The sequence below is a fragment of the Sphingobacterium multivorum genome, assembly GCF_039511225.1.
GTDB lineage: Bacteria > Bacteroidota > Bacteroidia > Sphingobacteriales > Sphingobacteriaceae > Sphingobacterium.
This window is the reverse complement of sequence record NZ_CP154261.1, coordinates 4,092,235-4,207,577: the sequence shown is the minus strand read 5'-3', so window position 1 is coordinate 4,207,577 and position 115,343 is coordinate 4,092,235. Positions and strand designations below refer to the sequence as shown.

68 protein-coding genes (2 of these 68 only partly in view) are annotated in these 115,343 nt (G+C 42.0%); 56 read left to right on the top strand and 12 right to left on the bottom strand.

Translation table 11 applies throughout. The annotated features are described in order from the left end of the window. Positions 1–740: the 5' portion of a putative DNA modification/repair radical SAM protein gene (locus tag AAH582_RS17520; RefSeq protein WP_343319142.1), read on the bottom strand. 514 nt of this gene lie to the left of the window's left edge; the window shows 740 of its 1,254 coding nt (coding positions 1–740); its start codon is at positions 738–740; its stop codon lies off the left edge, out of view. Between the two features lie 182 nt (positions 741–922). Here AAH582_RS17520 and AAH582_RS17515 point away from each other — a divergent pair, with 182 nt between their 5' ends. Further along, complete coding sequence (locus AAH582_RS17515; protein WP_046675567.1) at positions 923–1,429, top strand: pyridoxamine 5'-phosphate oxidase family protein; 507 nt, start codon at positions 923–925, stop codon at positions 1,427–1,429. A gap of 93 nt (positions 1,430–1,522) precedes the next feature. On the opposite strand, the gene AAH582_RS17510 is transcribed toward AAH582_RS17515, so the two are convergent. Together AAH582_RS17510 and AAH582_RS17505 are read right to left on the bottom strand one after the other, a co-directional pair. Continuing rightward, entirely contained in the window at positions 1,523–1,675 is a 153-nt protein-coding gene (locus AAH582_RS17510) for a lmo0937 family membrane protein (protein WP_112376008.1), read from the bottom strand. Positions 1,676–1,735: 60 nt separating this feature from the next. Further along, positions 1,736–2,281: a ClbS/DfsB family four-helix bundle protein gene (locus AAH582_RS17505; RefSeq protein WP_343319136.1), complete on the bottom strand. Its 546-nt coding sequence runs from the start codon at positions 2,279–2,281 to the stop codon at positions 1,736–1,738. A 368-nt stretch (positions 2,282–2,649) separates the two neighbouring features. Between AAH582_RS17505 and AAH582_RS17500 the strand changes: the two genes are divergently transcribed. The 8 genes from AAH582_RS17500 (at position 2,650) to AAH582_RS17465 (ending at position 11,878) form a co-directional block, all read left to right on the top strand. Then, positions 2,650–3,099 carry a protein-disulfide reductase DsbD domain-containing protein gene (locus tag AAH582_RS17500; protein WP_046675290.1) on the top strand — a complete coding sequence of 150 codons (450 nt, stop codon included), beginning with the start codon at positions 2,650–2,652 and terminating at the stop codon, positions 3,097–3,099. A 279-nt stretch (positions 3,100–3,378) separates the two neighbouring features. Further along, positions 3,379–3,975 carry an outer membrane beta-barrel protein gene (locus AAH582_RS17495; protein ID WP_197084107.1) on the top strand — a complete coding sequence of 199 codons (597 nt, stop codon included), beginning with the start codon at positions 3,379–3,381 and terminating at the stop codon, positions 3,973–3,975. A 215-nt stretch (positions 3,976–4,190) separates the two neighbouring features. Then, entirely contained in the window at positions 4,191–6,905 is a 2,715-nt protein-coding gene (locus AAH582_RS17490; RefSeq protein WP_343319133.1) for a GH116 family glycosyl hydrolase, read from the top strand. Further along, the gene (locus AAH582_RS17485) at positions 6,902–7,480 is read left to right on the top strand and encodes an RbsD/FucU domain-containing protein (RefSeq protein WP_343319132.1); all 579 of its coding nucleotides are present in this window, start codon (positions 6,902–6,904) and stop codon (positions 7,478–7,480) included. Before AAH582_RS17490 ends, AAH582_RS17485 begins: the two co-directional genes overlap by 4 nt. Positions 7,481–7,603: 123 nt before the next feature. Continuing rightward, positions 7,604–8,815, top strand: coding sequence for a GTP-binding protein (locus AAH582_RS17480; RefSeq protein WP_343319130.1), 1,212 nt, complete (start codon positions 7,604–7,606; stop codon positions 8,813–8,815). 292 nt (positions 8,816–9,107) lie between these two features. Then, positions 9,108–9,794, top strand: coding sequence for a class I SAM-dependent methyltransferase (locus tag AAH582_RS17475; RefSeq protein ID WP_343319128.1), 687 nt, complete (start codon positions 9,108–9,110; stop codon positions 9,792–9,794). Positions 9,795–10,055: 261 nt separating this feature from the next. After that, complete coding sequence (locus AAH582_RS17470; RefSeq protein WP_197084108.1) at positions 10,056–11,168, top strand: sensor histidine kinase; 1,113 nt, start codon at positions 10,056–10,058, stop codon at positions 11,166–11,168. Continuing rightward, positions 11,165–11,878 (top strand): LytR/AlgR family response regulator transcription factor, encoded by a 714-nt coding sequence (locus AAH582_RS17465; protein ID WP_343319126.1) that lies wholly within the window; start codon positions 11,165–11,167, stop codon positions 11,876–11,878. The genes AAH582_RS17470 and AAH582_RS17465 overlap by 4 nt, the downstream gene beginning before the upstream one ends. An 11-nt stretch (positions 11,879–11,889) precedes the next feature. On the opposite strand, the gene AAH582_RS17460 is transcribed toward AAH582_RS17465, so the two are convergent. Next, positions 11,890–12,129, bottom strand: a complete 240-nt coding sequence (locus AAH582_RS17460; RefSeq protein WP_046675297.1) for a hypothetical protein — start codon at positions 12,127–12,129, stop codon at positions 11,890–11,892. A gap of 256 nt (positions 12,130–12,385) precedes the next feature. Between AAH582_RS17460 and AAH582_RS17455 the strand changes: the two genes are divergently transcribed. Both AAH582_RS17455 and AAH582_RS17450 read left to right on the top strand, forming a co-directional pair. Next, complete coding sequence (locus tag AAH582_RS17455) at positions 12,386–13,417, top strand: sulfite exporter TauE/SafE family protein (RefSeq protein ID WP_343319123.1); 1,032 nt, start codon at positions 12,386–12,388, stop codon at positions 13,415–13,417. Between the two features lie 136 nt (positions 13,418–13,553). Further along, positions 13,554–16,010 (top strand): PIG-L family deacetylase, encoded by a 2,457-nt coding sequence (locus tag AAH582_RS17450; protein ID WP_343319121.1) that lies wholly within the window; start codon positions 13,554–13,556, stop codon positions 16,008–16,010. Between the two features lie 164 nt (positions 16,011–16,174). On the opposite strand, the gene AAH582_RS17445 is transcribed toward AAH582_RS17450, so the two are convergent. Together AAH582_RS17445 and AAH582_RS17440 are read right to left on the bottom strand one after the other, a co-directional pair. Further along, positions 16,175–16,942, bottom strand: a complete 768-nt coding sequence (locus tag AAH582_RS17445) for a DUF4382 domain-containing protein (RefSeq protein ID WP_046675300.1) — start codon at positions 16,940–16,942, stop codon at positions 16,175–16,177. 137 nt (positions 16,943–17,079) lie between these two features. Continuing rightward, positions 17,080–19,371, bottom strand: coding sequence for a family 20 glycosylhydrolase (locus AAH582_RS17440; RefSeq protein WP_343319118.1), 2,292 nt, complete (start codon positions 19,369–19,371; stop codon positions 17,080–17,082). A 369-nt stretch (positions 19,372–19,740) separates the two neighbouring features. On the opposite strand from AAH582_RS17440, the gene AAH582_RS17435 reads away from it, so the two are divergent. The 15 genes from AAH582_RS17435 to AAH582_RS17365 all read left to right on the top strand — a co-directional run bounded on the left by AAH582_RS17435 (position 19,741) and on the right by AAH582_RS17365 (position 45,611). Next, positions 19,741–23,736 carry a hybrid sensor histidine kinase/response regulator transcription factor gene (locus tag AAH582_RS17435; protein WP_343319116.1) on the top strand — a complete coding sequence of 1,332 codons (3,996 nt, stop codon included), beginning with the start codon at positions 19,741–19,743 and terminating at the stop codon, positions 23,734–23,736. Positions 23,737–24,097: 361 nt separating this feature from the next. After that, positions 24,098–27,220 (top strand): SusC/RagA family TonB-linked outer membrane protein, encoded by a 3,123-nt coding sequence (locus tag AAH582_RS17430; RefSeq protein ID WP_046675304.1) that lies wholly within the window; start codon positions 24,098–24,100, stop codon positions 27,218–27,220. 1 nt (position 27,221) lies between these two features. Continuing rightward, complete coding sequence (locus tag AAH582_RS17425) at positions 27,222–29,072, top strand: RagB/SusD family nutrient uptake outer membrane protein (RefSeq protein ID WP_343319113.1); 1,851 nt, start codon at positions 27,222–27,224, stop codon at positions 29,070–29,072. A 12-nt stretch (positions 29,073–29,084) separates the two neighbouring features. Next, complete coding sequence (locus AAH582_RS17420; RefSeq protein ID WP_046675306.1) at positions 29,085–29,762, top strand: DUF3823 domain-containing protein; 678 nt, start codon at positions 29,085–29,087, stop codon at positions 29,760–29,762. Between the two features lie 123 nt (positions 29,763–29,885). After that, on the top strand, positions 29,886–31,799 hold the full coding sequence (locus tag AAH582_RS17415; RefSeq protein WP_343319111.1) for a family 43 glycosylhydrolase: 1,914 nt from the start codon (positions 29,886–29,888) through the stop codon (positions 31,797–31,799). A 26-nt stretch (positions 31,800–31,825) separates the two neighbouring features. Next, positions 31,826–34,324 carry a sugar-binding domain-containing protein gene (locus tag AAH582_RS17410; protein WP_343319109.1) on the top strand — a complete coding sequence of 833 codons (2,499 nt, stop codon included), beginning with the start codon at positions 31,826–31,828 and terminating at the stop codon, positions 34,322–34,324. A 249-nt stretch (positions 34,325–34,573) separates the two neighbouring features. Then, positions 34,574–35,365, top strand: coding sequence for an alpha/beta hydrolase (locus tag AAH582_RS17405; protein ID WP_343319107.1), 792 nt, complete (start codon positions 34,574–34,576; stop codon positions 35,363–35,365). A 125-nt stretch (positions 35,366–35,490) separates the two neighbouring features. Continuing rightward, on the top strand, positions 35,491–37,341 hold the full coding sequence (locus AAH582_RS17400) for an FAD-dependent oxidoreductase (protein ID WP_343319105.1): 1,851 nt from the start codon (positions 35,491–35,493) through the stop codon (positions 37,339–37,341). 24 nt (positions 37,342–37,365) lie between these two features. Next, the gene (locus AAH582_RS17395; protein ID WP_343319103.1) at positions 37,366–38,793 is read left to right on the top strand and encodes a DUF5009 domain-containing protein; all 1,428 of its coding nucleotides are present in this window, start codon (positions 37,366–37,368) and stop codon (positions 38,791–38,793) included. Between the two features lies 1 nt (position 38,794). Further along, entirely contained in the window at positions 38,795–40,111 is a 1,317-nt protein-coding gene (locus AAH582_RS17390) for an MFS transporter (RefSeq protein WP_201638927.1), read from the top strand. A 5-nt stretch (positions 40,112–40,116) separates the two neighbouring features. After that, positions 40,117–40,806, top strand: a complete 690-nt coding sequence (locus AAH582_RS17385) for a GDSL-type esterase/lipase family protein (RefSeq protein WP_343319100.1) — start codon at positions 40,117–40,119, stop codon at positions 40,804–40,806. Continuing rightward, positions 40,803–41,522 carry a GDSL-type esterase/lipase family protein gene (locus tag AAH582_RS17380; protein ID WP_053003838.1) on the top strand — a complete coding sequence of 240 codons (720 nt, stop codon included), beginning with the start codon at positions 40,803–40,805 and terminating at the stop codon, positions 41,520–41,522. Before AAH582_RS17385 ends, AAH582_RS17380 begins: the two co-directional genes overlap by 4 nt. Beyond that, on the top strand, positions 41,519–42,457 hold the full coding sequence (locus tag AAH582_RS17375; protein ID WP_343319099.1) for a DUF4434 domain-containing protein: 939 nt from the start codon (positions 41,519–41,521) through the stop codon (positions 42,455–42,457). The genes AAH582_RS17380 and AAH582_RS17375 overlap by 4 nt, the downstream gene beginning before the upstream one ends. Before the next feature lie 135 nt (positions 42,458–42,592). Next, positions 42,593–43,759, top strand: coding sequence for an AGE family epimerase/isomerase (locus AAH582_RS17370; RefSeq protein ID WP_343319098.1), 1,167 nt, complete (start codon positions 42,593–42,595; stop codon positions 43,757–43,759). A gap of 10 nt (positions 43,760–43,769) precedes the next feature. Continuing rightward, positions 43,770–45,611 (top strand): carbon starvation CstA family protein, encoded by a 1,842-nt coding sequence (locus AAH582_RS17365; protein WP_343319097.1) that lies wholly within the window; start codon positions 43,770–43,772, stop codon positions 45,609–45,611. Positions 45,612–45,650: 39 nt separating this feature from the next. Here AAH582_RS17365 and AAH582_RS17360 read toward each other — a convergent pair whose 3' ends face one another. After that, on the bottom strand, positions 45,651–46,880 hold the full coding sequence (locus AAH582_RS17360; RefSeq protein WP_197084111.1) for an ROK family protein: 1,230 nt from the start codon (positions 46,878–46,880) through the stop codon (positions 45,651–45,653). Between the two features lie 310 nt (positions 46,881–47,190). Between AAH582_RS17360 and AAH582_RS17355 the strand changes: the two genes are divergently transcribed. The 5 genes from AAH582_RS17355 (at position 47,191) to AAH582_RS17335 (ending at position 55,950) form a co-directional block, all read left to right on the top strand. Beyond that, positions 47,191–50,400, top strand: coding sequence for a SusC/RagA family TonB-linked outer membrane protein (locus tag AAH582_RS17355; protein ID WP_343319096.1), 3,210 nt, complete (start codon positions 47,191–47,193; stop codon positions 50,398–50,400). 23 nt (positions 50,401–50,423) lie between these two features. Then, positions 50,424–52,127: a RagB/SusD family nutrient uptake outer membrane protein gene (locus AAH582_RS17350; RefSeq protein WP_343319095.1), complete on the top strand. Its 1,704-nt coding sequence runs from the start codon at positions 50,424–50,426 to the stop codon at positions 52,125–52,127. Between the two features lie 18 nt (positions 52,128–52,145). Further along, complete coding sequence (locus tag AAH582_RS17345; RefSeq protein ID WP_343319093.1) at positions 52,146–53,813, top strand: DUF5018 domain-containing protein; 1,668 nt, start codon at positions 52,146–52,148, stop codon at positions 53,811–53,813. Between the two features lie 71 nt (positions 53,814–53,884). Next, the gene (locus AAH582_RS17340; protein WP_343319092.1) at positions 53,885–55,075 is read left to right on the top strand and encodes a copper amine oxidase; all 1,191 of its coding nucleotides are present in this window, start codon (positions 53,885–53,887) and stop codon (positions 55,073–55,075) included. Then, positions 55,075–55,950 (top strand): hypothetical protein, encoded by an 876-nt coding sequence (locus AAH582_RS17335; RefSeq protein WP_343319090.1) that lies wholly within the window; start codon positions 55,075–55,077, stop codon positions 55,948–55,950. The genes AAH582_RS17340 and AAH582_RS17335 overlap by 1 nt, the downstream gene beginning before the upstream one ends. Positions 55,951–56,327: 377 nt before the next feature. Here the strand turns inward: AAH582_RS17335 and AAH582_RS17330 are convergent, their stop codons facing one another. After that, positions 56,328–57,026: a type 1 glutamine amidotransferase domain-containing protein gene (locus tag AAH582_RS17330; RefSeq protein ID WP_046675320.1), complete on the bottom strand. Its 699-nt coding sequence runs from the start codon at positions 57,024–57,026 to the stop codon at positions 56,328–56,330. A gap of 132 nt (positions 57,027–57,158) precedes the next feature. Then, complete coding sequence (locus tag AAH582_RS17325) at positions 57,159–57,734, bottom strand: Crp/Fnr family transcriptional regulator (protein WP_046675321.1); 576 nt, start codon at positions 57,732–57,734, stop codon at positions 57,159–57,161. An 897-nt stretch (positions 57,735–58,631) separates the two neighbouring features. Between AAH582_RS17325 and AAH582_RS17320 the strand changes: the two genes are divergently transcribed. From AAH582_RS17320 to AAH582_RS17300, 5 genes are all read left to right on the top strand, one after another. After that, positions 58,632–61,886, top strand: coding sequence for a SusC/RagA family TonB-linked outer membrane protein (locus tag AAH582_RS17320; protein WP_343319088.1), 3,255 nt, complete (start codon positions 58,632–58,634; stop codon positions 61,884–61,886). Between the two features lie 19 nt (positions 61,887–61,905). Further along, entirely contained in the window at positions 61,906–63,714 is a 1,809-nt protein-coding gene (locus AAH582_RS17315; RefSeq protein WP_343319086.1) for a RagB/SusD family nutrient uptake outer membrane protein, read from the top strand. 23 nt (positions 63,715–63,737) lie between these two features. Continuing rightward, positions 63,738–64,586 carry a metallophosphoesterase family protein gene (locus AAH582_RS17310; protein ID WP_046675323.1) on the top strand — a complete coding sequence of 283 codons (849 nt, stop codon included), beginning with the start codon at positions 63,738–63,740 and terminating at the stop codon, positions 64,584–64,586. A gap of 230 nt (positions 64,587–64,816) precedes the next feature. Beyond that, complete coding sequence (locus AAH582_RS17305) at positions 64,817–67,978, top strand: SusC/RagA family TonB-linked outer membrane protein (RefSeq protein WP_343319084.1); 3,162 nt, start codon at positions 64,817–64,819, stop codon at positions 67,976–67,978. Between the two features lie 24 nt (positions 67,979–68,002). Beyond that, entirely contained in the window at positions 68,003–69,868 is a 1,866-nt protein-coding gene (locus AAH582_RS17300) for a RagB/SusD family nutrient uptake outer membrane protein (protein WP_343319082.1), read from the top strand. 122 nt (positions 69,869–69,990) lie between these two features. Here AAH582_RS17300 and AAH582_RS17295 read toward each other — a convergent pair whose 3' ends face one another. Next, positions 69,991–72,186: a hypothetical protein gene (locus tag AAH582_RS17295; protein ID WP_343319080.1), complete on the bottom strand. Its 2,196-nt coding sequence runs from the start codon at positions 72,184–72,186 to the stop codon at positions 69,991–69,993. Between the two features lie 208 nt (positions 72,187–72,394). Here AAH582_RS17295 and AAH582_RS17290 point away from each other — a divergent pair, with 208 nt between their 5' ends. The 11 genes from AAH582_RS17290 (at position 72,395) to AAH582_RS17240 (ending at position 95,433) form a co-directional block, all read left to right on the top strand. Beyond that, on the top strand, positions 72,395–74,392 hold the full coding sequence (locus AAH582_RS17290) for a DUF5054 domain-containing protein (RefSeq protein WP_343319078.1): 1,998 nt from the start codon (positions 72,395–72,397) through the stop codon (positions 74,390–74,392). 57 nt (positions 74,393–74,449) lie between these two features. Next, entirely contained in the window at positions 74,450–76,876 is a 2,427-nt protein-coding gene (locus AAH582_RS17285) for a hypothetical protein (protein WP_343319076.1), read from the top strand. Positions 76,877–77,019: 143 nt separating this feature from the next. Then, complete coding sequence (locus AAH582_RS17280; RefSeq protein WP_046675326.1) at positions 77,020–77,598, top strand: RNA polymerase sigma-70 factor; 579 nt, start codon at positions 77,020–77,022, stop codon at positions 77,596–77,598. A 71-nt stretch (positions 77,599–77,669) separates the two neighbouring features. Then, a complete protein-coding gene (locus AAH582_RS17275; protein WP_343319073.1) occupies positions 77,670–78,764 on the top strand; it encodes a FecR family protein in 1,095 nt (364 codons plus the stop codon). 119 nt (positions 78,765–78,883) lie between these two features. Next, positions 78,884–82,225 carry a TonB-dependent receptor gene (locus tag AAH582_RS17270; protein ID WP_343319071.1) on the top strand — a complete coding sequence of 1,114 codons (3,342 nt, stop codon included), beginning with the start codon at positions 78,884–78,886 and terminating at the stop codon, positions 82,223–82,225. Positions 82,226–82,242: 17 nt separating this feature from the next. Further along, a complete protein-coding gene (locus tag AAH582_RS17265) occupies positions 82,243–83,862 on the top strand; it encodes a RagB/SusD family nutrient uptake outer membrane protein (RefSeq protein WP_046675328.1) in 1,620 nt (539 codons plus the stop codon). Positions 83,863–84,031: 169 nt separating this feature from the next. Beyond that, complete coding sequence (locus tag AAH582_RS17260; RefSeq protein ID WP_343319069.1) at positions 84,032–86,389, top strand: glycoside hydrolase family 95 protein; 2,358 nt, start codon at positions 84,032–84,034, stop codon at positions 86,387–86,389. 2 nt (positions 86,390–86,391) lie between these two features. After that, complete coding sequence (locus tag AAH582_RS17255) at positions 86,392–88,911, top strand: beta-galactosidase (RefSeq protein ID WP_343319067.1); 2,520 nt, start codon at positions 86,392–86,394, stop codon at positions 88,909–88,911. 16 nt (positions 88,912–88,927) lie between these two features. Next, positions 88,928–91,852 carry a glycoside hydrolase family 2 TIM barrel-domain containing protein gene (locus AAH582_RS17250; RefSeq protein ID WP_343319065.1) on the top strand — a complete coding sequence of 975 codons (2,925 nt, stop codon included), beginning with the start codon at positions 88,928–88,930 and terminating at the stop codon, positions 91,850–91,852. A gap of 26 nt (positions 91,853–91,878) precedes the next feature. After that, positions 91,879–93,492, top strand: coding sequence for a glycoside hydrolase family 43 protein (locus tag AAH582_RS17245; protein WP_343319063.1), 1,614 nt, complete (start codon positions 91,879–91,881; stop codon positions 93,490–93,492). 93 nt (positions 93,493–93,585) lie between these two features. Next, positions 93,586–95,433 (top strand): right-handed parallel beta-helix repeat-containing protein, encoded by a 1,848-nt coding sequence (locus AAH582_RS17240; RefSeq protein ID WP_343319061.1) that lies wholly within the window; start codon positions 93,586–93,588, stop codon positions 95,431–95,433. A gap of 236 nt (positions 95,434–95,669) precedes the next feature. Here the strand turns inward: AAH582_RS17240 and AAH582_RS17235 are convergent, their stop codons facing one another. Together AAH582_RS17235 and AAH582_RS17230 are read right to left on the bottom strand one after the other, a co-directional pair. After that, positions 95,670–96,926: a DUF2264 domain-containing protein gene (locus AAH582_RS17235; protein WP_084823245.1), complete on the bottom strand. Its 1,257-nt coding sequence runs from the start codon at positions 96,924–96,926 to the stop codon at positions 95,670–95,672. After that, positions 96,923–98,275 carry a glycoside hydrolase family 88/105 protein gene (locus AAH582_RS17230; RefSeq protein ID WP_343319058.1) on the bottom strand — a complete coding sequence of 451 codons (1,353 nt, stop codon included), beginning with the start codon at positions 98,273–98,275 and terminating at the stop codon, positions 96,923–96,925. The genes AAH582_RS17235 and AAH582_RS17230 overlap by 4 nt, the downstream gene beginning before the upstream one ends. Positions 98,276–98,339: 64 nt before the next feature. Here AAH582_RS17230 and AAH582_RS17225 point away from each other — a divergent pair, with 64 nt between their 5' ends. From AAH582_RS17225 to AAH582_RS17185, 9 genes are all read left to right on the top strand, one after another. Continuing rightward, complete coding sequence (locus AAH582_RS17225) at positions 98,340–102,395, top strand: hybrid sensor histidine kinase/response regulator transcription factor (protein WP_343319056.1); 4,056 nt, start codon at positions 98,340–98,342, stop codon at positions 102,393–102,395. A 35-nt stretch (positions 102,396–102,430) separates the two neighbouring features. After that, positions 102,431–104,761 carry a GH92 family glycosyl hydrolase gene (locus tag AAH582_RS17220; RefSeq protein WP_343319054.1) on the top strand — a complete coding sequence of 777 codons (2,331 nt, stop codon included), beginning with the start codon at positions 102,431–102,433 and terminating at the stop codon, positions 104,759–104,761. A gap of 123 nt (positions 104,762–104,884) precedes the next feature. Continuing rightward, on the top strand, positions 104,885–107,248 hold the full coding sequence (locus AAH582_RS17215; RefSeq protein WP_343319053.1) for a beta-galactosidase: 2,364 nt from the start codon (positions 104,885–104,887) through the stop codon (positions 107,246–107,248). A gap of 176 nt (positions 107,249–107,424) precedes the next feature. Next, positions 107,425–108,708, top strand: a complete 1,284-nt coding sequence (locus tag AAH582_RS17210; protein WP_343319051.1) for a Gfo/Idh/MocA family protein — start codon at positions 107,425–107,427, stop codon at positions 108,706–108,708. A gap of 31 nt (positions 108,709–108,739) precedes the next feature. Then, positions 108,740–109,075 carry a hypothetical protein gene (locus AAH582_RS17205; RefSeq protein ID WP_343319049.1) on the top strand — a complete coding sequence of 112 codons (336 nt, stop codon included), beginning with the start codon at positions 108,740–108,742 and terminating at the stop codon, positions 109,073–109,075. A 122-nt stretch (positions 109,076–109,197) separates the two neighbouring features. After that, entirely contained in the window at positions 109,198–109,785 is a 588-nt protein-coding gene (locus tag AAH582_RS17200; protein WP_343319047.1) for an RNA polymerase sigma-70 factor, read from the top strand. Between the two features lie 47 nt (positions 109,786–109,832). After that, positions 109,833–110,792: a FecR family protein gene (locus tag AAH582_RS17195; protein WP_343319045.1), complete on the top strand. Its 960-nt coding sequence runs from the start codon at positions 109,833–109,835 to the stop codon at positions 110,790–110,792. A gap of 55 nt (positions 110,793–110,847) precedes the next feature. Continuing rightward, a complete protein-coding gene (locus AAH582_RS17190; RefSeq protein WP_343319043.1) occupies positions 110,848–112,743 on the top strand; it encodes a glycoside hydrolase family 97 protein in 1,896 nt (631 codons plus the stop codon). Positions 112,744–113,003: 260 nt separating this feature from the next. Then, positions 113,004–115,343, top strand: the 5' portion of a protein-coding gene (locus tag AAH582_RS17185; protein WP_343319042.1) for a TonB-dependent receptor. Its footprint extends 1,119 nt past the window's final position; 2,340 of the gene's 3,459 nt are visible here — the first part of the coding sequence; the start codon lies at positions 113,004–113,006; the stop codon falls past the right edge of the window.

Genomic DNA, 115,343 nt, shown 5'->3' with positions numbered 1-115,343 from the left:
AGATTGTAATCTTTATAGAATGTATTGGCCGCCTGCATAATTTGTAGGTCGCTTTCTGGTGTGGCTCCAATAACGAGCTGCGTACTTTGGCCTGCCGGTACAAATAAGGGGGCTTTCTTGTCTTTTTTTCGATCCTGACGAAGGTTGAGAATTTCATTTTTAATAATCGCCAGAGGCTCGCGAACGGACTGATGATCTTTTTCGGGAGCAACTAGTTTAAGTCCCTCTTCAGTGGGAATTTCGAGGTTCACGCTCATCCGGTCAACATATAGACCAGCTTCTTTTAATAACGATTCACTCGCACCGGGAATGGCTTTGAGATGGATATAACCATGAAAACGTTCTTCCGTTCGAAGTTTTTTAACAACTAACATTAAGCGTTCCATCGTGTAGTCTGCGGATTTGAAGATACCCGAACTTAAAAAAAGACCTTCAATGTAATTACGACGGTAGAAGTTCATGGTTAATTCGACGACTTCCTTCACTGAAAATGCTGCCCTTTGGACGTCGTTGCTTCGTCGGCTAACACAAAAGGAACAGTCGTAGATGCAATAATTGGTCATTAAAATTTTTAGCAGAGAAACACAGCGGCCATCTTCGGTGTAGGTGTGACAAATGCCACTAGCCGATGAATCACCTATACCACCACTATTTTTTCGTTTACTTCCGCTTGAGCTGCAACTTACGTCGTATTTAGCGGCGTCAGCTAAGATTCGCAATTTATCATCAAAACCAAACATGATTTATTCTTTAATAGTTGTTGTAAAAATACTAATATTATTAGTAATCTTAGCGCGTAAAATTACCTGATTTGCCTTTTTTATAGTCGCATTTTTCACCCTTAGTGTTCGAAGATTGCCTGAATTTGCTTAAAAAATAAACGATTTGTGATGGGATATTGTTTATGAATAAACTACATATTATGGCAGAGAATAATTTGAATAATAAAGAAGCTTTAGAAAAGCTAAAAGAGATCGTTGATCAAATTGATGTAGGAACGGTCTGTTCGTTCCCATCGAATTCTGACTATCCCCATGGTGTTCCGATGAGCAGACAGGAAGTGGATGCAAATGGCGATATTTGGTACATCTGTTCGGCGGAAAGTGAGACCTTTAAAAATATTTCACAGGATCCCAGAGTTTCCCTGTTTTATGCGGATCCCAAAACCTACACCTTTTTGAGTATAAATGGTTCAGCGAGTCTTTCTCGAGATCAGGAAAGGATAGACCGCTATTGGAACAAAATGATGGAAGGATGGTTTAAGAAAGGAAAAGAGGACCCCAATATTCAGTTGCTGCAGATCACACCTGACGAAGCACATTATTGGGATTCAAACTCCAATATGGTCGTCAACTTGTTTAAGATGTTGAAAGCGGCTGTAACCGGTAGTACACAAGATATAGGTAAAGAAGGAGATCTACATATTTAAAATAAACGGTGTCTTTAATTTCAACACAATAATTAACAGCAATAAAGAGGTCCTCTTTTCGAAAGTGAGGACCTTTTTTGTTGAAGAAATTTGTTACGCATTTCCCTTTATCACACGTAAAAGTACTGCAATGATAGCTATCACCAAAAGAATATGGATTAGCCCGCCGCCAACAAAGCCCCCAAAGAAACTGATTGCCCATATCAGTACCAAAATAACAGCGATAGTATATAATAGATTTCCCATAGCAATGAATATATATGTTTATTGAATAACAATATTTAGCCAAAGATGGTTTACTGTTTTTTAAGTTTTTTCGCTGATTGGTCGACTAAGGATACTGTTCATTTTTTGCTCTTTTTTCCACTTACGGATTCTTCCGACCGCATTTTGATATGGTGAAGCGGTGTTCAACTGAATCATTCTGCCTAAAGTCCATTTTTCATACCATGGTACACCATAAAGCTGCATGTTGCTTTTTTGCACTATGAGTTCCTCAATTGCTAAAACAGTTTGATCTAGTTTAGTACACAATGTCGTAAAATTAATGTCGGCATAATCCTGATAAAATTTTTGAGCCAGTTTGCCGAGCTCGTTCCATTTAAAAGCGGTCTCCGGAAAATCAACCTGTTTGTGATCTTCACTTTTCTTATTCCATTTGAGCACCAGCTCCCCCCAGCCAATTAAATAGGAAATTAGGTTATTTATACTCATTGACGTTCCTCTAGTATGCCCCGGAAGTGTAAGAAGATTAGTCTGATCGATAGGAATATCGGAAAGTTCGGACACAAGCTTGCTGTAATTTGTACGAATCGCTTGAAGAAGTTCGTCTTTTGTGGTTGGTATAGCCATGGTATAAATGTGAATAAAGCATAAGATACAGATAATTAAGTAAAATTGATTAGCTCTGGATGGTGTTATACGGCAGAACGAATGGGAAAGCTATTCAATATGCTATTTTTGACAAAACCCTTTGTTTTAGTCTGATAGCTTTTTTTGAATATATTATTGGAATTGAAAAAACGGATAACCTAAGATTGTAAAAAATTTGGTTATATGTATATTTTTTGATAAAATTTATTGTTTTTTTATAATCGTGTTGTGTTTTGTTCTGTTTATAACGAATATTGTTGTAAGCATTTAGGCAGCATATTTTTTAGGGGAAATACTGCAAGAGGTATGCTGCCGATGAAATAATAAACTGAAAAATTGATACAAAGATGAAAAAGATTTTATTGTTAGTAACTGTGGTTATGTTCGCTGTTACGGGGACTTTCGCTCAGATTCATAAACCTGTTAAGTGGACTGTGGCCAGCAAAAAATTGAACAACAAAGAAGCTATGGTCTATGTGAAGGCTACTATTCAAAATGGTTGGCATATTTACTCCCAAAATGTAAAAGATGGTGGCCCAATTCCAACATCTTTCAATTTTGGTAAAGCAGCTGACTATGCTTTGCTCGGTAAGACGGCTGAACCAAAACCGAAGATCAAACACGAAGAGGTTTTCAAAATGGACGTGGGATACTTCACCAATGAAGTGATCTTTCAGCAAAAAGTTTCGCTCACTAAAGGAACAGCAACAGTAAAAGGTACTGTGGAATGGCAAGCATGTGACGCTTCACAATGTCTTCCTCCAGATGAATATGCTTTTGCTGTAACGATCAAATAGGGTAATAAATAGCAGCAATTAACCATCTAAAGTAATTTAGCGCCTAGGATAATTGATAGAAAAAGGAAAATTAAGGATAAAAGGTTAGGTTTGATTACCTGGCCTTTTTTGTTTAAAGGAGCCTTTTGGTATAAAAAATCAGCCCTTTGGTATAATATGTTAAATCTATTTTTTACGGAATTTTAGCTTTGTTTAAATGGATTACACATACTTACTTGAAAAGACAAATTATCGGAAAACAATTGTTTGTGTGAAGTAACGATGTGGTGTATTGTAATAATGATAAAAATAAATCGATTAAAATTGAAGTATTGTCCGCTAGTTTGTTTTTTGATCATGGTATTGTTTGGCTTCAATACGCTTTGTTACGGACAAATGGGGTTTGGACTTCGGGTGGGAGGTAATATTTCACGTGCAAATGGAAATGCATTTGGCGCCAATAGAATGGGATATCAATTGGGAGCAGATTTGATTTTTGGACTTAATAGCAAGATGGATATTCAATTTGAACCTAGTTACAACTTAACTCGAATACGTGTCAACGACAATACCGCTTCTCTTTCCGGAGGTTTGTCCAAGGGAACCCGCTCGCTGAAATATCTCAACACGCCGGCATACCTTAAGGTTAATTTTACGAGAAAATTTTCAATCTTAGGCGGCCTAGACTTGAATATGTTGCTCAACGACGATACGTATAAACTCAACGACGGAACACCCGCGTTCAACAGTCGTACACGGATAGGATACGCATTGGGCATAGATCTTGGTGCGCTGTATTTTAGATATCGACAGTTCAAAAAGAATAATAAAATTGTAGACAACTGGGATGCACATATTGACCAGTACCAACTGGGATTTAAAATGCGTTTGTTTTAAGCGAATAGGTCCACTGGTAGACAACCTTTACAGACTTTCCTGTGCTGTAAGTTGAGCCGCTCTGATTTTGCTACATCAGGCGGCTTTAATTTTTTATTAATTCACCATTTGTTGTTTGGATGTTTATTGCCGTATATAAAGGATATTTCAATATCTTGCAAGGACAAACCAGTATTTCCTTCCGTTAGATTTGGACGGCAATAAATTATAAACGAATGGATAGAAAAAGTTTTTTAAAGAAAGCCAGTTTATTTGGACTAGGCTTCCTGGCTACCAAATTTCCAATATGGTCAAATACCCTATTTGCCTGGGATAAACCTATACACAACATTCCAGAGGAAAAAGGTTTCAGTAGACAGTGGCTTGAGGCACTCTATGAAAAGGGAGAGAAGATTAGCTATCGAAAAAGTAAAAATGAGCTTCGGTACATTGGGATGCCCGTAGGGGGCTTACATGCGGGTACCGTCTATATAGGAGGTGATGGTCGACTATGGCTTTGGCAGATATTTAATACAGCTTATGACGGTGAATGTGAGGGGATAGAACCCAAAAATGTGCTGTGGAACAATGGAAGGGAACTCGTTACTGTGCGCCCGAGGGATGGATCAGCTTATATTGAACCTGCTATTGCAGACAATCTTCGAAGTATGGAGCAAGGATTTGCGATTTCAACTGCGGTTAATGGAAAGCAGGTAACCAAAGAACTCCGAGAAAGCCATTGGGATGAGATTGTATTTGAAGCGACATATCCCACCTGTCGAATTACCTATAGCAGCGTAGATTTTCCATTGGATGTGGTGTTGGTTGCCTATTCGCCATTTATTCCTTTGGATCAGGACAACTCCTCATTGCCCCTTACTACCTTACATATCGAGCTACAGAATAAGGTCGATGCGCCAATCGATGTATTTGTGACGGGGTGGATGGAAAATGGTGTTCATAAAGGACGGAATGATTTTGATGTGGTAAAGAAACGCTCTTATCTCGCCGAATATGCTGGTACTCAAGTATTGCTTTTTAGCTGTGATCAGGTTCCCGATCAAGCCATGCAAGCAGGCGACCACGGAACAATGGCTTTTACCTGTACGGATAAGGAAGCACAGCCGACGACAAGGCTACAAGATTGGCCTGTAAAACCTCAGGCGATTGAGGCTGATAGGAATAATTCAACGGTGGATTTTTCTGCTATGCAAGTAGGGGCTTTTACGGTGTTACGGACAATAAGGGCAAAAGCAACGAGCCAAATTTCTTATGCTATAGCTTGGTATTTTAATAACCCCCATCCTAAACTGAAACATCATTTAAAGGATGCGCAATCGGGGTATTGGTACGGTGCCAAGTTTAGCGATGCCGGGGGGGTAATAAATTATTATTTGGTCAATCGCGAAAAGCTTGAGCGTGAAACCATGGCCTGGCAGCAAACTTGGAATGATACGACACTGCCATACTGGTTTATGGATCGCACTTTTGTCACAATAGGAACATTGGCCACAGCAAACACCATGCGTTTTGCTTCAGGAAGATTCTGGGGCTGGGAGGGAGTAGGAGCATGTGCTGGTACTTGTACCCACGTTTGGCAATATGGACAATCTATGGGCAGGATATTTCCGGATCTTGAACGTAATTTACGTGAAGTAACAGATCTGGGCGTAGGTTTTCAAGCTGATACCGGTGCCATTATCTTTCGTGCTGAATATGAAAAAAGACCAGCTATCGATGGGCAGGCTGGTGTGATTCTACGGTTTTATCGCGATCATCAGATGAGTAGTGATAGCGAATTCCTGAAAAGAAACTGGCCTAAGCTTAAGAAGGCGGTTCAATTTGTCCTTAATCAGGATAAAAACGGTGATGGGATGACTGATACACCAATGGAAAATACACTGGATGCGGTCTGGGAAGGTGAAATCGCCTGGATTGTCGGATTGTGTCTCGCTGCAGTACAAGCCGCCGCATTGATGGCACAGGAAGTCGGCGATAAAAAGTTTCAAAAATTGTGTTTGGAATACGTGCGCAAAGGATCTGAAAATATGGATAGCAAGCTCTTCAACGGGGAGTATTATATTCATCGTCCCGATATGTTGCAAGGGCGGAAGATGTTGGGATCCTATAATACTTGTCATATTGATCAGGTCTATGGACAGGCTTGGTGCGCCCAGGTGGATATGCCACGGATAAGTAGTCGGGAGAAAGTCATATCTGCCTTGAAAGCACTCTGGAAATATAACTTCACCATGGATGTAGGGCCTTATATAAAAACACATCTTGGTGGAAGACCATATGCCTTAGCAGGGGAGGGTGGGATGGTTATGAATACCAACCCTAAGAATGAAGACAAGGCTTACGGTGATAATACAACATGGCAACTAGGTTATTTTCATGAGTGCATGAGCGGGTTTGAACATCAGGTCGCTGCACATATGATGGCAGAAGGCATGGTTGATGAAAGTTTGGCATTGACAAGGGCGATCCACGATCGTCATCATGCGGCCAAGAGAAATCCTTTTAACGAAATTGAATGCAGCGATCATTACGCACGGGCAATGGCGAGTTATGGAACCTTTATCAGCGCCTGTGGTTTCAGTTATCACGGCCCCAAAGGACAGATCGGTTTTGCACCTAAGTTCGGAAGATCCGATTTTAAAGCACCTTTCACAACAGCAAGAGGATGGGGAACCTATTCCCAAAAGCGAAAAACGAATAGCGACTGTACATGTACATTAACCTTGAAGTATGGTCAGTTGACACTCAAGGAATTTCATATCGGTGATGCAGATGGATTATCGATTGATAAGACTAATGTTATTGTAAACCAAAATGATACGTCGATCAGGTTGGTTGGATTGAGGCGTTTGGACGGACGTTTGATCCTCAATTTTAGGGACCAAGTTACACTAAAAATCGGAGATATACTAACAATACAATGGTTATGAAAAAATGGATAAATAATTTGCTTTTTACCATGATGTTTGCCGTAATGGCGGGATGCAACTCATCGCCACGTCATTTGGGTGACCCACCATCAAAACCAGATTGGCAAGATCTATTTACGCAACAATTACCTTTGCTGGGACACCGTAACTGGATATTGATTGTGGATAAGGCTTATCCTATTCCTGCAAACAAAAGTATGCTGATAATCAATACGGAAAGAAATATGCCTGAAGTATTGAATACGGTTGTGGGGCTACTCGATACGCAAACGCATGTAAGGCCTATTTTTTATGAAGACAATGAGCTTGGTTATTTGGATGAAAGCATCGCTCCGGGCTTGAAAGCACATCAGGAAAGTCTAAAGAAGTTACTTCCGAAGACAAAATTAATCCCATTGATGCACGAAGCGGTGTTTGCGAAAATGGATAAAGCCGCGCAGCTTTTCGGCGTTGTTATACTGAAGACAGAATCAACAATACCTTACAGTTCCCTGTTTATCGAACTAGACTGCAAATATTGGGATGATGATCGTGAACGCATGTTACGGCAAAGAATAGCTGATCATGTTAAATGAGTCTTCATTATTCATGAGTTTTTAAGAGAGTTATGAAGCTTGTTGGTTTTGCGTACACTTTTATTAAGCAACAATGTTGCATTTACGATGTTTTGTTGTTACATTTGTTTAAACGAAATTAGTATGAGCAGCATTTCCAAAAAAGCTAAATTGCCTGTCACCGTTTTAAGTGGATTTTTAGGTGCAGGAAAAACAACTCTATTGAATCATATTTTACACAATAAAGAGGGCAAGAAAGTTGCCGTTATTGTCAATGATATGAGTGAAGTGAATATTGATGCGCAGGCCGTTGAGCGCGAAAATGTACTTTCGCGAACAGAAGAAAAGCTCGTGGAGATGAGTAACGGATGTATTTGTTGTACCTTAAGGGAGGATTTGATGGTGGAAGTGGAGCGCCTAGCAAAAGAAAATCGCTTTGATTATCTCCTTATCGAGAGTACCGGTATTTCGGAACCTATCCCAGTGGCGCAGACATTCAGTTATGTTGGTGCTGATAATGCGATTGATCTGTCTACGTTCAGTTACATTGATACCATGGTAACTGTTGTGGACTGTTTTAACTTCGCTAAAGATTTTGGAAGCGCGGATACCCTATTGGATAGGAAACTGACGGATGACAATTGTGACAACAGGGCCATTGTAAATCTGTTGACTGATCAGATCGAATTCGCCAACGTTATCCTGCTGAATAAAGCCGATTTGGTATCTGAGGAAACTTTGGGCACTCTGGAGTCTGCTATTAAGCGACTCAATCCAGGAGCTAAGCTTATCCGTGCCCAATTTGGACGTGTTGATCCAAAGGAAATCATGGGGACTGGCTCGTTTGACTTCGACGAAGCTTCTTCTTCGGCAGGATGGATCCGTGAACTTGAAAGTGAACATAGCCCTGAAACAGAGGAGTATGGTATTTCGTCTTTTGTTTTTCGATCGCAGCGTCCTTTCCATCCACAACGATTGCACCGTTATCTCAACGAGCGCTACCCGCACAATATCATACGAGCCAAAGGTCTCCTGTGGTTGGCCTCCCGACCGAATCTGGCGATTAGCTTTAGTCAGGCAGGTGGTAGCGTAAGGTTGGAAAGTGCAGGTTCATGGTGGAGTAGTATGCCCGAGGAGCAGCGCTATCAGTACCCTAATTATGCTGAAATTAGAGCTGAGCTTCTTAAACGCTGGCATCCGGAGTGGGAAGATCGAAAAAATGAATTGGTATTTATAGGTCAGGATCTGGATAAGGAAAAATATTTGGCAGAACTGGACGAATGCCTATTGACAGAAGAAGAAGGCGATGACTGGCGTTATACTTGGTGGAAAGACGAATTTCCCAAAAATATTTAAAACTATTTGTGATTTGCAATGGTTAAAAAAATAGGTAATGTAGGTTAGATATTGTATTTTTCGAAGGCCAGAGATCGATTCTCTGGCCTTTTTGATATTGGTTTACCTGACCAGCATATAAACTCAGGCACTCAACTAACCGACGAAATATAAGTAACGAGATTGTCAGAATAGCTTCATGTTATTTAGAATAGTTTTAAATAATAAGCTTTCCCCATATATTTGGAATGAAGAAGGACTAAAGCCTTTTAAATGATTTCTAATTTTTTGTTGAACGATTATTGTTATATAAATGAATAAAGTAGAACTGTTTGAAAATGAACGTGCCAGTGGCTATGATCAATTTGTTGAGACATGGATTCCCAATTACCATTATTTTTTAGATCTGTTGCCTAAGCTCCTTCAAGAAATTGAAAATAAGGATTTATTGGTGGTGGGTTGTGGTACAGGAAATGAGATCGAACGCTTTGCCGAGACGGTAGAATCTTGGAAAATAACAGGAGTCGATCCGTCACCTGAGATGATTAGTCAGGCCCGGGAAAAATTTGAAGCGGATGAGAATGTTCATCTCGTCGAAGGTGTGGTAAGTGATTTGGACGAAAAGAAACAATATGGTGCTGCGACGCTTTTGTTAGTATTACACTTTTTAGAAGACAATGGTGATAAATTGGTTCTGCTCCAAAATATCTCGAAGAGAATGTTACCGCAAGCACCGTTGCTATTATTAGACATTACGGGCAATAAGGAGCAGATTCAACAAAACTTGCAATTGTTGCGGCTCCTTCTGCCCAAGGGGATAGATGAAACACAGGTCGCTCAAAGATTGCGAAGAATCGAACATGAATTGTTGCATGTTTCGGAAGAGCGATTAGCCGAGCTCTGTGAAGAAGCGGGATTTGAACCTCCTATTCGATTCTTTCAATCATCGATTTATATGGGGTGGATAACCCGAAAAAAAAATACTATTTCCTTTTCTTAGTAAAGGGATTGAAGGAAAGTCCCGCATTAATATAAAACGACGGATCGGGACTTGCTTCCCATACATAATCGCGCTGGGTGTTATTTTTTTCAAACATGTGTGCACGAGGTATAGTTTTTAGTCCAGATTTAAGGGGGCAATAAAAGATCGGCCAAGATTATGCTCGAAGGTCAGACCTGAATTGATTTCCCTCTGACTAAAGGTGATCATTCACTAGTTTTGGTATAAAAAAAACAAGCCTTCGTATAAGAGATCGGTTATGTGGCAAGAAAAGCACTATTTTTGTTATTCGGGTTAACATTATTCTCCTGCATGCAAGACTTCAATAATAGTATCGTTTTAAGGTTTTTTACTGAAAATAAATTCAGGCCACTGCGACACGTGTTTTTTCTGATCGGTTTACTCCTGCTCTTTGCAAATGCAAATTCGAGTTCTCATTTTCAGGGTAGTTATCGGTTTTATTTTTCTATTATCCTATGGTTTGTGTTTGTCTGCATGTTTTACGCTAATATGTATGTACTTATACCCAAGTTTTTCTTTAAGGCCAAATATGAGTTATATGTCTTAGCATTAATACTGCTGGTGACAGCTAGCTTACTGGTGGTTATGTACATTGCCAACTATATCTATTCCATTCATGTTCCGGCTATAAAAAAGCCTGAATCGGATTCTATGGGGTTGATTGCAGCTTTATTTATCTGTCTCCCTATTATTCTAACTACGACGACTTTCAAGCTTTTTAAACGTTGGTTGGAAGACAATAAGCGCATTTCTGAACTGAAAAATTTGGCGCTGACCACAGAGCTTATTTCCTTGAAGAACCAGATTCAGCCACATTTTTTATTCAACATGCTGAACAACGTTAAGGCTTTAATTCGAAAAGATCCAAATATGGCTACCGAGGTCATCATGAAACTATCAGACTTTCTGAGATATCAGCTCTACGAAAATAATGATGATAGGACGCTTTTGAGGTCTGAAATCAACTTTATCTCCAATTTTCTAAAATTGGAGGAAATACGCCGCGATAACCTCACAACGCGTATATCCTGCCCAGCAGAATTGGAAAAGAAAGGTATATTCCTACCACCACATCTTTTTACCGCCTTTGTTGAAAACGCAATTAAACATAGTCTCAGCCCACGCGCTGGTGATACCTTTATTACAATTCATTTTTCTGAGGCTAATCAGCAGCTTTGTTTTGAATGTGAAAATTCGAAAGATCCCGACAGCTCATTTGTCCGAAGCAAATACAGCGGGCTGGGATTGGCTAATGCCAAAAGACGGCTGGATCTCCTGTATAGAAATGATTACGAACTGTTGGTGTCAACAACTGAAACCCTGTATAGCGTTAAACTTACTATTCCATTATGAATTGCATTATTGTAGATGATGAACCCCTTGCGAGGGAAGAAATGAAAAATTTAATCGAAGAAATTTCTTCGATTCAGATTGTTGGTACATTTTCCAACGCGATATCAGCATTGGAATGTATCAAGACGAATTCGGTAGATCTGCTTTTTCTGGATATCGAGATGCCGACGGTTAATGGGCTTGATTTTGCACAATCACTTCCCAGTGATAAGCTGGTGATCCTAACGACAGCCTATGCGCAGTATGCACTGAAAAGTTACGAATTGGACGCAATAGACTATCTTTTGAAGCCCATCAATAAGGAACGTTTGGCCAAAGCGATCGATAAAGCACTAGCTTATAAAAAGCTATTGGCCTTAGCAGAAATCCAAAGTACGGTGGAGAAGGCTAGTGAGGAAGCTCTTTTTATCAAATCCGACAGGAAATACTATAAAATTGCGTTTACTGATATTCGCTTTATAGAAGCGCTCAAAGATTACGTGGTCATCTATACGCGGAACAATAAACTGATTACTGCGATGAATTTGAAAACAATCCACCAGAAACTTCCGGATAACCTCTTCGCCCGTAGCAGTAAATCCTATTTGATTAATTTGTCCTTTATTGATTCATTTGACAATCATACTGTTTACATCGACAAATTTGAAATTCCGATCGGTGAAATCTATCGAGAAGCTTTCTTTAAGCAGTACACGGGAGGACTGCTGTAACCTTTCGGCTGTTAGGCGACTACAAAACAATCCAGAAAATCGACTTGGATACCATAACCAGCTAGGAAATGCGTCAGGTAGTCTATGGAACACTCTTCTGTTTCGAACCTGAAAATGGCATCCTCATCATCTAAATCGACAGTGGCATCTTGCACTTGCGGAAGATGAGTTTTGACCAACTCCATCAAAAAATTTTTCTTGTCTTTGGTCTTTACAGAACTTTTAAAAATCAATACTTGCCTAACTTTCATCACGACTAATTTATATATGTTCAAAATTATCTGATGCCCCAATCATAGGGGATATCGGTACAAATCTATATTCTTCGTTGCTTCACGCAACCTATATTATACGAAAGCATTTAGTTTTTATACAAAAACAAGGTTGAGCAGTGAGCAGATGAATGGTGTAGATCATATGGAGAGGCTAAGGATATCAATTCTAAATTTCTGCAGAATGCCGGTGCATTTTTGTAGGGTGCTACGATAAAATGTTTTTTGTTGAAATATGATGATAAATTTAGTTATCCTGTTTTTAGGTGCGATAGCCGCTTTTTGGATCAGCGCTATATGTGGGGGAGGAGCAAGCCTTATCCTTATTCCCTTATTGAATTTTATGTTACCTTCTTCGGTAATTCCATTCTCGTTAACTATTGGTTCGTTTACCAGCTCAGTGTCGAGAATAATTGTTTTTAAGCGGCATATCAAATGGAGGATCTTTCTGTGGTTTGTACCATTTTCAATTCCGGCTGTACTATTGGGTGGATATCTGATTAAATCTATAGAACCTTCCTATTTGCAGCTACTTGTTGCTTTTTTTCTCATGGGAAATATTCCTCAATTGTTTAAATCAAAAAACGCAGAGCTGCCTTCCGAACCCAAGTATTCGAAATCTTTTCTGGCAATTATTGGTTTTCTTTCGGGCTTTATTTCAGGAATTACAGGTGCAATTGGCTTGTTGTTCAATCGGTTTTATTTAAGAATGGGGCTTTCCAAGGAGGAGATTATTGCCACCCGTGCTGCAAATGAAGTGTTTTTACATCTTGTAAAGCTTGTTATTTATATTATTTTAGGTCTGTATTCTAAAGCAGCGCTGGGACTGGGCTTGGCAATTGCTGTTGCAACGATAGTCTCTTCATTTAATGTTCAGTTTATATTACCCTACATCAGCGACCGGGCATTCAAGAAAATCGGTTATGGCGCTATGGTTGTCTCGGGAGTGATATTGTTGGCAGGTAGTTCGCGTCAGATTGTCGATCAAAATGGCGTGCAGATAGCCTTAGATCACGCGAAGAATAAAACTGAATTCGCATTGAGCTGGAGAGACTCCAATTTTGTCTTGGAATATAGTCAAACACATGGTTTGGAATTCGAACGATCTATTCACTGGACTGGTTTACCATTCCAGCTTCAGCAAAAGTATTTTTCCCTTTGCAAAAACCATCGTAGTATCTATATCGAAAAGGTGATACGTTTTAGAAAAGAAGTTAGTTATGAATTTTACTGCCATAAAGGGGGGGTGTTAACACGATTGGATTAAATTGTCTCTTGCCTTTTCATTTTAAAATGTTTATTTCTACTGGTTTTAAAGTGTATTGATATATAATCTATATATTTAGTAGATTATTGAAAAATATTCCTATATTTGAACCGAAGAAATATTTAGCAGGAAGGATATGGCATTGGAATTTTTAGCACAACAGGCACTAACGCAGCATTTGAATCAAGCTTTTTCACGGAGAGAACAAATGATGATGCGCGAGCTATGTATGCTTAAAATTTCGGATCGTGTTTTATATACCGGTGCCCATCCGGACGACGAGAACAATAAATTATTGACTTTTCTAGCGCAGGATCAATTGGTCGAGACAGCCTACCTTTCTGTCACGAGAGGTGAAGGGGGACAGAATTTTATCGGTAAAGAGAAGGGGTTGGGTTTAGGGGTACTTCGGGTGCAGGAATCACTTGCAGCACGTGAAATTGAAGGGACAAAACAATTCTTTACGCGTGCTAAGGATTTTGGCTTTGCAAAATCAGTGGATGAAACTTTAGCGAGATGGGATGAAAACGGTGTGCTGGCAGATATGGTATGGACTATCCGTTATTTTCGTCCCACTGTAATCATAACGCGATTTTCACCGGATGTTCCTGATGCGCATGGACACCATCAGGCCTCAGCAATTCTAATGGCAAAGGCTTTTGATCTAGCCGCTGATCCAACAGCGTATATAGAACAATTAGCAGAGCTAAGGCCTTGGCAAGCGCGGCAATTGCTGTGGAATGTATATCAGGAGAGTGGTGTTAAAGATATTGGCGGAGAAGTAACACCTTTGCCAGCATATATTTCTTTGGATATTCCTGTAAGACATGGCTCTTTTGATTTACATTATGGTGAAATTGCAGCAGAAAGTCGTAATCGACATCGTTCTCAGGCCATGGTAAGTTTGGCGCAGCATCACTCTAGTATCGAGTATTTTGAAGTATTAAAAAGTGCATCGATCAATTCAGAGGCTGTGAATACTATTTTTACGCATTGTTCAGTGCAAGATTCTTATGCAAATGTATTCAATCGGTTGGTGGATGACCTTATCGCAAAATGTGAGTCTGATACGGCAGAGCTTACATTGGAGCTTGCTTCGATCTTATTTTGGATGAAGATCGTTCCCGAAGATAATATTATTCATAAAAAACGAGCTGAGGTAGAACGTCTTCTGCTTGATTTTGCTGGTGTCTCCTTAGAAGTACAGGCTTCTAACGACCTATGGGTGCCGGGAACCGAGGTTAATATGATCTTGCATGCGCATATTCCAGCTGAGTCTAATTTGCAGTTGACAGCGGTAAATGTTCCTTTTATAAGGGGGGCAAGGCAAATAGATCTTCCCTTGTCTCCATCGAAAATGATCCATTTGAATGGTCAGCTTCTTCATACAATTTTACCTTCTTTTCCAACTTGGCTTAATGCTAATGGTGACGCACATAATTACACACCAGAATCGTCTGCTGATGTTGTATTGACACAATATGGGACCGAATTGTTGGTTCATTTGGAACTGGAATTTGCCGGCTTACCGATCGCGATTAAGCTTCCTGTAAGACATGCAGGTAGTCCAGTTGTCGTAGCTCCCCCGGTAACAGCAGCATTTGATTCGGATATCGTTGTGCTGTCTAAAGCGACCCAACGTTTAGTTGCTTTGGAGCTGCAATCCAATATAGCCGAATCCTTACCTATTAAAGTGAGGTTAACGCTTCCGGACGGATTGAGCGCATTTCCGAAAGAAATTGATCTCAACATCGCAGGTAATGCAGCGGAAAAACTTTATTTTGAGTTGAGTTCAGCAGCATCACAGGAAGAGATTCAAGAGATTGGATTTGAGATTGAGACCAGTTCAGGTAAATATCCGTTCACATCGAGAAGTATTGTTTATCCGCATATTAACAAAGTAACTTACTTTCCTAAGGGAATACTACGGGTGCTAAACTTGCCAGTGGATATTACGGCCCGGAAAGTTGCTTATATTTCGGGGATGAATGATGAACTTGGAGGGAGCTTGTGCCAACTTGTTGAACAATTGGATATTATTCCATTTGAGTCCATTGGTGAAATAAATCTCTTCGATTTTGATGCAGTGGTCCTGGGAGTACGGATTTACAATACTCATTCCTTAATTGCGGAATTTCATCAGCTTTTCCGTGACTATGTGGAGCAGGGCGGTGTATTGATAGGGCAGTATAATACGCCATATGATTTGCATTTGACTGAGGTTGGGACTTATCCTTTAGCTGTTTCTCAAGAAAGAATTACAGATGTGGAGAGCCGCATTTCATTTTTAGACCCATCTCATCGTATATTGAATTACCCCAATGTAATTGGACAGCATGATTTTCAAAATTGGGTACAAGATCGGGCACTTTTTTTACCGCAAAAATGGAGTGCAGACTTTGAACCAATACTACGCGGGCAAAACGCAAATAATCAGCATGAAGATGGCTTGTTACTGCTTCGCAAAACAGGAAAAGGTTATTATATCTACAATAGTTTGTCTCTATTTAGACAACTGCCTGCAGGAGTAGCGGGAGCATATCGTCTTTTTGCCAATATGCTTTCACTTTCATCAGTCTCAGATACTTATTGATCAATCAGTGTTGTAGGCGAGATGATCTAAAAATTGAATCAACACATTTTCGTGGATGGATTAGAAGACCACTACAATTAAAATGCCCCAAATAGTGGTAACTATTTGGGGCATGTCCAATTTTACAATAGGTTTCTTATCAGATACTTTAATCCGATCGTACGTTATTGTACAGAAATAATTCCTAAATCTTTAACACTTCCTTTGGCCACTTGCACGCCTTCAATGCTTTTGTTCATGTAACCAGCTACTGAAGGTTCGATAACAATCTTGTAAGTGCCTTCAGGCATCCCAGGAAAGTAAAATTTTCCAGCTGAATTTGCCATAGTACCCACGGTATCTACTCCATTGATAGCGAATACATTGGCGAGTGATGCAGCCGGATTAACAGTTCCAATGATCGCACCCGACGTGGCTACCGGAATAGCACGAATAACGGGTTTAAGAAGATATTGATCATTGCCCGTCTTTACAATCGATTTTGAAGCATCAAAATCCAGGAGAAGCGTGTAGGCTACATCCGGAATTAACTCATCTTGTACTTTGAGTTTAACACCGGAGGATTGTCCACTGGGTGTTTTTAGTGGGTGGACAACGCCATTGACCCAGATTTCATTTCCTGAGTCATTAAGTTTGAGCCGAATTTCTTGGATCATACCAGATGGAACATCCTGCCCTGCGATGACGGTATCTTTTCCCATTGTATAATTCAAAATATTAAATGGATCAGCGGCGACATCTATCGTTGTGCTACCCGAAGTAGTTCGGATCTCGATCGCATCGATGTGAAGATTGATCGCGTCATAGTAACCTGGAGCATCCGTAATTTTTACTGTGACAGGTGTTTTTTGTGAGGAGGGACCATCATTTTTGCTGCAGCTGCCTAACAACACCAGGGTCGCTAGAGCAAGGAGAATAAAGTTCTTTTTCATAGTTAGTAACATTATGGTTACAGCTAGGCAAAACTTATGCCATTCTATAAATAAAACAAAGTCCCTAGGCCCGAAAAAAATAACCCCAGATGGAATTGACCATACTGGGGTTATCTCTCTATATATCATAATGATTATTAATCCTTTTTATGGAAAAAGGACTCTTTGGGAATATCAATTACCTTTGAATCATTGAGACTGTATTGAAGTTTTAGGGTAAATCCGCCTCCAGCTTCAAGGAAATCTACAGCAATTGGATGGTAGCCTGGTTCTAAAGCAATCTGTCCACTTTTCATAATCGGTGCATGCTGCCCGTCATTATTGACGACGAGCTGATCATGTATCCGCAAGACGCCGCCATCATCGCAGGTGAAGTAGAAATTATAGATCCCTTTTTCCTTGACATAGATAAATCCCCGTATTTTTGCACCAAATGAAGGCATTTTGATGGTATCGCTTAAAGCGACATTGCTGATCACTTCCCGGCGTACTTCAGGCCCTGTAATGGCCGAAGTGTTGGCAAAATTTCCATTGAAAAGTGTTGCCATAAGCCCTGGAGCCATGCTATTTTCATCAGGTTCTATACTCTTTTTCCAGGTATCATTTTTAAAATCAACCTGATAAAGTTCACTTTTTGCACCGGAAGAGGAGATTGTTGCAAAACGAATTGGCCCTTCTTTTTTAACCACGAGCGAACCGTTCAATACTGGGCTCTGCTGCGTTGGGAGACTACCATCCGTTGTATAGTGTATTTGATTTTGTGGAAGTTCATTTGCTACCGTTAGAACAGATTGTCCATCAACAATAACCTGTGTTTCGGCGAATCCTGTGAGGTCTGGCATACGATAGCGTAAACCCATTTTGTTCCAAAGTCCAAAGTGCGCAATTACTCGATTGATATAGCTATCATACAGCGGTTTGTTGGTCCATACACGTTCTGATAAAGCACTTAAGCGCGGGAGAATCATAAACTCCAATCGAGCGGCGGAAGGAATCATTTCTGTCCAGATATTGGCCTGTGCACCTTGGATCAGCGGTGCTTTTTGGCTGGAAATATCTGTAGGTACGACATTCATATTGTACACGGCATCCAGGCTGCTACTATTGGGTAAATAATCAAAATAAAGCGGGTTGGTAGGTGTCATAACGACCCGGTGACCACGGTTTACAGCTTCTATCGGTGCATTTTTTACCCAACCACGCCAGTACATCACCATCATGCTCGTGTCCGAGCTACCGTCTAATATTTCATCCCAGCCGATGCTCCGTTTATTTTTTGAACGAATAAAGCTGTTTACCCGTTTGACGAAATAACTTTGAAGATCATGTAAGTCCGCTATTTGCTTTTCTTTCATAAAAGCTTGGGCCGCTGCTGATTTTGACCAGGAGTCTTTTTCGACCTCATCGGCTCCGATGTGAATATAATGTGAAGGAAATAAGTCGATAATTTCGCCTAGAACGTTTTCAACAAAGGTATAGCTGCTTTCTTTCCAAGGACTGATGGGGACAGAAAACTGTTTCCCCCAGCCCGCGGATTGGCTGTCCAATAGGAGCTCAGGATAGGCCTTAGTAGCCACCATCATATGTCCGGGCATGTCTATTTCCGGAATAACCTCTATTTGCCGACTGTCTGCATAGGCAACAATGTCCTTGATATCTTGTTGTGTATAGAAACCACCATATTCTTCCTTTCCGTTTGTGGTACGGATCGATTCCTTCGGCAGATTAAAGTCGGGGTTCTCTTTGGCTTTCACAAAGCAGGCCGAATCTTGGTTGTTATAAGTACGCCAAGCCCCCTGTTCGGTTAGTTTAGGGTATTTCTTGATTTCTATGCGCCAACCTTGATCGTCCGTAAGGTGCAAATGAAATTTGTTAAATTTGTAGGTTGCAAGCAGATCTATGAATTTATAGATATAATCTTTTGGAAAAAAGTGGCGGGCTACATCGAGCTCGACACCTCGCCATTTGAAAGCAGGCTGATCTTTTACGGTCACATAGGGAAGAGCAAGCTTGCCTGTTGTTCCCGAAAGTAGATACAATTGCTGGACTGTCTGTAAACCATAAAATGCGCCCTTTTCTGAAGAAGCGATGATTTGTATGCCTTTTTGATCTATCTTCAATTCATACGCTTCATCTGAGAGGCCCTGGACTTTGATCAATTGCAGCGTGGCGTTTGTCTTCTTCACGCTTTTTTTGCTCAGTTGACCGAATAGGGATTGGTTGATCCATGCCGGCAGTGACCTGGAAGAAAATGCTGGATCAATAGCGTAACCCAATTCTTGACCATTTAGCTGAAAAAGGCCCGGCCCGGCTTCCAGCTGTTGAGGAAACGGAATAAGTTGAGGAAGTATGTTTTTTTGTTGCGCAAAACTTAATGTCGGCAGGTACAGGGCACAGGATACAAGTAAGGTTGAGAAGATTTTATTCATAAATGTGTTTTTTGTGATTCACAAGTAGTTTTAGATTTTGCTGCAATATACCAATATTTCAGGTATCGGCCGGCAATTTCGGTTGATCTGTACTTCTCAGCATTATAAGCAAAGCATTTCTCCTAATATTGTTATAAATGTTTGTTCGACATTTATATATTTATTCTTATCTTTAACTTGAAAATAACCTGTATTTGAATAGGCCTATAGTATGTTTATATCTTGAATATTTTCATTGCATAATTATTTTACTGCTGTTTTAAACAAGATCGTAAAAAGTTGCCTGTGGATTGACTGCTTTGATATTTTGCAGAGAAGCCTTTCAATAAAGTAGGTTGGTGTTGTTAATTTATTGGTGGTGGTAGAGCTATGAAAAATTTTCTTATTAGCATTGTTTTCTTTTGGCAGTTGGCCCACGTTTATGGACAGCCTAATCGCGTCCATTTTTTCTCCCTTCAAGATGGTCTGACCAATCAGCAGGTGCTGGATATTGTGCACGATGATGACGGATTTATGTGGATAGCCAGCGAGCTGGGATTGAACCGGTATGCAGGGAAGTCTTTTAAATCATTTTATGCAACAGACAAGCCGGATGGGCTATCGGTCAATAGTAATGAAATCAATACCTTGCTTTATACCGACAAGAAAGTGTATATCGGAACGCGGTCCAATGGCCTGAATGTACTTGACTTACGTACAAATAAATTTAGCTATTACACACATGACGGCACTAATCCGAAATCCATCGCGACAAATGATATAACCGATATGATTGAAGGGAAAGATGGAAAACTGTGGCTGGCCACCTATCATCAAGGTGTACAGCATTTCGATCCAATAACTAAAGAGTTTAATCATTTCAATAAGAAAAATTGTCCCGGACTTCCCGAGAATAGTGTTTGGTCCTTAGCTGAAGATCGCAGTAACATGCTTTACATTGGGCATGTAAATGAGGGCCTGACAATTTTAGATCCTCTTCGTCGCTCATTGAAACGATTGACTTATCAGAATACCTTGGGTAAACTTCCTGATAATGAGATTAAAGTGTTGTTTTGTGATCAGGCTGGAAATGTGTGGATTGGAACCCGTAAAGGCTTGGCAGTATATCATCCGGCATCAGGTCGATTACAGCAAGTCCCTTTGGCAGGATTAGCAAAAAATGGGAATGAACCTTTTGTCTACGCAATCAAGGAAATTGGCAATACCTTGTGGATTGGAGGCGAGTCATCGCAACTATTTTTGCTGCAGCCGAAATATACGTTTGATAAACGTTTTGAAGGCGTGCAGCACATACAGCTTTTTGATCTTGGCAAAGGTAATAATACCATGGTCCAGCATATCACTCCCGATCGGTTCGGAAATATTTGGCTGGCGTTATATGGTGGAGGTGTAGGGGTTGTTTCGCATATGGCTCCTTTTTTTAGTGTTTTTCCTTCAGACAATATGTTACCTGACCGATTGGCAACAGTGAGTAATGTATTAACTGGTGAAAATCGGACTCGACTGGTAACTGAGGGCTCGGGTATAGTAGAAATGAATGCTGAAGGCGGTTTGTTGCGACAAATTACCCAAAAAAATGGATTGCCCGACGATTTTATACTTACGGCATTTAAGGATCGGCATCAGCATGTATGGATGGGATTGCGGAAGGGCGGGATTGCTGTCCAATATGCTGGATCTTCCGATTGGCATATGATCGATTTAGGGGAGTCGGTGACCGAAGTTCGTGCGATATATGAGGATCATTTGGGGCACATTTGGATTGCTGCCCATCAAGGTCTTTTTATATACAATGGAGTGGCACACCATGTTAAAAAGCTTCTGATCAATAAGCCTATGCTTGGTGATTATGCACCGCGAACGCTAGTGGAAGATGGTCAGCACAATATGTGGGTAGGAACTTATGGGCAGGGACTCTATGTATATAATTCCGACCGTAAGCTGCTTCGTAAGATGGACAATAAGAGTGGATTGCGCAATAATACAATCAATCATTTGCTACGCGATAGGGATAATAATATTTGGATCGCTACAAACCACGGATTGGCCATGCAGGATGCAGGTAAGAAAATCGGTGATCTCGCAGTATTGTTACCCCCGGAAGGTAATGCTTGGCTGTTTGTCAATGGAGTTGCTGAGGATCATACCGGAAATATTTGGTGCGCAACCAAATCGGGGATGTTACGCTATGTCCCGCAAGAGAGACGTTTTCTACACTACGACCAATCCTTTGGTTTACCCTTGGGAGGCTTTATCAACGGAAGCGTTGGAAAGGATACAGAAGGACGCCTGTATTTTGGGATGCAGGAAGGGATGTGTTATTTCAATCCCACAGCTATTCCATCCGATTTACCTACTTCGCCTGTAAGTGTGAGCCGATTTATTGTTTTTCAATCGGGCGAATCCAATGCGCAGGTTGATAAATATCCGTCGGGCACAAAGACTATCACGCTCAATTATGAGGAAAATAGTTTTCGCATCGAACTTGCTGTCATGGATTTTGCTTTGGATGGATTGGTCGAATTTGGGTATCAATTGGAGGGATTCAATAATGATTGGATTTTTCTGGGCAATGAGACAAACCTCGACTTTCGCAATATTCCCTATGGTGAGCATGAGCTGCTCATTCGTACGCGAATGAAAAACGGTAAGTGGTCGCACGAGTACCAACAGCTGCTGATTAACATCGCGCCACCTTTTTATTTAAGCTTACCTGCTAAGGTGTTTTATATAGTACTCGTACTGCTGATTGGATATGTGATCATTTCCTTTTATTTCAAGAGAATGAAAGCCGAATCGGAACTAAAATTTAAAGAGCGACAACACCTACAGGACGAACAGCTGCATGCCGAGCGGATGAACTTCTATACGCATATTACCCATGAATTGCGTACACCCCTGACGTTGATCCTAGGCCCCCTTGAGGACCTGTCGCAAGAAAAGCAGCTTGCTGAGAAACACCGTGCATTAGTTCAGACGGTTCAGAAAAGTGCCAATAGACTTTTCACATTGGTCAACCAGCTTTTGGAGTTTCGGAAGGTAGAATCGCAATTTAAACCCTTTGTCCCCGAAGCTGGATCCTTGGGCGAAATGCTAGCCGATCTGACACATAAATATAAAACATTGAATCACAAACCTGGTCTTCGCGTATCGTCCGAACTCCCTGCCGAGGATATACGTACGTTGTTTGATGCAGAAATTGTGCAGTTGATTGTCGACAATTTATTGTCGAATGCGTATAAATACACAGCGTCGGGCTATATTAAACTAAGCCTGCGCTACGAAGGTGCAGATCTAAATCATTGGGCCATATTGTCTGTAGAAGACACGGGTGTTGGTATTGCCGAAGAAGATATTGAGCGGATTTTCAAAAAGTATTATCAGATTCCAGGCACAGGTACGCAAGGTACAGGAATTGGCCTTGCTTTGGTCAAGGAACTTGTTGCAATACATCGTGGAAAGGTGGAGGTAAGTAGCACGTTTGGGCTAGGCACTACATTTACGGTCAAGCTAAAAGTAGATCAAGTTGTCGCACAAGAAAGCGAACCGCCCACGGCTTCGCAGCGCCCCCTGATTCTACTGGTCGAGGACGATTGGGAGCTCCGTGAGTATCTGGGAACTACCCTGCAAAGGCATTATGATGTGGTACTTGCTGAAAATGGAGCTGCGGGCTATAAAACGGCGATGGCACGAATACCTGATCTGGTGATCAGTGATATTACGATGCCCGATATGGATGGCTTTGAGCTGGTACAGCAGCTCAAACAGGAACGCAGTACAAGTCATATTCCACTGCTACTATTGACGGCGAAAAACACCGATGCAGACCGGCAACGGGGGTATGATCTGGGGATAGACTCCTATCTGATCAAGCCTGTTACGGCAGCTTTACTCTTCAAACGTATCGACAACCTATTGAGCCGACAGAAACAGATCAATGAACTGGTTTTGGAAAGTTTAAACAGCAAATCACCCTATTCAGATGATTATACCGAGCAAAAACCTCCTGAGGAGCTGTGGCGGGAAAATGAATTTGTTCAGGATTTTATGCAGATTGTCGAGCAGCATATGCAGGATGAAGTATTGGACGCTGCTGCCCTTGCTGACCGAATGAATATGAGTCAGTCTACCTTATACCGCAAGTTGAAGGGGATCACAGGTAAAAATATCAATCAACTGGTTCGCAAGATACGTATCCACAAGGCTGCGGATCTACTTCGGACGGGGAAATATAATGTGACTGAAGTGTCGTTTATGGTCGGAATCAATAGTGCAATTTATTTTCGGCAGTGCTTTAAGGAAGAGTTTGGCCAGCTACCTTCCGAATACCAACGAGCCGACAATAAGATCCGGGTAACGTATTAAAAGAATACACAAAAGCTCATAATGCCCCTGCTACTCCTCCGTGGCTAGGGGTATTTTTTTTCGCATAAAACAGCTTCCCCATGGCAGACCAATAAAAGCAGGCTCAGGTTTCATCAAACAGGAAATATGCCTTAAATATATTATAAAAGCTGTTTTTGACTGAAAATTATATGGTTTTTGACGGATTTGTATATGATGTAATGCTGCAAAATGGGCTAAGTTTGAGGTATTATCCAATTATAAAATCTAGGTAGGGGTGGCAACGATGCAAAAGAAATAACCAAAGTAGACCATAGTTTACCATCATATTGTCTTGTCCGGCTAGATTGTATTATTTACTGTTTAATTCGTATTTAAATTTATGAAAAACTTAAAGATTGCTTCTTTTTACACCATGTTGAGTGTGATGCCAACATTGCTGTATGCGCAGGAGAAGGTTACGGGACAAGTTTTCAACAAAGCAAACGAGCCTATCGTTGGTGCGAGTGTACTCCTCCTAGAAGGGGGAAAGGGAACCTCAACAGACAAATCGGGGAAATTTGAGCTGAATGCCAACAAAGGAACGCTCGTTGTGTCATTTGTTGGATATAAGACTCGCCGAGTTCCATTGGATGGAACAACAAATTTAAAAATCCAGCTCGAGGCAGATGAAAATGTTTTGGAGGATGTCGTCGTTGTTGGTTATGGTAAACAGTCCAAACGTAATATTACGGGGGCAGTAAGCAATATTAAATCAGAGGATATTGTACGGTCATCATCGACGACAACTGCTGGGGCTTTGGCAGGAAAGGTGCAGGGGATCTCCGTGCGTGCCAAAGACGCGCGTCCGGGTCGTGGTGCAGCGATTGAAATCCGGAATATGGGCTCGCCATTATATGTAATTGATGGGGTCGCTTACGGCGGTCAGGAAGGTACTGACTGGGTCGGTACACAGAATGGCTCCGGAGCAGATATCTTCAACTCGCTGAATCTCGAAGATATTGAGAGTATCTCTATTTTGAAAGATGCCGCAGCGGCAGTATATGGATTCCGTGCTTCTAGAGGTGTTGTACTTATTACCACCAAAAAAGGAGCAAAAGGAGAAAGTGCAAAAATCAATATTAATGGCTACCAAGGCTGGCAGAATTTGACACGTTTTCCGACCATGGCAAACGCGAAACAATACACACGTGGATTGGTTGAGGCTGCGCAGAATGAAAACCGTGATCCGAAGACGGTTTATACGCCCGAAGAGTTGGCTAAATGGCAGGCTGGAACAGAGCCCGGCTACCAAGGCTATGATTATTATGATATGGTGATCCGTAAGAATATCCCACAGCGATACATCAATGCCAATGTCACCGGTGGAAGTGAAAAATCAAATTATTTCCTGTCATTGGGCCACCTCAATCAGGATGCAATGATCAAGGATTTCAATTATAAGCGAACCAATTTTCAGGCCAATATGGAAGCTGAGGTGCTGAAGGGGTTTACTGTCGGTACACAGATTTCAGGAAGACATGAGGGAACCCAGGATGTTGGCTTACCAGGTGGAGATGGCTACTTCTCCTCGATTTTGGCTATTATGAAAAATAGACCGACGGTAGGCCCTTATGCAAATGACAATCCAGAGTATATCAATCATACCAATGATTTTCCCTATAACCCGGCTCTCTTTAGTCGCGATATTGCCGGCTATAAAGACAATAAATACCTTGCTGGAAATGTGAATCTCTTTGCGGCCTATAAGACAAATTTTGGTTTGTCGGCAAAGGGAACTGTTTCTTACAATTATACCAACAATAAATTTGAAGGCTTCCAATATACCTATGATGTATATCGATACGAAAATAATGCCTATAAGCGAACTGGCGGAAGTGATGCTGGCTGGCGTTACGATACCACGAGGGAGATTGTTTCTCGGTTTGCGCAGTTCCAGATCGATTATAACAAGCAGATCGGCGATCACACTTTCGCAGGAATGTTAGGCTATGAGCGCTCAGACTGGGACCGGACGTATAAAGCGTTGGGCGCAAATCCTTCGAACAATTATATTCCGTTGTTGAGACTGTCGGAGCTCAATAGTTTGGCCGATGAATGGGCTTACGAGGCTCGGGCTGGATATATTGGTCGTATCAATTACAACTACAAGGGCAAGTATCTTCTGGAAGTTCTGGGCCGTTATGATGGGTCCTTTAAATATTATGAGGGTAAACGCTGGGGATTATTTCCAGGAGCATCAGTAGGTTGGCGTATTTCGGATGAGGGGTTCTTCAAGCCTTTGAAATCCGTGGTGAGTGACCTTAAAATCCGTGGTTCGATCGGGCAAACCGGACTTGAAGAGGGCGTGGGAATGCATGATTACCTTGCCGGATATAATTGGGCGGCTGGAAGTGCTGTCTTAGACGGAGCCTATGTGCCCGGGGTACAGCCTAGAGGTTTACCAGTGCGCAACCTCTCCTGGGTTAAAAATACCAATTATAATATGGGGGTCGATGCTACCTTGTTGAATAATAAGCTGACATTGACGGCCGATATCTTTAAAATTATCCGTACAGGATATCCTGGCAAACGATACGATGTCCTATTACCAGCTGAAATCGGTTATGACCTTCCCAATGAAAACCTCGGCAAAAACGGCTATTATGGTGCGGAAGGTATCATTACCTATACCGATAAGGTCGGTGAACTTAACTATGTTGTCAGTGGGAATATGACTTTTTCACGTTATCGTGACCTAGAAACCTATAAGCCTCGTTTCAGTAATTCGTGGAATGAATACCGTAACTCGATTGAAGACCGCTGGGGTGGAGTATGGTGGGGATACCAAGTTGTCGGAAGATTTCAGTCAGAAGAAGAGATCCGCAACCATCCGATCAATAATGATGGTCAGAACAATAGGACACAACTTCCTGGTGATCTCATTTATAAAGATGTAAACGGCGACGGTGTTATCAATGATATGGATCAGCGTCCGATTGGTTATCCGACGGGTTGGGCACCGATGATGAGCTTCGGTGGTCGGATAGGACTTGACTGGAAAGGCATCAACTTAAATGTCGATTTGGCCGGTGGTGCGGTGCAATCCTGGTTTCAGGATTATGAGTTACGTAATGCCTTCCATGGTGGAGGCAATTCTCCAGCCTACCTGCTGGAAGATAGATGGCATCGCAAAGACCCTTATGATCCAAACAGCGAATGGATTCCGGGACGCTACCCTGCGATTCGCAACGGCAACTCAGGTCCCAATAGTCGAAACAGTGATTTTTGGTTGACCAATGTGCGTTACCTCCGAGTCCGCAACCTGGAGGTTGGATACAATCTGCCAAAAGCATGGATTCAAAAGATTAAGGCCGAAAAAATACGGTTCTATATCAATGCTTCAAACTTGATTTCGTTTGACAATGTCAAAGACTACCAGATTGATCCCGAGATCGAAGCTAGAGCAGCAGTAGTATATCCACAGCAAAGGGTATTTATGGTTGGATTTAATATGACTTTTTAACATGAAACTACGATTTAAACTTACCTACATAGGCGTTGCTTTATTGACCTTATCCTCGTTGAGCAGCTGCAGTCACGACGATTGGTTTGACCGGGATTCAAAATCATTGATTACCGATGCACAGCTTTGGAATGATCCGAAACTATTGACTTCACTCGTCGCCAATTATTACGATAGAATGCCAACGTTACATGGTGTTTTCAATACAGGAGGAATGACCGAATTGGATGATGCGATGTGGTCGGGACATCGCGATCAAAACTGGCGTAACGATTACCAATTTGGCGACGACTACGGTCGCTATTGGGACTATGGACTTATTCGGGATCTGAATCTTTCCCTAGAAAATATCGATCAGTTCAGTACACAATTGTCTGATGCACAACGCAAGCAGTATAAAGCCGAATTACGCTTCATCCGCGCTTTTGTTTACTTCGAACTCGTCAAACGCATGGGGGGCGTTCCGATTGTCACTACCCAACTTATCTATGACTTTAGCGGCGATCCAACACCATTGCAGGTGGCACGTGCCAAAGAGTATGAAGTCTACGATTTTATTTACAAAGAACTGGAAGAGATCAAGGAAGATCTCGCCGTCTATAATGCCAGTAAGACCAGGGCCAACAAGTATACGGCATTAGCTTTGGAAAGTCGGGCAATGCTTTATGCGGCATCCATCGCGAAATATAATAATCTGATGGCCTCACCGATAACGACTGCAGGGGGAGAAGTGGGAATTCCTGCCAACATGGCTACTGGGTATTATACCAAGTCGCTGGCTGCCTCCAAGGAAATTATGAACGGTCCCTATGCGCTTTACAATGAGAATGCCGATAAAGGTGCCAATTTTTATGATATGCTCAATAAGAAAACTGGTGCTGAGGTCATCTTTGCAAAGGATTTTGTAACGAGTTTAAAAGTTCACCGCTTTGCTTATGACAATATCGTCAGAAGTCTGACCGAAGACAATGAGTCGTCATCGACGATTTCGCCATCGTTGAGCCTTGTGGAAAGTTTTGATTACTTAGATGGTAGCAAAGGTACACTACATGATAAAAACGGCGCAGGAAATTACGTAGCCTACCAAAATATCAACGATATTTTTGCAAATAAAGATGCCCGTTTGTTTGGAACGGTGATTTATCCGGGAACTTCATTCCGCGGACGCGCTGTAAGTATTCAGGCTGGAGTGGCAACTTGGGGGGCAAATGGAGCCTACCAGTTTACTGCAGCACCACAACTGGGACAAAATTATGCGAGTGGTGGTTTGTGGACCGGCTTTGATGGACCGCTTTATGATGCACAGGATGTAAGCAACACCGGTTTCTATATCCGTAAATTTGTCAGTGATGCGCCGGCAGCCAGTACACGCGGTACATCAGCTGCTAACTGGTGGCCGTGGTTTCGTCTGGGGGAAATTTATCTCAATGCGTCAGAAGCTGCATTTGAGTTGGGACAGACTGTAGACGCAAGAATCTATGTCAATAAGTTACGGGAAAGAGCAGGATTCCCGGCCAATAGCATCAGTAACCTAACGATGGATATTATCCGAAATGAACGCCGTGTCGAACTTGCCTTCGAAGATCATCGTTACTATGATCTTAAAAGGTGGCGTATTGCACATTTGGTGTGGGACGGATCTGAAAATGATCCCAACGCGGTTGTATATGGACTATATGCTTATCGTGTCGTGCGTCCAGGGCATGCCGATGACGGTAAGTATATCTATGAACGGGTAAGACCCGCGCGTTTCAGAAAGGCACGCTTTTTCCGTATGGCCAATTATTATGCGTCCATTAGTCAGGATGTCATCAATAAAAATCCTAAAATAGTTAGAAATCCATTCCATTAATCTAATTGAACCATGAAAATAAAATTTTTAAGCTTATTGATAGCTTTTGCAAGTCTTCTCGTTGTAGGTTGCGAATATGATAATTTTGAAGCTCCAAAATCAACCCTTTCAGGACGCGTTGTTTATGAGGGGAAGGCGATTGGCGTTCGGAATAACGGCCCTCAATTGGAATTATGGCAGGATGGGTACCCGCTTCGCTCAGCAATACCCGTATATTTTGATCAGGACGGCTCTTTTTCTGTTAGTCTTTTTGATGGCGAATACAAATTGGTGCGGAAAGGAGATTCACCATGGCTGCAACAGGCAACTGATACGGTTTTGGTACAAGTGAAGGGCAATACGACCATTGATGTACCTGTAACACCCTATTTTACGGTGACAAACGAGTCTTTTCAAAAAAATAATAACAGTATTTCGGCTAACTTTACGGTGAACAGAATAGTAGGTACGGCAAATTTGGAGTTTGTGCGTCTTTACCTCGGTAAATCTGTCTTGACAGATCAGGTACAACGCGAGCTACGTGTGGACGCCAATTTGGCTAACGTTGCTTTCGGTCAACCGACGAGGATTGTCGGAGAGTTGCCGGACAATTTGAAAAACCTCGATTATGTGTTTGCCCGAATAGGGGTGAAAGCTACGGTATCGGGAGAGTACTACTATACTGCCGTTCAAAAAATAGCTTTAAAATAGGTACTGACGACAAGTTAAATGGTCAGATTACGAAGCCACGGGATCAAATCCCGTGGCTTTTAGAGATGCAAAAATGTATAGACGCGAAAATAAGCCAATGCTTATTTCTTCAACTAAATCTTCATGAAAAAAAACAGAATTTCAATCTTAGTTACCTTATTTTTAATACATGCTACATGCGGTGTTTTTGCACAGGTTTATCGCAGCGGACCTACCGAGAAAGATTTTGCAGGTTACTTATTTGCCTATTTCAAAGGGAATGCTGTTGTAGACGAAGCTGTTTGTTTTGCGATCAGCACAGATGGCTATACCTATCGCGCGTTGAATGACAATCAGCCTATCCTGGATTCGAAGATAATCAGTAAAACCGGCGGTGTACGTGATCCGCATATTCTCCGTGGCGAAGATGGAAAAACATTTTATATGGTGCTCACCGACATGACTTCCTCCAAAGGCTGGGATTCTAATCGGGGTTTGATCCTGCTAAAATCCGAAGACCTTGTCCATTGGTCCCATCAGGCAATCGATATACAGCAGCGTTTCAAAGGTCAGGAAGCGTTGAAAAGAGTATGGGCGCCCCAGACTATATTTGACCCTTCCGTGGACAAATATATGGTGTACTGGTCCATGCAGCACGGAAATGGTCCAGATATCATCTACTATGCTTATGCAAACAAGGACTTTACAGATTTTGAAACCGAACCTAACGTGCTGTTTCTTCCAAAAAATGGTAAATCCTGTATCGATGGCGATATTATTTCAAAGAACGGTTTATTCTACCTTTTTTACAAGACCGAAGGACATGGAAATGGCATTAAGCTGGCGATAACCGATTCCCTGACTTCGGGTAAGTGGATTGAACAACCGGGCTATAAACAACAGACCAATGATGCTGTGGAAGGATCCAGTGTCTTTAAACTCAATCAGTCGGACAAATATATCCTGATGTATGATGTCTATGGTAAGGGGAAGTATCAATTCTGCACCTCTGAAGACCTTGATCGTTTTAAAGTAATCGACCATCAAATTGACATGGATTTTCATCCACGGCATGGGACCATCATTCCTATTTCAAGACAAGAAATTCTGGATTTGACCACCAAATGGGGGAAACCCAAAGATATGGAATTCACATTCAGAAAGAATCCAGTATTGGATGGCTTTTATGCCGATCCGGATGTCCTCTATTCCAACAAAACAAAGAAATACTATATCTATCCAACGAGTGATGGCTTTGACGGTTGGGGTGGTTATTATTTTAAAACTTTTTCTTCCACAGATCTAAGTCATTGGAAAGATGAGGGTGTGATTTTGGATCTGAAAAAAGATGTTGCTTGGGGGCCTCGACATGCATGGGCACCTACAATTACGGAAAAGAAAATCAAGAACGATTATAAGTACTATTATTACTTTACAGCGGCCCAAAAGATTGGTGTTGCGGTGGCCGATTTGCCAACAGGCCCATTTAAAGATTCAGGTAAACCCTTGATCGATTTCAAACCAAATGGTGTAAAAGGAGGGCAGGAAATTGACCCTGCAGTGTTTAACGATCCGAAATCGGGAAAAAGCTACCTGTATTGGGGAAATGGCTACCTGGCTGTTGCTGAACTCAATAAGGATATGATCTCGATTAAAAGAAATACAATCAAAGTGTTAACACCCGACAAGACTTTCCGGGAAGGCGCCTATGTTGTCTACCGAAAAGGTCTTTATTATTTCTTTTGGTCGGAGGATGACACCCGAAGTGAAAATTATCGGGTACGTTATGGAACCGCGACTTCTCCAGATGGACCGATCACTGTTCCTGAAAATAATTTAGTCTTGCAAAAGGATCCTACCCAAGGAATTTATGGTACAGGACATAATTCTATTTTGCAGATTCCAGGTAAAGATGAATGGTATATTGTATATCATCGTTTTAATTATCCCAAAGGTATCGATATGGGCGATGCTGCTGGGTTTAATCGAGAGGTGTGCATGGACCGGTTATTTTTTGATGATCAGGGCCATGTATTGCCTGTCGTTCCTACACTTTAATCACTAAACCTTATGCATATAGTACAATGAAAAAAATAATAAGAAATCTGGCCGTTTTAGCTGTGTCAAGTTATTTGGGTATGAATAGCTTATATGCACAGCCCGGATTTGGTATCGCCGAACGTGTGAATTCGGATTGGCGTTTCCATTTGGGCGATATTGAAGGACAGGCAGGCGCTGAAAAGAATCGCGCAGGCTGGCAGCCCATTAGTTTGCCCCATGATTGGAGCGTAAAATATCCACTGAGCCCAACGCTCGCCAGTGCGACGGGCTATTTACCGGGCGGCATTGGCTGGTATCGAAAACAACTGACCATACCAGTGGAAGATCAGGGGAAAAGGTTGTTTCTATATTTTGAGGGGGTTTACAACCGAAGCGAAGTTTTTGTCAATGGTAAATCGGTTGGAAAGCGGCCCAATGGCTACGTTTCCTTTTCGTACGATATCACACCATACATTGAGTTTGGAAAGGAAAATACCATCGTTGTTAAGGTCGACCATAGTAAAAGCGCCGATTCAAGATGGTATACAGGATCAGGAATCTATCGCGATGTATGGCTTGTAAAGGCGAATACGCTGCATATCGATCAATGGGGAGTCTATGCATATCCAGAACTAAGACAAGGAAAAGGAATTTTAAATACAGAAGTAGCCCTTGTCAACAGTATGCAAGTTGCTGCCCCGATTAAAGTGGAACAGGAGCTGCTTGATCCAACAGGAAAGGTGGTTGCCAAAAAGTCGCAGAAAGTGCAGGTCGGGGCCGCGGATAAGGCAACTGTAACACAGCAATTGGCAGTATCGAATCCATCGTTGTGGAGTTTGGATCAACCCACACAATATACCCTGCGGACCATCGTAAGCCAAAATGGAAAGCGGGTTGATCAGTCAGAGGTGAAAACAGGTTTTAGGGCCTTTACATTTGATCCGAACAAGGGCTTTGCCTTAAACAATTCTTGGATGAAAGTCAAAGGCGTTTGTTTGCATCACGACGCTGGGGTATTGGGAGCTGAAATGTATACTGAAGTATGGCGCCGCCGACTGCTCACCTTAAAATCTTTGGGGGTTAATGCCATTCGAACCAGTCATAATCCGCAGGCATCATCACTTTATGCTTTATGTGATGAGCTCGGTTTACTTGTTATGGACGAAGCCTTCGACGAGTGGGAGTACCCGAAGAGGAAATGGTTACAGGGATGGAATGTCGGGACACCGGGTTTTGAGGGATCATACGACTTTTTTGAATCCTGGGGAGAGCAGGATCTGGCCGATATGGTCAAAAGAGACCGCAATCACCTTTCGATCTTCGCCTGGAGCATAGGCAACGAAGTGGATTATCCAAATGACCCTTATTCACATCCTGTCCTTAACGGCGAGAAGAAGGAAGGTGGTTTCACACAGGCCTCGTATGGTGGTTACAAAAAGGATGCACCAGATGCGATGCGATTGGGAGATATCGCCAAACGCTTGGTAGCGGTTGTAAAAAAATATGATAAAAGCAGGGCTGTTACAGCAGGGCTTGCTGGGGTAGCGATGTCGAATGAAACAGCCTATCCGGGAGCGCTTGATATTGCTGGATACAATTATACTGAAAGTCGTTATCAGCAGGATCATCAGCGCTATCCAGCACGGGTAATTTTTGGAAGCGAGAATCGACATGATCTTCCAGCATGGCTTGCGGTACGTGACAACAACCATATATTTGGCCAATTTTTGTGGACAGGTATTGACTATCTCGGAGAGTCGGGGCGTTGGCCTTCACGTGGATTTTATTCAGGACTGCTGGATTTCGCAGGTTTTATCAAGCCGCGAGGCTATTACCGTCAATCACTGTGGTTGGATAAACCGATGGCTTACTTGGGTACTTATCCATTGCAGGGAGGTGCCGCAGCCACAGATGTTTGGTCTGCATTGGAATCTGAACAGGGGCAACGGAAAAATGAGGCACCTTCCATGGACGCCTGGCCAGTCTGGAACTACCAAGAGGGCCAGCAGATCAGGGTGGTCTGTTATACCAATAGTGCTAGCGCGCGCTTAGAATTGGATGCTCAAGTGGTGGGCGAAAAGAAAAACTACGATCAGAAAACAGGGATCATCTTTTGGGACATTCCTTATAAAGCAGGAAAGCTAGAGGTTGTGGGTTTGGATGCGAATGGCAAGGAGGTCGTTCGGCATGCGATTCAATCCAGCGAGAGACCCGCAGTTATTCAAGCTGTCATGTTGGGTAATCAGCAAGTCGAAGCTGGTGGAGTGATCCAGATTGCTTTGAAGATCCTGGATGAAAAGGGCGTTCCTGTCGTTATTTCGGAGGATGAAATCACCTGTGATATCGTGGGAAATGCGCGTCTACTTGGAATGGAAGCTGGAAATAATGCCGATATGGGCGATTATACGGACAAGAAGCAGCGCGTTTATCACGGAAAGATGATCACTTATGTTCAGGCTTTGGGTAAATCTGGAGAAACGGTCGATGTACGTTTTACCGCACCTTGGTTGAAAACAGCAACGGTAAAATGCCGGATAAAATAAAGAATAAATAAGGTTTACGAAATAAGTAAGTCAATTCATTACCAGGTGTTTCATCTTGGGAATAAAAAGAGCATTGGAAAAACCTTCCATGCTCTTTTTTATTTCAACGGTCTATCCGTAATTACTTCGTTATAAAATACCGTAATAAAGTAGTATTAAATAAAAAAAATTATTAAATACTTTTTTTATTATAAATTTTATTATTAATTTAGCTTCACTATAAATCTAAAGACTGACTCAATTATACCAATGCGTTTAATCATATGCCTTTTATGTGTGGTCGGCAGCATGTTGGCCAAAGGACAAAAGCTTTATACCTTACAGTCTGCTCATCTTTCTGGAGTAGATTCTGGCTACGTTTATACACCAAAGATGAAGCCGGGCAACCATGCCTTACCTGTTGTATATGTGTTGCATAGCCATGGGGCAAATTATAAAAGCCTGTCAAGATTTATCGATTTTCAGGCATTGAGCGATCAATATGGCTTTGTCGTTGTATGCCCTGATGGTCTTGGTACGAGCTGGTTTTTAGACAGTCCACAAAAAGGCAGAGCACAATTTGGTCGATTTTTGACAGGGGAATTAATGCCTTACATACAGGATAAATATCATACGGATCGGGACAACTCATTTATTACGGGTGTGAGCATGGGGGGGCATGGTGCACTTTGGCTCTTTTTTAACTATCCATCTTTTTTTAAGAGTGCCGGTAGCAGTTCGGGAGTTGTCAATCTGAGACATTCGGCTTTCAAGAAGACAAGTCTAGCACAACATTTAGGGCAATACAGCGATCAAAATCCATTATTCGATCGTTTTAGTGCCATTCATAATGTCCATAAGATCGTAGGGACTGAAAAGACATTTATTTTTGATTGTGGTACTGAAGATTACCTATATGGGGCCAATAAGTCCCTTCGGGATAGCTGTGATGTACTCAAGATCAAAGCCACTTATATTGCTCAGCCCGGCGCTCATACCTCTGGCTATTGGGCTAAAACCATTCCGGTTCATTTCGCTTATTTTAATCGTCTGATCCATTAATCGATAACCTATGTTTTATTCACCTTATACTGATCCTTTAGTCCGACAACAAAACCGTGTATCTCTGGTTCTTACGTCGGTATTTGGCGCGTATTTTTCAAATTATTTACTGCAATTAACCTCATATGAATTGGTTTAAATCTTTTTTTTCTATTTTATTGGTTTCTGTCACGCTCTCCTCGCAGGGGCAGGCTGTTGCTTCATACGATGTCTTGATTGCTGGGGGAGGCGCAAGCGGTGTTTCTGCGGCTTTGCAGGCTGCCCGTTTGGGAAGTAAGGTCCTTGTGGTGGAAGAGACAAGCTGGTTGGGTGGTATGCTCACTGCCGCTGGGGTCTCCGCTATTGACGGTAACCATCGTATGCCTTCGGGAATATGGGGCGAATTTAGGGCAGAGCTTTATGCCTATTATGGTGGTCCAAAGGCCGTGGAAACAGGCTGGGTAAGCAATACGCTATTTGAACCTTCGGTCGGTAACCGTTTGCTAAAAAAGATGGTTGGAGCCGAAAAAAATATTGACGTTTGGTATAAAAGTACCCTTTTAGACCTGAAAAAACAGGCTAAAGGCTGGACCGTTGCCATTGAACAGGAAGGAAAAAAGAAAACCGTAAACGCTTCTATTTTAGTCGATGCGACGGAATTGGGTGATCTCTTGCCGCGTGCGGATGTTGCTTACAGCATCGGTATGGATAGCCGCTACGATACGAAAGAAGAATTTGCCCCCGAAAAGGCCAATTCAATAATTCAAGACCTTACTTATGTCGCTATTCTGAAAGACTATGGTGCTGATCCAAAGAGATTGCTAAAGAAACCTCAGGGTTATGATCCTAAAGAATTTGAACATGCCTGTGATGTTAAAGATCCTGCTTCACACAGTGATACGCCTATCATCAATTGTGATCAAATGATTACCTATGGGAAATTGCCGAATGGAAAATACATGATAAACTGGCCTAAAGATGGAAATGATATCTACCTGAATATTATCGAAATGTCGCCAAAGGCGAGGGCTTTGGAGTTGCAAAAGGCGAAAGATCATACCTTACGTTTTGTATATCATCTTCAAAATCAGCTTGGTTTTAAAAACTTGGGGCTTGCCGATGATGAATATGATACGGCCGATAAACTTCCCTTTATTGCTTATCATCGCGAGTCTAGACGCGCTAAGGGCTTGGTACAGTTGACATTGCCTTATCTGCAGCGTCCTTATGAGCAGGAGCTGCCCTTATACCGCACTGGTGGGATAGTAGGCGACTATACCATCGACCATCATCACCTGAAGAACCCGGATGCACCCAAAATCGATTTTGTTAAGATTCGGGTACCTTCTTATAATGTGCCCCTTGGAAGTTTGATTCCTGAGAAAGTAACGGATTTTATCGTTGCTGAAAAAAGCATCAGTGTGAGCAATATTGTGGCTGGAGCCACCCGCCTTCAGCCAGTGGTATTGGGTGTTGGTCAAGCTGCCGGAGTACTTGCAGCGCTGTCCGCAAAACAAGGTGTAAGCCCCAAAGAACTTTCGTTGCGACAAGTGCAACAAGTACTTTTGGATAATCATGCCTATCTCATGCCCTTTATAGATGTTGATCCAAAAGATAGCCTTTTTCAGGTAATCCAACGTATTGGAGCAACAGGTATTCTTAAAGGCAGAGGTGTGCCATACAAATGGGCCAATCAGACCTGGTTCTATCCCGAACACCGTATAAGCGAAGTGGATCTGATCGATGGTATGCGTAGTTATTATCCAGCGGCCGATAAAGTCGCTGGCTCGGGTGCCGATGTGACCGCAGGATTTTTTGCGGCTCTATTGCTCCAAGTCGATCCCACTTTGGATAAAGATAAAATCTGGTCCGTCATTGCAGCAAAAGAAAATCAAGTGTTAACAAGGGCTCAAGTGGCGGTTGTGTTGGATGATATCCTAAAGCCGTTTGAACGGCCAGTGGATTTTACCGGCCAATTTATAACAACAAAAAATTGATTTCCTAACGCATAGAAAAACGAGATGATACCAATTTTACCAAATTCCACAGCGACTCCACAGCAGCGAAACGATAGTTTAGATGTGCTGCGAGGAATTGCCATCCTTTTAATGGTGCTTTCATCGAGCATTTCATTTGGAAACCTTCCTGCTTGGATGTACCATGCACAGGTGCCACCGCCCAAACATGTATTTGATCCCAGTATAGCGGGTATAACCTGGGTAGATCTGGTTTTTCCGATTTTCCTTTTTACGATGGGGGCGGCCATCCCATTGGCTATGCGGAAAAAAGTGGCTAACCTAAACGCTTGGCGTATTGTCAGTACAATTTTTAAGCGTTTTGTTGCCTTATTCTTTTTCGCCTTATTTTCTTTTTATATGCGCGCTTGGGTTATGAGTGGTGAGCCTGCTGCGTCGCAGTATCTCTTGTCAATTGTGGGGTTTGTCCTGCTCTTTGCACTCTATGCCGATTTAACGTCCTATTTGCCGATGCGGACCGCGAGACTTGTTCACGTAGCGGCCCTGTTGCTATCTGTAGGGATGCTGTATCTGCTGTATGCACAAACGGATAGATTTACCCTCCAGAAGACAGATATTATTATTCTGGTACTGGCCAATATGGCTTTGTTTGGAACACTGTGGTGGTGGCTGACGGCGAAATCCATGTGGTTACGTATGGCGATTTTACCATTTATTATGGGCGTTTTTTTGGGCGCGAAAGAAGTCGGTAGTATCAACGAATTTATCTACAAACTCAGCCCTGCGACTTGGCTTTATCAATTTTATTACCTCAAATACCTCTTTATTATCCTTCCGGCTACAGTTGTCGGCGAGTGGATTATTGCTGATAGGTCGTTGGCCGACAAACCCAAGATGCGGCGGTCTCAACTAGCGTTACAAGGTTCGCTCTGTGCCATTCTCATTGGGCTGAATGTCTTCAATCTCTATATGCGTTATCTCGATATCAATATCGGACTTACCCTGATGTTGATCTTTTCACTATGCTTCTGTTCAGATGTTTTTCGGAAGGGCGAAGTACTGACACTACAGGCAAAAATGGCTGTGCTCGGAAGCTATCTGCTTTTTTTAGGACTGATCTTCGAAGCGTATGAGGGTGGAGTAAAAAAGGATTATTCCACATACAGCTATTATTTTGTCTCTACGGGCTTAGCCTGTTATGCGCTAACAATGTTGTGTTGTATCGAGAAACTTGCTTTTGGAAAATCGCTGTTTCGAGGTATAGCACTGGTTGGTAAAAATCCGATGGTCGCCTATACCGCAGGAAATCTAGTGTTGATCCCACTTTTGGCGCTTACGGGACTACAGAGCGCTCTTGATGAGATGGGGGCACAGGGTGTTTTTGGGGGAGTGATGCGAGGTGTATTATTCACTGGAATCGTGGCGCTGTTGACGATCGTGAGCAGCCGGTTAAAACTTTATTGGAAGTCATAAAATGAATGAATTATTAGAACAAACGATGGAGCTTCGCAAAGGGCGTAAGGCACTTCCGCCTATTTTTTGGATCTCCACAACATGGTTTGCCATGGGGCTACCTTTTGTTGCCCTTTCGGGTGCGAGCTCCATTATGTATAAAAATTTGGGGGTATCGGACGCAAAGATTGCTTTTTGGACCTCTTTGATTATGCTGCCCTGGACAATAAAACCTTTATGGGGTCCTTTTTTGGAGCTGTATAAGACCAAGAAATTTTTTGTCTATACCACGCAGCTGCTCACGGGACTACTCTTTGGTCTGCTTGGTCTTACGCTGCAGTTGGATCATTTCTTTAGCTTCTCCATTGCCTTATTGACCCTGATTGCATTTAGTGGTTCCACACATGATACCGCAGCCGACGGGGTATATTTGAATGAACTGAATGCAAAACAACAGGCAAAATATGTCGGCTGGCAGGGTGCCTTCTATAATGTGGCCAAAGTGTTTTCTGGAGGCGTACTCGTTTATTTGGCGGGGCAATTGGAGCAGGAAATCGGCATTAAATCCGCGTGGATGGTGGTGATGTTTGCTTATGGATTTATTATGTTGGCGATTGGATTGTACAGTATACGTGCTTTACCTGCTCACCACGAAGCTCCCAAATCCACTTCTTTAAAGGAGGGGATGGATACGCTTAAAGACGTTATCATAACATTTTTTCAGAAAAAGAATATTTGGTTTAGTTTACTTTTTATTGTCTTTTATCGTTTTGCTGAAGGGCAGGCCATTAAGATCACTCCGTTATTTTTTAAAGCACAACGTACCGAAGGTGGGCTTGGCCTGAGTACTTCGGAAATTGGATTGCTTTATGGTGTATTTGGTGCCATAGCTTTTGTGTTGGGGTCGATTGTCGCAGGGCATTTTGTATCCAAAAAGGGCTTAGACCGCAGGACACTTATGATCCTTTGTGCCTTCTTTAATATTCCATTTGTAGCTTATGCCTTTCTTGCGATCACATTGCCGACAAACCTTTATCTCATAGCTACTGCTGTCGCCATCGAGTACTTTGGATATGGTTTTGGCTTTATCGGAATTATTCTTTTTATCATGCAAAATATTGCCCCAGGTAAATATAAGATGGCACACTACGCTTTCGGAAGTGGACTTGTTAATCTGGGATTTATGATTCCTTCGATGATCAGCGGCTGGCTGAGTGATCATTTGGGCTATCAAGAATTTTTTATCTGGGTGTTGATTTCTACTATTCCGGCCTTTTTGGTTTCCTGGTGGGTGCCATTGCGAAAACCCGAAAAAGAGCATACCGACGAAAATAATTAATGCATATGAACATACTTTCTTATAGGAACTGGAAGGCCTTATGGTTGCCTTTTTTTTTACCGGCATTGACTTTAGCGCAATCAAAGGGCATTGATTCTACGTTTGATAATCAGCATTATCGCGCAAGGCTTGAGTTTTTTAAAGCGATGCCCAACCAGAAGGACGAAATCGTTTTCCTTGGTAATAGCATTACCGAAGGTGGAAAATGGCAAGAAATCCTCCAACGTAAGCATGTGATCAATCGGGGGATTAGCGGTGATGTGACTTACGGTATTTTAGCACGACTAGACGAGATATTAGCGTCCAGACCACGAAAAATATTTCTGCTCTGTGGGGTGAACGACATGAAAAGAGGAATACCGCTTTCCATTATTTCAACGAATATAGAAAGGATAATAAAGCAGGTTAAAAAGCAGTCGCCAAATACAGCGCTTTTTGTGCAGGGAATTCTGCCTGTGAATGAAGCTTTACTGCCAAAAATCTATGAAGAGGTTCGGAATGACAAGATCGTGCTACTGAACAATGCGTTGAAAGAATTGTGTAAGGCACATCAAGTTCGTTTTGTAGACTTACAGCCGATATTGGCGGACGGTAATGGGGAACTAAAAGCTGAGCTAACAATTGATGGTTTACATCTGAAGCAGGCCAGCTATTTGATCTGGGCCAATTATTTAAAACAGCAAAAACTATTATGAGATCATTGGAATTTTTTAAGGTGTATCGTATTTTCCAAGGTTGCTTCCTAATTGGAATATATCTATCGGTATTTTCCCAGCCCCTCTCAGCTCAGGAGATTAAAATAGATAGCAGTTACGCCAACTGGTATTATCAACAACGAATGGCCTATTTCGAACAAAGTCCAACCATTAAAGGAGCAATCGTGTTTTTGGGAAACAGTATTACTGAACGGGCAGAATGGCAGGAATTGCTTGCAGATTTAAGATATCCTGTACTGAACAGGGGGATAGGCGGAGATAATTCGTTTGGGATTCTTGCGCGTATCGATGAGGTGTTGCGCGGACGTCCGCGGGCAATTTTTCTGATGGATGGCATTAATGACCAATTCAGAAAGCTTCCGCAGGAAGTGTCGGTCAATAACTACAAGCGTATCATTAAACGAATAAAAAAGATCTCACCAAAGACCCTTATCTATCTTCAGAGTGCTTTACCAATCAATGAAGAACTCACAAAAGAGCCCTATACAAAAGATAGAAATGTGCTGGTTCCAATCTTAAATGAAAAACTAAGACAGCTTGCAGCAGATGAAAATATTCCATTTGTCGACCTCTGTCCACTTTTTCAGGACAATGAGGGAAAACTTAACGCAGTTTATTCTGCTGATGGTATCCATCTGATACCAAGTGCCTACATAAAATGGGTACAATTATTAAAAGAAAAGAAATATTTATGAGAATTACAGGGACATTTATTGACGAGATTTCCCACGATATTCCGCACCAAAATTGGGGCCCGGAAGAGTGGGATCGGGATTTTGCATATATGAAGGCAATTGGTATAGACACTGTTATTATGATTCGCAGTGGCTATCGTAAATTTATAACCTATCCATCAGCTTATCTGATGGACAAATATGGCTGTTTTAAACCATCGTTGGATCTTGTAGCGCTTTATCTGCAGCTTGCAGATAAGTATGAGATGAAATTCTATTTTGGACTTTATGACAGCGGTATTTATTGGGAGACAGGAGATCTGAGTCACGAAATCGATGCCAATCAATATGTAATTGAAGAGGTCTGGGCTAAATATGGGCATTATAAAAGCTTCGGTGGATGGTATATCAGTACGGAAATCAGCCGTAAAACGAAAGGGGCTGTTCATGCTTTTCGTACACTTGGTTTACAGTGCAAAGCCGTCAGTGGGGGCTTGCCGACATTCATATCGCCCTGGATTGATGGGAAAAAAGCCGTGCTTGCTGCTTCTCCAGAGCTTAGTAAAGCCGATGCAGTTTCGGTATTGGAACACGAACGGGAATGGGGCGAAATTTTTGAAGGTATACAAGGAGCTGTCGACGCAGTGGCCTTTCAGGATGGACACATTGATTACGATGAGCTTCCCGATTTCTTTGAGGTCAATAAGAAATTGGCTGATAAATATGGTATGGCCTGTTGGACGAATGCCGAATCTTTCGACCGGGATATGCCGATCAAATTTCTTCCGATCAAGTTTGATAAACTAAGGCTAAAACTTGAAGCTGCAGCGAAGGCTGGTTATGATAAGGCTATTACTTTCGAATTTTCTCACTTTATGAGTCCGCAATCCGCTTATTTACAGGCAGGACACCTTTACAATCGGTACCGAGAATATGCACTGAACTACAATTGGTGATAGGGATCGCGTGTTTACAGCACGCGAAATGACGACAAAAGCAATCTCGAAGAAGTCAGAGAACAAGAAATAGCATTATTGATAAGAGTAGGCCAGAGATTTTAAATGGCCTTTAAAGAGCAAATTCATTTATATATGAATCATTACAGTACAATTTATAAAGACGAATTATTTAATCATATTCTTCCTTTCTGGACGGAGCATTCGCTCGATAGGGAGTATGGTGGCTATTTTACCTGTCTGGATAGAAGAGGTGGAGTTTTTGACACGGATAAGTTTATGTGGCTGCAGGGGCGGCAAGTTTGGCTCTTTTCGAGTATTTACAACAAAATTGAAACACGGTCATCCTGGTTGGATATTGCAGTTCATGGTGCCAGCTTTATGGAAAAACATGGACGTGACGAAGAGGGGAACTGGTATTTTTCACTTGATCGGCAAGGGAAGGCACTTGTGCAGCCCTATAATATTTTTTCCGATTGCTTTGCTGCTATGGGATTTGGTGCCCTGTATACAGCAACTCAGGAGCAGCGTTACGCGGAAATTGCTCAAGATACCTTTCATAATATATTGAAACGTCGAACACATACGAAGGGGATATACGATAAGGCTGTTCCAGGGGTACGTCCATCAAAGAATTTTGCTTTACCTATGATCTTGAGCAATCTCTCCATCGAACTGGAGCATTTATTGAAACCTAATCTGGTGCAGGAATTGATTGAGGATATCGTGGTCGAGGTAATGGATGTGTTTTATAAAGAGGAGCAGGGGCTTGTCTTTGAAAATGTAAGTCCCAATGGTTCATTGCTGGATAGTTTTGAAGGAAGATTGCTCAATCCGGGACATGCGATAGAAGCCATGTGGTTTATGATGGATCTGGGAGAAAGACTGCAGCGACCAGCGTTGATTGAAAAAGCCATGCATATTGGTCTTCGTATGTTGGAGCATGGATGGGATGAAAAATATGGAGGTATATTCTACTTTATGGATGCGCAGGGTAAACCAACCCAGCAGTTGGAATGGGACCAGAAGTTATGGTGGGTGCACTGTGAAACACTGGTCTGTATGGCGAAAGCCTGGGTACTGACGGGTAATGAAGAGGCTAAACGTTGGTTTGAACGAGTTCATGAATATACCTGGACACATTTTAGGGACCCCGAACATGGCGAATGGTTTGGCTACCTCAATCGAAGAGGTGAGGTATTACTCGATCTCAAAGGCGGAAAATGGAAGGGATGCTTTCATGTGCCTCGTGCCTTATGGAAGGTATATGAGGTGTTTGAAAAAGCAAAAATAATCGTGTAACTTAATTGCTATGGATGCTCTCAATGGAATAAATGCGTTGACCTTAGTTTTCGCAGCGATATTGATCTTTGCGATCGCGTATCGTTTTTATGGCTTATTTATAGCAAATAAGCTGCTCAGGTTGAATGGAAGTCGCCAGACACCAGCGGTGGAGTTTGCTGATGGACATGATTATGTGAAAACCGATAAAAAAGTGTTGTTTGGCCATCACTTTGCGGCTATCGCGGCGGCAGGGCCACTGGTTGGTCCAGTACTCGCGGCACAGTTTGGTTATTTGCCGGGCGCCATGTGGATATTAATTGGTTGTGTATTAGGTGGCGGTGTGCACGATATGGTCGTGCTTTTCGCTTCTGTACGACATAAAGGAGAAAGTTTGGCAACCATTGCCTCGAAGGAAGTTAGTAAACCCATTGGTGCTATTGCTGGTATTGCCGTACTTTTCATCTTGATCCTAACGTTGGCCGGATTATCGCTGGCCTGCATTAGTGCCATGCACGAGGCACCATGGTCTTTATTTACGATTGTACTGACAATGCCCATTGCTATTTTCATGGGCTTGATGATGCGCTATCGGGAGGGCTCGGTGACCTTGGCGAGTATCATTGGCGGTATCTTGCTTATTGCAGGTATTATAGCTGGTCATCACCTGATGCAGCTTCCGACTTTTCACGCACTTTTCAACTGGGATGTGAAGACGATCTCTATCGGTATTGCTGTATATGGTTTCTTCGCTTCGGTATTGCCCATCTGGCTATTATTGGTTCCGAGAGATTACCTTTCGACCTATCTCAAAATAGGTACAATTATTATGCTGACGGTAGGGATATTTTTTGTTGCACCAACAATTCAGATGCCCGCCCTGACCTCATTTATCCATGGTGGCGGACCCGTAATTTCAGGACCTGTCTTGCCCTTTATCTTTATTGTGATTGCCTGCGGAGCCATATCAGGGTTCCACGCTATTATCGCAACCGGGACGACACCCAAAATGATCGGTAATGAACGCGAGATCTTGTTTGTGGGATATGGCGCCATGCTTGTTGAAGGCTTTGTTGCCTTGATGGCATTGATTGCAGCTTGTACGTTGATGCCCGGTGATTATTTTGCAATTAATACGCCCGTAGCCGATTATGCACAGTTTCTAGCGCAGCACCCCCATCTTTCAGCTGTGGATTTACCGCATTTTATAGACAGAATAGGTGTAGATCTGCACGGTCGGACGGGCGGCGCAGTGTCGTTGGCTGTAGGGATGGCTCATATCTTCGATAATGTTCCCTTTATGAACGATATAATGGCCTATTGGTATAATTTCGCTATCATGTTTGAAGCGGTCTTTATTCTTACAGCGATTGATGCAGGTACCCGTGTGGGACGTTTTTTTCTACAGGAAATGCTAGGAACTGTTTTCCCTAAATTTAGCGATAAAAACTGGAAACCAGGTGTATGGATTTGCAGTGCCCTGTTTACGTTCTCTTGGGGATATTTGGTTTATACCGGTAACGTAAGTAGCATTTGGCCATTATTTGGTATTAGCAATCAGCTCTTGGCAGCCTGTGGTCTGATAGTATGTACAACGATGCTCATCCGGATGAATAGACGAAAATATGTCTTGTTTGCAGCCGTTCCCGGTGTCTTTATGGCCGTGATTACATTTTGGGCCGGCTATCTTCAGGTGGTACAAGGATATGTGCCTAAAGGACAGTACCTACTGGCGGGCTTGGCCGTAGCTGCGATGTCATTGATGGCGATTGTATTTATCGGAACGTTTAAGAAGTGGATACATCTTGCACAACGGAAAGAGCAGGTGAAAGATCGATATGGAGAGGTTGTGAAGGAAATTGTGGAAAGATAAAGTAGCGCGTGGATTTCCGTGAAATCCACGTCTTATGTCTTAATCGATAATAGAAAGCAGACGGTCCCGAATGAGAAGGCAGGCTCCAAAGGCTGCAAGTTTTTCTCCATTATTTGAATAAGCAAGTTTGGTATCCTTGTTAACAATAGACAATGAAAACTTATTGACAGCATTCTTCAGCGGTAACATCAGGTATTCCTCACTTTTGGCTAAAATTCCACCGACGATGATGATTTCTGGATTGAAAATGTTGATCAATGTAGCAAGTCCACGACCTAATTTTTCCCCAAGTTCATTGATTAACTCAATAGCGAGATTGTCATCTTTTTTTGCAGCATGGATAATATCGCCCAGCCGAATATCTTCCAGATCATTAAATTTTTTTGTCAGTATGCTCGTTGCACCATTTTGCAGTGCTGCTATTACACGGTTTCTAAGTGCAAAACCAGATGCTTCCGTTTCGAGGCATCCCTTTTTTCCGCAGCGACAGATAATATCGTTGTCAAAAATTGGAATATGTCCAAATTCACCCGAGAAACCCGATTTCCCATAATAGATCTTTCCGTTGATCAAAATGCCCAATCCGATACCATTGTCCACATTGACAAAAAGTGCATCTTTCTCGTCTTTTAAAATTCCGCTGGAAAATTCCCCATAGGCAAGCGCCTTACTATCGTTTTCAAGATAGGTACGTAATTGCAGCTCCTGTTCGAAATATTTCGATAAAGGATCTTCATAAAAATTAAAATAACTGTAGGAATAACCTGTTCGATAGTTGATACGGCCAGAAAGATTGATACCTACCCCCAATATTTTGTCTTTCTGAATCTGATGGGTGGCAATAAACTGATTGATCTCCCGGCATATATTCTGGAGTGATTCCTGATTATTCTCCAAACGATGTGGAATTTCCTCCTGACTGGCAATAATGTCTTTTTTCATATTCATGACCACAATACTGAGATGATCATGGCTCACCTGCACGCCGACAAAAAATGCGGCATTCGGAAGTAGACCGTAGGAATTTGGTTTTCTACCAATTCCCGAAGTCGATTTTCCATTGTCCTGTACCAATGCATCTTCGATGAGTTCATTGATGCATTCGTTGATCTTGGGAATGCTAATGTTGAATTCCTTGCTCAACTCAGGAATGGTCGAGGGGCCTTTGGTCGCAAAAAAGGTTAAAATTTCCTTTTTAAGTAAAATGTTTTTATACGCTACACCGCTATAGCTCGCATCATGTAAATCACTCAAAAATTTTATGCCCATAACTTGGTTACGTTAACTTTTGGGTAAATATAGTAAATATCTCATCATCTTAAATTATGTTTATGTTTTTTCTTCTTTAGTCTATTTGAATTAATAAAAAAAATTAGAAATAATTTGAATATTTAAAATTTTATTTCTTATTTAGTGTTGTATAAATAATATACCTAATAATTGTAAACCAAAATACGTTGCCTTGTCGGTGTCAGAACGTTGCGTGTTTTATCCAATGGAAAACGTCTGTTCATGTGAGGTAACCGAGTGACCATAAATACTATTTTTTAACATAACACTATTTTTTCATTCCTAAATTATGAAACCAACACATGTAAAACGCAGGTATCTTTTTAAGGCTTTGGGATTACTTATTGTTTTTATGCAATCCGCAATAAGCTTTGCCCAATCCATTGTAAATGGTACCGTACGCAATCACGATGAACAGCCTATTGCTGGGGCAACGGTTAAAGTAGTGGGAACTTCTGCAACAACGCGGACGGATCAAAAGGGAGGTTTTACGCTGCAGGTGGACCGATTGCCAGCCGAACTTCAGGTAAGTTATATCGGCTATTTGTCGCAGTCGCGAAAGATTACAGTTGCCGGTACACAGAGTTTTGTTTTGCAGCCCGATGAACGTCAGATTGATGAGGTGGTTGTTGTGGCTTATGGTACGCAAAAAAAGAACAACGTCGTTGGATCTGTCGTACAGATTGGAGGTGATCAGCTCAAGAAAGCCCCGTCGATGAACTTGACCAATGCACTTGTAGGGCGTGTTCCCGGATTGACAGCATTGCAACAATCAGGACGCCCAGGAGCAGACAATGCGACATTATATCTGCGCGGAGTGGGGACTTATGGTGGTAATCGAAGTCCTTTGGTGATTGTCGATGATATCGAGCGCCCACTTTCTACCCTAGCTTACCTGGATCCAAGTGAGATTGAAACCATTTCCTTTTTAAAGGACGCCGTCTCCACAGCGGCTTATGGTGTACAGGCTGCCAATGGTATTATAGTGGTTAAAACAAAAAATGGACGAAAGGAGCAGACCAAAGTAACCTATGACTTTGGATATAGCATTGGCCAAAATACCCGCTTTCCAAAATTCCTCAATGGACCGGATTATATGAACTGGTACAATAAAGGGACAGAATTGGACAATGATTTTCTTCGAAATACGAAGCAAACTGAAGCACCATACATCTACACGCAGGAACTTATCGATGCGGTCTCAAATGGAACCAATACCAATCCCTTGTTTGGCAACACCGATTGGATTGGACTATTGGCAGATAATAATAGCTATTCGCAACATCATGCCGCGACAATTTCTGGTGGAGCGAGCAAAACGCAGTATTTTGCATCGGTCAGCCACATGAACCAGGATGGGGTGATCGATAATACCAATTTCAAACGCTACAACATCCGTACAAACCTTAAAAGTGAGCTTAATGAATACCTGACGGTGGGTTTGAACATTGGTTTGCGTAATCAGAATACCAATTTACCGGGTATTTCACCCGACAACTCGGCCTATATGAATCCATTTTACCAGGCTGTTCGGATGCTGCCCAATCTGCCAATGTATGCTCCAAATGGACTCCCAGTAGCGTATCAGGCCGGAGCAGGCTGGGTCAATCCAATTGCTTCGGTAGCAAATTCGGGCTATCAGAAGCTCAAAAGCAATATCTTTCAGGGAACGGCAAACATCGATTTTAAAGTTCCAGGAGTAACAGGTTTGCTGGCAAAAGTTCAGGGTGCGTACGACTATAATTCGGATGAATCCAAATCTTGGCTGACACCGTATCCGACGATGGGAAGACAGCGGGACCAGGTTGCAGGCGATTTCGTAGCCATGACCACATTGCCCGGGATCACCAAAACATCCCTTCGTCAGAGCTTTGCGGCTAGCTACCGAAGCACATGGCAAGCGAGTTTAAATTACAACCGGACTTTTGGTGATCATAGCATCGGTGTGTTAGGTTTATATGAATATGCAAAAACTCATGGTAATCAATTTGGTGCCGGCGCAAGTAATTTTCCGATCAGTATTATTCAGGAAATAAACTATGGTTCGGCTTCCCAGGAAGATATTATCAAGTCTACAGGTTCCAGTGATGCGGAATCTGCACGGGCGGGATTTGTGACGCGACTGAATTATGCTTTCCGCGATCGTTATTTAGTGGAGTTGGTGTCGCGTTGGGATGCCTCCGCTAACTTTGCCAAGGAAAACCGCTGGAAATCTTTTCCGGCCATTGGATTGGGCTGGGTTGTCTCAAATGAGTCCTTCTTTAAGGAAGCTGTCCCTTTTGCAGATTTCCTTAAATTAAAAGGATCTATTGGGCGTACTGGCAATGATCGTGCGCAGGTGGGTAGTTTCCCTTACATTAATACCCTTTCGCAAAATACAACACCAGTCATTGTCATAGACGGCAAACCGGTCAAAGCTTTATATACCAATGCACCTCAAAATCCATTGTTGAAATGGGAAGAGTCCACCACATCAAACGTGGGTTTTGAATCAAGGTTTTTAAATGGCAAGTTTGGTTTTGATTTCGAATGGTTCTACCGTTATACTTCCGGTATTTTGGGACAGGTAGGAAACCTTTATCCAGCGTCGATAGGTGGATATTTTCCGATTTTGGCCAATATAGGCGAAGTTGATAACCGTGGGTTCGATGCGCAATTGCGTTATAACGACCATTTTGGCGAATTTAAATTGGGTCTGACCGGGAATATCAACTGGGCGAAAAACAGGTATCTGAAACTCGATGAAGCCAATGGGATTCCTTCTTGGCAAAGTCTCATCGGCAAACCGATCGGAACAAAAATCGGCTTTGTCAAAGAGGGGATGGTGCAGACCTGGGAGGAAGCCCGTAACACACCTTCACCAAGTTCGGGATTTATGGCTCCTGGTTTTTTCAAATTTAAAGATTTGAATGGCGACGGGCGGATTACCCGAACGGACGATATGACCTATATTGGACGCTCCAACGTACCTGAATTAACATTTGGGTTGAATTTCGATATGGCTTATAAAGGCTTCGACTTTTCGGCATTGCTGCAAGGTGCCGCACGAGTTGATGTTGCCCTCGCAGGAGCGTACGAAGGATCGTCAGGAACTTCAGGGGTAGAGGATAATACACCTTTTACGCGTCCTTTTTACAACTATGGAAACTCCCCTTATTTCTTGGTTGAAAACTCCTGGCGTGAAGACAATCCGAACGCCGAATTTCCACGTATGAGTGCCTATAAAGCAACAGGCATGTCGACGAACAATGCAAATGCCAATTCAGGATGGATCAGAAAAGGCGATTATCTGCGACTTAAATCCGTGCAGTTGGGCTACACGTTCCCGAAAGGATTGCTGAATGCCGCGAAGATTGAACATGTACGTGTGTTTGCTTCGGGCTCAAACCTTTTCACATGGGATTACCTGAAATACCTCGATCCCGAAATGCCAAACGTCAATAATGGATTTTATCCGCAGCAACGGATTTTTGAATTTGGCTTAAGCGTTACTTTTTAATCTCCTAAAAATTACTATTTCAGATGAAATCAACTCTATATACCAGCTGTCGGCAACTTTCATTTTTAGGCCTGTTGTTTATGGCGTTGCAAGGTTGCTCTGTCGATCTAATTCCACAGGACCGGATCGCAGAAGAGAAAGTATGGGCTGACCCCAATTCGGCCGAACTATATGTATCGGGCATCTATGCTGAATTTAAAAAATTCCAGTTTGGTCAATTTCCCAATTTAGGCTATGACAATGCAATGGATGCCTTAGCCGATGGAATGAAATTTACCTCAAATACGGCAGGGAATGGTACAGTCAATATTCTTGTATCCAACTCAAACCAGTTTTCTTCCGCGAGCGTGGGTCTGAATTATTGGGCGAGCGGATATGAACGTATCCGTCGTATCAACGAAATGATCAATGGGATTAACACGAAGTCCACTCTTTCCGATGCTCAAAAACAGGTTTATGAGGCTGAGGGCAGGTTCGTGCGGGCATATGCCTATTTCTGGCTGGCAAAGATCCATGGAAGCGTGATTCTATTCAAGAGTATGGATCAGTATACTGAAAAAGATCACGAACGCTCCAGTGAGGAAGCCGTTTATGATTTTATCCTGGAGGATCTCCAATTTGCAGTGGATCATCTTCCGCTCAACAATCTTGCCGGCAGGGCTACCCAGGGCGCGGCCTATACCTTGATGGCGCGTGTAGGACTGTATGCAGGCTCTATTGCTAAATATGATCTCAAGCAGTTCAATCAGGATCCTTTGACGGGTATTTCACAGGCGAGGAGCACGGAGTATTTTAAAAAATCAGCCGATGCAGCGCAAAAAGTCATCGATATGGCTAATGGGGGACTCTATGCCTTGGACGATAATTTTGCAGGCATTTTTACCAATAAAAATACAAAGGAAGCAATCTTTCGGGTAGATTTTGCAGCACCTGATGTAACGCATCAATACGACCTGGGCTATGCTCCACCTCGGGATGCTCCGGGTAATACATTGGTTTATGGTGTACCAACCGCGGAACTGGTCAATGAATTTGAAATGGCCGACGGATCCAAATTCTCCTGGCAGAATGCTGCGCAGGCAGCGGCTCCCTATACAAATCGTGAACCTCGTTTCTATGCGACGATCTTGTACAATGGTGCAACCTGGAAAGGAAGAACACTGAATACGTCGACGACCGATGCGATAGAAGGATTTACAACATTTGGCGCGAGTGGCGACCCCAAACGTACCGTTACGGGATACTATGTACGCAAAATGCTTGATCCTACAAACACGACATTCGTTCAAAATAAGAGTACACAAAGCTGGATCGAAATGCGCTATGCCGAGGTCTTGTTGATTATGTCGGAAGCGAAAGCGCAATTGGGCGACTTTGCCTCAGCGACAACCTACATCAATCAGCTCCGCCAGAAACGTGGACTTAATGCTCTTAGCCTTGCCAATAATAATCAGGCAATGGCCGCTGTAGAGCATGAGCGTAAAGTTGAACTCGCTTTCGAGGGACACCGTTTTTGGGATTTGCGCCGTTGGCGAAAAGCTCACCTCCTGTTGGATAATGTGAAGTTTACAGGGCATAAGATCAGTCCGAACGCAACAGGATTAACGTATGAAGTTGTCTCAGCAGACGCAACCAACAGAAGTTTCAGTACAAAATTATATTATCTGCCCATACCTGAAAATGAAGTGCAGTTGAACGGTGCGTTGACTCAAATTAAAGGTTGGTAAAAATAATAAAGACTAACAATGGACAAAATAAAATTTTATAGTTTATGGGCCTGTGCAATCCTTTTGGGAGGATGTCAAAAACCTAATTATCTGGAGCGGAATGTGAAAAATCAATTGATGGATTTTTACGCTACGATTGATGGGAAAGGGCAAGATCGACTTTTTCTGAGTACGATCAGCAATGATACGGTGTATTTGCACGTAGATTATTATTATCCGATCGATTCGGACAATGAAGTAGATCTTTCGCGACTGATGTTGCGTGCTTCCGTTCCAGCTGATGCCCAGGTGACGCCGGGTTTAAATGGATTTACAGACTTGACGGCACCCAAGAAAATTACTGTCACCGCGGGAAACGGTGACGCAAAGGACTATGTGGTCATTGCCGAGAAGAAAGGCAATACGGATATTTCGGGAGTCAAAATTACATTCAAAGACAGCGAACAAAAGGTCAATGAGGTTGAGGGGATCCTAAACGGGAATACGGTGACGTTTTATGTGGTGCCGGGCATGGATCTTTCGCAAGCTAGCCTGAGTTACGTCATCAACAAGCATTCAAGTGGTTCAATAGCAAGCGGTGGTCAGGTCAATTTGGCAAACGGTGCAGAAGTACCCCTGACGATTTCTGGAGCCGGAAATATCAAGCGGCAGCTCAAATTGGTTGTTAAAGAACCTGTCAAACTTGAAAAAGGGGTGGGCATTAGCCGGCGCTTGTTCCTGAAGAAAGCGGCAGACTTGGGCTTCACTGCAAATAGTGAAACGTCCTGTTTTGTGAGTGGCGATTACTTGGTGATTGTGAGCCGGACTTCACCATCTGTATTTAAGGTGTACAACCGTTTCACAGGAGCTTATTCCCATAACCTAACAAATCCTTTCCCGGCAGGTCGCTTGATCTTCCAAGGTGTGAGCGATGAAAAAGGACGATTTATGCTAGGAACTTATACGCCGAATGGACAGAGCTTTGTGTTATACAAATACAAAGATGTTTTTGATACCAGTCCTGTCAAGTTATTGGATCTACCTTATAGCAAACCTGCTGCGGTAGCTGCCGGCGATGGCAATATCGGTCGTAAACTTAACTGGGTAGGGGATATGGACGGAAACGGTCAGTTACTTGCTTCGGTTGCAACCAGTCGTTACCTCCTGCGTTGGACAGTCGAAAATGGCCAGATAAAATCTACCGCTGCCGATGTCCTGGAATATAAGGATGGTGCGGCATCATTAGGCTTTCTACCGGAATATCTTCCTTTAGGGGTCGGCGCTAACGCCGAACTGATCGCGAGCACTAACGCCGAACTTGCTTATGTTTCGGGAAGTACATGGGGGCGGCTAGCAGCATTCCCGGCAATTACCGGTACTGCCATGAATGGTGGTATCGCCTTTCAGCGTTTTAACAATGCAGATATTTTGGCTCAGGTCAAATTGTTTGGAAGCAATGAGATCGGGCAGATGTATGTCTATGATATTAGCGATCGAGCCCGCATTGGTACCACACTGAGTTCACCTACCTATAACCAATTGCGTGTTTATGAGTCGGAACTGTTTACTGGCGGTACCAACGGTAATGCAACCAGCGACATCTGTATGGGAACCTCAGAAAATGGACAAAGGCTTCAGGTGTATATGTTGACAACCTTTGGTTATCTCGTTGCGCAGGAGTTTACAATTTATGCCGATTCAAATTAAAATAATCGTTCCTTCATGCAGCTTGTGTTGCAGTGGAGGAACATTGTATTCATTCGTAAAAAAATAAAATTATGAACAAGCACATCAAAACAAGCTTATTGTTGATGTTAGGTTTAGTTTCGTGTAAAGTTGGATTTGCACAAAAAAATGATTTAAGTAGCGTGTCCAAAAAGATTGTCAGCGCAAATAAAGGCGATATCGTCCTGTTGGAGAATTTTTTAAAAACGGACTTTCCTAAGTTGCCTTACACAAAGACCGTATTACCGGGACCGCAGTATATCATATCTGATGATCCCGAGTATATTCGTGTTCCTGAGGCTATTGCATTACAGGAGACGGTTGACCCTGGGGCTGTTAGGTTGTATGTCTATAACGTCAATGGTGTTAAAGAACCACAAAAAATGCCGCGTAAGATTTCAGCGGTCATTAAAAATCTAGGCCATGAAAATATGCATTTTCGCATGCTGAAGTATGCTTCACAAAAACCGAGTTCAAACTATTTTGAAATTGGAAAGAAGGGGCTTGAGGACTACTTTTTATCTGCTGTAAACAATCAGGTGAAAGTGCTTAAACCAGGAGAAGTAATGGCTATCGATGAAAAACTGGAAAAACAGCTGGTCCAATACGATGAACTTGTCCATGGATTTTATGAGTTTGTGGTTGACCAGCCGGCGCAGATCGCTGTCATTCAATTTGCTCCAGATGAGTCTGGGCCAAAAGTGTTTCCGCGGATCAAGACCTTGATTCCTCATAGTCACGCAAACGCTGGTCGCGGTATTTTTCCGATTTCTAATTATCGGATTAATCCGACGGATACGCTCGATACCAAAAAAGGAGCAGTGCAGCTGATTGTGGCCGACGGGCAGGACGATCCATGGATCACGGGAACGATTGGTGCGAAAAAAGAATTTGCCAAGAATGCCGGAAACTATGGTGTGCTGTATAAAACAAAGATCAAATGGAAGAGTACAGACGGAAAAGGATTAGCTTTGGTTAGCTGGAACAGCCGTTCCGGAGACAACCAATGGTGTGGTGGCATGGGGCTGACCATGGAACTTGTGGGTAAAGATGGTCAAAAGACCGTGATGCAATATCCCAAAAATGCGCTGATTACAAAAGGTTATCCAGAGGCAATTCTAATCGAAACTTATTGGCCCGACCCGAAGAAGGAAATACAGGAAATTGAATTCACCTATTCTCCTCCGGGAGCTTCCTGCCTACCGACCCCATTAATTTTTGTACCCATTGATCCGAAGAAATAATGAAACACATACGCTTACTTTTTTTACTAAGCTTGACCGCCTGCAGTGCAAAAAATGAATTTGTTAAACCAGAATTTCCGGTTGTAGGTGTTGATGGGAATGAGTATCTCAAAAATGAGGTGCGTCCGGCTTCTTCAAAAGCTTGTTTTCAAGGAGCCTACTATCGAAAAGTCGTTTCCAGTACAGATGTCTGGGTCGGCATTAAGGCCGAAGTTACCTTACCAAAGATGGAATTTGATCCGGCGCGATTGAACCCGGGCAAACCCAAGCAATACCTGGATAACCCCTCTGTTTATATGGGCGGTAACATGGGGGGACAAGAAACGGATATTGGCCTTACCTGGGAAGTTATAAAAGATGAAAAAGGAAATGTGACCGAAGACAGGCGGGCTTTCCGACCTTTTTTGCGAAGGGCAGCACACAGCTCTGGTCAAGCAAGTCTTTATCAAAATGCACCGGCACAAGACGAATATTATTGGTATCCTGGCGAAAAGGTGCTGATGACATTGGAAATTGTTGGTCCAGGCATATTAAAATTTGCTATACAGGGTAACGGCAAGAAATATGAAGCTACGTTTGAAAGTGCAGGATATACCTTGGGTGGATTGGGGGAGTTTAAACGAGTGAATGCCATTGATCAGGTGGCCAATGAAGGAAAACCTGTGCAGGCAACAAAAACGAAAGTATTGGAAGCGATTTGGTCCTACAGCACTTTACTCCGCTATGACGCAAAGCAAGTGATCGAAGTACCTATGCATGCGGGACGGATGACGCAGATGGCCTGCCCAGCGGCACAATATTTTAAAATCCAACAAGATGCAGCCAACTTCAATAAAGGAGGGGAGAATGTACAGATAAATGGAGCCGGTTTTTAAATATTGCTCACAAAAAATATAAACGGCCAAAGCCAGCTGCATGCAGCTGGCTTTTTTTTGAAAAGCCTATTTCTTTAAAGGAACTGTTATCATTCGTATTATTAAGATAAGAATCCATCGATTAATAAAAAACTACTCACGGGAACAGCTCGCAAATTTGGTGGTCGTTAAAAATCTCCCATGTGCTTGAGCGTAGTGTTGAAGAATTGTTTGAACTTGAAGACAAAGATTAAAGTCATTTTGCAAATAGTTCTTATCCTGAAGAGTTGCAAGGATCATAGATTTCAATTGGAAGAGGATGTTGATGCTTTGTCAAAAAATAAGCAAGGACTATTTCGATGACAACAGTCCTTACTTATTTTTTGATTAGTTTATTGCTAGGAATTGCTCAATAGAGTAAACAAAGCTTTAGCAGTTTCTTCCGAAGACGCAGGGTTTTGCCCGGTAATGAGATGGCCATCTTTGACTACATAACTATGCCAATCTTCCCCTTTGCTGTACTGTGCACCCAATTTTACGAGTTCATCTTCCACTAAAAAGGGAACAACAGCCGTTAGTTGAACCGCTTCTTCCTCGCTATTTGAAAATCCGGTAACTTTTTTACCTTTGACCAGTGGCTGACCATTACTATCCTTGACATAGCGAAATACAGCTGGCGCATGGCATACGGCGGCGACAGGTTTGTTGTGGGCCCAAAATGACTCGATCAATGCAACGGATGTCTTATCGTTGGTTAAATCCCACAAAGGACCATGGCCCCCAGGATAGAAAATCGCATCGTAGTCCTGTTCATTGATCGTATCCAAAGCTAAGCTATTTGCCAATTTTGTTTGGAGCTCCTTATCTGCATCAAAACGTTTGGTTGCTTCTGTTTGAAAATCTGGGAGCGCACTTTTAGGATCGATTGGTGGTTGCCCTCCTTTTGGAGATGCGATGGTGACGTCCACTCCTGCATCTTGTAAAACATAATAAGGCGCTGCAAATTCCTCCACCCAAAATCCTGTTTTTTCTCCTGTATTGCCCAATTGGTCATGTGATGTCAATACAACCAATACTTTTAATTTGTCTTTTTTCATATTATATAACCAAGTCTGTTAAAAAATTATATGTTTAAAACGATAGTACAAAGTAGGGGATAAATTGCCGGAGCCCTATGTGATATACATCACAATTTGGAGAATGGTTTTGCTTTTGTGATCTAGATCACATTATTTGGCTTGGTATAGCCTGCTTAGTGTTTCGCGGGAAACGCCCAGATATGCTGCGATCAAATGTTTGGGAACGAGATTATAGAGTTCAGGGTATTGCTGCATGAGTTCCTCGTAGCGGCTCCGCGCATTGTTGTTCAGCAGTGACATTATTCTTTTTTGCAGCCCAATGTATCCTTTATTAGAACGCCATCTGAAAAAGGTTTCAACTTCGTGAATTTCCTTACATACTTTTTCCCTGTCCGCATTCGATAAGCAGAGCGTGTCTGCCTCGCTTACACAATCTAAATTGACTGTAGCCCTGCTCTGATTATGCAATGCATTATAATCAGAAGCCCACCAGGTCTGTGTGGCAAACTGTAAGATATGCATCTTTTGTTCATCGTTGGTAAAAAAGGTCTTTAAACAACCATTTAGCACAAAATACTCTTGTTCGACCAGATCTCCTATGCTGATAATCTGTTGTTTCTTTTTAAAGGAGACCGGTTTAAAAAAAGAAAAGAAGTAGTCGAATTGTTCGTCGTTCAACTGGACGGTCTTGTCGATATGTTGTCTCAGAATTTCACGTTCGGTCATAGCTAACAGTTACTTGATCGATTTAAAATTAAACAAAATCTCACAAGGATAGCGAAGGGATGCATCAAGTTCCCTTCATATCCCCAATTAATAGGGAAATAACAATCTTTTTACAGCGTATTAACAGGGGGTTAGTAGGGGATTTACCCCTACTAACCCCCTGTTATACCCCTGTTAACCCCCTGTAATATCCCTATAATATATTAAGATAATATTAATTTGATTTTAACTTGTTCCTAGACAAAAAGGGAACTTGAAATCCTTTAGCCGTGCTGCTAAATTTCCATGTTTAACCGGTTTAGTGATTTATAAAAAATGATTTTTTTAAATTTTATTTTGTTTATACAAAGTTATTTTCTATTTTAGTGTTGCCCATTCAAGGGCACTTTTCATAAAATAGGTTAATAATATGGCTAAAACACCCGGAGTACCCCATGCTTTCGGGTGTTTTTTTATTGTTTTTCACCTTCTCCGCGATCCTAAAATACCTCCAAGTAATTTTAACAACAAAGTCCTGATATTTTTACTTAACCTTTTGTCGTCCTGAAAGCCTGTATTCCGGGCTATAAATTCTACCGTTAAAATCATCATAAATCGGTCTTCAACACATAACCGGGCAGCTTTTTTGGGAAACGAATGCACATAGTTCATCTATTTTTTTGAATAGTGTCGTGGGACGCTTTTATGTATCACATAACATATTGAAAAAAATAGACAAACGGATTAGGGATGCCAGTCCTTCAGTCGTCTATTCAATGAAGGACGGTAGACCCGAGGTGGGACCTATCAAATATAACCTGTAAAAAACTAAATTTAAACCAATATATAACCTTTGATTAATATTAATTTAATATTAGTACATTTATTTTGCTCTTCAATTAATAATAACAAATATTTATGAAAAAACAACAATTTCAATCCTTAGGGAGGAATCGCAATTTCAGGTATCGGCTCGGGCTGGTAGTTGGAGCTGTTTGTCTTGCGGGTGTGGTCCAAGCGCAGGAACTTGAAACGCATGGTAAGGTGACGGACCGAAAAGGAGAGCCCATTCGAGGGGTGACAGTTTCCATTAAAGGTGCACCGAATTCGGTAATGTCTACTTCAAATAAAGGGACCTACGAGTTGAATAAACTCAAAAAAAATCAGGTGTTGCTATTTACTTCGGTCGGTTACAAAAGCATAGAGCTAACCTATGAAGGGCAGAAAGAACTGAATGTACAGTTAGAGGAGGATTTGGCTAATTTGGACGAGGTTGTTGTGGTTGGGTTTGGTACAAAGCAAAAGAAGAACCTTACAGGTGCAGTAGATCAGATATCGGGCAAAGTCTTGGAATCTAGGCCTATTTCTAATGTGATGCAAGGTCTACAAGGGGTAAGCCCTGGCTTAAATATTACCTACGGTAATGGTACACCTGGGGGAATCCCAAATATTAATATTCGTGGAACAACTTCCATTAATGGTGGATCACCTTTGTTTGTAATTGATGGTATTCCAGCTACTGATGCTAACGATTTAATTCGCCTAAATCCCACTGATATTGAATCTTACACGGTCTTACGTGATGCAGCTTCATCAGCGATTTATGGTGCCAGAGCGACCTATGGTGTAATTTTGATTACCACTAAATCGGGAAAACTAGGAAAACAATCCGTTTCTTTTAATACAAATTCGGCTTGGGGAAAACCAACTGAAATGCCTGATCCCGTCACTGATCCGTATATCTTCTCTAAACTTTTGGAATTATCGACAAATAATACCCCTTGGGACTACGTCAATTATAGCGATGAACACTACCAGTGGGCAAAGGAACGTTCTGATAATCCCAGTTTGGAAGATGTACGTATAGATCCTAAAGATCCAAAGCGTTGGGCTTATATGGGAAACAACAATTGGAATAAGTACTTTCTAAACAACGCAGCACATTCGCAGTCCTACAATTTGACTTTTTCAGGTGGAGCGAAGGTGAATGAACTTCCTTTTAAATATTATTTGTCCGGCGACTATACGAAGGAAAATGGTTTAAGTAAATTGGCAGCCGACTATTGGACACGTAAAGGCCTACGTGGACGGATAAATATTGCTCCATTCAAATGGTTGCAATTGGATAATAACACTAGCTTATATAATACACATCGTGAAAGTCCGGCGGCAAGTTTAACCGATATCTATTATTTAACGCCTATTCAGGTTGCGAAAAATCCGGATGGCACTTGGGCAAATACGGATGCAGGACGATTGGCTGCTCGTCTATCTGACGGTGGAAAAAGCAATGGTGACACGTTTGGTTTCCAAAATACGTTCAATGCGACAGGCACATTTTTAAATGGCGATCTAAAAATATCTGGCGATGCAAGTGTTAAAAGAGAATACTACAAAGGCAATGGTTATGCTAAAAAATTCAAGATTGGTTTTGGTCCGAATGATATCCGTGAAGAGGGAGGAACCGGCTATGTGAATGAATCCCGAGCCGATATGAAAAATACGGTATTTAATCTATATGCGAATTACAACAAAACAATTGGCAAACATAATTTTGGTGCAATGGTGGGGTATAACCAAGAAGAGTATATTTATTCATCCACTTATGTCAACCGAAATAATCTAATTTCTTCTACTTTACCTTATTTGGGATTGACTACGGGAGAAATGACACTCAATGCTGGTTATAGTTCCTATGCGACGCGAAGCTATTTTGGACGATTGAATTATACTTTTAATGAGCGTTATATCTTGGAAGGTACAGGACGTTACGACGGTTCTTCCCGTTTTCCTAAAGCAAGTCGCTGGGGATTTTTTCCGTCCGTTTCAGGGGCTTGGATCGTTAGCAATGAATCCTTTTTCGAATCATTAAAACCGAAAGTATCCAATCTAAAGTTAAGAGCGTCATACGGTAGTTTGGGAAATCAAAATGTAGGCGACTTCTCTTATATCCAGACGATGGGAACCAGCCTTTCAGGCTACCTTATTAATGGAAATCAACAATATGTCGTGAATGGGGCGCCTCCGCTGACAATTGATCCAAACTCATATACCTGGGAAAATGTGTCTACTTTAAACTTTGGAGCTGATTTGGGGCTCTTCAATGATAAGTTTTTTGTAGGCTACGATAATTACATCCGTAATACAACCGGTATGTTGACCGCCGGACGGGAGCTTCCAGGTGTACTGGGGACAAGCGTACCAAGGCAGAATGCAGCTGATTTGCGTACAAAGGGTTGGGAGCTTTCAGTGACTTATAAGGATCAATTTGAATTAGCCAATAAGCCTTTTTCTTTTGATGCGAAGGTTGTTTTGTCTGATTCCCGTGCTAAGATTACAAAATTCAAAAACGATGAACGTCTGCTGTCGACATATTTCAATGGATATGAGTTCGGTACAATCTATGGCTTGCAGGGTGATGGACTGTTTAAAAGTGCCGATGAAATCAAAGCACTGGATGAATCAGGCATAGTACCTTGGGGAGCTTTAAATATTGTGAATGGTTGGCCAAAATTTAAGGATATCGACGGAAATGGTAAAATTGAAAGAGGGTTGACCGAAACGAATTTGAAAGATCTTCAGGTGATTGGTAATTCTGCTGATCGCTACCGTATCGGTTTTAACCTCAACATGAATTGGGGTGGATTTGACGCTTCGGTATTTCTACAGGGTGTATTGAAACGAGATTTCTATCCACGGCATTATTTGTTCTGGGGTCCTTATCAGCAACCTTATGCAAATATATACCCATGGCATTTGGATTTTTATAGAGAAACCAGTGATACACCAGAAGAACGAGCAAAACACTCCCAGGCGTACTTGAATGCTGGCTTGGCGGATGCTAATCATGATGCACGCTATCCGGTATTGCAATCTTGGTTGGCCGATGTCAATGACGGAAAAGGATTGGCTATTCCCAATACACAGTATATGTTGAATGGCTCTTATCTGCGTTTGAAGAACGTCACTTTGGGGTATACCTTGCCGCATGAGTTGCTGGAAAAATGGAAAATTCAACGTTTGCGTATTTTCTTTTCGGGAGAGAATCTATTTGAATTCTCACAGATCAAAAAATATGTGGATCCCGAAGCGATCAACAATGGAACCGATGGTAGTGCCTGGGCTTATCCATTCCAACGTAAGTTTTCCGTTGGTTTAAACTTAGATTTTTAACAATTAGCAGTACACAGAGATGAATGTCAAATCAAAAATAATATTAGGACTTATAAGCGGTGGTTTTATATTAACCATGGCGGCTTGCCAGAAAGATTTTCTGGATCGCTTTCCCCAAACTTCGATCACACCTGAGGTTTTCTTTAATACCGAAGAAGATCTTTCGCTGTATATCAATGGGATGTTGAGTATGAACGATCGTTGGACTTATGTGGGAGATCAGAGTTCAGATAATGCGGCGACAACAGCCGCCGTAACGCTTAAGACAATGATGACCAGCAAAACAGAGCCAACGTCAGAAACAGCTGGAGGGGATTGGTCTTGGGGACGTTTACGCACAATAAACTACTTCTTAGAAAACTATCAGCGTGCGAATGTAGCAGGGGATGTTAAAAACCATTATGCAGGTTTGGCACGTTACTATCGCGCTATTTTTTACCATGGTATGGTAAAGCAGTATTCGGATGTGCCGTGGTACAGCAAAACATTAACCCCAAGTGACGAAGCTCTACGTGATGGGCAATCGCCTCGTACATTAGTTGTCGATAGCATCATGGCAGATTTGGACTTCGCAACAAAAAATGTTAAAGAACAAGTCGCGCTTGGAACACCAGGTCGAGATGCTGTATTGTTGATGCAGGCTAAGATTGCATTGCATGAAGGAACCTATCGGTTGTATCACAATGAGTTAAATTTGGACAAAACGGCGAAGAATTACTTTGACATTGTAGAGAAAGCAACTTCACAAATCATCGCTACCAATAAATATAGTATATATTCTACCGGAAAGCCGAACGAAGACTATGCTGCATTATTTGAATCACAAGATCTTTCCCAAAATAAAGAAGTGATCTTATTGAATGCTTTTGATCAAAACAAAAATAGGGGACAGGCGCTTAACGGTTATGTTTTTGGTGATTATGAACAGTCACCTTCACGGGATTTGATACAGACTTATTTGATGAAAGATGGTTCACGTTTTACGGACGTTCCTAATTATGATAAGAAACTGTATGTTCAGGAATTTGAAAATCGTGATCCTCGTCTGATGCAAACGTTGGTATATCCGCAATGGCTGAGACAGCCTGATAAATCAAATTATGTGCAAAAGCTGAACAAAAACTTTTCGGGCTATCACCAGTTGAAAGGCTATGTCAATTCATCCGATCAAATTATTATGAACGGAGTTGATTTTCCAGTGCACCGTTACGCTGAGGTTCTATTGATGTATGCTGAAGCAAAGGCTGAACTAGGAACGTTGACACAAGCTGATCTCGACAAGTCTGTTAATCTGTTGCGAAGAAGAGTAGGGATGCCCGATCTAAAAATGGATGTAGCAAATGCGAACCCTGATCCTAAATTGGCCGCAGATTACCCGAATGTGAAGGGAGCATTCCGGGGTGTGATTTTTGAAATCAGACGCGAGCGACGTGTGGAGTTTGCTTTTGAGAATTCACGTTATGATGACCTTATGCGCTGGAATGCAGGTAAACTGCTTGAACGTATTCCAGAAGGCATGTATTTCCCCGGAGTAGGTAATTACGACATGACAGGGGATGGCGTTGCCGATATCAAATTGATTCCTGATGGACAGACCATTCCTACCGATCGAGAAAAGAATTCACTTGGCGTACCACTTGTCTACTATACCATTGGAAATTTTGGTGGTAATGCTGGTGTTTATCTTAAAAATGGTGTCAATGGTGGAACAATGGTAACAGATGTCAATGTCCGTAGATTTGTAGAACCGATGTATTATTATCGTCCGGTTCCTGCAAAACAGATCATTCTCAATCCAAATCTTAAACAGGTATTTGGTTGGAAGTAACATATAAATAACATACAATATACATGAAATCATTTTTTTTAACGATAAGTCTGTTCGTTACAACAGTCTTAGTACATGCTCAACAGAAATTTTCATTCGCGTTTTTTACCGATTTACACCTTAACACCAGTGCAGAAACACATTGTTTTGAAGGTCTTGATAAAGCAATTCAAAATGCCAAAAGCAAAAAAGTAGACTTCGTCCTAAACGGTGGCGACAATGTGGATGTAGACGCTTATAAGGCAGAACAGTTGCCTTTAGCGAAGAGCATGTTTCAAAAGTATAAGGATCAAGTGGATGCTTCCAAATTGAAGTGGTATTATGCCATTGGCAATCACGATCGTTTCTGGCATTATGACGGAAAAGATGGAGCTGGACTTTTCGAATCGGTTTTTGGAAAGAGCTACCACAGCTTTGTACATAAGGGCTGGCGTTTTATTGTGTTAAATTCTACGGAAATATGCAATGGCAAGTATTGTGTGAGTGATGAGCAGCAGGCCTGGCTGAAACAGGTGCTTGATGAAACCCCAAAAACGCAACCGATTGTTGTTGTTGCACACGTACCGTTCTTGTCTTTGTATTATCCTGTATTGGATGGACACTATACGGATGCAGATACATTTACCAACCAAAAAGCGATTTTGGATCTATTTACAGGTCACAATCTGAAGCTTGTTTTGCAAGGACACCAGCATCTCTATGAAGAAATCAAGGTGAAAGGTGTACAATTCATTACTGCAGGAGCGATCTGTGCGAGTTGGTGGGGCGGAGCCTTCAACGGTACTCAGGAAGGATATTTAAAGGTTGATATCAACGGCGACCAGTTTAAATGGGAATACATTGATTACGGCTGGACAGTGAAAGGAAAATAAAAAGATGATCATATTAGGTAGGTAGTTTAAAAGGATCGCCCGCCCACTTCAATGTGTGGCGGGCGTTTTTTGCAATAGCGGCAAAAATCCGACTGTAATATGCGCTATCATAAGTAAAAATAACATAGGTCTTTGATAAGATTAGCGTGGTTTAGAAAAGAGAATCAGCCTTTCTTTGCTTGTGATGGACATCTTATAAATATGCTCCTTTAAACCAAAAACTAAAAATTATGAAAGAAATCTTCAAAAAGCATCTGCGGTTGCTCGGAATTGTCTTCATGTTACTGCAGTCCTACCTTGTTTTTTCTCAAAGTAAAATATCGGGTACGGTAGTCGATTGCCAATCAAAAGTTCCCCTTGTTGGTGCTACTATTACCCATGTTGGGAAGGGTAATAATTCGGTTAAAACTGATGCTAGTGGTAAGTTTACCATTGCTGTAAAGGATGGTTCGAATCTCAAAACAACCATGCTCGGCTATAAAGAGTTGATTACAACCGCTAAACAAGGTGTTGTTATTGAAATGGTTGCATCTACTATTGAGTTAAATGAGACGGTAGTTGTTGGTTACACAACCCAAAAGAAAGGACTTCTGTCAGGATCGGTGGCTTCTGTTAAATTTAAGGAAACAGATGCGGAGATTCCAACGACATCAGTTGGAAATTTATTGGCGGGGCGTATGGCCGGTTTATATGTATCAACACCGAGTGGTAAGCCTGGAGAACAACCGAACATCAAAATTAGAACTGCAAGTTCATGGAACGCTTCACCAACACTTTACGTTATTGATGGGAAAGTAACCATTGATGCCGCTGAGTTCAATAATCTAAGTCCCAATGAAATTGAAGAAATCTCTATTTTAAAAGATGCTGCCACAACAGCAGCATACGGTGCCCGTGCAGGTGCAGGGGTTGTCTTGGTTACGACCAAGCGTGGTAAAGCTGGACGAGTAGCTATCAATTATTCTGTCAATACGGGAAAGGATGTCCGTGGGAAAAATATGGAACTAACCAATATTATGGAGTGGGGACAGATCCAAAACAGAATCTGGGGCGAGGCAGGGGGACCAGCAAATACGCCTTGGACTGAAACTGCAAAAGCTTATTTTAAAGATACAGATTTTGGTGGCGGTGTGGGATATGGTTTTGACCACTTAAAAGATGTCTATGTAAATCCTTCTACCACCACGCATAACTTAAGCGCGACAGGCGGTACTGACAAACTCCAATATTTTATCGGAGCTTCTTATGTAAATCAAGAAACTTTTATCAAGAACACGAACGAAAAAAAATACAATGTTAGAAGTAATATCACCGGAAATTTAACCAAAAACCTGTCTGTGTTTGCAGGCTTAAGCTTAAACAATAATAAATTTAATGCGCCTGAAGGCGACTGGTCTGGAGATATGTTTCCTAAATTGTTACTATGGCAACCTTATATGCCTTCCTTCACGGCAAGCGGTTTGCCTGTAGATTATTTCTGGATTTCCAATAAATCTGGTGAAGCACAGGGTCTCTCCGGCTACAATAGATCGGAAAGTTTGAAAGCGATAGCAAATTTGAATCTAACCTATAAAATGCCATTTCTTGAAGGCTTAAGTGCTAAAGTAGGATACATCAAAACCTTCAACAACAGCAATCAGAAAATATATTCACACCCTTTTACATATTACCAATTAGCACAGATAGAACCTGTCATATGGGATTTGAATACCATCGTAGGGCAGCGTCTTACTTATCACACACCAAGTATACAGAAACTAGCTTCCTGGAATCAAGAGGAACAGACAAATTTGCAACTGAATTTTGAAAGAGATTTTGGGAAACATCATGTGAATGCGGCTTTGGTTTACGAACGTCAGGAAAGAAGCTATGATGGTATAAATGCAAGCATCAATGGTTTTCCAATCTATATGACGGATCAATGGTGGGCTTCTACAGGGGGATCGGGAGTTGTAAATGGTACTCCTACCAAGAGCATTAGTAACACGTATGGCTTTCTGCCGACAGTGGGACGTAAATCCTATATCGGACAATTTGCCTACGATTATGCAGATAAATATGTCGCTAATTTTGCCTATCGTTATGATGGATCGGCCAATTTTCCAAAAGATAAACGCTGGGGATTTTTCCCTTCTGTTTCTGCAGCTTGGGTGATTTCTAAAGAAAATTTCTTTAGTCATGTAAATGGCATTGAATCGTTGAAAGTAAGAGCATCAGTCGGGTTGACAGGTAATGATTTCGTCGCAATTGATCCAAATGGAGGAAGGGATGATGCAAATGCCAAACGTTGGCAATATGAAGATAAATATGTAACTGGAAACAGTGCTTTTTTCGGTGAAACTCCGACACTTAATCCAGGCATAAGATATGATGTTCTGCCAAATGTAGATATTACCTGGGAAAAATATCTGAACAAAAATTTCGGTGTTGATATTAGTTTCTTGAAACATTTCAATGCTACAGCTGAATATTGGGCTACGCGTACCTATGATATTTTAAGCACGAGAATCCAGTCTACTCCACCAACATTCAGCCGACCGCTACCATCAGTCAATTATGGAGAAATGAAAGCGAATGGTGTAGACCTTAGTTTAAACTATTTTAACAGGACAGGAGATTTGAATTATAATGTTGGTTTAAACTTTACGTATGGTGATTCATGGTATACAATACGAGACTTAAATATAACTTATGACTATCAGAATTTGATCGGTAACGGTCGGTCGGCAAATATGATTACAGGTTATACGGTAGATCACATGCTTCGGACACAGGCCGATGTTGACGCGTTGTTGGCTGCTCATCCAGGATATAATTTTAAGGGTAATGCGCCTAAACCTGGACAATTTGCCTACAAAGATTTTAATGGTGATAATACCATTAATGAGAATGATATCACGGTATTGAATAAAAGCAATAATCCTAAAGTCTTTGGACTAAACCTAGGCGCGGATTGGAAAGGCTTAAGTATTACAGCCAACTTTAACGGCTCATTGGGGTATAAAAAGTCGTTTAATAATTTGAGTGGCGGTGTAGAATGGAACAGGATGTGGCGTCCTTGGGCGAATGAATCTTGGAGTCCTGAAAATACTGGCGCTTGGTTGCCCTATCGCTATAGTGCAAATGATGATGTAAGGACTGTTAACACAAGTGGAAGTAATTTTTGGTTGGCTGATGCCAGTTTTGTCCGTTTGAAATTTTTGAATATTGCCTACAACCTTCCACAACATTGGTATAAAAAGTACGCGGATAAAATCCGGTTTTATGTGTCGGGTTCTAACCTATTCGTGATCAGTAAATTCAATAAGAAATTCTATGATCCTGAGATGGATGGGGGGACTTCATTCCCGATTGTTAAATCATTCAATGCTGGGGTCAGTGTAACATTCTAAATCTTAACATTAAAGGAAATTAAAATGAAATATATAAATAAATTTAAGTTGGCTTTTTCTGGGGTTCTACTTACTGTATTAGGAGCTTCATCTTGTACAAAAGGACTGGACTATGAGAATACGGGTGCTATAAATCCAAAAAATGTCTGGACAGATTCGGTATTGATCAAGGCTTACTTGAACGATATATATGGCGGCCTTATGCCAAATTGGCCTCTTGGAAGTGGTGCGGGCGCAGATGAAGGTATCAATGGGTCTGGAGGTAATCTCGGTAGTTTTCAACAAGGAATTGTCGATGTTGCAACCAATTTTACAAGATTGGATTATACATATATTGACAAAGCGAATTATTTTATGGATCAATTAGTGGATCTACCGGAGACCGTAATCAGTGGGAGCACCAAAAGTAGGCTTATTGGCGAAGCTAAATTTTGGCGTGCCTGGAAATACTGGGATATGGTCAGTTCAATTGGAGGAGTACCGTTGATCTTACACACACAGGATGGAAGTGATATCAATTCACTGCGAGTTCCACGTAGTAAGACCTCTGAATGTGTCGCACAGATAATAAAGGATTTGGATGAGGCTGCTATTGCCCTACCTCCAAATTATAGTGGTGCCGACTATGGTAGAATTAATCGTGCTGCAGCGTTAGGTCTTAAAGCAAGAATCCTTTTATGGTATGCTAGCCCATTATTTAATGCGACAAATGATCAAGGTAGATGGACCAACGCCTATAACGCGGCTAAGGCGGCAGTACAGGCGGCAGATGCCGGAGGGTTTGGCTTGTTTGAAAATTATAGGTTAATCTGGTATTCACGAAACAAAGAACAGATTATGACCAAACAGTATTATTACCCGGATAACTACATGAATTTTGCTCCAATTAGACCTATCTCATTTACGAATGGAAGTACAAATAACGATCAACCTATATTACCGCTGTTGATTGCTTATCCCAAAAGAGATGGTAGCCCAATGCAATTTGATCAAAATCAATTGTCAGATCCTGCCTATAATAAGCAATTTTTAACAGATTTTTATACCAATCGCGACGATCGATTTTATGCGACTATTTGGTGTGGGGGTACGGTATATCCAACTCCTGATGTTAATGTGCTTGGTATGACCGCGCCTAGGTCGCGTACGTATTGGCAAGCCTGGACCTGGAAGGCGACTGCAACGCCCAATACCGTGCTCCCGGCTAGAGATGTAAATATGTTTTCAGGAATTTCACCATTGGTTCAAAATGGGGATGAAAATGGTGTAACGGGATTTTTTCAACGCAAAGGCTTAGATACTTTATTGGATAGAAATGCTCTTGTTGGAGTAGCCGCTAATGCGAAAAGCTGGTTTTCACCAATGCGCTATGCGGAGCTCCTTTTAAATCTTGCTGAAACGGCAAACGAGACAGGGCGTAGTAATGAAGCTCTAAACGCATTGTATGCTATTCGTAAGCGGGCAGGAATTGCTCCCGGATCGGCCGCAAATTATGGAATCAGTGCGATTGGGCAAGTCGACCTCCGTAACGTAATCATCAATGAACGTCAAGTCGAACTTGCCTTTGAGGGGTTTAGATACAGTGACTTGAGAAGATGGAAACGTTATGATATTTTGAATGCTCAGAATACGAGAAAAGGACTATTATTGATGTTAAATAAAGGTGAGGCACTACCTGGTAACACTGATAACATTATGACCGCTGCTGTGCGAGCGAAGTTCTCAGCCGTCCTTATCCAAAACTTGGATAAAACGGGCTCTACGAATCAATCCTATAAGCTTAGTCTCAATCATTGGTTCAATTCGCTAAACCCAGCACAGATTTCTATTGAACCAGATCAGTTGCCGCAAAATAAAGAATGGGGTGGAACCTTCGACCCATTACAATAGCAACTGTTTATCTTCTGTGAGCTTGAATATGTTCAATATCGCCTCATAGAAATCAAATTTCAAAATAATAAAAGGGCTTGTACATGTCAGTTGTACAAGCCCTTATTTTTTTGTAATTTCAGTTAAAACTTACCTCTTAAAGTTTGAACGAACTGCTTTCTACCATCGCTTTGTATCAAATAGAGTTTCCATGCCTTGGTACCAACCTGCTCCAAATGGTATTGGTTTTCCTCTTTCTGCATTTCTAGTTTAAGCTTTTGAGAAAAAACGTTTGCTTCACGTGCGTTTTCCCATGCCCGGAATGTGATGAAAATCTCTTTCTTATGGGGATTTTTTTCAACAACATCTTCGCTGATCCCAAACATATAAGTCGCATCCCAAGCAATGGCTTTAGCCTGTAGGTTTTCGACCATTTGCACAGTCCAGTCAGGTTTAAGGTATTGAATGCCGAAAGTCGGCGGAAAATAATTGGAAGCCCACGAATACCGGATGTCTTTTCCTTCAATGCCCCATTTATTGGTACGGGGATTGAACATGTGGTCGCCACCACCAATATTGCAGGTGGTCATGTAATGCCAGTTGCCTTCAAACACACAGGAGCCCATTACCTGAAGGTAGTCTCCTCCCAAAGATTTAAAATCATCGAACAATTTGCGCATAAACCGTTTGAAGGCATATTGCCCATGTCCGGTGTAGACAAAGCTCTCAAAACCATCAAAGTCGATATAGTTCATGCCCCCATCGCGAAGCAGTTTTGCGTAAAAGTAAGCATACTTGTCTTGCAGTCGCATGTCGGGGATAAATCCTGAATAGCAATTCACTTGTAATTTAGCGACGGTATCACCCTGTTGGTGTGCTGTGGCAATGGTTTTGAAGGCTCCACGCTCTACTCCGGTCAGCATAAAAGGCGCTTTTCGTGTTACTCCTTTATATTTCAGTAGCTCTTTACCGATTTTTAGTACGTTGGTACCATTATCATCCCAACCACCATGCTCATTGAGGTAGGAGGTGTCTTTGACTATAATTGAGCTATCATTAGGGGCAATATTTGCGGCCAATATGGTCTTTAGTACGGTGCAAAGGCTGTCATTGGCATAAGGATGCACGTCGCTGCTATGGGATTGGATAAATTCCGTTAGCGTATGCAGACCATAGGCGATCCCTTGCGGATTGGTTTGTGCTGTTAGTGCAGTAATAGGCTGTTTTTTGCCGTCTAAGATCACTTTTTTACCAGCCCAGCGGTCCGCCGGATTAACATAATACTCGCCTAAACCTTCATCCTGTACCGCCTTCAGATTGAGTTGATTGGCATAGGAAACTAAGCTGTCATGCTTGCCGAACCAGGCGAGGTCAACTTTGAAATTCTCTGGCCGACGAACCCATTTTCCATTGCGTGTCACATAAGGGAGCCCTTCCTTGCGTACAATCTGCTCGATGACATCCAATCCTTTTGTATCAGGACATGCGTAGAACGCAATTCCGGATGTGCTGAAATCAACGGGAATGGGTTCAACATCCATATGCCGAGGTGCTTTTATCGATGGAAAATCATTGAAGTGTGGGAAGAAGATGGTTTGTCTTTTACGTCTATTGCGCGCATGTAAGGTGAGCGAAATTCCATATTCCGGTATATATTCAGCACCATTGCCGTTCATAAATCGATAGTATTCTTCGGGATGTGAGTAAAACGCTACGTCATTAATTCCATCGCCGCCGATGCGAAATCGTTGCCCTGCTTTCAATGAAGATGGAATCGGAAATTTAACAGGGTCGGGACTATGGATGATATAAGAACCTTGGCCCATATCTCCAGCAACTGGAGGCCCACTCGTTGTGTTGTCATCCAACGCCATAATCCCGACGGCGTATTCATCGTCCCGTGCGACAGAAATAATTTCTCCGATTGTTTTATGAATATTGGTCTGATAGGGGCCCCATATGATATTGTCAATTTCAGCTCCTGTGTTCAGTGACTGAAATTGAAATTTTAGGTAATCGCCGCGCTGGTCAATTTTTACTGCTGCCCTATAGGAATCGGCATAATTCAACGTTAGTATTCCTTTTGTGGACTCATAATCCGCGGTCTGGGGTAACAAAATTTTACCATTTTTGTCCAGCGTAAGGAGTGGGGATGCATGTCCCTTTACCGCGTAATCTTTTTTGTTGGCTTTTCCTATAATGTTAACAATGTAACCGCGGTCGTCGATGGTTAAGCTCATGTATTTCGTGCTGAATCTGTACAGCGGACGAGATACTGCGTTGGCACTTAAAAGACAAAAAAAAGCCGATAGAAAGAATAAAATTTTAATACGTTTCATGTTGATTTATACAAGGAATGTTTCTGATGTTAAAGCCTATATAATAAGTCGTTTGAATACCATATATCCCTAGTTCAAACCTTAAAATTAATATGGTAAAAGACTGCTTTTTTCTATTATTCTTATTTCCTGACTAGGGATAGGCGATGTTCGGTCGTCTTCATAAGAAATAATCGAAATTTGGTAAAAGATAAACCGACTATTATCCATGAAATGCAGAAAATTTTATTGTTCCTGTCTCCTTGTGCTCACGACCTTTTTTGCCGTTGGACAGACACCGAATGATGCTGTACAAAAGGTACACCTGATCTTCAAGACACATCTCGATATCGGATTTACCGAACTGAGTTCTTTGGTAGAGCAGCGTTATATGAACGAATTTATTCCCAAAGCCATTGCTGTTGCTGAAGAACTTCGGAATTCCGGAGCCAAAGAGCGGTATGTCTGGACCACAGGTTCTTGGTTGATTGCGACCTATCTGGCACAGGCAAGTCCGGAAAATAAAGCAAAATTGGAGGCTGCAATTCGTCGCGGAGATATCGTATGGAATGCAATTCCCTACACCGTAGAATCTGAATCCCTCAACAAAGCCCTGTTTGGTACAATGTTGCAATTGTCCAGGAAGCTGGATCAGAAGTATGGTAAACAAACAAGCGCCGCAAAGATGACCGATGTTCCCGGACATACCAGAGGGATTGTTCCCTTGCTTCGAAAGAATGGAATAGATTTTTTGCAGGTCGGTGTGAATCCCGCAAGTAAAGTTCCTAACGTCCCGGCGTTGTGTCGCTGGAAAAGCCCTGACGGAAGTGAGGTGACCTTGATGTACCAAAAGGATTACGGTAGTGATATGCTATTGCCTGATGGAAAGACCGCTATGGTCATTGCTTTCACCGGGGATAACCACGGACCACATACCCTACAACAGGTCAAAGAAATCTATGCCTCTATTCAGAAACGCTATCCCAATGCTACACTGCAAGCTTCGACACTCAGTGATATAGCTGCGGTTGTGCGCCCCATGAAGGATAAACTGCCAATGGTGACACAAGAGATTGGTGATACCTGGATACATGGTTTCGGTAGTTCTCCCCTGATGATGGCCCGGTTTAGGGCATTGGGCAGATGTTATGAAACCTGGGTGAAAGATGGACGTATCAATCCAAATAGCGATGCTGCTATTCGATTCGCGATTAAATTGGGGTTGGTCGCAGAACATACCTGGGGATTGGATGTAAAGACACATCTTCAACATTGGGATACTTATCGTTTTACTGATTTTCAAGCCGCCTTGAATTTACCAGCGTTTAAAAAGATGCAAGCATCATGGGCCGAAAAGGAAGCCCATATCAATCAATCGTTGCAATATCTGCCTAAAGACCTGCGTGCAGAGGCCGAAAATGTTTTACGGCAATTGGCATTAGTCCCTAAACCTACTTTTGAAGGCGTGGATGCGTCACAGCAATTTTCAAAAGACGGATCGTTCCAACTCAATAAAAAAGGTTTTCGGATGAAAATGGGAGAGCTCAGCTATCAGAGTTTTTCGACAGTAGATTTTGAACGTTTCAGGGATTCTTATATCACTCAAAAAGTGGATTGGGCAATCCGGGATTTTGGAAAACCGGGACTGACTCCAGATATGGCGGAAAGCCGCAGCTTAGTGGCTACTCTTCAAAAATCAGTCTATAATAAAGCCAAAAATGAGTTATATGGCCAATTGACCTTAACTGGGGTGGGGAAAGTTGAACAGCAGGTTCTTCCTAAACAAATCTATAGCAGTTATCATTTCAATGAGAAAACAAAGCATATCGAACTGAATTATACTTTGGTGGATAAACCTGCCAACCGTCTCCCGGAAGCCTATTGGTTAAGCTTCTATCCAGAACGAGTAGTGGACATGCTCGTTGAGAAAGTAGGCCAGCCTGTCCGCGTACTGGATGTTGTTGAAGGCGGGAATAGACAGATGCATGGATTAGATCACTACGTGGATATTGTAACGGATGCTGGTAAAATTCGTATCCGTAGCAAAGATGCCCTACTGGTGGCAATCGGCAAACGTGATTTGTTGAACTATTCCACAGACCAACCTGATTTACATGGAGGCCTGCACTTTTGTCTGTATAACAATGTTTGGGGAACAAACTTTAGCATGTGGTTTGGTGGAACAGTGAATTATAGGTTCGATGTTGAACTGATACCGAACAACTAATCGACTGCTATAGGAGCCTCATCCAATTGAAATAAACACAAAGATGATTACTTACATATGAATAAATTAGATACGCTGAAAAATGTTACGTTGATAGCTGGCCTGATGATGACAGGATTTGGCAATCCTGCAATGGCGCAAGAGCTAAAAACGACGCTAACACAGATTAATGTTGACCAAAAGGGATTCTATACCTCCATTAAGGTAGCTGGTAAAGAGCTTTTGGAGGCTGGTAAATACCCGATCGTATCTGTCTATAAAGACAATAAAATTATACAACCGAAAGCACTAAAGGTCAATGGTGATCGCTTTTCGCTCACGATGGAAGATGGACAAGCTGTGGAACTGAAGGTGGGCCAACAAAAGGAAGCCATAACATATGAAGTCCTCAAGTTATCGCCTGCCTATAAGTTGTTGGTGTTTGGGCCGGTTAAGATCAAGCTTCATGAAGTGGTGGGAGAAGTGGTTGGTGTGGCCCAAGGGGAGGATCTTGCCTTCGGTATGCAGGCATTACATGTTAAAACTGTAGCAGGTATTCCAGAAGATTGTGTTGGGGCATACAGTACAAAATTTGGCTACCAAGGACAGAACAGCAATCTTTCAGTGGCCAGTATTTCTTTTGGTCATTTTGCAGCAGTAGATGCTGGTAACGGAGCTGTTTTTCAGCTATCTGCCAGGAATCGAAGTGCCAAGGAAGTGCAAAATGTCAAGGGCCTAAATCATATGGTGACTTTGCCTGTTGAAGGCGCCGATGGCTTAATTGCAGGGGCCAAAGTTGCACTTTTCGGAGATAAAAAAAATCAGATATTGTCACGGATAGGAAAAGTTGAAGTGGAGCAGGGCTTGCCCCATCCAATGATTGCAGGTGAATGGGCTAAGGTATCCCGTAATGCTATGGGCTCCTATCTGATCACCAATTTCTCTGCGGCCAATCTGGATTTTGCACTGGAAAAAACAAAACGTGCGGGATTTAAAAATCTCTACCATCCTGATCCCTTCCTGAACTGGGGGCATTTTGAATGGCGCAAAGAATTGAGCACAGAATCCGATGCAGGTATGAAGAAATTAGTCGATAGGGCTGCACAGCAGGGAATCCATATCGGTATACACACACTTTCTAATTTTACGACAACCAACGATCCTTATGTGACACCAGTCCCAAGTAAGCATTTGCTTAAACAAGGCGAATTAAAGCTTACGGCTGCATTGGATGATAGCCAACAGCAGATTATAGTTCAGCATAGTGAGTTATTTTCGCTGCCTTTGACACTCAATACACTCCAGATCGAAGACGAATTGATAACCTATGCTAAGGCCGAAAAGAAAGGTGAACAATGGGTATTGACAAATTGCGTACGTGGTGCTTTCGGTACCCATAAGGCAAGTCATGATGTCGGCAAAGTCGTTTATAAATTGTGGGACTATCCCTATAAGACTTTATTCCCGGATTTAACACTTCAGGACGAGTACGCCAACAGATTAGCGACCATTTTTAATAAAACAGGGGTGAAACAGATCTCATTTGATGGTCTTGAAGGCTGTATGTATACAGGACAGGATTACTATGCAACGGGCAAATTCGTTTCTGATTTTTATCAAGGCCTTGCGAATAAGACGGATATCATCAATGATGCTAGTCGTCTCGATCATTATCTATGGCATATTCACACCCGGATGAACTGGGGTGAGCCCTGGGGTGAGGAGATGCGTGCAGGACAGGTGGAAAATCGGATCAAGAATCAGGCTTACTTTCAGCGGAATCTGTTTCCGCGCATGCTTGGCTGGTTTTTGGTGCGTTTGGCAGATCGTAAATTTGAAGCTACTTCCCTAGAAGATCTCGAATGGGCACTCTCCGAATCTGCAGGTTTTGATTCTGGATATGCCATGAGTATTGATATGAAGACTTTACAGCAACATGGACAGATCGATCAGCTTCTGGAAAGTATGAAAAATTGGGATCAATTGCGGCTTGCCGATGTATTTACAGCCGAACAAAAGCTCAGGTTGAAGGATCCAAAGACCGAATGGCATTTGGAAAAGATAGATGAGACCAAATTCATGTTGTATCCTTTATATGTGTCTAAAAGGTTCCATTGCGACCTATCTTCGATGCAGCCGGGACAACCTGGTGGAGCAGACTGGTCTTGGGAGTCTCCGGAAGAGAGCTCATTTGCCTTACGGATAAAAGTAGAAGGTGACGGTATCATCGAAAATCCATCTTTTAAAACCGATAAAGGGATTGTTAAAATCTTAGGGAAATTAGAAAAGGACCAATATATCCTATTGGACCATAAAGGAAAAGCACTATTGACAGACAAAAATTATGGTTTCATTGCTGATCTGACTGTACAAGGGACTGCCATGCTGCCAAAAGGTGGTTCCGCAGTAGCATTTTCTTGTGACAGTAATGGCGATGATAAGCCAGAAGTAATTGTACGATACAATACGCGGATGAAAGGAGAGATGCTGAATTTGGGAAAATAATATAGAGGGTATTGAGTTGTGCTTTTGGAAGATGCATCAACGAAGGATAGGGCTAAGATCTTCAGGAATATGAAAATTGATTTTGAAATGAAAATTTTGTTTGTTAAGATTGTGCTGTAACCGATAAAAATTTCATCCGCTGTATGCGACGATCTACCATCTTTGATAACGCTAATTCAACTGTTGAATTTGATATCTCAGCACTCTATCACGATTATTGGGAAAGTCTGTTCAAACAAATGATGCGCATTCTTTTGGATGAAGATGAAGCTGCGGATGTGGTGCAGCAAACATTTCTGGATCTTCTTGAAATGAAAGAAAAGATTCCCGAAATCAAATCGGTTAAATCTTTTCTTTTTATCATGAGTCGAAATTTGGCATTTAAAAAATTGAGACGGAAACTTATTAATGATAATTACCGCGATTTTTATGCCAGTCAATATAATGAAGCTTCTCCGTTATTGGAAGAGTGGATTGTATTTAAGGAACTAAATAATATGATTGAGCTGGAAGTGAATAAACTTCCGGCAAAAATGAAAGAGATCTTTATTCTCAGCCGTAATCATGACCTATCTCACTTGGAAATTGCGAAAAAATTAAATATTTCGGATAAAACTGTTAAGAAGCAGATTAACAATGCGTTGAAAGTGCTTCGGGTAAAGGTTGATAAAGAGTATCAGCCATTGCTTGTCGCAATTTTGATTACAGATTTACTTTTTTAATTTTTTTTCTACGCCCTAAAGCAATCTCAAGGCTCTTTTTTATATAGACCTAAAAATCTGATAGAAGAGACATGGATAACGAGGAGCAAATCAAGAAAATACTTGCCGATTATGCAGCGGGGAAGCTGTCTGCACCTGAGATAAAGAAAATAGAACATCTCATTATTAAATATCCCTTGGGGAAACCATGGGACTGGAAGGACAATGCCCATCGGGATGCGATGGAAAGTCGGATCAGGGCTAGCATTGTAGCGAGATACAAACCTACAAAGGTTAGAAAAATCAATGTTCAATGGATAGGGATCGCTGCGGCCTGTCTGATCTGTGTTTCTATTGTTCTATATCTCTATTTTTTACAAAGGTCTCCAAGCAGCTACTACCAGCTCGTTAGCGCAAAACAATATGCCAGTGAAGAGGTGCTGCTCATCATGCCAAATGGTGAAAAACACGAACTTGGTGCAGCGGCTTCCATCAGTGATATTAAACAAAAATTGAATTATAAAAGTTCAACGAATTTAAAAATCACTGATCTTCTAACGATCAAAGTACCTGCGCAGCGGCAATGTAAACTCCGATTGGAAGATGGAACAAATGTCTGGTTAAATGCGGGAACAACATTAAAACTTCCAATGTCATTTAATCAACAAGCAATGCGAATTGTTGATTTAGCTGGTGAAGGATATTTTGAAGTTTTTGCTAGCAAGAAACGTCCGTTTAAAGTCATCGCTTCCGGAACTGAGGTAAAGGTAACAGGTACAAAATTTAATGTACAGGCCTTTGGAGATGAGCCTATCGTGAAAACCTCCCTGGTGGAGGGGCATGTGGATTTTTGCATGGATGCTCAACACATTAAATTGACTCCAGGTTTTCAGGTTATTGCCAATAAAAATCGTAAGGAAATTCAACTGCGAATATTTGATTCAGAAAAGTTACTGTCTTGGAAAGATGGATATTTCGTGTTTGATAATATGGAACTTGTTGACGTGATGAAAACAGTTTCTCGATGGTACAATATTTCAGTCGTATCAAAGTCTCCTATAGGACATAAAAAAATAGGAGGAACATTTCCCAATAACGTATTACTAACGGATTTTTTGAAAGACCTCACGCTTTTAAGCGGGGTTGAATTTAAAGTAAATGGAAAGGAGGTGGAAATTATCAACTAATACAATACTATCCAAATATTGATCTGAAAATAATTCTCTTCATAATAATAAATATTGTTACTAGAGAAGCCTTTAGATCGATGAAAAGCTAACTAAATTATTATCAAAAACTAAATCAAATGAATAAAAAATATAGGCCATATTTTAATCGATATGACGAGGCTTTAAAGTATTTCAACAAGACTAAGGTTACGGTGCTTACTATGCTGTTGATGAGTAGTCAAGTGAACGCTAATGTTTTTGGACAACGGGTGAGCCTCGAAACCAAAAGAACTTCATTGAAAGAGATTTTCAATTCAATCAGCAAACAGTCCGGTTACCATTTTCTATACTTGGAAGATGATTTAAAGTCGAGTGGAAATAAGATTTCAATTAAATTAAGCAACGTCTCTTTGACCCAGGCATTGGATCAGATATTACACGAAAATGGATTGAGTTATGTTATTCGAGATAACAGAATCATCGTTGAGAAATCAAAGCATATTCCATCGAAATCTTTTAATGAAGATGTTAAAGTGCAAAAACGATCGATCAAAGGGACTGTTACCGATGATAAAGGAACTAAATTATCGGGGGTAACTGTAAAGGTTATCAACGGAACGGCTACCGCTACCAATGAAAACGGGGAATTTGAAATCCAAGCCAAAGATGGCGATCGAATTCAGTTTGATTTAATCGGTTATGGCCAATATGTAACGACCATTGACAATCGGAATGTGTATCAAGTGATTTTATCGGAGAAAATAGGTGATTTACAAGAGGTCGTTGTCGTTGGTTACGGAACGCAGCGAAAAGTTAACCTTACCGGTGCTGTAGCAACAATTTCTCCAAAACAATTGGAAAATAGACCGATCAGTTCGCTTTCGGCGGGACTTCAAGGCTTGGTACCGGGAATGACCATTACGCAAGGTAGTGGCCAGCCTGGAAAAGATAATGGAACAATTCGCGTGCGTGGAGTAGGGACACTTAATAACTCGAACCCGATGGTGTTAGTGGATGGTATTGAATCATCCATGGAAAATGTCGATCCAAATGATGTTGAATCGATATCTGTATTAAAAGATGCTGCTTCGGCATCCATCTATGGTTCTAAGGCAGCGAATGGCGTAATCTTGGTGACGACAAAAAGAGGAAAAGAAGGAAAAACCACAATAAACTATAGCAATTTCTTCGGAAAACAAAATGCCACGAATATGGCCGAGCGCCTGAACTCATGGGAATATGCAGAATTGTATAATGAAGGACTGCGATTAGATGGAAAGAAGGAGCGTTTTACGGCAGAGGATATCAAAGCTTTTAAAGATGGCAGCGACCCTTATAAATATCCGAATACAAATTGGCACGATTTGCTTTTGACTGGATCGGGCTTTCAGCACCAGCATAATCTCAATATTTCAGGTGGTGCTGAGAAAGTTCGCTATATGGGAAGCGTAGGCTATCAGGGGCAGGACGGTATTATTAAGCTGACCTCAAAAAAGCAATTTAATGCCCGTACCAATTTGGATATGACCCCAGTGAAAAACCTGGATATCGGTTTGTCAATGTACCTGTCGAATCGCAAACTCCAAGAGCCGACCAATCCCTATGTTGGTGGTATGGGCCAGTACTTTCGTCTAGCCAACCAAATGGCACCATGGATTCCATATAAAGACGCAAACGGCAACTATGGTACCATTAGTGATGGAAATCCAATTGCTTGGATGGAACAAGGAGCGACAACAGATGAAGTGCAACGCCGATTCAATGCCATTGGAAGTGTTCAATATAAATTTATCGATGGTCTTTCCTTGAAAGCGCAAGGATCATATAGACCTTCGACGGACGACTCGCATGAATTTAGAAAAGATATCTGGTACAATCCCTCAAAATATCAAGGGCCAAATAAACTTTTCGAGAAAACGACTATATCAACAATGTACACGGGGGATATTACCCTGAATTTTGACCGTACGTTTTCAAATCACCACGTGGGGGCACTTGCGGGTTATCATGCTGAGCAATACGATTATAAATACGGTGAGATGTACCGTCAGAATTTTCCAAATAATGATCTGACAGATATTGACGCCGGTGACACGAATGGACAAACAAATAAAGGTGATACAAAACACCTGAATATGCTTTCGTACTTTGGTCGTGTCAATTATGATTACAAGGGAATCTATCTCTTTGAGGCCAATGTTCGCCGCGATGCTTCAAGCCGTTTTTCTGAAGGTTACCGTTGGGGTACATTTCCATCGTTTTCAGCAGGGTGGCGGCTTTCGGAGGAATCCTTTATGGAGTTTGCAAAACCTGTCTTTAGCAATATTAAACTTCGGGGATCTTGGGGGCGCCTAGGAAATCAGAGCGCTTTGGAATACTATCCTTCTATTCCCGTTATTGGCTTAGGTAAAGACTATGCTTATCCATTTAATAATGTGATCTATCCGGGGGCGACGCTAAAGAAAGCAAATAAACGTAGTATCACTTGGGAGAAGACGCGTACTTGGGATCTTGGATTGGATCTTGGTATCGGAAACAATCTAACACTCACATTAGATTATTACGATCGTTTAACAACGGATATCCTTATGGAGGTTTTGGCTCCTGCAACCTATGGCTTGAAGGGATATGTCGATAATGTTGGTCGTATGCAAAATAAAGGATTTGAGGCTATTGCGAGTTACCGAAAACGTCTAGGTGCGGTTGATTTTAGTGCAACAGCAAATTTCTCTTATAACAAAAACCGTATTCTTGATCTTGGCGGAGATTCTTATCTCTTAGATGGAAGTTGGAAAATTAAACAAGTCGGAGCACCGATTAATTCATTCTATGGTTATCAGACAGCGGGACTTTTTCAGAGTACGGAAGATATTCAAAGCTGGGCACAATATAAAATGGCAAGCAATAAGGTATTGCCTGGTGACCTGCGCTACGTGGACCGCAACGGAGATAAGACTGTAACTGCCGATGACCGTACAATATTAGGTTCCACTGATCCGAAATATACTTTTGGATTAAACCTCAGCGCAGCATACCATGGTTTTGATATTCAGGCATTTTTCCAAGGCGCATCCGGTGTATACGGTTATGTTGAATCGTCTGGGATAGGCGAGTTCAGCGGTGATACCGGAAGTCCATTACGTTTTTGGCTTGACCGTTGGACACCAGATAATCCAACAAGCACAATCCCGCGTATTCAGAATAATAATGGAATAAGTAGCCCAAATCGCATTGTTTCAGATTACTGGGTACAGAATGCGCAATATGTACGTTTGAAAAACCTCCAAGTTGGCTATACTTTTCCTGATGTTTGGGCAAACCGAATCGGAGCGTCAAAAGTCAAATTATTTTATAGTGGACAGAACTTATTGACCATAACCAAATTTTTGAAAGGTTACGATCCGGAAATGCCTGCTGGCTCTGGCTCTTACTATCCTCAGGTTAAGGTAAATACTGTCGGATTGAACATTACATTTTAGTTTAGAGAGTTATACAAATGAAAAAGATATATTTATTAATTATGCTGGCGACAGCTAGTTTACAGTCATGCTCGGATTTCTTGGACAAATTTCCCGGAGATGCATTGACACCAGAGACTTTTTGGAAAACAGAGGCCGATGCCAAACTTGCCTTAGTAGGTTGTTATCGGGGCTGGGAATCAGAAGAAATTTTGTATCGCGATTGTGCGTCCGACAACGCTTATAGTTTTCACAAGCACGAGGGATGGCAAGTGATCGGAAATGGTGGAATGAGTTCCGCCGATCCTGGTTCTGATTTGTACGATTACACGACGATCAACCGTTGCAATGATTTTTTGGAACACATTGATGCGATTAATTTTAAGGATGCAAATTTGAAGGAGCGTTACAAGGCTGAAGTTCGTTTTCTTCGGGCTTATCGATATTTCTTGTTGACAAACAATTATGGTGATGTACCGCTTACGACAAAAACATTTGCGACTATTGAAGAGGCACGATTGACACGTACACCAAAGGCGGAAGTTGAAAAATTTATTTTGGAAGAATTAAAAGCTGTTGCCGCAGTGCTTCCAGAAAAATATAGTTCTGCCGAAGTAGGACACATTACGAAAGGAGCTGCTTTGGCCATCCGTATGCGTTTTAATCTTTATTTGGGTAACTATGAGGCTGCTTTGGCTGACGCTACTGCGATCAAGGCATCTCAAGTTTACCAGTTGTTTCCGACTTATGACGGAACCTTCCAACTCGCTAACGTGAACAACAAAGAGGTTATCCTTGATGTACAATATAAAGCGAATGACTTGGAGAACTGGCTTATTGCAGCGCTGTTCCCCAATGGTGATGGAGGCTGGTCGTCTATAGTACCTATTAAAGCTTTGGTTGATGCTTATGAAATGAAAGACGGAAGCACTGTTGAAGAAGCAAAAATATCGGGTACCTACGATAGTAAATATCCTTTTCTCAATAGAGACCCACGATTGAAAATGTCTATTCTTTATCCTGGGCAGGATTGGAATGGACGTGTCTTTGATCCGCTGGCGAAAAATATCCAAGAGGATGGAAAAGAAGTGAGCAACCCCGATTATTTTAACGGCGCTAATAATGCATCAAAAACGGGATTTTCTTTCAAAAAATACACCGCTCCGATATCGCAATATGATGATCCTTGGAATACAAGTATGAATTTAATTGTTAGTCGCTACGCCGAGGTTCTATTGACCATTGCGGAAGCAAAGATAGAATTGGGTAGACTGGACGAAGAAATGTACCAAAGTTTAGATATGATTCGCGAACGTGCTGGTATGCCTAAAGTTAACCGTGTCAAATATGCTTCGAAAGAAAAATTAAGAGAGTTGGTACGTCGTGAACGTCGTGTAGAACTAGCTTTTGAAGGTTTGAGACGAGCGGACATTATTCGTTGGGATATCGCTAAAAATGTACTGAATGGAAAGGCAGAAGGTAGTTGGATGGGCGTTATTAAAGCAGATGAGCCCAATGAGGATAAACGGTTGACTCAAATTGGGGATCCAATATCAGTGGAAACTAGACAATTCCAACCATTCAACAAGTACTTACCTGTAAGTCAACAACAGATCGATTTAAATAAAAACCTGACACAAACCCCTGGATATAATTAAATTTTAAACAAGTTTTACATCCCTAAAAAGATGTAAAACTTTGTTAAATTGCTTATTATCAATTTTGAGCAAGATTTAGGTATAAAAAGCCTAACAATAATCAATGAAATAAACCGGTCAGTGAAAACAAGTTGTTTAGCTGCGGATCAGTACTACTAATAATTTGTAAATGAAAGTATATTTATGGGGCTGCATAGTGATGCTCTCTGGCATGCAGCTAAAAGCACAGCATCAGGATCACGTTTTATGGTACCGTGAACCGGCTAAAGTTTGGGAGGACGCCCTTCCTGTAGGTAATGGACGTTTGGGTGCGATGGTTTATGGGGATTGGAATAAGGAAAATATCCAGATCAATGAAGAAAGCCTGTGGGGTGGTTCCAAGGTGGATGCCAATGCCGCTGCTGCGGACAAAATTCCCGAAATTCAACGTTTACTTGTTGCTGGGGAGATCGAAAAAGCAGCTGCGCTGTCTGAAAAGGAACTCAAAAGCAGCCCCCTACGTATACGATCCTATCAATCATTCGGGAATTTTCGCATTGATTTTGGAACGGAAGGCTTTTGGCGGGAACAGGTCACGAACTACCGTCGCGATCTTGATTTACAGACCGGGGTTGCAACAACGAGCTATTGTATCAATGGCGTAAAGTACACGAGGGAAGTATTTGCCTCAGCGCCCGATAATATGATTGTGATTCGTTTATCGGCAGACAAGCCTGGAAAGCTGACCTTCCGGTTTTCCTATTCACGTGAACAGGATGCGGTTGCTACACCTTTATCTGACCATGAGCTGAAAATTCAGGGGCAGGTGGTGGATCTGCCAATGGAAGATGGTGGTGAGGTAGGCGCACATATGAAATTTGCAGGACTAGTCCAGGGGAGTCACAAAGGCGGAAGCATGATAACCAATGCAAATTCTTTTTTTGTCAAGGATGCGGATGAAGTCCTTTTTTACTTTACGGCAGCCACAGATTATGATGTGTCAAAATTGGACTTTGATCATCGTATTGATCCTTTGGCACGTTGTCGAGCATTATTGGATCAGGCTCAAAAGCAGCATTATGAACAGATTCTTTCCAGACATATTGCCGATCATCGTCAATTTTTTGACCGTGTGGTCTTTAATATTGGACAACCTTCGGATTTGCCAACGGACCAACGACTAAAAAAAATAAAAGAGGGCGGTCAGGATCTCTCTTTGATCAGTCTTTATTTTCAGTATGGACGCTATTTGTTGATGGGGTCTTCGCGTAGTCCAGGTGTGCTCCCGGCCAATTTACAAGGGATATGGAATAAGGACATGAATGCAGCTTGGAGTTCCGATTTTCATACGAATATCAACATCCAAATGAACTATTGGCCGGCCGAAGTATGTAACCTCTCAGAGACTGTTGTCCCATTCTCAAATCTGATAACAGCTTTGCGTGAACCGGGACGGGTAACAGCCCGTAAAACCTACAACTCCTCAGGCTGGACGATGAACCACCTAACGGACCCATTTGGGCGTACAGCAATTGCAGATGGTGTCGGCTGGGGAACATTTCCTATTGCCGCAGCATGGCTGGTGCTTCATCAATGGGATCACTATTTATTTACCAACGATAAGAACTACCTAAAACAGGAGGCTTATCCATCCATGAGAGAAGCTGCTGAATTTATTTTGGGTTATCTCGTGCAAGATCATAAGGGTTACCTTGTTACAGCGCCATCCAATTCTCCCGAGAATAGGTATCGCATGGCCGATGGAAAAGAATTTCAATTGACCTACGGTGCTACCATGGATATCGAGATTATTCGTGAGTTATTTGAGGCCTGCCTAACTGCAGGGACAATGGTTGGAGAAGAAACGGATTTTACTAAAAAACTGAAACATGTGTTAGCTAAATTGCCCCCAATCCGAATCAGCCCACGATATCAGACAATCCAGGAGTGGATTGAAGATTACGAAGAGGTCGAACCAGGGCACCGTCATATGTCCCATCTTTTTGGACTTTATCCGGGGAAGTCGATTACTTCAGATAAGAAGGAGCTGTTTGAAGCCGCGCGAAAAACGATTGCCCGTCGTCGGTTTTATAATGAAAACGAAAGTAACCGCAATGGTTCCTATACAGGATGGAGCAGGGCTTGGATGATTAACTTTTATGCGCGACTGCTCGATGGCGAAGAAGCAGGTAAAAATGTACAGGCATTGCTCGCCAAGACAACATTAAACAACCTATTCAATACACATCCACCTTTTCAGATTGACGGAAACTTTGGCGGTACTGCCGGAATTGCCGAGATGCTCATTCAAAGCCATAATAAAGAGATTCATATATTGCCTGCATTGCCGTCATTTTGGTCGGATGGTGAAATCAAAGGTTTGCGTGCCCGTCAGGGATTAACTGTTGATCTGAAATGGAGTAAGGGGACATTAACCTCCGTCACATTAGCGGCTGATCAAGATGTCGCAATTACACTTCGCTATAAGGATCAGATAAAAAAAGTAAAAATAAGCCGTAACAAGCCCTTAGTATTAAATCAATTATGAATATGTTTAAATTAACTTGTAGTAGAAAGAAAACGTTCTTTTTGGTGTTGCGTTTGACTTTCTGCTCGATTATTTTTTATGCTTCGATGGCATTTGGACAAAATGGTGACCAGATGCGTCCGGCCAAAAAATTTGCCCAGCCGGAGCGGATCCGTTACGATGGATCCTGTATGACCATTGAGGGAAAAGACGTTTATATCTATAGTGCGGCTTTCCATTACTTTCGTTGTCCCGAAGAATTGTGGCGTGATCGTTTTAAAAAAATAAAGGAAGCAGGTTTCAATACGGTAGAAACGTATGTACCCTGGAATTGGCATGAACGCCATATTCCAAGAGATATGCAGGATCAATCCAAATTTGATTTTTCCGACCTCAAAAGGTGGCTAAAAATGGCGCAGGAAGAGTTTGGTTTTTATACTATTGTTCGTCCCGGCCCTTTTATTTGTGCTGAATTTTCTGGCGGTGGTTACCCAAGATGGCTAGCCAAATACCGCCCCGATAATCTGGAAGGTTTTTGGTTGCGAGGCAACGACGAACAGCATATTGCCTGGTCCCAGCATTGGTTTAATGCTGTATGCAAAGAGTTGGTACCCGAACAGATCACCCGTAAGGAAAAGGGTAAAAAAGGGATTATCATGATCCAGATTGAAAATGAATACGATGCGCATTGGAGTCCCGGAAAAGATAAAGTGCTGAAGGCCCTCAATGAATCGGTGCATAAAAGTGGGATGGATATTCCGGTCTTCACCTGTCTGACCAATGAAACCAGGGGAAGCAAAGATCCCGAATTATCTCAGGTCTTTGATTGTGATAATTACTATGTAAGCGGTCCATCGGATGCGCCAAGCTGCGCTTATCGGATGATGGATCTGCGCAAAAAACAACCTGACGCTCCGGGGTTTGTGACCGAGTTACAAGGTGGATGGTTTTCGCTGGTCACAGGGAGATTAAGTGAAGAGCATTATTCCGACGACCGACATTTCAAGGCTATCGGTCTAATGACTATGCTGGGTGGCGGAACAGGCATCAATTACTATATGTTTTTTGGCGGTACACATTTTGATGGTTGGGGAGCACGGGGCATGACCACAAGTTATGACTATAACGCTGCCATCCATGAAAATGGCGCCATTGGACCGAAATACCTTGCTGCTAAAGAAATCGGTGCGTTCATTCAACAGTTTGAATCCAAACTGGTCCGCACGGAAGGAGGCCCCTGTGAGCTGCAAGGCGCCCCAAAATCATTATTTGGCGGAGTGAGAGTGGCCAGCGATGGTACAAAGTTTATATTTCTGCATAATACGGATCCGAAACAAGCAATCAAGGGAAAAGTGACCCTATTGCCAAACAGTGTCAATCTTGTAAAAGATCCGATCTACAATGTCAATCAAAATGGAGAAAAAGTACTGATTAAAACTGATGATCAGCTGGTCAATCAGATTCAGCACATGGAGAAAATTGAAGTAGATTATGATCTTGCAGGTTTGGAATCAAAGATATTGGTTGTGGCAAAGGGGCAATCGGCAAATAAGGGTGATTGGTGGCCAAAGAAGGCTGATGCCATTGAACGACCTTCCAAAGTGCCGACAGGAATCCGTGTCAGTACAGCCCGTAAGGCTGAGGACGCTATCGGGCAGGCCGATTGGAACACGATGCCACAGTTGGTCAGTCTTTCTGATATGGATATCAACGATTTTAGATACAGCAGTTATCGCAGCCGTGTGGTCCTGACGGCAAAACAAGCGGAACGTGAACATTATTTGCTCTTCAATATGTACACACGGGATATTGTATCGGTACTTGTTAATGGAAAGCCCGCCAAGCGGCTTTTTCCGGACCGTGCGGATGCCCAAAGTTGGACAACACGCAATGCTCTTGAGCGTATTCGCGCAGACGAATACGACAACCGTTTTGATGTTGCCGGCCTATTGAAAGCTGGAGAAAATGAGATTGTTGTGGCTTATGAAAACCTTGGTCACGCACATGGTTATGTACCGATGGAAGAGCTGGCAGGTATTCATCAAGCGGGACTTTCGCTCAGTGAAACAGCACTTACGCATCCCTTGGAATGGGAGTTGTCGACGGATCTTGCCGGCATACAGCAAGGCTGGAATTTACCCGATTTTGATGATACAAGCTGGACGACAGTGTCTCTGGATACAAAGAATGAAATTCCACGCAAGGGGAATCAAGTACAGCCCAAAGGTAAACAGGACGGTCTTGTTACCTGGTACCGTGTTGAATTTAATCTAGACAAACTTCCGAAAGACCTATGGGTACCCTGGATGGCTAAGGTCAATGCTTCGGGCAACGGTTATATGTGGCTCAATGGACATAATATCGGACGTCATTGGGAGGCAGGACCTCAACGTGAATTTTTTCTTCCGGAATGTTGGCTGAACTTTGGTTCGAAGAAAAATGTACTCACTTTTGGGCTGAGACAGACGGAAAACGGAGCACTTTTACACGCATTGGAGATTCTACCCTATCCTAATACTGCTGAGGTAAGAAAAAATAAATAATCAATACTTGTGAGGAATGAATGAGCTTTTTAAAAAATTAGCTGTCGCGCTTTTTCTATTACTGGGACTTTGTTTGCAGAGTTTCGGGAAAAAGCCTGCAAGCCGTATCGAATATCAACTGAACACGAATTGGGCGTTCTATCGTGGCGACCTTAAAGGTGGAGAGGGGATTGGTCTGGATGACTCCAAATGGATCCCCGCCGTGTTGCCGCATGTAATGCAGCTCGAAAAGAAACATAATGGTGGAGATGCTATTTACGATGGGATAGGCTGGTATCGGCGCTATTTCAAACTATCGGATCAGTATCGTGGCAAGAAGGTCTTTGTGCAGTTTGAAGGGGTGATGAACAGCTGTGAGGTGTTTGTCAATGGTAAAAGCGTTGGTAAGCACCATGGTGGATATGTTGGCTTTACATTGGATATCACGGATCAGCTTCATTTTGATCATACAAGCAATGTGATTGCAGTTCGGGTGTCAGCTGAGTACGATCCATTGACACCTCCGGGTAAGCCGCAGGATAGACTTGACTTCTATTATTATAGCGGAATCTATCGGGATGCCAAATTGATTGTTTCCGACCCCTTGCGCATTACCGATGAACTGGAGCCTGATGCGACCCAAAATTCGGGTGTTTTTGTGCATTACCCGAAGGTGGATAAGAGCAACGCTACTGTTGCTGTAAATACTGAGCTAAAAAATGATGATAAAGTGGCCAAGAAGGGGTATCTCTTGACCGTACTGAAAGATACCAAGGGAAAAGTTGTGGGCCAGCAGCAACTACCATTTGAGCTGAAACCGCAAGAACGTCGGCGGATAGACCAGCAGATAGATATCAAAAACCCGCAATTGTGGCATCCCTATCGTCCGATCTGCTATAACTTGGAAAATCGGGTGTACCTAGCCGATGGAGTCGAAGTGGATCGCCGTACTGAGCAAATAGGTATCCGCCAGATTCGGTATACCAAAGATGGTGGGTTCTTTATTAATGGCGAACATCTTTATATGGTTGGAGCCAATCGGCATCAAGCTTATCCTTATGTCGGTGATGCAGCATCTAATTCTGTCCAGGAACGGGAAGTGATCGATATGAAACGCGGTGGATATAATGCCGTTCGGGCAGCACATTATCCACACGACCCTGCATTTTTGGAAGCTTGCGACCGCCATGGGCTCTTGGTTGTCGAATGTGTACCGGGATGGCAATATTTTAATAAGGCTCCCGAATTTGCAGATCGTTTGGAAGCCATCACGCGTAGTATGATCCGCCGTGACCGAAATCGACCTTCTGTTGTTCTTTGGGAGACCGCATTAAATGAAACCAGTTACCCCCTGTCGGTGGTGAAGCGCATTGCGGAAGCTGCACATGCTGAATACCCTGGTGATCAGTTTTATACTGCCGGTGATTATTTTAGTCACGAAGAAACAGAACCTTATTATGATGTTTTCTACAAACAGGTTTCCAAATACCCCAAAAATGGCAATGTGATGAGTAATTATCTGGAGGACCAAATCGCAGTCAAACCCTTATTGACAAGGGAATGGGGTGATGGTGTAGGGGAAAAGCCAAGGGTGAGTATGACTGAAAATGAATATGAACAAATGCGGCAGGGGCGTAGCCGATTACATCAACTGAATGGAAATGGCTATTTCGATTGGTGTATGTTGGATGCCAACCCACGTATGGGTGGGCACTTTATGTGGAGTTATAACGATTATACTCGTGGTGCCGAAGAAGAGACTATGTATTCCGGTGTGGTTGATGTAAACCGATATCCTAAGTTTGCTTTTTACATGATGCAAAGTATGCGTCCTTATCAGCTGGTTCAAAAGGGGATTTTCAAAGGCCCCATGGTATTTATAGCCTCCTATAATTCGCCAGAAAAACTGAAAACATCAAGTACGGAGATTACGGTGTACTCAAATTGTGAAGCTGTCGAACTCTATCGGAATGGAAAACTTATCGGACGGCAAACCCGTGATGAACGAGCCAAGGCCTACCCGTACATCGTGGAAAAAGGCGGAAGTCCAAGTTTTGTTTTCGATGCAGGTGGCTATGAAGCCGGAGAATTGAAGGCATTAGCCTATGTAAAAGGAAAAGTGGTGGCGCAACATGCGGTGCAAACAGCCGGTGCCGCGCATCATATTGAAGTCCTGCTACCGGAATATGGCATTCAGCCAGTTGCGGATGGGTCAGATATGATTCCGGTATATTTTAAAATCTGTGACAAACAGGGGAATCTGCTGCATGATGCACAGACAGCGATCCGTATTCAGGTGGCAGGTGAAGGACACTTAATCGGGGATGGTTCGGCGCGTATCGCAGTGAACCCACAGGTCGTAGAAGGCGGTATTGGATTTGCTTTTGTGCGTACCAGCAAAAAAAGTGGGACAATTCATATCAGCGCATCAGCTGCAGGCTTGGAAAGTGGAAGTAAAGCTATCAGATCGATCCGGCCTGTATCCAACGAAATCCCTGATGGTGATCACGCGGTCTTTCGCGGAAATGAAGAAGATCATGCGGTTATTAAACCCACGAAATGGGATAAAGAACTGTTGGCCCGACCAAAAATAAAATTCAAAAAGGTAACAGCAACGTCAGCACATCCTGATTTTCCGGTCACTCAGGTGACCGACGGCGACGACTATTCGTGGTGGATTGCGGATCAGGATAAATTCCCTCAGATTGTCACCTTTGAATTGGATCAAGCAACCAAGGTGGTCGGTACTCGTGTACGTTTGCAAAAAGATAGCTCGAAATATCGCTATAAAGTTGAAGGGTCGTTAGATGGAACGACATGGGAAGAATTGTATGAAAAAGAATGTACGGGATGGGATTTTAAACCGGTCAAATTGGATAAGGTGTTAAAATTCATACGGGTCAGTATTTTGGAGGTCTCCGAAGGACGGGCGGGATTGGCTGAAGTGACCCTATTTCAATAATTAATAACAAGGAATTAAAAATAAATATGAATACGATTATAACGAAGCGCTATGGTAAGTCATCCACAAAGTTGGGGCTTGCTTTGGCTTTGACACTGTCACTCTTTGGACAGGCGTCGGCACAGCAGGTTTGGAGTCCTGACAATGGCAATGGTACATTCACTAATCCGTTGTTTTGGGGCGATTGGCCCGATCCTGATGTGATTCGTGTAGGGGATGATTTTTATATGATCTCGACAAGTATGCACTATGTGCCAGGAGCTCCAATAGTGAAGTCGAAGGATTTGGTCAACTGGGAAATGGTAGGCTATGCTTTGGATCACTATACCGAAGATCCGCGCTACAATATGGAAGGCGGTACATTGTATTTGAATGGTTCATGGGCGGCCACATTGAAGCATCATAATGGGAAATTCTATGCTGGATTCTGTACGCCATATGGTTGGGGACGTGAAAAAGGAAATTTTTCTATCTGCGAAGCAGACAAGCCTGAGGGGCCTTGGAAGCGGACAATTTTCCACGAGTACCTGTATGACCCGGGTTTGTTCTTTGATGACAATGGTAAAGTCTATGTCGTACATGGTCAAGGTACATTATATTTAACAGAGTTGAATGCGGATGTTAAATCGGTCAAGAGTGATAAAGTCAAAATTTGGCAGGGCAGCTTCAAGAATGCGAACGAACTCGGCGGACATTTTGGAATGGAAGGAGCGCATATGTACAAGATTAACGGCAAGTACTATATCACTTGTCCGGCAGGTGGAACACAGGGCTGGCAGATCTGCTTGCGCTCAGACAATATCTATGGGCCCTATGAGCATAAATTGATTCTCAATGATAACAGTTCTTATCCTGACAACGGTCTACATCAGGGTGGTATGGTACAGCTGAAAAATGGGGACTGGTGGTTTATTATTATGCAGGATCGTGGAGCAATAGGTCGGGTCCCTCATCTTTTACCTGTAAAATGGGAGGATGGATGGCCTATGCTGGGAACTGGCAATAAGGACGTGATTACCTACAAAAAGCCCAATGTCGGAAAGACTTACCCGATAAAAACCCCGGCTACGACTGATGAGTTTAATGGGACAAAACTGGGATTGCAATGGCAATGGAATCATAACCCTGACAATAGCAAATGGTCGCTTCAAGAACGTAAGGGATATTTGCGCTTGCATGCTTCCCGTGCGGATTCTTTAAAGACGGCCCGTAATACCTTAACACAGCGGGTGCAGGGACCAAGTTCAGAAGGTACTGTCGAAATCGATCTGAAGGGATTGAAAAATGGCAACGTGGCTGGCTTTGGCGTCTTTGAATTCCCGTATGCTTTTGTGGCTGTGGAGCAGGTCAATGGCAAACGGAAAATTATCATGAGCAATGATGACAAGATTATCGAAAGCAAAGAAAATTTCGTTGGTGATAAACTATGGGTGCGGGCACGCGTCACTGACAGGGGAGGCATAGCGAAATTTTATTATAGTACTGACGGTGATAATTTTTATGTCATTGGAAATGATTTAACGATGCAACTAGGCTTACCTTGGACAGCAAACCGTTTTGCATTATTCAATTATAGCAAAACATCGGAAGGGGTAGACGGTTTTGCTGACTTTAATTGGTTTAGGTTCACCAATAAGTAAAGCGATGCTGACGAAAAATTAGGCATGCAGTTCTTGCGTAAAGAACGGGTATTTGAGATGTGAAGAAGGGTTTAATTTTAATGTTAGAAATTAATGAAATATTATCATAAGATAGTTGGAATAATGCTGTGCTGTGTTATATCGCAGAGATCGTTATATGGGCAGAAACAGTCTTCTTATAAGGAAATACATGTAAGCCAGGAAGGGAGTGATATCAATAACGGAGCTCAATCGTCCCCCTTAAAATCGATTCAGGCTGCTTCTAAAATAGCGCAACCAGGCGATGTCATTACTGTGCACGAAGGGATTTATCGTGAGTGTGTATCACCGCCACGTGGTGGCGAATCAGCTCAAAAAATGATTCGGTATCAGGCTGCTGCTGGTGAGCGAGTGGAGATCAAAGGTTCGGAGGTGATCAAGGGATGGAAGCATATCGATCGAAATACTTGGATGGTGAGCATTCCGAATGCTTTCTTTGGCACATTTAATCCATACGCAGATACAATTCATGGTGATTGGCTTGAGCGGGGAAAATGGTGTCATACAGGAGAAGTCTACTTGAACAATATTCCGCTCCGAGAGTCCGAAACTTTAGAAAATATGCTGCTGGCGAAAGCTGATAAAGCGCTTTGGTTTGCAAAAGTAGATGAAAAAGAAACCCGGATTTGGGCGAATTTTATAGTGGCCAATCCCAATGAAAATACGGTTGAGATTAATGTACGTCAGGCTGTTTTTTACCCTGAAAAGCCTTATATCAATTACATTCATGTAAAGGGATTTATGATGAGCCATGCCGCTACACCTTGGGCGCCACCAACTGCTGAACAGATTGGTTTACTCGGTACACATTGGAGTAAAGGTTGGTTAATAGAAGATAATACCATAAGTCATTCAAAGTGCGTCGGGATAACCTTGGGAAAATATGGGGACGCATGGGATAACAAATCGGAGTCTGCAGAAGCTTTTGTCAAAACGACCGAACGTGCACTGGAAAATAATTGGAATCGTGACCATATCGGTAGTCATATTGTCAGGAACAATCGGATTTCATTTTGCGGGCAGGCAGGTATTGCGGGAAGTTTAGGGGCTATTTATAGCGTCATTGCGGACAATATCATTAGTGATATCGGCTTAAATCAACAATTTTGGGGCTATGAAGTTGCTGGATTAAAACTACATGCACCTGTGGATGTTGTGATTCGTCACAATCATATTTATCGTACCGAAGGGGGGATATGGCTGGATTGGATGACTCAGGGAACGCGGATCACAAATAATTTATTGCATGACAACAAGGTACAGGATTTCTCTCTGGAGGTAAATCATGGCCCCGTCTTGGTCGATAATAATTTATTTCTATCCGAAGAATTAGCACAAGTGAAGCTTTCACAGGGAATCGCTTTTATCAATAATCTGATCGCATGGAAGATCTGGCCAACAGGAAAAGTAGATGAACGCAAAACACCGTATTTAACTCCTCACAGCACAGAAATTGCGGGGCTTCATGATTGTCCTTGCGGCGATGTTTCATATTATAACAATCTATTTACTCGGGCAGATCTTACTGTGTACGATGAATGTCCATTAACCGTCAAGATGAAAGGAAACTTATTTTTGGCAGGAGCAGCTCCTGCAAAATCGGAGGTAGAACCTCAGGTTGATCCCGTTTCGGATACAAATATCAAAGTAGTCGAAGAGGCAGATGGGTGGTATCTATATATGAATGTTTCATCAGATTGGAAAACGAATAAAAATAGAATGCCGGTCTTTGCTCAGGAACTTGGGAACGCTGCTATTCCCCAGCAAAGAATTGCTAGTGCAGCCGAAGCCCTAAAATCATTCAACATAGACTACTTCGGAAATACAAGGAAAAATAAACATCATTATCCTGGGCCAATTGAGTTTCGCAAAAATGGTATGCAAAAGATCAAAGTGTATTGAATCTCAAACAATCCATCAGCTTAGTTATACATGCTGGCTGTTTGGATCGTATTCGGACGCTGTTCGTACCATGTTCGCCGATTGACTTAATATGATATCAATATTGACCTGTCCCTGACCAGAAAAGGTCTGGTCAGGGACAGGTCAATAGTTGATCGGAATCTGGTCAACATCTGGTGGTGATCCGAAGCAGGTTCCTAGCTGTTCCGAACAGAACCCAGTGTTAGTACTCCAGATTAGTATTCAACATGGTAATCCTTTTTGAATGCTTGTCCTGACCAGGCTTTCTTTGCTGTCCAATCTGCAGGAGGATTGGCCCAAAAAGGATCGTCTGCAGGTAAGCCTAAAGGGAGAAAACCTAAAGTTGCCATATACAAACTTCCTGTAGAAGTGTAGCTATCCGCAATGTCCGGTTGCGATCCACAGAAGCCCAGGACAAGCCATCCATCGCTATCAAAATTATTTTGTTGATCGTACATGCGGTGCATTACGGCCGAGACCCCACATCGTACTTGTGCCGGATCTATGTACTCAGGTAACTTGTGCATAAGAGCAACTTGACCTAAAGCTTGGAATGCTGCGGTACGATAGGTAATGGATCTTCCGAAGGGCGGGTAGCTGCCGTCTGGTGCGATGAATCTTTCCGAAAATTCTGCGTACCTGACCATACGTTTCACCGCAAGATCATAATCCTCTTGTCTTACTTTTTTGGACTTCGTTAATATTTGGAAAAAGTCTACGAGCATGGGATGGATAACATAGGAATTATAATAATCCATACTAAAGCTTGGACCATCGCTATACCAACCATCTCCTTGGTACCATTCCAAGATTTTTCGTTTGGCAAACTCGACGCGAACAGGATCGGCTTGTTCGCCAATGGTGGAAAGGAAAGCTTCATTGATACCTGCAAATAACAACCAATTGTTGTACGCTCCTGTACGCGTGCGAAGTGCTTTGAACTCCTCTCTGATACGTTGTTTGGTTATATCATCCAAAGGTTCCCAGAGTGCTTTTGGTGCGCGGAGAAAAGCTTGCGCCATATAAGCTGCGTCAACAATGGGTTGGCTTTCGGTTCTAAAATTGAGGTAATCTGGGTTTTGTGGATCTACCGCATTACGGATACCGATTAATAGTGCATCGCGGAGCTTTTTGCGCAATTTCGACTCATCGCTACTGTCATCAGGTAGTGCCAACCAGGGGGCGACCCCGGCCATTGTACGTCCGACAGCTTCCAGATAGGTGACTTTCTTGTAAAAATCAGGCTTATTACCAGGCGGCACTTCCACAGGCATGTGCTGTTTAAGGGTTCCGTTGGCTAAATGAAGAATCACCGGTGAGGCCATCTTATAAAGCAAATTGGACCAATACTGACGGTCCTGTAAACCCGAAGGGAGCTGTTCCTTGATTTTGGTTTTCTTTTGGGCATTGGCATTTGTCATAAGGACAATTGCCAAGAAGCAGAGACTTGTTAATTTTTTAAGGGTTATCATCTTTTTGGTTTTAATGCAAAATAACGTTTACTTCCAGGAGCTAGCTCAGTGTCAAACTTGAACACAATGTTGCGTGAGCTTTCTGTAGTTGAATACTTGATTTTCTCACCGGTGAATAAATCCTGTACACCATACTCATTTAATCGGATCTTTGTACCTTTTTCTTTTCGCAGGTTAATTTCAACCTGCCTTGTCACCGTCTTAGGGGTTGGATTATAGACAACATGTGTTGTACCGTTGTTGTCAAACTGGGCAAGCATTTTCAACATTTCGGTTCCGAATAACAAAAAAGCACCGACACCATAAACATCTGTTCCATCGTAACTAACCTGGTCTGGTGCGGCACCTTGGGGTTGAACATAACCTAACTTGCCGTCCGAGTGGACGGAAGAACGCATGGCATCCCAAGCTTTGGTCACTACAGGCTGATATTTCGGAAAAGACAATAGCCCTTCATTGATTCCCCACGTCAAGGCATAGCCAATAAAGCCTGTACCACTTGTTTCCTTCATTGGAAAGCTTTCAGGATCAAGCAGACTCGCGTGCCAACTACCGTCCTTATATTGTATAGCCGCTAGCTTATCTGCCATTTCGATGAAGAGTCTTTTGAGCTGCTCATAGGCTGGATGATGTTTGGGGGTAGCCGAAATCAAACGAGCTAAACCTGCAATAACCCAACCATTTCCTCGGCTCCAAAAGACTTTCGCGCCATTTTTTTCTCGCCTATTGAAGTAGCGACTGTCTCGATAAAAGAGTCTTTCATCTTTATCGTAGAGGAAGGTCGTGGACTTCCACCATAATGCTATAGATTTGTTAAGGTAATTCGGATTGCCGGTCGCCTCGGTCAGATAGCCCAGTCCCGGGGGCCCCATAAACAAGGCGTCACACCATGCCCATTCCCGGGTGTAGATGTTGTTTTTCCATGCTAAGGATTCATTATGGGGAATAGAAACCAGGGTGTCGGCCAGGGATTTAAAATCCTGGATATACCGCTCATCCCTAAAAATTTCATATAATTGGGTATAAAGCTGGCCTACGCAGTAATCATCTGCAAAATGGCGATACTTACCGATTTGCCATTTGTTCATTTCACCCACCTCCTTTAGTTTATCGTAGTAGATGACATTATTGGCGTATTGTGCCCAGGCAAACATACCAGTATACATGGCGCCACTCGTCCAATCTTTTCGGTGATTTTTCCAACCTACCGTTTCCAACTCATGCCACTGCCAATCGGCGACCTTCTTTAATAAGGAAAATGTTGAATCCATCCGAACTTCTTGGGCCTTGCTACCGGAAAAGACAGCACAAGAAAACAGAAGTGTAAATAATAAGGAACACTTATTCATAATTTTTACTAATTGTATCGAACGTTATATCGATTTTTTATTGGCGTAAAATTGGAGATAATGATTGAATAAGAAGGTAGAAAATACCGTCAATGATGGGAGAATTTTACTTTTTGATCGCTACCTATTGGGATTTAACGTTATTTTTAATGACGATTCCAATTATACAGCAATGAAGAGTATTAAAGTGGCATTGGTGTTGCTCACATTCATGTTTTTTTCTTTATACCATTTAGGGGCACAACCTATGCATTTTAATTCGTTAAATGTAAGGGATGGATTATCCCAAAGTGGAGTTCTGGATGTAATACAGGATCAGGAAGGCTTTATGTGGTTCGCTACGCGTCATGGTTTAAACCGATACGATGGTCTTCGATTCAAAATTTATACTCAAAATGCGAACCCTTCAAGTATTTCAGGAGATTATATCAATGCCATCACAATAGACCGTAAAGGGAGGCTATGGATCGGTACAAATCATGGTCTGGATCTTTATGATAAAGAACGGGACTGTTTTTTTCATATTCGTTTTAGTCAAAACAATAGTAAAGACGGGCGCCCCGATGTTCTTCGTCTAATGGAAGATGATAAAGCTAATCTTTGGATAGGAACAGATAACGGACTCTATATACTTAATTTGTCTCACCTAAAAAATCCGATTCAACCATTCTCAAAATTTCATCGATCTGCTCATCTTGTAGGTAAAGATATTTGGGCCCTTTACCAGGATACTAAGGGGATTATTTGGGTTAGCTCTGAAAAAGGATTAAGTAAAATAAACTACTTAGGGAATAAATTGGAGTTTGCTGATAAACCTTCCTCGTTGGATAATGACCTTAGTACGGTAAGATCAATTGTGGAAGATGATTTGGGTAATATTTGGTTTGGAACCGAGTCGAAAGGGCTATTTTGTTTCAATCCCTTAAACAATCAGTTGGTCAATTTTCAAAAAGAGTCCGGAAATGTCAATTCCTTGATTCATAATTCTGTAAGAAAAGTTATCCGATACGGAGCGCATCAACTCGCCGTTGGAACACAAGGAGGATTAAGTCTCCTGAATGTCAATAGTAAAGAATTTCGAAATTTTGAACATGTCCCGCAGAACAAAAGTACGCTGAGTCAAAATTCAGTTTATTCGCTTTATGAAGATAGACAAGGACTACTTTGGATCGGGACCTACTATGGCGGTGTGAATATATTTAATGTCGGCAGGACAGTATTTCACGATTTATTGCGCGAGTATCCCGCATTATTAGCACGGCATCAGGTCATTCGGGCCATCAACAGTGATCCTTATGGGAATTTGTGGATAGGCTCGGAAGGTGGGGGTGTGAGTAAACTAAATACGATAACACATCAAGTGACCCACTATCATTTTGCAAATAAATCGCTTGAGTTCAATAATTTCGTTAAGACTATTTTTATTGATTCACAGCGTAATGTATGGATTGGAACAAGTGGAGGCGGACTAAAATTCATCAAAAGGGGAACTGATGTGCCACTAACTTACAATCTGGGTTTAGATAGCTATAAAACGAAGCGTTCGGCGATCATGGCTATATATGAAGGCCGGAATGGGCTTTTTTGGATCGGTGGACTTGGTTATAATCGAATTTATAAGATGGGTGGTTCGGAACCGATTGATGTGACACCTAAAAAGATTGAAACAGCTTTTAGAAATGAAACCATTATATCTATTAAAGAAAGTGCAAATCAAAAAATATGGATACTGACCGAAAAGAAGCTCTACAGTTATGAACCAATTCGTGACCATCTCGAGAAGATTTTAGAAGATAGCACTGGATTTACCTGTCTTTTGGAAGATCATTCCGGAATAGTATGGTTGGGAAGTCCTTATGATGGACTAATTGGTTACAATCTTTCTGGGAAAAAAATCTATCGATTGAACAAAGAAAACGGATTGTCAAATAATAGTGTCGTTGGATTGTGTGAGGATAAACAGCGAAATTTATGGATTTCGACGCGGTCAGGACTGAATAGGCTGAATACTAATCGCCATGGGTTGCGAAGCTTTAGGGACATTGAAGGTATTCAAAGTGAAGAATTCAATTATTCTGCAATTCATATACTAGACGGAAAAATGTATCTCGGCAGCTTAGATGGATTGGCCTATTTTGAACCAGAAAAATTAATCGAAAATTCAACAGCGGGAAAGATAGTATTCACAGGGATTCGATTGGCGAATGGTATTCTAGAAGAACCCAGAGGTAAAAACAAGAAAAATATAACATTTACAGCGCAACAGAATATTTTCACGATTGAGTTTTCTCTTATAAATTTTATTAGATCAAACCAAAATCGATATGCTTATAAGTTGGAGGGAATAGGGGAAGATTGGACGAATGTCGATGATGGACAGGCAACATTTACGAACCTGCCCGCAGGTAAATATCGGCTTCTCGTAAAGGGACAAAACAACGCTGGCGTTTGGAGTGCTGTCAATTCAATTGATTTTGAGGTTTTACCACCAATTTGGCGAACATGGTGGGCTTATTTATGTTACGCACTTGTTTTGGGGAGTATTGTCTTTATGGTAATTCGTTATATATATGTGCAACAATTACGACAGAAAGAACAGGAGCTGCAACAGTTTAAATTGAACTTCTTTACCAATATCTCGCATGAGATCAGATCTCACCTGACGATGATCATGGTTCCTATTGAAAATGCTATCTTACTGGCTAAAGGCAACCGAAATCTAGCCGATAATCTAGCAATGGCAAAAGATAATGCTACACGTTTATTGCGTTTGGTCAACGAATTGATGGACTTCCGAAAAGCTGAGTCGAAACATTTGACGCTAAATAAAACCAATGTGTCGCTCGCAGCATATTTAGAGCCAATTGTAAGGCCATTTGAACAAATAGCCAAAGATCGGGGTCTATTGTTTTATTATAATAACTTAGCGAATGATATTGTGGTTGGCTTGGATCCCTTCCAATTTGAAAAAGTATTGTTCAATCTATTGAGCAATGCACTGAAATATACGAGCCCAGGCGAGAAAATAACGTTTGAATTGGAGCAAAAAGCTAATCGATTGCTTGTCACTGTTAGGAATAAAGGCAAGGGTATAAATCCTGATCATTTTGAAAAGATCTTTGAAAACTATTTTCAAATTGAAAAAAAAGATCAGGAAACTGGATATGGAATTGGCCTGGCCTTGAGTCGTCATATTGTATTACTGCATCATGGTGAGATAGGCGTGAAAAGTAAGGATGGGATGACTGCCTTTACGGTTAGCATTCCCTGTGTTCAAGTAGGTGAATCGATACCAGATACAAACGTATCACCACATGTGGTAAATCCAACCCCGGAGATTGGGCTCGGGCTTGAAGAGCAGCTGATGGACAATAGAGCTAAAATATTGATCGTTGAAGACAATCCCTCCTTATTGTCTTTGTTATGCAGTCTGTTGAAAGAAAGTTATGAAGTATCAACGGCAGAAGATGGTTTGGAAGGGTTGGAAAAGGCGCGTAGTATAATTCCTGATTTGGTGGTGAGTGATATCATGATGCCAAAGCAAAACGGAATCGAGCTTTGCGAACTCTTGAAAAAAGATGAATTAACGAGTCACATTCCCGTGATATTGTTGACGGCGATGACATCAGAGGGTGACCAAATTACTGGACTTAAAAGCCGTGCAGATGCTTATATCACTAAGCCATATAATCGTGAAATTCTGCTGTTGCAAATTAGCAATTTATTGGAATCACGTTATTTAAGCCAATTAAAGTACAGACAGGAGTTTGTGGTTGGACCACGCCATATTGTAGTCAATGCAGTGGATGAAGAGTTCCTGACCAAATTTATTTCGACCATTGAAACCGGTCTAGCTACTGGACAATTTGATGTTGAACATCTTGCTGAGAAAATGGCGATGAGTCAGTCAGCCCTCTACCGCAAAGTTAGGGCATTAACAGGAATGACAATCAATGAATTTTCTAAAAAAGTTCGACTAAAAAGAGCTGCATTTTTACTTGAACAAAGGGCATATACGATTTCGGAAATAGCCTTGATGGTAGGTTTTATGGATAGTAAATATTTTGCGAAAGAGTTCAAAAAAGAATTTGGTGTTTTACCTTCACAATATCAAGGATAACATACGGTATTTAAATAAAATAATCCAGTAATAAGATGAAGTATATTTTTTTTCTTTTAAGCCTTATTGTTTATGGACTGCAGGCCAATGCACAGCAAGCTTTGGAAACGGTAGATTACGTGCAACCGCTTGCAGGTACGCAGACAAGTCGTTGGTTTTTTTTCAACACGGCAACCCGTCCTTTTGGCTTAGTAAACTTATCGCCAGATACCCGCACAGGTGGGGACTGGAACAACGGGTATTTATACGATGATAACAAAATCAGATGTTTTAGTCATATTCATGGCTGGCAGCTTTATGGGCTAGCTGTACTTCCTTTTACGGGCACGCCAAAAGGTGAATTGGGCATGGATGTTTACCAGTCTCAATTCAGTCATCAAGATGAAATTGCAAAAGCGGGCTATTATGCTGTAAAGCTTAAGACCTACGGAATTCAGGCAGAACTCACTTCATCCACCCGTGTTGGGATGCATCGGTATCTTTTTCCAAAAGACTCGATACGTGGTGTCTACTTTGACCTTGGAGCTACTTTAATGGACAAAATTCAAACGGCAGAATTACATAAGGTAAATGATTACGAGATAGCAGGAACAGTAACCATGGCCAGTACCATGCGTAGACCTAAACCATTTACAGTTTATTTTGTGGCCCAATTTTCCGATAAAATCGATTATTTGGGAAAGTGGCAAAATAAAGTTAAAATCAACATCCCCAAAGATTCAATTGCTGGAAGTAATATTGGCGCCTGGTTGAATTTTGAGCCCTCTGAAAAGCCCCTGTTAATGAAGGTCGCACTCTCTTATACGAATGAAAATGGAGCAAGGTTAAATATGAAAACTGAGGTGCCACATTGGGATTTTGATCAAGTAATTGCCGAATCGCGGCGTGAATGGAATGGTTTATTGAATAGAATAGAAATAAAGACGCAAGATATACAGGCCAAGCAACGTTTTTACACTGACCTATGGCATGCCTTATTGGGACGTCGTACAATAAGCGATGTCGATGGCTCCTATTGCGATAATACAGGTTTAACATCGCGGATAAAACAAACGAGGTTGAACATACATGGTAAGCCTTATGCACATTATAATTTCGATGGACTATGGGGAGCGCATTGGTCTTTGTCTCAACTTTGGGGACTAGCCTATCCGGAGATTGTTGACGGATTCTGTAACACGATGTTGGATATGTATCAAAATGGAGGGTTGATCCCCAGAGGGCCATCAGGCGGTAATTATACTTTTGTAATGATTGGAGATCCTGCAGCACCATTTTTTGTGTCGGCCTATCATTACAAAATACGCAATTGGGATATCAATCTAGCCTGGGAAGGTTTGAAAAAGAATGCTTTTTTAGGCGGTATACGCGACCATGCAGGTTATGAACATAATCGGAACAATCCTTTAGGAGGGGGAATGACCTATTATCTTAAAAACGGTTATGTACCGGAAGATATTGCAGGTGATGGGATGCACAAAGATGGCGCATCCATGACGATGGAATATGCCTACCAGGATTGGTGTCTCGGGCAGATGGCGTTATCCTTGGCTAAAAAACAAGAGGCAAAAGAATTCCTGAAACGCGGAGAGAATTACAAAAATCTATGGGATAGTAGTTTTAGACTGATTCGACCACGTCAGATCGATGGTACCTGGTTAAAGGATTTTGAACCAATAGGTACAAATAAGGAATTTGCGACCAAAGGTTTTTGCGAATCTAACAGTATGATCTATTCCTATTACGTGCCGCAGGACCCCTGGGAACTCATTCGACTTAGTGGGGGCGACCAGGCATTCAGTGATCGTTTGAATGATCAATTTGTTAAGGGCGCAGCGTCCAATTATGTTGTTCCACATGGTTTGCATGGAACAGCTTGGATAGATTTTGAGAATCAGCCTGCAGTAGGCATGCCCTGGTTGTTCAGTTATGCCAATAGACCTTGGCTGACACAGAAATGGGTGCATGCGATTAAAGAGACCTTGTTCACATCGGTAAGTCCACAAGATGGCTATCATGGCGATGAAGACCAGGGGCAATTTGGCTCGGTTGGCGCTTTAATGGCCATGGGACTTTTTGATTTCCAAGGTGGAGCTGCTCAACAGCCTACCTGGCAGATTACAGCACCGATATTTGAACGTATAACGATTCACCTAAATCCAGATTATTATCCAGGTAAGACTTTCGAAATTAAAACCGTTCGTAAAACGGCGAAGGCTCCCTATATCAAGTCGGCGAAACTAAATGGTAAGAATTGGATCAGTGCCTGGTTTGATCATGAAGTACTGACAAAGGGGGGAGCGTTGGTTTTGGAATTGGATGATGAGCCTAATAAACAATGGGGCATCGACCGTAAACCGGAATAATCGTATAGCATCAGATTTGTACATTTACTTTAATGGCGAATAAATCCATAAAATAGCAACAAGATATTCTTAAAAATAATCTTTAAATAGACAATGAACCCTATAAAATCTAAAAAACATTCCATGCGCAAACGGAAGACATTTTTTGTTTTCATGCTTCAAATGATCTTGGGACTACAGTATATGGCTTTCGCCCAACCTAAAAACGCTACTGTCGCACCCCACAATTTTCAACTGGGAAACAAAACTTTTCTATTGGATGGAAAGCCCTTTTTGATTAAGGCAGCCGAATTGCATTATACCCGTATTCCGCGAGCTTATTGGGAGCATCGCATCGAAATGTGTAAGGCTTTAGGTATGAATACGATTTGCTTGTATGCATTTTGGAACATACATGAGCAACGGCCTGATCAATTTGATTTTTCGGGACAAAATGATATTGCTGCCTTTTGCCGCTTGGCGCAAAAGCATGGCATGTATATTATCCTGCGTCCTGGTCCCTATGTGTGTGCCGAGTGGGAGATGGGTGGATTACCGTGGTGGTTACTGAAGAAAAAGGATATCAAGTTGAGGACTCAAGATCCTTATTTTCTTCAACGTACTTCCATTTTCTTGCATAAGATTGGCGAGGAATTGGCGGATCTGCAGATTGATCGTGGTGGAAATATCATTTTGGTACAGGTGGAAAATGAATATGGTGCTTTTAATACTGATAAAGCCTATATCACTTCCATTAGGGATATTGTTAAAGATGCTGGTTTTTCTTCCGTTCCTTTATTTCAATGTGACTGGTCATCTACTTTTCAAAACAATGCATTGGATGGCTTGCTATGGACTGTCAATTTTGGTACAGGTGCAAATATTAAAGAACAGTTTGTTGCATTAGAAAAGGCCGCTCCAACCCAACCGCTGATGTGCAGTGAATTTTGGAGCGGATGGTTTGATAATTGGGGCCGTAAGCATGAAACTCGAAATGCAAAAACGATGATTCAAGGTATTGAAGAAATGTTGGATAACCATATTTCGTTTAGTTTGTATATGACCCATGGTGGGACAACTTTCGGACATTGGGGTGGAGCGAACAGTCCGGCCTATTCACCCATGTGTACCTCCTATGATTACGATGCTCCGATAAGTGAGGCTGGTTGGGTAACACCAAAATATACTGAACTTCGCACGCTGCTAGGTCGTTATTCCGATGACAAAAAAGAACTTCCAGCTGTTCCTGATCAGATTTCTACTATCCGTATTCCTGCATTCAAATTAGTTGAGTCAGCGTTACTTTTTGACAATCTGCCTCGTCCTCATGTGTCCAATGATATTAAACCCATGGAGTTTTTTGATCAGGGGTGGGGAACAATCTTGTACCGGTCATCATTGCCTGTCATTACGGGAGAATCTTCACTTGAAATAAATGAAGTACATGACTGGGCGCAGGTATTTTTGGATGGCCAGCTGATTGGGACTCTCGATCGTCGTAAGGGAGAAAATACCGTAAAACTTCCAAGAACAGAAAAGACCTCCCGGCTGGATATTCTGGTTGAGGCAATGGGACGTGTTAATTTTGGAGACGCAATTTATGATCGGAAAGGTGTTACCGAAAAAGTAGAATTAATTACAGTCAAGGGGCGCCAGGAGATTAAAAATTGGAATGTTTATTCATTCCCTCCTGATTATGATTTCGTAAAGAAAAAGAACTATACTAAAAATAAAACCGGCAATGTTCAGTCTCCAGCTTATTATAAAGGGAGTTTTACACTTGAAAAGGCTGGTGATGTGTTTATTGATATGGAACATTGGGGAAAAGGCATGGTATGGGTGAATGGGCATTCGATTGGCCGGTTTTGGGAAATAGGCCCGCAGCAGACTTTGTACATGCCGGGTTGTTGGCTGAAAAAAGGGAAGAATGAAATTATCGTATTCGATTTGAAAGGTACAAAATCACCTATTATACAAGGACTGGATCAACCGATCTTGGATCAGCTTCATCTTTTGGAATCAAATTTACATCGCAAGAATGATGAGCGGTTGGATCTTAGTGGAGCGCAGGCGATCTATAGTGGTCAGGCGGAATCGGGAAATGGCTGGAAAATGATCCGTTTTCCACAATCGGCCAAAGGACGTTATGTCTGTCTTGAATTGCTTTCCGGTCAGCAAGAAAAAAGTGCTTTGGCAATTGCCGAACTTAATCTGACTGGGGCAGATGGCCATGATATCTCGCGAGAAAATTGGAAAGTCCTCTATGCCGATAGTGAGGAAATAAAAGATGGAAACTATACGGCTGATAAAGTTTTTGATCTGCAGGAGTCTACCTATTGGAAGACAAGGAAAGCGGATGCTTACCCACATCAGATTGTCATTGATCTTGGGGCGGTAAAGTCCATCGCCGGAATCCGTGTATTACCGAGAATGGAAAAGGATGCACCTGGCTGGTTTAAAGATTTTAAAGTCTATGTTGGGGAATTGCCTTTTAAAATAGCGAAATAATACCGTCTATAAAAAGATGTTTTAAATGACCTGAAAAAATATGTTGTTGTTGAAAGTGACTAGGGCTGAGGTGTTTTGAGTCGTCTTAATAACCAAAGAAGATATCGCTATGAATTTTCTTTTTTTGGGTGATGCAAGCCAATATGTTAAAACTAAAATAACAATTATAAAATTAGATGAATAGAAGAGATTTTTTGGACAAAACTGTGAAAGCCGGATTGGTTTTTAGCATTGTTCCCCGATCCGTATTAGGGGGCACAGGTTATCTGTCACCGAGTGACCGAATTAATTTGGGATTTATTGGTGTTGGTAAGCAATCCTATTGGTTGATGGAAAGCTTATCGAAATGTAAAGAAGTTGCTATTCATGTAGCCAGTGATGTGTACGAACAGAAATTAAATAATTTTATTGCTGAAACAAATAAAGTACAGGCAAACTTGGGAAAGCCATCGGTAGATATCAAAGGTTATGGGTTGTATAGAGAGCTTTTGGAGCGCAGTGACATTGATGCGGTCGTTATCGCAAGTCCAGATCATTGGCACGCGCAAATGGCTGTTGATGCTGCCAAAGCGGGTAAAGATATCTATTGTGAGAAGCCCTTGGCATCGACCATTGCGGAAGGAAGGGCAATGGTCGATGCGGCAAGAAAGTATAAACGTGTTTTTCAAACAGGGAGCATGCAACGTTCTTCATTTAATTTCAGACAAGCCGTTGAGCTGGTACGAAATGGACTTATTGGTGTAGTAAAGGAAGTCAATGTGTCTATTGGAGGACCTGTCAAACAATGTGATCTACCGACAATGCCTATACCGGCTGGGCTTAATTGGGATCAATGGGTAGGACCTTCACTATACAGAGGGTACAACCCGGTATTGGCACCCAGTCTAACTGATGAAGATTGGGCCGGCTGGAGGTGGTATCGTGATTTCGGCGGCGGCTATATATGTGATTGGGGAGCTCATATGTTTGATATTGTACAATGGGCTTTGGATATGGACAATAGTGGGCCTGTATTGTTCACACCTCCCAAAGATCCAACAGCAACACATGGTCTTTCGTTTGTGTACAAGAATGGCATAAAAGTTAACCATGTCCTTTGGGGAGAGCATAATGCGATTCAATTTATAGGAACTAAGGGTAAAATCGAAGTTAGCCGTTCATTTATCCGTACGAATCCGGAAAATTTGGCCAGCCTAAAAATGACACAACAAGATAAACGTGTCTATTTTAGTGATAATCACTATCAGGACTGGATCGATGCAATCAAAAAACGTTCAAAACCAATTTGCGATGTAGAGATAGGGCATCGCACCAGTTCAGTTTGCAATGCTGTTAATATTGCTTATGAATTGCAGCATGAATTGAAATGGGATCCCAAGAAAGAGGAATTTGACCATGGTTATGCTAATATGATGCGAAGCAGACCATATCGGGGGCAATGGGATTTTCGGGCATTTTAAGCGGATTTTGGTAATTATAGGAAATCGAAACATGAAAAGACTACTTCTGTTGGCATTCTTGTCTGTTAGCTTGTTTCAGGTGTCACAAGTAAAGGCGAACCATGTGCCTACTGGTCAGATTGACAGGGATACCGTATCGGTGCTGAAAAATAAGACGATGGCGTTGACTTACCACGATGGTACGCAGTCATTCTCAATTAAGAATCTTTCGGACAACAGGACATTTGTTACACAAATGCGACTGGCAAATAAAATAAAAGAAGTACGTGAACTGGGAATCACCGATCCGGTATTTGGCAATGGACGAGAAATGGTCGTTGCAACGATAGATGGTCAAGTATTATTTCAGCTGTTTGATAAGCAGTGATTTGTTTTTGTTAAATCGGAATTCAGAAATGAGGGGACAGTTGATCAATTTATTTCTTACCTTGGTCTCAACTTGTTATGTAACCCAGTTAAAAGGGATAATTTAATCTTAATCAATGACCTATGGAAAGCATTTACTATGATGATATCCATATTTCGGGAGGGATAAAACCAAGCTTTCCTGAACTTTATCATCAATACCACCATCGCTCATTTCTATTTGCGAAGTCTTTCGTTCATTTGGATGAAATTGCAGAAGAGATTGCTTCGGATGGTTTGATTGTGCTATGGGAAAAGATGAAGACAGAAGAAATTATTTCGCCCAAAAGCTTCCTGTTCCGCGTGATTAAAAACAAAGCATTGGATTATCTCAAACACCGTAAAGTTCATAACCGAGTCTTTATGAGTACAGATGATTGGGAAGAACGTGAGCTAGAGCTCCGTATCAGTTCCCTTGAAGGGATGGATGAGGATTATGTCCTTTCAAAGGAATTTTTTGCGCTAGTAATGCAAGCGGTTGCATTACTACCGGCCAAAACACAGGAAGTTTTCTTGAAGAGCCGTTTTGAACATTTATCAGGTAAAGAGATAGCCGATCAACTGGGAATATCCGTTAAAGGAGTAGAGTATCATATGACAAAGGCTCTCAGGGTATTATCTATTCAGCTGAAAGATTATTTTCCCCTTTTTTTATTTTTCTTTTGGAAATGACTAGGGCTAGGCAGGATTAATACGTCTTTATATACGAAAGAACTCGAATGGAATATTTATTGCAACGCTATATTGAAGGAAGAGCATCACGAGAAGAATGTGAGATCGTCTTTTTATGGATTGAAGCCGATGCATCCCATAGACAGCAATATGAATCGCTCCGGGCATTATATACTGCTTCGATTTGGTCGGAAGACGAATTGGAAAAAGAAGTCGCAATCGAAGAGTTGGCGATGCCAAAAAAATCACGTATCTACCCTTTTCTAAGGATTGCAGCTCTCTTTTTACTTTTATTCAGCGTGCTGTTATACGTAAAACATTATGTGCTTCCAGATAATGGACGTAAAGTTGATGAAAAAGAGGCTCAAGTGTTGCAGCAGGTAAAAGTGCCCGCCGGACAACGGGTGAATTTAATTCTTGCTGACGGAACACAGGTTTGGCTCAATGCCAATTCATCCTTTTCTTTTCCAGGTAATTTCTCCGGTGTTACGCGGGATATTTATTTAGATGGAGAAGCTCGGTTTATTGTTACGCACAATGAAAAACAACCTTTTATCGTACATACCAAAAGGTATGATGTCAAGGTGCTGGGAACAGATTTTAATGTAAGAGCCTATGATCGAGAATCGAAATTTGAGACGGCATTGCTAAGCGGGAAAGTCAATATATTGGATAAGAAAGGAGACGAACACCTGCTAAAACCGGGACAACGGGCTACTTCACAAGATGGTAAGTTCGCAATTGAGCCAATCGTGAATCTAGACTATTACCGCTGGAAAGATGGATTGATCTGTTTTGAAAATAAACCGATACAAGAGTTACTGAAGGATATGGAAAGTCTGTTTGGCGTTAAAATAATTAATACGAATGTGCATCTGAACAGACAAAAATATACGGGGAAATTTTGGATGGATGATGGTTTAGAACATATTTTACGTGTCTTGAGTTTGAACGGGAATTTCAACTTTCGACGCGATTATGACAAGAATGAATATACAATCCAATAATGATATGGCTTTTCAGCTAAACATATATACAGACAGGCCTTTTTACACTAAATTTATGATCAGATTTATTTTGTTTTCTTTCCTTATTTCTTGTTTTTCAATTGCCAAAAGCCAAAAATTGCGATTGGAAAGCCCAAATAAGGTTCTATCGGCCGAGGTCAATGTTGGCTCGGGTAACAATACGATCCATTTATCTTCAGCTTCCAGAGCGCTGACAGACATCAAGATCTTAAATTTTGACTGGATCGAGAATGTAGTTCAAGGTAACTGGCAAGTGATAAAGAGCGACAGGAAGACAGTGCGTCAGACATGGAAGCCACTTTTTGGTGAACGTAAAAACATCAAAGACGACTATAATCAGCTGGAGTTAAAATTACAGTCCAGTGGAAACCATAAAAAAATGCGGCTCTATGTGAGACTTTACAATGAGGGAATCGCATTAAAATATGGATTTGATAAAAGTGACTTTTCTGGATCAACCATCAAATCAGAATCTACGGCTTTCCAGTTTGATAGCGATGCTACAACCTGGGTTGCGGGAGCGGCACAAAGTGCCTATACAAAAACGACATTAAGCCAGCTGAAGGGAGAGTTTGAAAGGCCTTTGGTGGTCAATCCGGCGTCGCAATTATTTATAGCGATAGGCGAGGCAGCTTTGGTTGATTTTTCACGCATGAAGTTTACTTATAAAGCTGACCCGAAAAGTTATATTGTTCAATCTGCATTGTCTGGACCTGTCGCCCTTGATCAAGCAAGCTATGAAAGTCCGTGGCGCTACGTGATGGTTGGAAAGACAGCGGGAGAATTGGTCGAGAATAACTATTTCGTTCTCAATTTAAATAAGCCGAATGAGATAACGGATAACTCCTGGATAAAGCCAGGTAAAGTATTACGGGAAGTGACGTTAACGACAGTAGGCGGGATTGCCGCTGTTGACTTCGCCGCGCGCAACCAGATTGACTATATTGAATTTGATGCGGGATGGTATGGCCCGGAAGAGTCTAAGGCGTCAGATGCGTCTCGTGTTGATGTCGACCCCGCACGTTCCAAAGGTCCATTGGATTTACAATCGATAATTGATTATGCACGTAAGAAAAATATAGGCATTTTACTTTATGTCAATAAGAAGGCCTTGGAAACACAATTGGATCAGATCCTGCCTATTTATCAGAAATGGGGTATTAAAGGACTTAAATTTGGTTTTGTTAACGTTGGCAGCCAGGAAGCGACAGCTTGGTTACATGAAGCGATCCGTAAGGCCGCCAAATATAAATTAATGGTAGATGTACACGATGAATACCGGCCTACTGGATATTCACGGACTTTTCCCAATCTCATTACCCAAGAAGGTATCCGTGGTGACGAAGAATCACCGAGCACCGAGCAAAGTCTGATCACGATGTTTACACGTGCTATCGCGGGCGCCGGTGATTATACCAACTGCTACCATGCTATTCGCGTAAATACCAAAATGGGAGGGAAGGCTGCCCAAATGGCCAAAGCGGTGATGTTATATAGTCCATGGCAGTTTATCTATTGGTATGATCGTCCAGCAGATGCGCCACATAAGGCGGGTGGAGCCGGAGGAGAGCATGAAACGCTGATCGATGAATCTGAAAACGCAGTGGCATTCTATCGTAGCCTTCCAGTCATATGGGATGAAACTAAAGTCCTAAAATCGGCTATTGGTGAATGCGGTATTATCGCTCGTCGCTCGGGTCATCGCTGGTATATCGCTATGCTTGGAGCAAAGGTAAAACATGATATCAAAATTGATCTTTCTTTTCTTGAAACACCTAATCGTTTTAAAGCGCAGTTGTGGAGTCAAGATGAGCAGGGATTGGCTAAAAATACGGTCGATAGAACGGAATTTACGTTAAAAAACAATGCGTTCAATCTGACACTTGAACCTGATGCGGGAGCAGTATTGATCCTGGATAAAATCAAGTAAAAGCTTACAACCTTAACGATTCAAAACAGCTGTGGACTTTTTTGTTCGCAGCTGTTTTTGTTTTTTTAATTGGTTTTATACCGCTTCGATTCAATACAGTAAGGCTGGTTTTAGTATGGAATCAGCGGCGTAAAACGGATTTGAAAAAAGTACTAGGGAATTTTCAAGCCGACTCGTCTAAGCAGAAGAAAATGTTTTTTAACCAAAGGTCCTAAACTAATGATGACAATAAAAAACAGGACCAATGAAACTCAAAATTTATGAAGAATGTAAATTATCCACCATTATTTCGAAGTAGATGTGCTAAATCAAAAGCGCTTTTCGTCGCTTTGGTACTTACCTGCACAGGAGCCGTTGGCCAGACCAAGATCGTTTCTTTGACAGGAAAGCAGATCCCAATGAAAGACGCCATGAATGAAATTGAAAAGCAAACAGGCTATTTGTTTGTCTATGATAGTTCAGTCTTGGAGCTGAACCGAAAAATTTCAGTTGATATGAAGAAAGCTCGGATTGAACAGGTTCTCACCGAATTGCTCAAAGGAAGTCATCTAAAATATGTTATTGAAAACCGAAATATTATGTTGATGGGAAAGGATACCGACCTGGCAGTATCGGCCACCGGTCAGGACGGAATCCTCATAAACGGTAAGATTGTCGATAGCAAAGGGCAGCCTGTGGTGGGCGTATCTATCGCGGAGCAAGGTAAGCCTAATACGCAAAGATCAGACGATACAGGGCATTACCGTATTAAGGCTTCACCTAATGCTATTTTGGTCTTTTCCTATCTCGGCTACAAGACCATCTATAGACCGATTGATGGAAAAAATAAAATTGATGTAACCTTTGACACCGATGTAAAAGACCTGGAGGAAGTTGTTGTCGTTGGTTATGGAACGGTTAAAAAGGAAAATCTGACTGGATCTGTGGCTACGGTCAAATCAGCTGTCCTGGCCGACCGGGTGACTGCTTCGGCTGCAACTTTACTCCAAGGAGTAACACCAGGTGTTACCGTGCTGCAAAACTCTAGTTTTCCGGGTGCTGGTGCCAGTATAAAAATTAGGGAAGCGAGTACATGGCAAACATCTAATGTTGACCCTTTGATCGTTATCGACGGGATTCAGAAAAGTACCCGTGACTTTGCATTGTTGAATCCGGCTGACATTGATAATATTTCGGTATTGAAAGATGCCGCTTCATCTGCAATTTATGGAATAAAGGCTGGAAATGGCGTTATATTGGTCACGACAAAAAATGGTGTAGCGGGAAAACCCCGGATTAGCTATGGGGCAGCTTTTTCGACACGCAAGCCGACGATGTTTCCAGAGTATATGAACGCGTATGATCTTGCCAGCATTGTCAATGAAACCTATCGCGTCAAAGGATATGATTCCAGTAACCCCGCTTGGTATACCGATGATGAACTCGATTATTTCAAGACACATTCTTACCAGAATGAATGGAAAGATGCGGTTTGGATGAATAACCCAACTGATCAGGTGCATAATCTCTCCGTTGGAGGTGGCTCTGGTGACTATCGTTATTACGTTTCTGGAAGCTACCTCAAACAAAAAGGGGCTACCAATAATCACTACGATAAGTATACCATGTTGGCCAAGATGGAAGGGAAAGTTTTCGATGGATTAGATTTTTCCCTCAATATGAATGCCGCCTGGGATAAAAAAGACCGACCTTATTGGGCGTATGGTAATGACGATAATTTGCGGGGATTGATAGCACGGGCGATGGGATCAGCAGGTCCATTCCGTCCTCCATTTATTAACGGATTGCCGACAGGAAATATGGACAATACCAATATGGCGTCTTTGGCTAGAGGAGATGGAGGTACTGTATTGGCCGATGGAAATACATTTAATCCAACTTTTGAATTACGCTATAAATTCCCAACCATTACCGGGCTGACGGCGAAAGCCAGAGGTAGCTACTATATGGAAAATACTCATGGACGAACCCTGGCCTTAGCACCCTATATTTATTATTTTAAAACAAAAGGCGAGCATAACCATATTATTGGTGATGAGTTTGATTATAAGATTATCGATGCCGCTCAGACTGCCGGCGCAGGTTCATCACAACGTCTCGTTACGAAATATGGAAGAAGCAGTTTCTTTCAGTTGAATGGTCAACTGGAATACAATCGTTCGTTTGGCTTACATCAGCTATCTGCACTTGCAGGGTACGAGTACATCCGGAGTAAGGGTGATTATATGCAAACCACCGTGGATGGATTTCCAAACTTGGGCAATACGGAGATCGATGGTTCTTTGGGGCGTGAAGACGAGAAAAAAAGATGGGTTGCAGGAACGCGTAACAACCTTAGGGCCCAATCTTCTTTTATCAGTCGGGTGGATTATAATTACGACCAACGGTATTTATTGGGGGTGACGTTTAGAGCAGATGGATCCTATAAATTTCCGCCGAAACAGCGTTGGGGATACTTTCCAAGTGTATCTGCAGCATGGAATATTTCTAGAGAATCATTTTTTGAATCCTATGCCGATAAAATCAATCTTTTAAAATTGCGCGCATCTTGGGGGATCACAGGCTCAGATAATACCGACCCGTGGCAATGGCAGCAGAAT

Coding starts and splice junctions, on each gene's coding strand:
- AAH582_RS17515 (WP_046675567.1), top strand. CDS start 923: ATGGCAGAGAATAATTTGAATAATAAAGAAGCTTTAGAAAAGCTAAAA.
- AAH582_RS17510 (WP_112376008.1), bottom strand. CDS start 1,675: ATGGGAAATCTATTATATACTATCGCTGTTATTTTGGTACTGATATGG.
- AAH582_RS17505 (WP_343319136.1), bottom strand. CDS start 2,281: ATGGCTATACCAACCACAAAAGACGAACTTCTTCAAGCGATTCGTACA.
- AAH582_RS17500 (WP_046675290.1), top strand. CDS start 2,650: ATGAAAAAGATTTTATTGTTAGTAACTGTGGTTATGTTCGCTGTTACG.
- AAH582_RS17495 (WP_197084107.1), top strand. CDS start 3,379: ATGATAAAAATAAATCGATTAAAATTGAAGTATTGTCCGCTAGTTTGT.
- AAH582_RS17490 (WP_343319133.1), top strand. CDS start 4,191: ATGGATAGAAAAAGTTTTTTAAAGAAAGCCAGTTTATTTGGACTAGGC.
- AAH582_RS17485 (WP_343319132.1), top strand. CDS start 6,902: ATGAAAAAATGGATAAATAATTTGCTTTTTACCATGATGTTTGCCGTA.
- AAH582_RS17480 (WP_343319130.1), top strand. CDS start 7,604: ATGAGCAGCATTTCCAAAAAAGCTAAATTGCCTGTCACCGTTTTAAGT.
- AAH582_RS17475 (WP_343319128.1), top strand. CDS start 9,108: ATGAATAAAGTAGAACTGTTTGAAAATGAACGTGCCAGTGGCTATGAT.
- AAH582_RS17465 (WP_343319126.1), top strand. CDS start 11,165: ATGAATTGCATTATTGTAGATGATGAACCCCTTGCGAGGGAAGAAATG.
- AAH582_RS17460 (WP_046675297.1), bottom strand. CDS start 12,129: ATGAAAGTTAGGCAAGTATTGATTTTTAAAAGTTCTGTAAAGACCAAA.
- AAH582_RS17455 (WP_343319123.1), top strand. CDS start 12,386: ATGATGATAAATTTAGTTATCCTGTTTTTAGGTGCGATAGCCGCTTTT.
- AAH582_RS17450 (WP_343319121.1), top strand. CDS start 13,554: ATGGCATTGGAATTTTTAGCACAACAGGCACTAACGCAGCATTTGAAT.
- AAH582_RS17445 (WP_046675300.1), bottom strand. CDS start 16,942: ATGAAAAAGAACTTTATTCTCCTTGCTCTAGCGACCCTGGTGTTGTTA.
- AAH582_RS17440 (WP_343319118.1), bottom strand. CDS start 19,371: ATGAATAAAATCTTCTCAACCTTACTTGTATCCTGTGCCCTGTACCTG.
- AAH582_RS17435 (WP_343319116.1), top strand. CDS start 19,741: ATGAAAAATTTTCTTATTAGCATTGTTTTCTTTTGGCAGTTGGCCCAC.
- AAH582_RS17430 (WP_046675304.1), top strand. CDS start 24,098: ATGAAAAACTTAAAGATTGCTTCTTTTTACACCATGTTGAGTGTGATG.
- AAH582_RS17425 (WP_343319113.1), top strand. CDS start 27,222: ATGAAACTACGATTTAAACTTACCTACATAGGCGTTGCTTTATTGACC.
- AAH582_RS17420 (WP_046675306.1), top strand. CDS start 29,085: ATGAAAATAAAATTTTTAAGCTTATTGATAGCTTTTGCAAGTCTTCTC.
- AAH582_RS17415 (WP_343319111.1), top strand. CDS start 29,886: ATGAAAAAAAACAGAATTTCAATCTTAGTTACCTTATTTTTAATACAT.
- AAH582_RS17410 (WP_343319109.1), top strand. CDS start 31,826: ATGAAAAAAATAATAAGAAATCTGGCCGTTTTAGCTGTGTCAAGTTAT.
- AAH582_RS17405 (WP_343319107.1), top strand. CDS start 34,574: ATGCGTTTAATCATATGCCTTTTATGTGTGGTCGGCAGCATGTTGGCC.
- AAH582_RS17400 (WP_343319105.1), top strand. CDS start 35,491: ATGAATTGGTTTAAATCTTTTTTTTCTATTTTATTGGTTTCTGTCACG.
- AAH582_RS17395 (WP_343319103.1), top strand. CDS start 37,366: ATGATACCAATTTTACCAAATTCCACAGCGACTCCACAGCAGCGAAAC.
- AAH582_RS17390 (WP_201638927.1), top strand. CDS start 38,795: ATGAATGAATTATTAGAACAAACGATGGAGCTTCGCAAAGGGCGTAAG.
- AAH582_RS17385 (WP_343319100.1), top strand. CDS start 40,117: ATGAACATACTTTCTTATAGGAACTGGAAGGCCTTATGGTTGCCTTTT.
- AAH582_RS17380 (WP_053003838.1), top strand. CDS start 40,803: ATGAGATCATTGGAATTTTTTAAGGTGTATCGTATTTTCCAAGGTTGC.
- AAH582_RS17375 (WP_343319099.1), top strand. CDS start 41,519: ATGAGAATTACAGGGACATTTATTGACGAGATTTCCCACGATATTCCG.
- AAH582_RS17370 (WP_343319098.1), top strand. CDS start 42,593: ATGAATCATTACAGTACAATTTATAAAGACGAATTATTTAATCATATT.
- AAH582_RS17365 (WP_343319097.1), top strand. CDS start 43,770: ATGGATGCTCTCAATGGAATAAATGCGTTGACCTTAGTTTTCGCAGCG.
- AAH582_RS17360 (WP_197084111.1), bottom strand. CDS start 46,880: ATGGGCATAAAATTTTTGAGTGATTTACATGATGCGAGCTATAGCGGT.
- AAH582_RS17355 (WP_343319096.1), top strand. CDS start 47,191: ATGAAACCAACACATGTAAAACGCAGGTATCTTTTTAAGGCTTTGGGA.
- AAH582_RS17350 (WP_343319095.1), top strand. CDS start 50,424: ATGAAATCAACTCTATATACCAGCTGTCGGCAACTTTCATTTTTAGGC.
- AAH582_RS17345 (WP_343319093.1), top strand. CDS start 52,146: ATGGACAAAATAAAATTTTATAGTTTATGGGCCTGTGCAATCCTTTTG.
- AAH582_RS17340 (WP_343319092.1), top strand. CDS start 53,885: ATGAACAAGCACATCAAAACAAGCTTATTGTTGATGTTAGGTTTAGTT.
- AAH582_RS17335 (WP_343319090.1), top strand. CDS start 55,075: ATGAAACACATACGCTTACTTTTTTTACTAAGCTTGACCGCCTGCAGT.
- AAH582_RS17330 (WP_046675320.1), bottom strand. CDS start 57,026: ATGAAAAAAGACAAATTAAAAGTATTGGTTGTATTGACATCACATGAC.
- AAH582_RS17325 (WP_046675321.1), bottom strand. CDS start 57,734: ATGACCGAACGTGAAATTCTGAGACAACATATCGACAAGACCGTCCAG.
- AAH582_RS17320 (WP_343319088.1), top strand. CDS start 58,632: ATGAAAAAACAACAATTTCAATCCTTAGGGAGGAATCGCAATTTCAGG.
- AAH582_RS17315 (WP_343319086.1), top strand. CDS start 61,906: ATGAATGTCAAATCAAAAATAATATTAGGACTTATAAGCGGTGGTTTT.
- AAH582_RS17310 (WP_046675323.1), top strand. CDS start 63,738: ATGAAATCATTTTTTTTAACGATAAGTCTGTTCGTTACAACAGTCTTA.
- AAH582_RS17305 (WP_343319084.1), top strand. CDS start 64,817: ATGAAAGAAATCTTCAAAAAGCATCTGCGGTTGCTCGGAATTGTCTTC.
- AAH582_RS17300 (WP_343319082.1), top strand. CDS start 68,003: ATGAAATATATAAATAAATTTAAGTTGGCTTTTTCTGGGGTTCTACTT.
- AAH582_RS17295 (WP_343319080.1), bottom strand. CDS start 72,186: ATGAAACGTATTAAAATTTTATTCTTTCTATCGGCTTTTTTTTGTCTT.
- AAH582_RS17290 (WP_343319078.1), top strand. CDS start 72,395: ATGAAATGCAGAAAATTTTATTGTTCCTGTCTCCTTGTGCTCACGACC.
- AAH582_RS17285 (WP_343319076.1), top strand. CDS start 74,450: ATGAATAAATTAGATACGCTGAAAAATGTTACGTTGATAGCTGGCCTG.
- AAH582_RS17280 (WP_046675326.1), top strand. CDS start 77,020: ATGCGACGATCTACCATCTTTGATAACGCTAATTCAACTGTTGAATTT.
- AAH582_RS17275 (WP_343319073.1), top strand. CDS start 77,670: ATGGATAACGAGGAGCAAATCAAGAAAATACTTGCCGATTATGCAGCG.
- AAH582_RS17270 (WP_343319071.1), top strand. CDS start 78,884: ATGAATAAAAAATATAGGCCATATTTTAATCGATATGACGAGGCTTTA.
- AAH582_RS17265 (WP_046675328.1), top strand. CDS start 82,243: ATGAAAAAGATATATTTATTAATTATGCTGGCGACAGCTAGTTTACAG.
- AAH582_RS17260 (WP_343319069.1), top strand. CDS start 84,032: ATGAAAGTATATTTATGGGGCTGCATAGTGATGCTCTCTGGCATGCAG.
- AAH582_RS17255 (WP_343319067.1), top strand. CDS start 86,392: ATGTTTAAATTAACTTGTAGTAGAAAGAAAACGTTCTTTTTGGTGTTG.
- AAH582_RS17250 (WP_343319065.1), top strand. CDS start 88,928: ATGAATGAGCTTTTTAAAAAATTAGCTGTCGCGCTTTTTCTATTACTG.
- AAH582_RS17245 (WP_343319063.1), top strand. CDS start 91,879: ATGAATACGATTATAACGAAGCGCTATGGTAAGTCATCCACAAAGTTG.
- AAH582_RS17240 (WP_343319061.1), top strand. CDS start 93,586: ATGAAATATTATCATAAGATAGTTGGAATAATGCTGTGCTGTGTTATA.
- AAH582_RS17235 (WP_084823245.1), bottom strand. CDS start 96,926: ATGATAACCCTTAAAAAATTAACAAGTCTCTGCTTCTTGGCAATTGTC.
- AAH582_RS17230 (WP_343319058.1), bottom strand. CDS start 98,275: ATGAATAAGTGTTCCTTATTATTTACACTTCTGTTTTCTTGTGCTGTC.
- AAH582_RS17220 (WP_343319054.1), top strand. CDS start 102,431: ATGAAGTATATTTTTTTTCTTTTAAGCCTTATTGTTTATGGACTGCAG.
- AAH582_RS17215 (WP_343319053.1), top strand. CDS start 104,885: ATGCGCAAACGGAAGACATTTTTTGTTTTCATGCTTCAAATGATCTTG.
- AAH582_RS17210 (WP_343319051.1), top strand. CDS start 107,425: ATGAATAGAAGAGATTTTTTGGACAAAACTGTGAAAGCCGGATTGGTT.
- AAH582_RS17205 (WP_343319049.1), top strand. CDS start 108,740: ATGAAAAGACTACTTCTGTTGGCATTCTTGTCTGTTAGCTTGTTTCAG.
- AAH582_RS17200 (WP_343319047.1), top strand. CDS start 109,198: ATGGAAAGCATTTACTATGATGATATCCATATTTCGGGAGGGATAAAA.
- AAH582_RS17195 (WP_343319045.1), top strand. CDS start 109,833: ATGGAATATTTATTGCAACGCTATATTGAAGGAAGAGCATCACGAGAA.
- AAH582_RS17190 (WP_343319043.1), top strand. CDS start 110,848: ATGATCAGATTTATTTTGTTTTCTTTCCTTATTTCTTGTTTTTCAATT.